General features: G+C 65.5%; 100 protein-coding genes and 1 tRNA gene (2 of these 101 running past the window's edge). 50 read left to right on the forward strand and 51 right to left on the reverse strand.

Going from position 1 to position 113,617, the window contains the following annotated elements:
• The 4 genes in view from ACZK4H_RS06070 to ACZK4H_RS06085 are tightly spaced (at most 46 nt apart) and all read right to left on the reverse strand, a layout consistent with a single transcriptional unit that may run on beyond the window.
• Positions 1-454: the beginning of a hypothetical protein gene (locus tag ACZK4H_RS06070; protein WP_099554378.1), read on the reverse strand. The gene continues 503 nt to the left of window position 1, outside the view; 454 of the gene's 957 nt are visible here — the first part of the coding sequence; its start codon is at positions 452-454; its stop codon lies off the left edge, out of view.
• Positions 455-500: 46 nt separating this feature from the next.
• Positions 501-3,287: a TonB-dependent receptor plug domain-containing protein gene (locus ACZK4H_RS06075; RefSeq protein ID WP_099554380.1), complete on the reverse strand. Its 2,787-nt coding sequence runs from the start codon at positions 3,285-3,287 to the stop codon at positions 501-503.
• A 14-nt stretch (positions 3,288-3,301) separates the two neighbouring features.
• A complete protein-coding gene (locus tag ACZK4H_RS06080; protein ID WP_099554382.1) occupies positions 3,302-4,270 on the reverse strand; it encodes a FecR family protein in 969 nt (322 codons plus the stop codon).
• Complete coding sequence (locus ACZK4H_RS06085; RefSeq protein WP_239503831.1) at positions 4,267-4,746, reverse strand: RNA polymerase sigma factor; 480 nt, start codon at positions 4,744-4,746, stop codon at positions 4,267-4,269. The genes ACZK4H_RS06080 and ACZK4H_RS06085 overlap by 4 nt, the downstream gene beginning before the upstream one ends.
• Before the next feature lie 284 nt (positions 4,747-5,030).
• Here ACZK4H_RS06085 and ACZK4H_RS06090 point away from each other — a divergent pair, with 284 nt between their 5' ends.
• From ACZK4H_RS06090 to ACZK4H_RS06110, 5 genes are all read left to right on the forward strand, one after another.
• On the forward strand, positions 5,031-7,901 hold the full coding sequence (locus ACZK4H_RS06090; RefSeq protein ID WP_099554386.1) for an autotransporter outer membrane beta-barrel domain-containing protein: 2,871 nt from the start codon (positions 5,031-5,033) through the stop codon (positions 7,899-7,901).
• A 97-nt stretch (positions 7,902-7,998) separates the two neighbouring features.
• Entirely contained in the window at positions 7,999-9,003 is a 1,005-nt protein-coding gene (locus tag ACZK4H_RS06095; protein ID WP_099554388.1) for a 2-hydroxyacid dehydrogenase, read from the forward strand.
• A 50-nt stretch (positions 9,004-9,053) separates the two neighbouring features.
• Positions 9,054-9,129: transfer RNA gene (locus ACZK4H_RS06100), tRNA-Thr, on the forward strand.
• A gap of 389 nt (positions 9,130-9,518) precedes the next feature.
• Entirely contained in the window at positions 9,519-11,018 is a 1,500-nt protein-coding gene (locus ACZK4H_RS06105; RefSeq protein ID WP_099604566.1) for an ATP-dependent nuclease, read from the forward strand.
• Between the two features lie 90 nt (positions 11,019-11,108).
• A complete protein-coding gene (locus ACZK4H_RS06110) occupies positions 11,109-12,311 on the forward strand; it encodes a site-specific integrase (protein ID WP_099604567.1) in 1,203 nt (400 codons plus the stop codon).
• 5 nt (positions 12,312-12,316) lie between these two features.
• On the opposite strand, the gene ACZK4H_RS06115 is transcribed toward ACZK4H_RS06110, so the two are convergent.
• The gene (locus ACZK4H_RS06115) at positions 12,317-12,658 is read right to left on the reverse strand and encodes a helix-turn-helix domain-containing protein (RefSeq protein ID WP_099604568.1); all 342 of its coding nucleotides are present in this window, start codon (positions 12,656-12,658) and stop codon (positions 12,317-12,319) included.
• Between the two features lie 149 nt (positions 12,659-12,807).
• Here ACZK4H_RS06115 and ACZK4H_RS06120 point away from each other — a divergent pair, with 149 nt between their 5' ends.
• Entirely contained in the window at positions 12,808-13,341 is a 534-nt protein-coding gene (locus ACZK4H_RS06120) for a hypothetical protein (RefSeq protein ID WP_099604569.1), read from the forward strand.
• A 753-nt stretch (positions 13,342-14,094) separates the two neighbouring features.
• Here ACZK4H_RS06120 and ACZK4H_RS06125 read toward each other — a convergent pair.
• Positions 14,095-14,565, reverse strand: a complete 471-nt coding sequence (locus ACZK4H_RS06125) for a MarR family winged helix-turn-helix transcriptional regulator (RefSeq protein WP_099604570.1) — start codon at positions 14,563-14,565, stop codon at positions 14,095-14,097.
• Positions 14,566-14,668: 103 nt separating this feature from the next.
• Here ACZK4H_RS06125 and ACZK4H_RS06130 point away from each other — a divergent pair, with 103 nt between their 5' ends.
• The 5 genes from ACZK4H_RS06130 (at position 14,669) to ACZK4H_RS06150 (ending at position 21,822) form a co-directional block, all read left to right on the forward strand.
• Positions 14,669-15,133: a hypothetical protein gene (locus tag ACZK4H_RS06130; protein WP_099604571.1), complete on the forward strand. Its 465-nt coding sequence runs from the start codon at positions 14,669-14,671 to the stop codon at positions 15,131-15,133.
• A gap of 125 nt (positions 15,134-15,258) precedes the next feature.
• Complete coding sequence (locus tag ACZK4H_RS06135; RefSeq protein WP_143570821.1) at positions 15,259-16,356, forward strand: hypothetical protein; 1,098 nt, start codon at positions 15,259-15,261, stop codon at positions 16,354-16,356.
• A gap of 1,426 nt (positions 16,357-17,782) precedes the next feature.
• Positions 17,783-19,894 (forward strand): helix-turn-helix domain-containing protein, encoded by a 2,112-nt coding sequence (locus tag ACZK4H_RS06140; RefSeq protein WP_088436138.1) that lies wholly within the window; start codon positions 17,783-17,785, stop codon positions 19,892-19,894.
• Positions 19,895-20,473: 579 nt separating this feature from the next.
• Positions 20,474-21,394: an RHS repeat domain-containing protein gene (locus ACZK4H_RS06145; RefSeq protein WP_428843489.1), complete on the forward strand. Its 921-nt coding sequence runs from the start codon at positions 20,474-20,476 to the stop codon at positions 21,392-21,394.
• A 17-nt stretch (positions 21,395-21,411) separates the two neighbouring features.
• The gene (locus ACZK4H_RS06150) at positions 21,412-21,822 is read left to right on the forward strand and encodes a hypothetical protein (protein WP_143567693.1); all 411 of its coding nucleotides are present in this window, start codon (positions 21,412-21,414) and stop codon (positions 21,820-21,822) included.
• A 154-nt stretch (positions 21,823-21,976) separates the two neighbouring features.
• On the opposite strand, the gene ACZK4H_RS06155 is transcribed toward ACZK4H_RS06150, so the two are convergent.
• From ACZK4H_RS06155 to ACZK4H_RS06165, 3 genes are read right to left on the reverse strand one after another with little or no spacing between them, the layout of a single operon-like run.
• A complete protein-coding gene (locus tag ACZK4H_RS06155) occupies positions 21,977-22,303 on the reverse strand; it encodes a hypothetical protein (RefSeq protein ID WP_099554390.1) in 327 nt (108 codons plus the stop codon).
• 23 nt (positions 22,304-22,326) lie between these two features.
• Positions 22,327-22,671 carry a hypothetical protein gene (locus ACZK4H_RS06160; protein ID WP_099554392.1) on the reverse strand — a complete coding sequence of 115 codons (345 nt, stop codon included), beginning with the start codon at positions 22,669-22,671 and terminating at the stop codon, positions 22,327-22,329.
• 39 nt (positions 22,672-22,710) lie between these two features.
• Positions 22,711-23,322, reverse strand: coding sequence for a GyrI-like domain-containing protein (locus ACZK4H_RS06165; protein WP_099554394.1), 612 nt, complete (start codon positions 23,320-23,322; stop codon positions 22,711-22,713).
• A 383-nt stretch (positions 23,323-23,705) separates the two neighbouring features.
• Here ACZK4H_RS06165 and cyoA point away from each other — a divergent pair, with 383 nt between their 5' ends.
• The 4 genes from cyoA to cyoD are packed head-to-tail and all read left to right on the forward strand — an operon-like array spanning position 23,706 to position 27,737.
• A complete protein-coding gene (gene cyoA, locus ACZK4H_RS06170; RefSeq protein WP_099554396.1) occupies positions 23,706-24,761 on the forward strand; it encodes a ubiquinol oxidase subunit II in 1,056 nt (351 codons plus the stop codon).
• A gap of 2 nt (positions 24,762-24,763) precedes the next feature.
• A complete protein-coding gene (cyoB, locus tag ACZK4H_RS06175; protein WP_099554398.1) occupies positions 24,764-26,761 on the forward strand; it encodes a cytochrome o ubiquinol oxidase subunit I in 1,998 nt (665 codons plus the stop codon).
• Positions 26,758-27,396 (forward strand): cytochrome o ubiquinol oxidase subunit III, encoded by a 639-nt coding sequence (gene cyoC, locus ACZK4H_RS06180; RefSeq protein ID WP_099554400.1) that lies wholly within the window; start codon positions 26,758-26,760, stop codon positions 27,394-27,396. The genes cyoB and cyoC overlap by 4 nt, the downstream gene beginning before the upstream one ends.
• Positions 27,396-27,737: a cytochrome o ubiquinol oxidase subunit IV gene (cyoD, locus tag ACZK4H_RS06185; protein WP_005408584.1), complete on the forward strand. Its 342-nt coding sequence runs from the start codon at positions 27,396-27,398 to the stop codon at positions 27,735-27,737. The genes cyoC and cyoD overlap by 1 nt, the downstream gene beginning before the upstream one ends.
• A 315-nt stretch (positions 27,738-28,052) precedes the next feature.
• Here the strand turns inward: cyoD and ACZK4H_RS06190 are convergent, their stop codons facing one another.
• Complete coding sequence (locus ACZK4H_RS06190) at positions 28,053-30,110, reverse strand: putative bifunctional diguanylate cyclase/phosphodiesterase (RefSeq protein WP_099554402.1); 2,058 nt, start codon at positions 30,108-30,110, stop codon at positions 28,053-28,055.
• Between the two features lie 156 nt (positions 30,111-30,266).
• On the opposite strand from ACZK4H_RS06190, the gene radA reads away from it, so the two are divergent.
• The 4 genes from radA (at position 30,267) to ACZK4H_RS06210 (ending at position 36,557) form a co-directional block, all read left to right on the forward strand.
• Positions 30,267-31,643: a DNA repair protein RadA gene (radA, locus tag ACZK4H_RS06195; protein WP_005408586.1), complete on the forward strand. Its 1,377-nt coding sequence runs from the start codon at positions 30,267-30,269 to the stop codon at positions 31,641-31,643.
• 144 nt (positions 31,644-31,787) lie between these two features.
• Entirely contained in the window at positions 31,788-33,644 is a 1,857-nt protein-coding gene (locus tag ACZK4H_RS06200) for an ATP-binding protein (RefSeq protein ID WP_099552438.1), read from the forward strand.
• Positions 33,645-33,693: 49 nt separating this feature from the next.
• Positions 33,694-36,000 carry a tetratricopeptide repeat protein gene (locus ACZK4H_RS06205; protein ID WP_099552437.1) on the forward strand — a complete coding sequence of 769 codons (2,307 nt, stop codon included), beginning with the start codon at positions 33,694-33,696 and terminating at the stop codon, positions 35,998-36,000.
• A gap of 92 nt (positions 36,001-36,092) precedes the next feature.
• Positions 36,093-36,557: a YqhG/Tai3 family protein gene (locus tag ACZK4H_RS06210; RefSeq protein WP_099552436.1), complete on the forward strand. Its 465-nt coding sequence runs from the start codon at positions 36,093-36,095 to the stop codon at positions 36,555-36,557.
• Positions 36,558-36,647: 90 nt separating this feature from the next.
• On the opposite strand, the gene ACZK4H_RS06215 is transcribed toward ACZK4H_RS06210, so the two are convergent.
• Positions 36,648-37,442: a cytochrome C assembly family protein gene (locus ACZK4H_RS06215; RefSeq protein WP_099552435.1), complete on the reverse strand. Its 795-nt coding sequence runs from the start codon at positions 37,440-37,442 to the stop codon at positions 36,648-36,650.
• A gap of 122 nt (positions 37,443-37,564) precedes the next feature.
• On the opposite strand from ACZK4H_RS06215, the gene ffh reads away from it, so the two are divergent.
• The 10 genes from ffh to ACZK4H_RS06265 all read left to right on the forward strand — a co-directional run bounded on the left by ffh (position 37,565) and on the right by ACZK4H_RS06265 (position 44,581).
• A complete protein-coding gene (gene ffh, locus ACZK4H_RS06220) occupies positions 37,565-38,941 on the forward strand; it encodes a signal recognition particle protein (protein ID WP_014036403.1) in 1,377 nt (458 codons plus the stop codon).
• Positions 38,942-39,032: 91 nt separating this feature from the next.
• Entirely contained in the window at positions 39,033-40,109 is a 1,077-nt protein-coding gene (locus ACZK4H_RS06225) for an NAD(P)H-dependent flavin oxidoreductase (RefSeq protein WP_099552434.1), read from the forward strand.
• Positions 40,106-40,918 carry an aminotransferase class IV family protein gene (locus ACZK4H_RS06230; protein ID WP_099552433.1) on the forward strand — a complete coding sequence of 271 codons (813 nt, stop codon included), beginning with the start codon at positions 40,106-40,108 and terminating at the stop codon, positions 40,916-40,918. Before ACZK4H_RS06225 ends, ACZK4H_RS06230 begins: the two co-directional genes overlap by 4 nt.
• A gap of 99 nt (positions 40,919-41,017) precedes the next feature.
• Positions 41,018-41,278 (forward strand): 30S ribosomal protein S16, encoded by a 261-nt coding sequence (rpsP, locus tag ACZK4H_RS06235; RefSeq protein WP_005408594.1) that lies wholly within the window; start codon positions 41,018-41,020, stop codon positions 41,276-41,278.
• Positions 41,279-41,322: 44 nt separating this feature from the next.
• Positions 41,323-41,835: a ribosome maturation factor RimM gene (gene rimM, locus ACZK4H_RS06240; RefSeq protein ID WP_010483256.1), complete on the forward strand. Its 513-nt coding sequence runs from the start codon at positions 41,323-41,325 to the stop codon at positions 41,833-41,835.
• Between the two features lie 8 nt (positions 41,836-41,843).
• Entirely contained in the window at positions 41,844-42,602 is a 759-nt protein-coding gene (gene trmD, locus ACZK4H_RS06245) for a tRNA (guanosine(37)-N1)-methyltransferase TrmD (protein ID WP_099552432.1), read from the forward strand.
• Positions 42,603-42,756: 154 nt separating this feature from the next.
• Positions 42,757-43,158, forward strand: coding sequence for a 50S ribosomal protein L19 (gene rplS, locus ACZK4H_RS06250; RefSeq protein WP_005408597.1), 402 nt, complete (start codon positions 42,757-42,759; stop codon positions 43,156-43,158).
• An 82-nt stretch (positions 43,159-43,240) separates the two neighbouring features.
• Positions 43,241-43,621 (forward strand): DUF6404 family protein, encoded by a 381-nt coding sequence (locus tag ACZK4H_RS06255; protein ID WP_099552431.1) that lies wholly within the window; start codon positions 43,241-43,243, stop codon positions 43,619-43,621.
• A 79-nt stretch (positions 43,622-43,700) separates the two neighbouring features.
• Positions 43,701-44,135, forward strand: coding sequence for a DUF1801 domain-containing protein (locus tag ACZK4H_RS06260; RefSeq protein ID WP_099552430.1), 435 nt, complete (start codon positions 43,701-43,703; stop codon positions 44,133-44,135).
• A gap of 38 nt (positions 44,136-44,173) precedes the next feature.
• A complete protein-coding gene (locus ACZK4H_RS06265) occupies positions 44,174-44,581 on the forward strand; it encodes a DUF1801 domain-containing protein (protein ID WP_099552429.1) in 408 nt (135 codons plus the stop codon).
• 69 nt (positions 44,582-44,650) lie between these two features.
• Here the strand turns inward: ACZK4H_RS06265 and ACZK4H_RS06270 are convergent, their stop codons facing one another.
• The gene (locus ACZK4H_RS06270) at positions 44,651-46,111 is read right to left on the reverse strand and encodes an MATE family efflux transporter (protein WP_099552428.1); all 1,461 of its coding nucleotides are present in this window, start codon (positions 46,109-46,111) and stop codon (positions 44,651-44,653) included.
• Between the two features lie 62 nt (positions 46,112-46,173).
• On the opposite strand from ACZK4H_RS06270, the gene ACZK4H_RS06275 reads away from it, so the two are divergent.
• The 3 genes from ACZK4H_RS06275 to ACZK4H_RS06285 all read left to right on the forward strand — a co-directional run bounded on the left by ACZK4H_RS06275 (position 46,174) and on the right by ACZK4H_RS06285 (position 48,131).
• Positions 46,174-46,413, forward strand: coding sequence for a hypothetical protein (locus ACZK4H_RS06275; RefSeq protein WP_099552427.1), 240 nt, complete (start codon positions 46,174-46,176; stop codon positions 46,411-46,413).
• A 9-nt stretch (positions 46,414-46,422) separates the two neighbouring features.
• The gene (locus ACZK4H_RS06280) at positions 46,423-46,830 is read left to right on the forward strand and encodes an RNA-binding S4 domain-containing protein (protein ID WP_099552426.1); all 408 of its coding nucleotides are present in this window, start codon (positions 46,423-46,425) and stop codon (positions 46,828-46,830) included.
• A 212-nt stretch (positions 46,831-47,042) separates the two neighbouring features.
• The gene (locus ACZK4H_RS06285; RefSeq protein ID WP_239503817.1) at positions 47,043-48,131 is read left to right on the forward strand and encodes a glycoside hydrolase family 5 protein; all 1,089 of its coding nucleotides are present in this window, start codon (positions 47,043-47,045) and stop codon (positions 48,129-48,131) included.
• A 108-nt stretch (positions 48,132-48,239) separates the two neighbouring features.
• On the opposite strand, the gene ACZK4H_RS06290 is transcribed toward ACZK4H_RS06285, so the two are convergent.
• From ACZK4H_RS06290 to ACZK4H_RS06305, 4 genes are all read right to left on the reverse strand, one after another.
• Positions 48,240-48,842: a DUF937 domain-containing protein gene (locus ACZK4H_RS06290; RefSeq protein ID WP_049429956.1), complete on the reverse strand. Its 603-nt coding sequence runs from the start codon at positions 48,840-48,842 to the stop codon at positions 48,240-48,242.
• A gap of 108 nt (positions 48,843-48,950) precedes the next feature.
• Positions 48,951-50,594, reverse strand: a complete 1,644-nt coding sequence (locus ACZK4H_RS06295; RefSeq protein ID WP_099552424.1) for a catalase — start codon at positions 50,592-50,594, stop codon at positions 48,951-48,953.
• Between the two features lie 194 nt (positions 50,595-50,788).
• A complete protein-coding gene (gene mutS, locus ACZK4H_RS06300; protein WP_099552423.1) occupies positions 50,789-53,380 on the reverse strand; it encodes a DNA mismatch repair protein MutS in 2,592 nt (863 codons plus the stop codon).
• Between the two features lie 135 nt (positions 53,381-53,515).
• Positions 53,516-53,908, reverse strand: a complete 393-nt coding sequence (locus tag ACZK4H_RS06305) for a barstar family protein (protein WP_099552422.1) — start codon at positions 53,906-53,908, stop codon at positions 53,516-53,518.
• A 193-nt stretch (positions 53,909-54,101) separates the two neighbouring features.
• Here ACZK4H_RS06305 and ACZK4H_RS06310 point away from each other — a divergent pair, with 193 nt between their 5' ends.
• The 5 genes from ACZK4H_RS06310 (at position 54,102) to ACZK4H_RS06330 (ending at position 58,782) form a co-directional block, all read left to right on the forward strand.
• A complete protein-coding gene (locus ACZK4H_RS06310) occupies positions 54,102-54,494 on the forward strand; it encodes a TFIIB-type zinc ribbon-containing protein (protein ID WP_158230209.1) in 393 nt (130 codons plus the stop codon).
• A gap of 152 nt (positions 54,495-54,646) precedes the next feature.
• Complete coding sequence (locus ACZK4H_RS06315; RefSeq protein ID WP_099552420.1) at positions 54,647-55,108, forward strand: hypothetical protein; 462 nt, start codon at positions 54,647-54,649, stop codon at positions 55,106-55,108.
• Between the two features lie 105 nt (positions 55,109-55,213).
• Positions 55,214-55,549, forward strand: a complete 336-nt coding sequence (locus ACZK4H_RS06320) for a hypothetical protein (protein WP_143567609.1) — start codon at positions 55,214-55,216, stop codon at positions 55,547-55,549.
• Between the two features lie 476 nt (positions 55,550-56,025).
• Positions 56,026-58,248 (forward strand): methyl-accepting chemotaxis protein, encoded by a 2,223-nt coding sequence (locus tag ACZK4H_RS06325; RefSeq protein WP_099552439.1) that lies wholly within the window; start codon positions 56,026-56,028, stop codon positions 58,246-58,248.
• 165 nt (positions 58,249-58,413) lie between these two features.
• Positions 58,414-58,782 carry a glycine zipper 2TM domain-containing protein gene (locus ACZK4H_RS06330; RefSeq protein ID WP_032127541.1) on the forward strand — a complete coding sequence of 123 codons (369 nt, stop codon included), beginning with the start codon at positions 58,414-58,416 and terminating at the stop codon, positions 58,780-58,782.
• Positions 58,783-58,909: 127 nt separating this feature from the next.
• Here the strand turns inward: ACZK4H_RS06330 and ACZK4H_RS06335 are convergent, their stop codons facing one another.
• The 5 genes from ACZK4H_RS06335 to ACZK4H_RS06355 form a co-directional block, all read right to left on the reverse strand.
• The gene (locus ACZK4H_RS06335) at positions 58,910-60,037 is read right to left on the reverse strand and encodes an ABC transporter permease (protein WP_099552418.1); all 1,128 of its coding nucleotides are present in this window, start codon (positions 60,035-60,037) and stop codon (positions 58,910-58,912) included.
• The gene (locus ACZK4H_RS06340) at positions 60,034-61,221 is read right to left on the reverse strand and encodes an ABC transporter permease (protein ID WP_099552417.1); all 1,188 of its coding nucleotides are present in this window, start codon (positions 61,219-61,221) and stop codon (positions 60,034-60,036) included. Before ACZK4H_RS06340 ends, ACZK4H_RS06335 begins: the two co-directional genes overlap by 4 nt.
• On the reverse strand, positions 61,206-62,219 hold the full coding sequence (locus ACZK4H_RS06345; protein WP_075674992.1) for an HlyD family secretion protein: 1,014 nt from the start codon (positions 62,217-62,219) through the stop codon (positions 61,206-61,208). The genes ACZK4H_RS06340 and ACZK4H_RS06345 overlap by 16 nt, the downstream gene beginning before the upstream one ends.
• Positions 62,212-63,618 (reverse strand): TolC family protein, encoded by a 1,407-nt coding sequence (locus ACZK4H_RS06350; RefSeq protein WP_099552416.1) that lies wholly within the window; start codon positions 63,616-63,618, stop codon positions 62,212-62,214. The genes ACZK4H_RS06345 and ACZK4H_RS06350 overlap by 8 nt, the downstream gene beginning before the upstream one ends.
• Before the next feature lie 78 nt (positions 63,619-63,696).
• The gene (locus ACZK4H_RS06355; protein WP_099552415.1) at positions 63,697-64,590 is read right to left on the reverse strand and encodes a LysR family transcriptional regulator ArgP; all 894 of its coding nucleotides are present in this window, start codon (positions 64,588-64,590) and stop codon (positions 63,697-63,699) included.
• A 106-nt stretch (positions 64,591-64,696) separates the two neighbouring features.
• On the opposite strand from ACZK4H_RS06355, the gene ACZK4H_RS06360 reads away from it, so the two are divergent.
• Complete coding sequence (locus ACZK4H_RS06360) at positions 64,697-65,317, forward strand: LysE/ArgO family amino acid transporter (RefSeq protein WP_099552414.1); 621 nt, start codon at positions 64,697-64,699, stop codon at positions 65,315-65,317.
• 50 nt (positions 65,318-65,367) lie between these two features.
• Here ACZK4H_RS06360 and ACZK4H_RS06365 read toward each other — a convergent pair whose 3' ends face one another.
• The 18 genes from ACZK4H_RS06365 to ACZK4H_RS06450 form a co-directional block, all read right to left on the reverse strand.
• Positions 65,368-67,422, reverse strand: coding sequence for a TonB-dependent receptor plug domain-containing protein (locus ACZK4H_RS06365; RefSeq protein ID WP_239503816.1), 2,055 nt, complete (start codon positions 67,420-67,422; stop codon positions 65,368-65,370).
• Positions 67,423-67,675: 253 nt separating this feature from the next.
• Positions 67,676-69,145, reverse strand: coding sequence for a M23/M56 family metallopeptidase (locus tag ACZK4H_RS06370; protein ID WP_099552412.1), 1,470 nt, complete (start codon positions 69,143-69,145; stop codon positions 67,676-67,678).
• Positions 69,142-69,525 carry a BlaI/MecI/CopY family transcriptional regulator gene (locus tag ACZK4H_RS06375; protein WP_005408657.1) on the reverse strand — a complete coding sequence of 128 codons (384 nt, stop codon included), beginning with the start codon at positions 69,523-69,525 and terminating at the stop codon, positions 69,142-69,144. Before ACZK4H_RS06375 ends, ACZK4H_RS06370 begins: the two co-directional genes overlap by 4 nt.
• 91 nt (positions 69,526-69,616) lie before the next feature.
• Positions 69,617-70,408 (reverse strand): type I methionyl aminopeptidase, encoded by a 792-nt coding sequence (gene map, locus ACZK4H_RS06380; protein ID WP_197577819.1) that lies wholly within the window; start codon positions 70,406-70,408, stop codon positions 69,617-69,619.
• A 10-nt stretch (positions 70,409-70,418) separates the two neighbouring features.
• Positions 70,419-70,631, reverse strand: coding sequence for a ParD-like family protein (locus tag ACZK4H_RS06385; protein WP_005408659.1), 213 nt, complete (start codon positions 70,629-70,631; stop codon positions 70,419-70,421).
• A gap of 68 nt (positions 70,632-70,699) precedes the next feature.
• A complete protein-coding gene (locus ACZK4H_RS06390) occupies positions 70,700-71,059 on the reverse strand; it encodes a bleomycin resistance protein (protein ID WP_099552410.1) in 360 nt (119 codons plus the stop codon).
• A 140-nt stretch (positions 71,060-71,199) separates the two neighbouring features.
• Positions 71,200-72,084: an arginase family protein gene (locus ACZK4H_RS06395; RefSeq protein ID WP_099552409.1), complete on the reverse strand. Its 885-nt coding sequence runs from the start codon at positions 72,082-72,084 to the stop codon at positions 71,200-71,202.
• A 3-nt stretch (positions 72,085-72,087) separates the two neighbouring features.
• Positions 72,088-73,152, reverse strand: coding sequence for a GNAT family N-acetyltransferase (locus ACZK4H_RS06400; RefSeq protein WP_099552408.1), 1,065 nt, complete (start codon positions 73,150-73,152; stop codon positions 72,088-72,090).
• 28 nt (positions 73,153-73,180) lie between these two features.
• Positions 73,181-74,581: an aspartate aminotransferase family protein gene (locus tag ACZK4H_RS06405; RefSeq protein ID WP_006425764.1), complete on the reverse strand. Its 1,401-nt coding sequence runs from the start codon at positions 74,579-74,581 to the stop codon at positions 73,181-73,183.
• A gap of 65 nt (positions 74,582-74,646) precedes the next feature.
• Entirely contained in the window at positions 74,647-75,363 is a 717-nt protein-coding gene (locus ACZK4H_RS06410; protein WP_099552407.1) for an MtnX-like HAD-IB family phosphatase, read from the reverse strand.
• A 174-nt stretch (positions 75,364-75,537) separates the two neighbouring features.
• Complete coding sequence (locus tag ACZK4H_RS06415; protein WP_099552406.1) at positions 75,538-76,740, reverse strand: DegT/DnrJ/EryC1/StrS family aminotransferase; 1,203 nt, start codon at positions 76,738-76,740, stop codon at positions 75,538-75,540.
• 10 nt (positions 76,741-76,750) lie between these two features.
• The gene (locus ACZK4H_RS06420) at positions 76,751-77,149 is read right to left on the reverse strand and encodes a DMT family transporter (RefSeq protein WP_099552405.1); all 399 of its coding nucleotides are present in this window, start codon (positions 77,147-77,149) and stop codon (positions 76,751-76,753) included.
• Positions 77,146-77,505 carry an EamA family transporter gene (locus ACZK4H_RS06425; protein WP_099552404.1) on the reverse strand — a complete coding sequence of 120 codons (360 nt, stop codon included), beginning with the start codon at positions 77,503-77,505 and terminating at the stop codon, positions 77,146-77,148. Before ACZK4H_RS06425 ends, ACZK4H_RS06420 begins: the two co-directional genes overlap by 4 nt.
• A gap of 1 nt (position 77,506) precedes the next feature.
• The gene (locus ACZK4H_RS06430; protein WP_010483180.1) at positions 77,507-78,343 is read right to left on the reverse strand and encodes an alpha/beta hydrolase; all 837 of its coding nucleotides are present in this window, start codon (positions 78,341-78,343) and stop codon (positions 77,507-77,509) included.
• A gap of 79 nt (positions 78,344-78,422) precedes the next feature.
• Positions 78,423-79,802 (reverse strand): sensor histidine kinase, encoded by a 1,380-nt coding sequence (locus tag ACZK4H_RS06435; protein WP_099552403.1) that lies wholly within the window; start codon positions 79,800-79,802, stop codon positions 78,423-78,425.
• The gene (locus ACZK4H_RS06440) at positions 79,799-80,482 is read right to left on the reverse strand and encodes a response regulator (RefSeq protein WP_099552402.1); all 684 of its coding nucleotides are present in this window, start codon (positions 80,480-80,482) and stop codon (positions 79,799-79,801) included. The genes ACZK4H_RS06435 and ACZK4H_RS06440 overlap by 4 nt, the downstream gene beginning before the upstream one ends.
• Before the next feature lie 134 nt (positions 80,483-80,616).
• Complete coding sequence (locus tag ACZK4H_RS06445; RefSeq protein WP_099552401.1) at positions 80,617-81,744, reverse strand: metallophosphoesterase; 1,128 nt, start codon at positions 81,742-81,744, stop codon at positions 80,617-80,619.
• Between the two features lie 73 nt (positions 81,745-81,817).
• On the reverse strand, positions 81,818-82,267 hold the full coding sequence (locus ACZK4H_RS06450) for a winged helix-turn-helix transcriptional regulator (RefSeq protein WP_099552400.1): 450 nt from the start codon (positions 82,265-82,267) through the stop codon (positions 81,818-81,820).
• 78 nt (positions 82,268-82,345) lie between these two features.
• On the opposite strand from ACZK4H_RS06450, the gene ACZK4H_RS06455 reads away from it, so the two are divergent.
• Complete coding sequence (locus ACZK4H_RS06455) at positions 82,346-83,563, forward strand: MFS transporter (RefSeq protein WP_197577824.1); 1,218 nt, start codon at positions 82,346-82,348, stop codon at positions 83,561-83,563.
• Between the two features lie 95 nt (positions 83,564-83,658).
• On the opposite strand, the gene ACZK4H_RS06460 is transcribed toward ACZK4H_RS06455, so the two are convergent.
• On the reverse strand, positions 83,659-85,074 hold the full coding sequence (locus tag ACZK4H_RS06460) for a GGDEF domain-containing protein (RefSeq protein ID WP_099554724.1): 1,416 nt from the start codon (positions 85,072-85,074) through the stop codon (positions 83,659-83,661).
• Between the two features lie 286 nt (positions 85,075-85,360).
• On the opposite strand from ACZK4H_RS06460, the gene ACZK4H_RS06465 reads away from it, so the two are divergent.
• Positions 85,361-87,610 (forward strand): TonB-dependent siderophore receptor, encoded by a 2,250-nt coding sequence (locus ACZK4H_RS06465; protein WP_099554726.1) that lies wholly within the window; start codon positions 85,361-85,363, stop codon positions 87,608-87,610.
• A gap of 45 nt (positions 87,611-87,655) precedes the next feature.
• On the opposite strand, the gene ACZK4H_RS06470 is transcribed toward ACZK4H_RS06465, so the two are convergent.
• Complete coding sequence (locus ACZK4H_RS06470) at positions 87,656-88,582, reverse strand: hypothetical protein (protein ID WP_099554728.1); 927 nt, start codon at positions 88,580-88,582, stop codon at positions 87,656-87,658.
• A 221-nt stretch (positions 88,583-88,803) separates the two neighbouring features.
• Here ACZK4H_RS06470 and ACZK4H_RS06475 point away from each other — a divergent pair, with 221 nt between their 5' ends.
• Positions 88,804-89,784, forward strand: coding sequence for a cation diffusion facilitator family transporter (locus ACZK4H_RS06475; protein WP_099554730.1), 981 nt, complete (start codon positions 88,804-88,806; stop codon positions 89,782-89,784).
• Between the two features lie 38 nt (positions 89,785-89,822).
• Here the strand turns inward: ACZK4H_RS06475 and nfi are convergent, their stop codons facing one another.
• The gene (gene nfi / locus ACZK4H_RS06480; protein ID WP_099554732.1) at positions 89,823-90,497 is read right to left on the reverse strand and encodes a deoxyribonuclease V; all 675 of its coding nucleotides are present in this window, start codon (positions 90,495-90,497) and stop codon (positions 89,823-89,825) included.
• A 94-nt stretch (positions 90,498-90,591) separates the two neighbouring features.
• On the opposite strand from nfi, the gene gpmA reads away from it, so the two are divergent.
• Complete coding sequence (gene gpmA / locus ACZK4H_RS06485) at positions 90,592-91,341, forward strand: 2,3-diphosphoglycerate-dependent phosphoglycerate mutase (RefSeq protein ID WP_033830680.1); 750 nt, start codon at positions 90,592-90,594, stop codon at positions 91,339-91,341.
• Between the two features lie 155 nt (positions 91,342-91,496).
• Positions 91,497-93,590 (forward strand): M13 family metallopeptidase, encoded by a 2,094-nt coding sequence (locus tag ACZK4H_RS06490; protein ID WP_099554734.1) that lies wholly within the window; start codon positions 91,497-91,499, stop codon positions 93,588-93,590.
• Positions 93,591-93,779: 189 nt separating this feature from the next.
• Here the strand turns inward: ACZK4H_RS06490 and ACZK4H_RS06495 are convergent, their stop codons facing one another.
• From ACZK4H_RS06495 to ACZK4H_RS06510, 4 genes are all read right to left on the reverse strand, one after another.
• The gene (locus ACZK4H_RS06495; RefSeq protein ID WP_099554736.1) at positions 93,780-94,397 is read right to left on the reverse strand and encodes an HD-GYP domain-containing protein; all 618 of its coding nucleotides are present in this window, start codon (positions 94,395-94,397) and stop codon (positions 93,780-93,782) included.
• A gap of 44 nt (positions 94,398-94,441) precedes the next feature.
• Positions 94,442-97,906 (reverse strand): transcription-repair coupling factor, encoded by a 3,465-nt coding sequence (gene mfd, locus ACZK4H_RS06500; protein WP_099554738.1) that lies wholly within the window; start codon positions 97,904-97,906, stop codon positions 94,442-94,444.
• Between the two features lie 149 nt (positions 97,907-98,055).
• Positions 98,056-98,601 (reverse strand): GNAT family N-acetyltransferase, encoded by a 546-nt coding sequence (locus tag ACZK4H_RS06505; RefSeq protein ID WP_004150340.1) that lies wholly within the window; start codon positions 98,599-98,601, stop codon positions 98,056-98,058.
• Between the two features lie 95 nt (positions 98,602-98,696).
• The gene (locus ACZK4H_RS06510) at positions 98,697-99,554 is read right to left on the reverse strand and encodes a 23S rRNA (adenine(2030)-N(6))-methyltransferase RlmJ (protein WP_099554740.1); all 858 of its coding nucleotides are present in this window, start codon (positions 99,552-99,554) and stop codon (positions 98,697-98,699) included.
• Between the two features lie 35 nt (positions 99,555-99,589).
• Between ACZK4H_RS06510 and creB the strand changes: the two genes are divergently transcribed.
• The 7 genes from creB to ACZK4H_RS06545 all read left to right on the forward strand — a co-directional run bounded on the left by creB (position 99,590) and on the right by ACZK4H_RS06545 (position 107,402).
• The gene (creB, locus tag ACZK4H_RS06515; protein ID WP_099554742.1) at positions 99,590-100,315 is read left to right on the forward strand and encodes a two-component system response regulator CreB; all 726 of its coding nucleotides are present in this window, start codon (positions 99,590-99,592) and stop codon (positions 100,313-100,315) included.
• 3 nt (positions 100,316-100,318) lie between these two features.
• On the forward strand, positions 100,319-101,779 hold the full coding sequence (creC, locus tag ACZK4H_RS06520) for a two-component system sensor histidine kinase CreC (RefSeq protein ID WP_099554744.1): 1,461 nt from the start codon (positions 100,319-100,321) through the stop codon (positions 101,777-101,779).
• Between the two features lie 81 nt (positions 101,780-101,860).
• Positions 101,861-103,180 (forward strand): cell envelope integrity protein CreD, encoded by a 1,320-nt coding sequence (gene creD, locus ACZK4H_RS06525; protein ID WP_099554746.1) that lies wholly within the window; start codon positions 101,861-101,863, stop codon positions 103,178-103,180.
• 10 nt (positions 103,181-103,190) lie between these two features.
• Positions 103,191-103,601, forward strand: coding sequence for a hypothetical protein (locus tag ACZK4H_RS06530; RefSeq protein ID WP_099554748.1), 411 nt, complete (start codon positions 103,191-103,193; stop codon positions 103,599-103,601).
• Positions 103,602-103,740: 139 nt separating this feature from the next.
• Complete coding sequence (locus ACZK4H_RS06535; protein WP_099554751.1) at positions 103,741-105,318, forward strand: M20/M25/M40 family metallo-hydrolase; 1,578 nt, start codon at positions 103,741-103,743, stop codon at positions 105,316-105,318.
• A gap of 154 nt (positions 105,319-105,472) precedes the next feature.
• Positions 105,473-106,876 carry a glutamate--tRNA ligase gene (gene gltX / locus ACZK4H_RS06540; RefSeq protein WP_099554753.1) on the forward strand — a complete coding sequence of 468 codons (1,404 nt, stop codon included), beginning with the start codon at positions 105,473-105,475 and terminating at the stop codon, positions 106,874-106,876.
• Positions 106,877-106,910: 34 nt separating this feature from the next.
• Complete coding sequence (locus tag ACZK4H_RS06545; protein ID WP_004150412.1) at positions 106,911-107,402, forward strand: Fur family transcriptional regulator; 492 nt, start codon at positions 106,911-106,913, stop codon at positions 107,400-107,402.
• A 111-nt stretch (positions 107,403-107,513) separates the two neighbouring features.
• Here the strand turns inward: ACZK4H_RS06545 and ACZK4H_RS06550 are convergent, their stop codons facing one another.
• From ACZK4H_RS06550 to ACZK4H_RS06570, 5 genes are all read right to left on the reverse strand, one after another.
• Positions 107,514-108,668: an HlyD family secretion protein gene (locus ACZK4H_RS06550; protein WP_197577825.1), complete on the reverse strand. Its 1,155-nt coding sequence runs from the start codon at positions 108,666-108,668 to the stop codon at positions 107,514-107,516.
• 8 nt (positions 108,669-108,676) lie between these two features.
• Positions 108,677-110,350 carry an MFS transporter gene (locus ACZK4H_RS06555; RefSeq protein ID WP_478473063.1) on the reverse strand — a complete coding sequence of 558 codons (1,674 nt, stop codon included), beginning with the start codon at positions 110,348-110,350 and terminating at the stop codon, positions 108,677-108,679.
• Positions 110,350-110,916, reverse strand: a complete 567-nt coding sequence (locus ACZK4H_RS06560; RefSeq protein ID WP_099551380.1) for a TetR/AcrR family transcriptional regulator — start codon at positions 110,914-110,916, stop codon at positions 110,350-110,352. The genes ACZK4H_RS06555 and ACZK4H_RS06560 overlap by 1 nt, the downstream gene beginning before the upstream one ends.
• Positions 110,917-111,117: 201 nt before the next feature.
• The gene (locus ACZK4H_RS06565; RefSeq protein WP_099551379.1) at positions 111,118-111,567 is read right to left on the reverse strand and encodes a hypothetical protein; all 450 of its coding nucleotides are present in this window, start codon (positions 111,565-111,567) and stop codon (positions 111,118-111,120) included.
• A gap of 167 nt (positions 111,568-111,734) precedes the next feature.
• A protein-coding gene (locus ACZK4H_RS06570; RefSeq protein WP_099551378.1) for a TonB-dependent receptor crosses the window boundary here: on the reverse strand, positions 111,735-113,617 show its 3' portion. It continues 322 nt past the right edge of the window; 1,883 of the gene's 2,205 nt are visible here — the last part of the coding sequence; its start codon lies off the right edge, out of view; its stop codon occupies positions 111,735-111,737.

Here is a 113,617-nt window from a genome sequence, read left to right on the forward strand (position 1 = left end):
ACGCGCCCGGCATCCGGTTCAGGCGCGCATCGATGTGCCTGCCCACCTCGAATCGATGCAGCTGGGGTTTGCTGTCGACCACCAGCAGCTGTTCGCGGATCGGGGTGCCCGACAGATTCTGGAAGGACAACTGCAGTTTCCATTGCGCGAAGCCACGCACCTGCACGCCGGTCTGTTCGGCGTGTTCGATCAGCGCATCACGAGGTTCGCCATCGGCGAGGATCGAATGCACGCGATGCAGGGCGCGCGGTGGTCCGAGCAGCAGGGTATGCAGGAAGGCGAGCAGCAGGGCCAGCCATGCGTTCAGTGACAGGGCGAGCAGCAGCAGTGCCAGCCATGGTGCACTGCGGTCGACCAGGGCCACCGGCCACGAGGTGCCGAAATAGAGAATGCAGGGAAATGGCAACGCGAAGAACAGCAGGAACGCGCCCCAGAACCAGAGATAGGCTTTCATGGGGGAGGTGGCGGGCCGGTGGAACAGGCCGCGTAGCGTACTACGCTCAGCGGAACTGCAGGGTAAGCAGGTAGTAGCGGCCCAGTGGATCGTCCAGTCCCGGCATCTGCCCACCATTGCCGACCAGGTAGTTCACCGGTTGCGCATCAAGCACGTTGTGCACGTCCAGTGCCGCGATGACGCGCGGACCCAGGCGGCGCGCCAGGTGCAGGTTCCAGCGCAGCTGGCGCGGATTCATGCAGTGGTTCCGGTCGATCTGCCGCTGCGGGCACTCGTCGCCGGGCAGCCATGCACGGGTGCGGCCCACCTGGTTGCCGCGCAGGGCGATGTCCCAGTTGCTGTTCTGCCATTGCACGTTCAGGACCGCCGCCATCTCGGGCGTGACGTGCCCGCGCAGGTCGATCGCCGGTTCGTGGTCGCGACGGCGGCGCAGCTCCTGCTGCTTCAGCGCGTCCAGCGAGAACATCCACTGGCCGCTGCTGCCGGTGTCGATCCGGTATTCGCCACGCAGCACCCAGTTGCGGGAGGTGGTACGGCCGATATTGTCGAACGACAGCCGCAGGCTGCTCAGGTTGCCATCCTCATCCAGCTGCCAGGTATCACGGTTCCACACGGCATCGACCGGCTGCAGCGCGAGGATTTCGTTGCGCAGCTCGACGATGTTGTGGGTCAGTGACAGAGAGAACGCATCGCTGGGTGACCAGGTCGCCGCCAGCGAATGGCTGCGTGAGCTCTCGGCCTTGAGCGTGGTGTTCTCCTCCACATCCGCAGTGACCACGCAGCGGCCGTCGGGCCCGCTCTGTGCACAGGGCGGCAGTGCGCTTGAGGCGGGCAGAGTGAGGGTGCCGAACTGTCCTGGCGGACGGCGCTGTTCGAACAGGCTGGGCGCGCGATAGCCGCGACCGCTGGCCAGCAGGAACGACCAGTGCGGTGTTGGCGTCCAGCGCAGGCCGGCACGGGGCGAGAATGCCGTGTAGTCGCCGTCGTAGTCCCAGCGCGCGGCCAGGTCCATGCGCAGTTCCGATGTCAGTGGCAGGCCCAGTTCCGCATACGCGCCGCCACTCTGCCGCGACAGGCGCCGCTGCTGCTGCGGCAGCCCCAGTGCCAGATCGCCCTGGCTCAGCAGGGTGTCCGGGTGGGACGTCCAGCGTTCATGGCGCAGGTCGATGCCGGTGGCCAGCTGCGCATTGCCACCCCGCATCGGCATCAATGCGCGCTGTATGCCCCACCAGCCCTGCCATTGCTCGGTAAGTCCACGGTTTCGGATCGCCGGGAACAACGACTTGGCTTCATCGGCGGGCAATGCATTGAACCCTGGCAGGAACCTGAGTGACTGCGCGGCCTCGACGAAGGGGGCGGCGCGCACGGTGCCTGGCGTGGACAGGGTGACGTCGCTGCGCTGCGCGCTGATGCCGGCGTCCCAGCTGTGGCTGCCCTGGTCCCGGCCGATGCCAAGGGTGAGATCGGCATCGGTGGCACGTACCTGGGGACGCACATTGCCGGCTTCGCGCAGGACGCTGTTGAAGGTGTAGCCGTACAGATTGAGAGCCACGGCGGTCGGGCCCAGATCAAAGCGCTGCCGGTTGTGGCTGGCACGGGCCTCGGCGTAGACGTAGCGGCCCTCGCCACGCTCATGCCGATAGCGCAGATAGGCAGAGGCGGTATCAGAGGCGGGTTGAAGCGAACGTGGGCGCGAGCTGTCGAACCAGCAGGCGCCATTGCGTCGTTTCAAGGGTCCGTCGCAGCGCGTGGCGGGCCAGTAGTCGCCCTCGCGGAAGGCGCCGATCAGATACTGCGACGTTTCTGCGTGCCAGTCACGCTGGTTCCCCGCCAGATGGTCGACGCGATGCAGGTCGACACCTGCGAACCAGCGGTCGCCGTTCCCGCGCAGGCCTCCAGTGGCGGCCTGCACGCGGTACTGGCCGGCGTCGCCACGGCTGCTCAGGCCGGTCTGCAGCGTGGCTTCCGGGCCGTCGGCCTGGTCACGCAGGATGATGTTGACCACGCCGGACATGGCATCGGCGCCGTAGATGGCCGAGGCGCCACCGCGCACCAGTTCGATGCGTTCGACGAAGCTGAGTGGAATGCCGCCCAGGTCGGTGAGTCCGCCCTGTTCCAGGGACACCATCGGGTAGCGGGGCAGGCGCCGGCCATTGACCAGGAACAGGGTGGCGCGCGGTCCCATGCCATCCAGACTGGTGGTGGCGGCCGCACCAACAGGCAGGTACTGCGAATCGCCACTGCGTGCGCTGCTCATCGCTGGCAGCCCGTTCATGCCGGGCAGGTGTCGCAGCAGGTCGAACAGGCTGCCGTAGCCGCTGCGCAGGATGTCCGCGCGGTCGATCGTGGTCACCGGCAGGGTGGTCTGCACGGAGGTGCGTGGCAATCGGCTGCCGGTGACATGGATCGGCGCCAGGTCTACCTGGGGCGGGGATGGCGGAGGCGTGCGTGGGCGCGGCGCCACCGTTGCCGGAACCGGCGGCGCGACGACGGGCGCGACGCGGATGCGGCGGACCACGAAGCCTCCGGACGGTGTTCGAAGGATGGTCACCGGCATGCCGGCGACCAGCTGTTTCAGGGCCGATGCCGGATCGGCCAGGCCATGGGTGCCGTTGGCATGGAGCCCCGCGAGCTCCCGGGCATCGAACACCAGTGCGATGCCGCTTTGCCGTGCCCACTGCTGCAATGCCGAAGTCAACGGGCCAGCGTTGATGTGGTAGTCGTGGGTGGCAGCCGGACCGCCTGCGAGGGCGGCAGGCGGCGCGGCGACCAGCAGCGCCAGGCACAGCAGGGGGCGGAGCAGCCCCCACTGCAGCGCGCCTGGTCCTGCCATCACCGCAGGCCTCCTCAGTACGTGCGGCGCAGTTCCAGCGCGCCATCCGGGCGCGTCTGGCCAGCAATGGACCAGCCAAGTTCCAGCGCGGACAGCAACTCCTGTGCATCGCCTGCGCGGAACGTGCCGCTGACCGCCAGATCAGTGATCTCCGGGTCAGCGATCACCAGCGGTGCATGGCCATAGCGGTTCATGCGTTCGACCACGATCGACAGCGGGGTGGCATCGAAGACCAGCTGCCCATGCAGCCAGCCCTCGGCGGCTGCCGTGGAGGACAGCGCTGGACCAGGCTGGATGCGCCCGGAGGGCAGTACCTGCAGTTGCTGGCCAGGGGCCAGCGTGTGCTGGGCGGCGCCGTTGCTGACTTCCACCGCACCCTCCAGCAGCGCGACCTCGACCAGGCCATCGTGCAGGCGCTCGACCTGGAAGGTCGTGCCGATATCGCGGATCGTGCTGGTGCCGGCGCGCAGCTGCAATGCCTTGTTCGATGGCGCGACCTGCAACTGCAGGCGGCCGCGTTCCAGGTCCAGATCGCGGTGGCGCCAGCCGAAGCGGGCGTGCAGCGTCGTGCCGGCATCGAGCATGGCCACGCTGCCATCGGGCAGGGTCAGCCGCTGTGCCTGATGCGTGTCATTGGCAAAGCGCTGCGGGGCAGGGTTGCCATCCACCGCTACCATCCAGCCCACGCCGATGGCCAGGCAGATACCCGCGGCCGCGGCAGCCGCAGGCAGCCAGCGGCGTCGGGCAGGCCGTGCCGCACGCGCCGCAGCCGTCCGCAGCCACGGGTCCGCAGCCAGGCCCTGGCCCTGCTGGAAAAGGTCTTCGGCCTGCACCCAGGCTTTGACATGGGCAGGGTCTTCAGCCAGCCAGTCTTCGAACGACTCGCGTTCGGCTGCGGTGCAGTCCGGAGCTTCCAGACGCGCCACCCAGGTGCTGGCGCGTGCGAACAGCGAGGCGTCTTCCATGTGCCGGTGGCTGCTCATTCGGCATCCCTGTCGTTGTGCAGCGGATCCGGTCCCAACTCCTGGCGCAGGCCCTGCAGGGCGCGGGCGATATGTTTTTCCACGGTCTTGGCTGTAATTCCACAGTGCCGTGCGATCTGCGTATAGCTCATGCCGGTGATCCGGTTGAGCAGGTACACCTCGCGCGCGCGCTCGGGCAGTTTGAAAAGGGCCTGCCGCAGCAGGGACAACATCTGCCCGGACTCTGCCTGGCGCAAGGGGTCCGGCGACGGGCTGGTGGGCTCGTCGTGACCATCATGCTCGGCCAGTGACAGGTGCGGTCGCGACTGCGGCGATCGGCCGCGATCGGCCAGGCGATTGCGCGCAATACGATACAGCAGCAGGCGCAGTTCGTCGGTGCCGTGCGCGCGATAGCGGATCAGCCGCTCCATGCAGTCCTGCGCGATGTCCTCCGCATCCTCCGGCCCCACGCCCCGTGTGCGCAGGAACGCGCACAGTGGCGCGCGTTCCTCGCGTACGAACGCGATGAAGGCGTCCGCAGGCGCGGATGGCTCCGGCGCGTGGTGGATCAGGGGGGACGGAACGGACAGGGCTGGCCTCGGCTGACGTTGGTGGATGCGCCTTCGAGTTTTACGCGACGATGACCGGATGGGGAAGAGTGCAGGGTGCCCCCTCTCTCATTGTGAATGCATTCATTTTTCCCTGCCGGCCGCGCTGGGGGAGATTCCGGCGTTCTGCCGTTTGACTCTTTACCCGCGTGTTGCGGGTGGAGAGAGAACGTATGAAGCATTCGAAGTTGAGCCTGGCCCTGGCCGGGCTGATCGGCGTTGGCGCCATCGCGGCGGCTGATGACGTCATGGCAATGAGTTATCACGTGCAGGGGGATCGCATCTTCCTGAGCGGCGGCGTCACCTACGCCGACGTGGTGTCGCTGCCGGCGTTGCTGGCCAAGGCGCAGGCCGAGGGCCGGCCGATCCGCGAAGTGGTGCTGCGCACCTCCAATGGTGGCGCGTTGATCGCCGGCGAGTGGCTGCAGGGCATCATCCGCACCGCCGGCCTGAACACCATCGTGTCCGGCAACTGCATTTCGTCCTGCTCGATCATGCAGTCCGGTGGCGTCGAGCGCTATCTGGCCGGTGATCTGCCAATTGTCGATTCGGTACAGATCCACGCGGCCAGCAACAGCGGCAAAGTGATCTACACGCCGTCGCCGCGGATGACCCAGATCTACACCGGCAACTACGGCGGCGGCATCGATGCCGGGCTGCTGCACAAGGCCATGTATGAAGTCGTGCAGCCCAACGGCCTGCTGGTGTTCCGCGATCCGGCGCGCACCACGGGTGCTTCGGTCACTTTCGATCCTGATGGCAGCGGCAGCAAGCTGGAGTCGTTCCCGGGCCAGGACATCTACAACAACAGGATCATCACCGCGAAGGGCTACCGCGATCCGGGCGATACGTTGAATGTCACCGCCAACGTGAGCGGCGACATCAACCCGGGCTACCTGCGCACCGGTCGCCAGCTGCAGACCTTCGTCGATGATGATTTCGCGCGCTGGAACACCAATGCGTCATCGACCTACATCAGCCTGGCACAGGGCATCTACAACGCATCCGGCAATGGTCCGCAGGGCATCGGCCCGAGGTCGGTGCAGAGCTATCAGAACGATCCGATCTACAGGGCTGCGCTGCTCTCCAGGCTGCGCCTGGGCGACCTGGACGTGTCCACGCTGGACAACTCCATGGGCGTGATCCGCGTGACCAACGGTGCCACCTGGCGTACCTCCGCCACCACCGGTGCCGACTTCATGCTGGTCGACAACGGCACCATTGCACTGGAGGGCGGCGCCCTGCGTGCTTCGGAGGTGCGGGTAATGGGCGCAGGCATGCTGGTCGGCAATGGTGACGTGGCCGGCACCGCGATGGATCTCAGTGCGCTGGCCAGCGGTACCCGCCCGTCCTGGCGCGAGGATGGCTTCAACCGCCTGCGCGTCTATGGCACGTTGATGCCGCGCGGCGGCGATCTGGTCACCCACGGCTACGTCAACATCATGCCGGGCGGCAAGGTGCTGTTTGATGTGACCGAGAACGGCGGCGCTGGCAGTGGCCGCCTGCGCGTAGGCAGCTTCTTCGACAGCAAGCAGACCGACGGCGCGCTGGTGATCTCCAAGGGTGCCTTCCTTGAACTGAACGTGGCGCAGGGCTACTACGGCCAGGATTTCCGTCGCGATCTCGTGCAGGGCCCGATCTACCAGGGCGGCTTCGAAGACGTCGTGCGCCTGGGCGACACCGGCTACAGCGCCAGCATCATCGGCGGTGAAGTGTTCCGCCCACGCCACAACTCGCTGCTGAGTTTCAACGTGAAGCAGACCGCGGACGGCCTGTGGTTGACCGCCAACCCGGGCTTCGACCAGTTGGGGCTGTTTGCCAATGGTGCTTCGGGAGATGCCCTTGGCCGTGCGCTGGCGACCGCTTCCGATCGCAAGGATGGTGGCCTGAAGTCGCTGCTCGGCGCTCTGCAGTTCGCTGACCGTGATGTGATCGCACGGCAGGCCGGTGCCCTGCGCGGTGACGCGCACGCGAGCCTGCGCCTGGCCGACACCGCATTGGTGGGCAGCATCGGCAATGTGGTGCAGCAGCACCAGGCTGCGATGCGCAGTGGCGGTGATGCCGACGGCCTGGCCTCGCAGGCCGCGCAGTCGGTGTCGGCGCAGCCCGGGATGCGGCACGGCAGCCTGTTCAACCAGCTGGCCATGCATCTGGTCGAGCCGGCGGTGGGTGGCGGTGAAGGCAGTGGCTCTGGCCGCAGCCATGGCCTGTGGGCGCGAGGTTTCGCCAGCCACGGCCGCATTGATGCTGACGGTGGCGTGGCCGGCTTGAGCCACAACATCGGCGGCATCGTCGTCGGTGCCGATACCCGCGTTGCCGATGACCGCGTCACCCTGGGCGTCAGCGTGGCAGCGGCAGATATGTCGACCAAGGGCCGCGACGGCTCCGACTTCAGCGGTGACGTGCGCGCGCTGGACGTGGGCGGCTACCTGGACGCGACCTATTCGCGCGGCTATCTGTCGGCGGCGGTGCGCTATACCGACCTGCGTCATGACACCCGGCGCAGCGTCAGCGGTATCGATGGCCTGCAGCAGCCGCTGCGCGCCAAGTACAACAACGATGCGATCTCGGCACGGGTGGAACACGCGTTCTCGTTCACCACCGGCAAGGGCCTGGTGATCCAGCCGTTGTTGCCGGTGGTGGACTACGCGCGGACCTCGGCCACGCGCTTCAATGAAGGGCAGGGCGCGGGTGCACTGGTCGGTCGCAGCGGCAGCCTGGAAAGCATTCGCGTTGGTGCCGGCCTGCAGCTGTTCAGGACCTTCGAGGGCAACAACGGCGAGCGCATCACCCCGCGCGCCCGTGTGGTCTGGCAGAAGGAACTGGGCGATTCGCAGGCCCGCTACAGCACCGGCTTCGCCGCCGCACCTGACCTGGTGTTCGGCGCCAGCAGCCAGGCCGTGGGCGAGCAGGTGCTGGCCTGGAACCTGGGCGTGACCAGCCGCGCCAGCGAACGCCTGTCGATCATGGCCGACTACGTGGGCGAGCGCCGCGACGGGCAGATCCAGAACGGCGTGATGCTGGGCCTGGGCTACCGGTTCTAAGTGGTACAGGGCACCGGCGATGTTCGCATCGCCGGTGCCATCCCCACGGACGCGTGGCTGCGGTATGGTCGGCAGGGCATTCCACCCAGGTCCTTCCATGCAGATCGCCGTCTTCAGCGCCCGACCCTACGACCGCCGCTTCCTCGACGAAGCCAACCAGCGCGATGCTGCGGGGCAGGGTTGTACGTTCGTCTACTTCGATGCCGCGCTGGATGTGCATACCGCCGCACTGGCGCAGGACTGCGCCGCCGTCTGCGTGTTCGTCAACGACCGGCTGGATGCGGCGGTGCTGCGTGCGCTGCACGCGTTGGGCGTGCGTGCGGTGCTGCTGCGCTGTGCGGGCTTCAACAATGTGGACCTGGCCACGGCGAAAGCACTGGACCTGTTCGTCGCCCGGGTGCCTGCGTATTCGCCCGAAGCGGTGGCTGAGCACGCGCTGGCGCTGGTGATGACCCTCAACCGCCAGACCCATCGCGCCTACAACCGCGTGCGCGAAGGCAACTTCATGCTCGATGGACTGCTTGGCCGCACCCTGCACGGCCGCACGGTCGGCATCGTCGGTACCGGCAAGATCGGCCTGGCCACCGCGCGTATCTTCAACGGCATGGGCTGCACCGTGCTGGGGCATGACCCGTATCCGTCGGCCGCCTTCGCGGGCGTCGGCGAGATGGTGGCGCTGGATGAACTGCTGGCGCGGGCTGACATCGTCTCGCTGCACTGCCCGCTGATGCCCGATACCCAGCACCTGATCAATGACGCGTCACTGGCGCGGATGAAGCCGGGCGCGATGCTGGTCAATACCTCGCGCGGCGGGCTGGTCGATACCCACGCGGTGATCCGCGCGCTGAAGTCGCGCCGGCTCGGCCACCTAGCCATCGACGTGTACGAGCAGGAAAGCGCGTTGTTCTTCCAGGACCTGTCCGGCGAGATCATCGACGACGAGGCCTTCCAGCGCCTGATGACCTTCCCCAACGTGCTGGTGACCGGCCACCAGGGCTTCTTCACCGTGGAGGCGCTGCAGGAGATCTCGGCGATCACGCTGGGCAACCTGGCCGATTTCGCCGCCGGGCGGCCCTGCGCCAACCGGGTCGAGGCGGGCTGAGCCGGGTGGATTGACCGCCGGGGCGCCCAACCCGTAAAATCGCGGGCTCCGCCGGAATAGCTCAGTTGGTAGAGCGGCGCATTCGTAATGCGTAGGTCGCAGGTTCGACTCCTGTTTCCGGCACCAGTTGTAATGAAAAGCCCCGGCCTTGGTCGGGGCTTTTTGTTTGGGCGGGGCGTTGGAAGTCACTGATTGGTGAGGGATTCGCTGCCGGACAGATTGCTTGCTCGGCGTCACTGCTGCTGGTTGCGGATGGATCGTGTCCGCGCCGGAGGCGGCGGCTCCATCAACAGGGTGGCTTCAGGCTGACTTAGCTGGATACGGCAGTTCGCTGTACAGCCGCTATTCGTGAGATGCGGGATGCAGCTGAGCCAAAGACTGATGAGCGCGACGCTCTTGGAGTTCCGATAGATGACTCACGAGAAAGGCCGCCGTCCTTAAGCTCCGGTCGAATACACCCCTCTGGCCGGATCATACCGGCTACACTCTCACGAGTGTCGATACAGGGGAATGGAATGCCTTCGAAGATCATCATTGAAAACCTGCGCCATATCAAACGTCTAGAGTTTGAAATCCCGAATCAGGGATTGTGGCTGCTCACTGGTGCAAATGGCACGGGGAAGACTTCGCTGCTCGGGTGCATCAGGCGTATCGGATTTAGTAACTCCTTTCCTCTCCATTTCCCTGCTTCAAAAAAATCTGATCGATTGGATTCCTACGAGGGAGCGAAAATCTCTTACGAAACGCCAGGCGGAAACGTTTCGTACACGTACAGAACTGAGCGGTGGGTTCCTACGCCGAAGAAGAACAGCAAAGTTCTATCGCGCTTGCCGTACCCGAACGTGCTCTACATCGCGGCGAATGCAGATCGAATCGAGCCGAGTCAGGAAGATTTCTCGCCAAAAAGAGTGCGCGCGGCCCCGCGAGGAATAATCGATGCGGCTAACAGAATATTCTGCACGAACAAGTTCGACGCTCTGAAGACAATTAATGTGCGCCGAGGAGTGGGGAGTCAGGCGTTCTTGATTGAGCTTCCCGATGTAGGAGGAAAGAAGCAGTACTTCTCAGAAAAGAACCTTAGCTTGGGTGAGCTGTGTATCATTAAGCTGCTACGGATGCTGCAGGATTGCCCTGACAACTCCCTCTTGTTGATAGACGAGCTTGAGCTTGCGCTTCATCCTACAGCACAGGCAGAGTTGCTTAGCCATCTGGGTGATATTGCTGGCAGCAAGTCCTTGACCGTTATTGTGTCTACGCACTCTTCCACATTGATCAAGCAAGCCTCACGTGACAGCCTGTTGTTCCTTCAGGAGACGGAAGACGGCGTTGTTCAATGTACACGCGGCTGCTTCCCGTCTTATGTCCTGGGCGCACTGGCCTATCGTGAAGAGGCGGCATCCGACATTTTGATATATGTAGAAGATGAGTCTGCCCGAATTGTTGTGGAACAGTTGGTCCGGCATGCGATGACGCGTTTGTACGCAGACGGATCTATCTGTCCAGGTGTTAGTGCTGTTCCGGTCGGGGGGTTTGCAAATGTGCTTCGTTTTTTTGTTCGTCAAACTCCGTTGCTTCCGGCGATCACAAAGGCGTACATGGTCCTTGACGCAGATGCTCAGCAGTCAATCGCGGATGCAAGGGTTGAGGAGATTGTTAGAATCGCGGCGGAACAGGCTGCAAATATTTCCTACCTGCCTTACACGCCAGAAATGGGCCTTGTAGAGTATCTTCATGGAAATAGAGCGGAAGCGTTGATGAAATTGAGACAGCATTTCGTCCTCAACACCTTGAGTCTTCGCGCTCAAGACATTCCGTTAGTGCCGGATGATGCGGCCAAGCCCCGGAAGGTGGCCAAGGGAATCGTGGATAAGGTTTGCGATCTGTTGGCTCAACAGCTGCCTAATGCAAGTTCATTGGACGTCGAGGTTGCATTGCTGAAGTTGCTAGCGGACCACACGTTCAGAAACTCGATGCCTAGAGTCATGCAGCAATTTGGACCGATCCTTCGGGGATAAGCGAAGCTGCGCGCGGACGATCCTCATCCAAACACCGCCTCGCATCCTGTCCTAAGTTGGCGTTACCGCCACTTACGGACGCTCCGCCCAATGTCATCCCCCCTCACCAAGCGCATCGTTCTCACAGCTGAGCCCCGAGAGCGCCCCTATGAGCTCAGGGACGCTCAAGTTCGCGGCCTGATCCTGCGAGTGCAGCCCTCGGGCCACAAAGCTTGGATCGTCACCTGGGCGCACGGTAAGCGTCGTACCCTAGGTTCGGTCGAACATCTGTCACTTGATCAGGCCCGCGACCAAGCCCGGCAAGCGGTCGCTGAATACGTTCAGTCCGGATTGCCGGCGCTCGCGAAGGCCAAGCCCACCAGTTGCACTCTAGAAGTGCTCCTTAACGATCACTTCGAGCCCTGGGCGATAGCTGAGCTCAAGGGTGGTCGCCAGTACCCGGATCGCATCCGATCCGTGTTCCCGTGGCTGTTGCGTCGTCAGATCATTGAGATTGACGTGCCCACCATGGAGCGATGGTGGCGCGGGCGTGTCACTGGCCCTGACGCCGTCACCAAGGCTACCGCAGCGCGCGACTTTGCTTGCCTGCGGTCTGCCTTGTCTCGGGCCGTTGAGTGGAAGCTGATCGAGACTAACCCCCTCATGAGCATGCGTCAGCGATCAGCAGCTAGCCGCAAGGTGGTTCGGTTCCTTTCCCCGGATGAGGAAGCGATGCTCCGGGCCGCGCTGGCAGCGCGCGATCTAGCTGGGGTTGAGGGAAGGGCGAACGCCAATGCGGCCCGACGCAAGTACCGGCAAGCGGTTCTGCCTGATTTGCCGATGGACGGGTACGTCGATCACCTGACCCCGGTGGTTCTTACAGCCATTAATACCGGTATGAGACGTGGTGAGCTGTTGTCGATGAGCTGGGCTGACATCAACTGGGAAGCCAAGATGCTGACCATTCGAGCCGAGAACGCCAAGTCCGGTAGGCAGCGTCACATCCCGCTAAACGTCGAAGCCATGGAAGTCCTGCAGCGTTGGGCTCGGCAAGTGGGCGAGCGCCGTTCGGGCAAAGTCTTCGACGTGACCGACATCAAGAAGGGGTGGGGAAAACTCATAGCCGATGCCCGCATTGAAGAGTTCCGCTTCCATGATCTGCGCCATCATTTCGCATCACGCTTGGTGCGGGCGGGGGTGGACCTGAATACCGTGCGGGAGCTCTTGGGACACGCAGACATCACCATGACTCTTCGCTACGCCCACCTGGCCCCGGACACCCTGGCGGCGGCAGTTGCCAAGCTGGCGGCGTGAGAGGGCTAATCCCTCTGCTCACCAGCCAAACGCTCGAGCTCTTCCCGCATCCTTTGGCGCTCCCCAAAGGGAAGCTTGGCGAAAGCCAAGATCGCCGCAGCCAGGTCATCGTCCTCAGCGAACAGGTAGGCGACCGGGACATCCAATGCCTTGGCCAACTCCGCAGCCTTGGTCATGTCGGCTTGGTTTCGTTCGCGCTCGTACCTGTTGATCAGCACGGCACCACGGTTCTTGTCCTGGTCCTTATCCACCAGCGCCCCCAGCGCGCGCTGGGACAGCCCGCGCAGTGCTCGAGCTTCGGAGAGCCGCTTGGAAAACGTTGCAGTAATGACAGTGGGCGAGGGCACGCGGAGGTAACGGTCTGTGAACCTGCAGCAGCATGGGCCATATACCTGATCAGTAGAAGTCATTACCATAGCAGTATATGGCGTTGTGCGAGGTATGACTGGCCGCAAGGGGTGGCCGGGCCCGTCAGCGCTCAGTCGGGGACGTTGAGATGAAGAACCGGATTACGCATGTTGCCGTCATGTCGTTGGTGCTGACGGCTGTTGTTCCCGGGGAGGTAGTGGCTCAACAACAGCGGTCATACGACCGTTTCAAGGATCGAACCTCCTACGAGGCCAAAGTGGAGCTATCGAAGCTGTCCAAGACCAGCAGGGGCATTTCTCTGAGCCTGCAGAGCGTGGTGGACGGAGACCGCGCCGTAACGAAGTTGGACTCTTTCACTGTTTCGGCCATCGTCACCTTCAACATGTCCTATGACGTTCGCTGTGCTGGTACAGGCTTTGACATGCTCGTCGACGGAAGGGCTGTTTCGCTTCCCAGCGACATGCCGGCGTTCAATCGATATGAGTACGCCATCCTTTCCTTCGGCAAGAAGATGACCTTGGCAGAAGCAGGGGCCTTCGCCCGTGCCAATAGGATCGAGGTCCGGGTCTGCGATACCGAATACAGCCTAGATGACGAACAGCGCGCTGCGCTGCGTGATCTGGTGAAGGACGCTCAGATTAGTAGTTCAACCGGTGGCTGATGTCGGAAACCGTCGCACATCCAATCATGGAGGAAAGAACATGCAAACCAGCGATTCAGCAATTAATCTCTATCAATGCCCGGCTTGTCATGCTGCGATACCCTCGGGCAGATCATCCGCGAAGTGTCCTAAGTGCTATGCGGACCTGCCCAAGGCAATTGTTGAATCGAATCGCGCCGCTACAAGCACGAGGCAGGAGCTTGGCTCCGCGACGTTGTGCGTGGTGTTGGGCCTGGCTGGGCTTGGGATCGGGCTCTACTTCCTGATCAACCCATCAGTAAACGGCTACAGCAACATCGCGAACATGCACGCGCTCGCAGTGGGGCAAGCTCTGACCGTCGCTGGGGCTGTCTTGCTTGGGTTCGGCATTCGCCCCCGATAACTTGCTCGCTAGCTTGATCAGGCCCGTTGGCAGAGATGTCAGCGGGCCTTTCGTATGTGCCGACGTCTGCGATCTGGGTCCAACTTCTTTTGGGTGTGCTATCCGTAGTCAGAGGCGCACTGGCACGCCCTGACGCGCGATGTGGGGCGCTCCGTCGACTATGCATGCAGGGATGTAGCTGCTCAGTCCGACGCGCGCTATGACGCGATTGGTTGGCATTGCTGAGGCTCCTATCGAGCAGAGGGTCAGGATCATCCGCATCCAAGTCGCGAAGTCCTAGGTGAGTTGGGGAAGTCGCGTTACCTCGCTGCCGAATTGGGGTTGACGCCTGAGGCACTCCATACAGCCGGAGCGTGCATCGTGCTTGGCTGCTACGCCAAACCGTCGTTAGATTCCAGTGCTGAGCGAATGACTGCCATGGACGATGAGAAGTCTCTCAGCTGCCTGTCCTTCAGATCTCCCAGGTAGCTGACATTGATCTTCTCCCAGGCATCATTGGCGCGGCCTAGAAGCTTCTTGCCATTGTCAGAGAGCCTTGCGTACTTCTGTCGGGTGGAGTCAAAAAAAATCGGCTCGTCTTGCCGCTCTTCGATCAGACCAGCGGCATCCAACCGCCTATAGATGCCTGTCATCGAGGTCGGTGACATACCCAAGCTCTTCGCCACATTAGCTCTGATTGCGTGTGATCCCCGCTTGCAGAGGCGATCAATTTCGCTCATTGCCAAATACATGTTGGTGTCCAAACCGATTTCATCCAGCTGCTCATCGAGCCTTTTCCGAACTAGCCTTGCCAGTGCCAATAGCTGCTCAATCTCTGGGAACTTTCTGGATCCAGGCTTCATACATGAGTGAAAAATGGCGGGATGTCCGTATCGTACATCCTGCCATATTGCAGTCGCTAGGCTGCTCGTACAGCGACTGGCTGTGCTTACGAGAGGCAATGAGATGACTGACCTGATTCGTGCAATTTCGATGTTTGGGGCGGGTGGTTCGGTCGAGCAGGTTGAACACGAGACCGCGCTCGAAATTGTGGGGGAGGCCGTAATGGCAAGGGAGAATGCATGTGCGCAACGCCGCTCCTTCGAGTGCAGCGACCTGTCCCCGTTTCGCGCGACGTCCAATTTCGCGGAGCTGTTCGCAGCCCACGTAGGTGATCGCTCGCTGAGGCACGATATGCGCGTATGCGATGTCTCCATGTTCCGCATGCTTTGGGCGGCGCGTCAGGCTGCTGACATGCTCGGTGTCCCTTATGGGGTCTACATTGACGTTGCGGTGCGCTACCTGCGGGATATGAAGGGGAAGAAGCGGATCACTCCGAAAATGCTCATCGCGCCGGACGTGCAACTGCATGTGATGGATCGCTGGAACGCGGAGATGTCCGTCGACCGCGTCGCTGAGCGGCAGAACTGATTGTATTGGGGCGATAGTCCTGTATGCGGAGGGCCCTCCGCATCTATCGACGTAATCAAATGACGGCGCTGCTAGCGCATTAGCTTCACTCCTCACTGAGGGACAACGGATACGAGATGTCAGGAATGAGTATGGAAGGATATTGTCGCGCCAAGAAATTGGCCGCGGCCAAGAAGGTTGGCGCCGATGCGCTGGCGACGGAGAAAATGGTGCAGGCACGGGAATGGCTTATGCCGGGCGACTTTGATGAAGAACCGGACTTTGCGCGATCTGCACATCTGACGTACCGATACATGAGTGCGTACGACCGCACGCAGAGCTTCTATGAAGCGTATCGAAAACACTACGTGCATCGCTTCTTGCGACGTAAGGGGCGCGAGCCGCAGGGGTTCCCGAGCCGTATTAATGGCCTTGAGGCAGGCGATTTCGCTAGCATCTGGCGGGCACGCCAGCGCGCGGATGCGATGGGGGTGCCCTACGAACGGTATGTCATTGAGCTGATGCTGGATGCTGACGCTAGCGGGACGCGACAGCTGCCACGCCCGAATCAGCTTTGCAGTGATTCCAAGCTGCCCATGCTGCTCGAGCGCTTGGAGGAGAAGCGGGCGGAAGGTGTTTTCGATCCCTTTGCAAAGGACTTCGACCCGCGATTCTATGCGGCTAACTTCGTGGGCGACCAACAGCAGCTGGACGCCCTGGCGTGGATCGAGGAGCAGATTGCTAAGGCCGGACGTGCTCGCAAGCCGGTGTTGCTTAGCCGCTTCATGTGCGTCGAGCAGCTGATTTCGGAAGCAGAGGCTACGCGCCGGTTTGGGCAGGAGCTCGTCGATGAGGCTAAGTCCCATCGAGGGGGGTACACGTCGCGCACTCCGGTGGTGCTTGATGCCCCCGGGCCCTCCGATCCAGCCTGCTTTGGTATGCGCACCGAAGGGCACGCAATCTGCAGCCAATGTCCGGTAGCCCAGCGCTGCACCGAATCGCGAACTAAAGTCGAGGAAGGCGTCCAGGAGCGGTTCGGGGTGCTGGACGTTCCGAAGGAGCGTAAGCGTATTGCGGCCCGAGACCGCAAGCGTCGACAGCGAGAGCGAGAGCGCAGTGGGGCCGCTATGACGGATCAGGAGCTTCACCGTGTGCTGAAGGAGGCAGCGGATCCCAAGGTGATCCAGAGGCGCGAGAGGGACAAACAGCGCCGGGATGGGAAGAAACGCAAGAGCCAAGAATAGGCGAGGCTCCCAGCACTGGCCGAGATGTCACGCTTCCCTAATATTTATTAGCTCTTATTTATAAGCTCTAACATATATAGGGAAGCGTGACATCGAGGCCTCACAGCCCGGAGATCCTAGCGCTCTAGAGGTCGGCTTCCGGCAGGCGCTGCCGCCCCGACGCCCCCCTGAGAGAGTACGAGTTGGTGTTCAATTTGCATCTCCTTAGGAATTCTCCCTCGGCTGGATCCCTCGTAGGCGATCCTCCGGCCTTTTGGAGGCACACCGGTTTCCCGTCCGTTAGGACCCTGTCTCGGGAGCTGTGCATGCCCTTACGGCCTCTGCCACGTATGAAGCGCTGCTGCCGATCCGCGTCATACCTAGCCTATGTGACGTGACCATTCGCCGGAGATCCGGGTGATGCGGTTGTGGTTCAAGCATGGATGGCTCAAGTCTGTCTCTGCCGATCGGGTGCCAGTGCGGGCAGGGCTGACCGTCACTTTCGCGAGCGCAAGGAATGCTGCCGTCTGCCCCATGCTAAGCGCTACTAAAGCGCATGCTGCCTAAGTTCAGCACGCAGGACGTGGGCGGCGGTGTGTGAGCTTGTGCCTGCAACCGCAAGACGTGGTGGCCATGTATGAAGCGTACGGTGGTGTTCGACCTTGTACGGGCGGCAAAGAAAGTTCGCTGTTCAAGTCTCATCCCCTGCGACCGATATGCTCAAGGATGCGTTAAACAATCGCCGGGATGACCACATGGACCGTTGGACGTGGATGATGGTAAGGATGTATGCGCCCGCACTTGGGGCTTTGGCGCTAGGGTTGCTGCTGATGCTGCCGTTGGGAACGCTCCAGGAGAGTCCGGTGCTTGCAGGGGTGTATGCGATGGTGCGATGGCTCCCGGCGTTGGCTATCGCGGTATCGGTCACCGTTGCACTTGTCGCTACTCTAAGGCTTTGGCGCTGGGATCAAGGGCGCAGCGTTTTGGTTTGCGAATGCGGTGGCTTGCTGGGACGGGAGCGTCCTGGGCGTTTTGGTGCATATCGAAAGTGTCTCGCCTGCAACCGCAACGTCAATGAGAGGTACTACACGTAGGTTCGGTTCCGGGCGTGTACACCGCAAGCTGCTGTCCGCCTTGAAAGCAGGCGTGAGCCCTACCTTGCTTTCCCTGGGACTTCACGGGCCCGAATCGGCTCAAAGTGATGGCTCCCCGGCTTACAAGGCACTTATCGGCACCCTGGCTGCCAGTTGGGGTTGGCTAAGTCCTTGTTCCAAAAGGACGCCTGGCCCTCTGTGGTGCCATGAGTAACTGCATCAGTACTGCGTGGGTTGGGGGAGTCCGGCTGGGGGCAAGAGGGGTGCCAATCTATGAACTTCCTGTGTAGAGTGCGTTCAGAAGCGTGGGTACCCATTTCTCATTTCGAAGCTTTTTCACTAAGGAGTAAGGCGTGTTTGATCAGGAAGTCTCAGATGGGTTCCGTAAGATTTGCCAGTCACTAAAGCTTTACCGCCGAGCTGAGCTGGTGGATGAAGCCTCTGGAGACTCGCTGATCGATGATCTATACGTAGATCCTCTGCGTGGCAATAAAATCATCACCACTCTGCTAGAGCCGCACACTACCTTCCTGATCGGTAGAAAGGGAACGGGCAAGTCCACAATCTTCCAGAAGATGCAGCGCGAGATCCTGCGTAGGGGTTACTCCACGTCGGCGTACATCGATATAAAGACAATCTACGAGTCATCTCAGGTTGATCCCGTTGTCAGTGGTCGCGTCTACGCAACAGACTCAGGCCTTCCGAGGGAGGCACTGGAAAAAATATTGCTTCAAAAGGCGTTTCTCGAGTCCTTGGTCAACGAAATAAGGGCGCAGCTCAAGAAGCGAATATCTCATGCCTCTCTTTGGTCTAAAGTCAAGGAGGCTTTCGGTGGCGGCATCTCCGAGCTGGATGTTGCGCTCGAGGAGTTGGTCCAATCACTGAATGTTCCCACCTATGAGAATGCGGTAGGAATTCTTACGAGGGCGACTAGAGAAAAGCGAGAAATATCTGCCGATCGCAGCGTCAAAGGTTCTGCCGGCCTGGGGGCAGAGGGTATCGGGCTGACCTTTGAGGGGGGCGCGACACTGGGTAATAAGTCTGTCGACGAGTTCGATTATTCGGACGTTCTAATTCGAACGCTACGGATGAATGATTTCATCGTAAAGCTTCGCGAGCTGCTTGATCGCGTGAAGGTGCGGCAACTCTACATTCTGATCGACGATTTTAGCGAACTTCCGCAGGATGGTATGCGCTTCGTGGTGGATGGAATGCTCGCGCCCTTGAATAATTGGTCCGATGAACTAGTTAAGCTGAAGATTGCGGCTTATCCCGGCCGCATTTATTATGGTCAGATCGACAAGGCGAAGGTTGATGAGGTCTACCTTGACCTATACAAGTTGCACGCGCCGGCTGACGTCGCGACCATGGAATATTCAGCAATTGATTTTACAAAACGTCTAGTTGGTGAGCGATTCAATAAGTTTCTTCCGGGGAGGGAGTCGGAAGTTTTCGCTGTCGATGACGAACATCTTTGGCGTGAGCTTTTCTACGCCAGTCTTGGGAATCCGAGAATTCTTGGTTACGTCTTGCATTTTGCCTCGGAGATGGCGTCCGTTCGTGGAAGTAAGATTAATCTCAAAATCATCAAGGATGCTTCTAGAAAATATTATGAGGATAAGATTGAGCCATATTTTTCGCTTGGTCGTTTTCTTCATGACACCTTCGCTGAAAGGCTTTCTATTTTTAGTCTGAAAGAGCTCTTGGAGGACGTTGTTCGGCGCGCCCGCGAGCTGAGGGAACATACGTCTGAAGTCTTCACTCGGATAAAAGGAACTCCGCCGACAAGTCATTTTCATGTTCCGGTGGCAATGGAGTCGGTGCTGCAGACGCTGGAATTGAATTTCTTCGTAACAAAGTACTTCGAAATGTCGGACCGATCGGGAAAGAAGGTTTCGGTCTATTCGCTAAATTACGGCCTGTGCGAGCGCTACAGTATTCGGTTTGGGCGACCATCGGGTGAGCGAGAATTTAGACTTTACTTTGTTGAAAGAGTTTTTGATTATTCGGGGATCGTGCTCTCATTTCTGAATAGGAATCAAGATATTTCTTGCGACACGTGTTCTACCAAGTTCTCATTTGATCAGTTATCCGCAATTAAGATGTATGGAATGGTTTGCCCTCAGTGCCGTAGCGGTACCGTCGTCGTGGCGAATCTCTCTCGGAAGTACGCAGACCAGGTTCGGCAGGTTTCCGAGAATCTTTTGCTGGAGCAGGTTGATCTAAATATTCTCGCAGCGCTTGACGCTGAGGGATCGCCGATGAAGCCTAAGGATGTTGCGGAGGAGCTAGACTGTTCCCACCAGCTGGTTGGACGGCGTGCGAAGCACCTCGAGGAACGAGAATTGCTGCTGCGAGACAAGGATGGGTATCAGCGGCTCTATCGCATAACTCCGACGGCCCAGAGTGCTTACTTTTCGAGCGAAGACGTTGCACTGGATATTCAATCGAGCGAGGTTGAGTAGTTGCGGGGCTGCGAACTTCTTGCGGAATGGCTAGTGGTTCTGAGCGATGGGAAGTATCCGAAGGCTTAGTTGGCGCTTACCGTTAGTAGGTTCGGTGCAGGTCAGTGCCCGGAAAAGGGTGCCCGGCGATTGTCGGGCTAGCTCAGCACAGTGCTGCGATGGCACCGAACATGCCGGTCCGCTCGGCTGGAATGGGTTGCATCCATTGAGTTCTTGTTCGCTTGCATCGCTAGCCGCATTCAGTGGGCGCATTCGTAATGCGTAGGTCGCAGGTTCGACTCCTGTTTCCGGCACCAGTTGTAATGAAAAGCCCCGGCCTTGGTCGGGGCTTTTTTGTGCTCTGGTAGTGCCGGCCGCTGGCCGGCAACCCCATAATTGCCGTGCGTCTGGCATTGCTCACGAGGCATGTCCCGTTTCTCGCGTGCCAGCCTGCTTGCGCAAGGATCCGGGGACGTTGTTCATCCTCGAAACTACAGGTCGATTTCCCGAGTCCCTTCCTGTGCTATGAATGCACAGCCTTGCTTCGAGGCTCTTTCAGGAGTTGCAGGGATGCGCAGGTTCGGGGGGACTGCAGGCGGTGTGTCCAGCCGCCTCAGGAAATTCGAGGATCTAATTTGGAAGCTGGACGCAACAGGCGCCTGGCTGCGTGGTGTGCTGCTGATCGGCCTTGGCCTGTCACCAACCGCAATCGCCCAGACCACGGTGACGTACATCCACACTGACGCCCTGGGCTCGGTCGTGGCTGAGAGCGATGCCAATGGCAATGTGATCAAGCGCTATGACTACGAGCCCTACGGGGCCGTGGTCGGTGGTCAGGTCACGGACGGGCCGGGGTATACCGGGCATGTGAGCGACTCGGCTACCGGGCTGAGTTACATGCAGCAGCGATACATGGACCCGCAGTTGGGGGTGTTCCTGTCGGTTGATCCGGTGACAGCGTACGAGCAGCCTGTTGCGCAGTTCAATCGGTATAGGTATGCGGACGGGAATCCGTACAGGTTCACGGATCCGGATGGAAGAGAGGTCGTGTATCAGTACCTAGAAGGCGTCAGTGAAAGACGGGGCCGTCTGCACATGATGGGAGTCGTAATGTCGCCTTCCGCTCACTCGGAACTACAGCAACTCGAAAGGTCTGCGGAAATCTACACTATTGTGATGGGGAGTGATTTGGAGCCGGGGTACGTAACCGACACGAGGACCATAAAGTTGAATCCATCTTTGGGGATCAAGATTAGCTCCACGGGCGAGGTGCAGCCTCCTGCTGTGAATAGCGCTCATGAGATTTCGCATGCTGCCGAACATGATCGCGTGGGTACAATGGAGTTTACAAAGTCTAAGCGGGACGTCCAGAAGAACGGTGTAGACCGTGAGGAAAATCGTGCGAGCTCCTTCGAGCGTCAAGTAGGTAGGGAACTCGGAGAGCCTACCAGACAGTATTATCGTGACTACGACAAGGGTGTGAAGTGTAGCTCTGATATGTCTTCTGGCTGTGGAAGGTAGCTTTGGGAGGGCTGTGAGTGGATGCTCGAATTGCGGGTTTAGTCCTCGTGCTGCTGGCGAGTTGTTCGTCCGCAGTGGATGAGCCAGTAGCTGTTGTGGAGGCTCTGAACTCGGAAGCCTGCCAGCTGCCTGCGGAAACGCCGATGGCAATCACAATTGCGGACGCCATAGCGGATCCCGCAGCTTTTAATGGAAGACTCGTCTCCCTGGAGGGCTACTATTGCGCGGCTTTCGAGATGAATGCACTCTACGAAACGCCTGATTGCTACTCAAAGCCGGAGTTGGGATTATGGCTGGGAGGTATGTCGCCATTTTACTCATCCCGGGGGCGAAGAGTTTCGGTGACAGGGATATTCGATTCCCGATTGCAAGGCCATCTGGAAAAATGGCCGGCAGGGATCTGTACCGCCAAGCTGGTGGAACTGTAAGTCAAATGATGTATGAGCCCAAGTCCCTCGCCTTCAGTGGCGACGACTATCCATGCTGTGTCATGGACTTTTTATCCAGCTTGCAGAGGTCCAAGGTCTGCATCGCAGATCCGGCCCCGAGGCGCTGAGCAGCACGTCTGCGCGGAGTGCTGCCTCAATAGGCAAGGTCGAAATAGTAGATCTTCTTTGCTCCGAACACGCCGCATCCTTCGCTGGTGAGGGCGTGGAAGCCGATCGGTGACCGCGATGACGCCGCCGACAGGATGGCCGCGTATTTTTCCCGTCCGGATTTGTCGCTGGACAGATCGATTACCCAGCGCCCGTCGGAAACACACTCGTTGTTGGTGGGCTGGCCTTCCAGCCATACGGAAACGAACGTGGATTCGACAACCAGCTTGGTGATTTTTCCGGTCTGGTGTGTATCGGCCCATGCGCTGCCGGACAGCAGCAGTGCGCCGAGCGTGATAGCGAGCTGTTTCATGTCTTCCCTGCAGGCCCGGGTGATCAAACCCTATATATAGCGCAGTACGTGCCGGATCTGATGAGCACGAGCATCATCAGTTGCCGCAGAAAGCCGCCGATTACCCCGGCCAGCACCCCGGCCGCGATCCGCATGGCCAGCCGGACCCATCGCCCGGTGCGTTCCCGCAACCAGGGCAATACCGCCGTTACCTGTGCAGCCAGCAGCAACACCACTACATCCAGCCCCAGTGCATCGACCAGCGACAGCAGCGGCAGCAGGTCGGGATTGCAGGCCAGTACAAGCAACAACACGCTGCACAGCAGCGCAATGGTCCGGCGGCTGGTCGGCAGGGTGGTCCAGCGCAGCAAACGATCAACCAGGGGCATGAATCTACGGGTCCTTGTCAGAGCGGTGCATGCAGGCGGTCATTCCGCGCGGACGGGCTGCCGCAGCACTGTCTTCAATCGAGCGGCTTCGGTCCTGCGCGGGTCGCTCAGGTAGATCTCATGGTGGGGGCCGGCAAAGGCATACCCCAGAGAGGGCATCAGTTCATCGTGCAACTTCGCCAGGATCGGGCCCTCGTCATCGTAGGCTCCAATATGCAGGGTCTGCAGGCAGAGGCCCTCTTCAAGAATGTCGTGGCGAAGGCTGCCAGGTGGTTCACCCAGCTTCGTCCCCGCCTTGGCGATGGCAGCCTCCAACTGCTCTGGACTGATCCCGTCCGGCGTACGGATCATCACCGTCCACCTCCACTCATCCTTGCGGCGTGCCACAAAGCTCGATGGATCCCTGGCGGTCCACAGCGCTTCCAGCGGCGGCACCACGTAGTCCTGGCCTTCGCTCTTCAGTGCGAACTTCAGTGCATAGCTCACCGCGTACAACCACTGCACCGCCTGCAGGTAGGCCGGGGCGGTGTTCGGGTCACCGCGGCCGTCGATCATCAGGTAGGGCAGGGGCGGTACCTCCACCGCAACGAATCGGCCGACCGGTGGCTGATACAGTGCCCGGTCGCGCGTCTTGAAGTCGATCTTGTCCATGTGCCTTCCTCCTGCGCCGAGCATCCCATGTCCTTGTCCTTGTCCTTGTCCTTGTCCTTGTCCTTGTCCTTGCCTGAATGCCTGAACGCGTTCAGATGATCGTGCCGGACCCGGGCAGGGCATCCGCCGCCAGACTGTGCCAGGATGCCGCCCTCGGGCGTTCTGCCCGCCGTGGTCGCGCACTGCGACAACGTGTCGCAGCCTGAAACGGGCCTTTCCTGCGCCTGATCATTGTCAATGCCTTTCTTAAATGGTGGGTGACGGCCTAAAATTGAAAGGCTGACTCGACCCCACCTCCCTGCCTGTCTTCCGGACCGGCGGGACCGGCTTTTGCCGGATCAGGCAGGACGGGGAACGGCATTCCCTCGCAATTGGATCGACCGATGATTCCGTTGAAAACCCTTGGGCGCTGGTTGCGCCCGGGCCTGCTGCTGTCGTTGCTGGTGATGCTCACCGGCTGCGATGCCGTGGCCATCCTCAGTCCGAAGGGCCAGATCGGCCAGGATGAGAAGACCCTGCTGATCACGGCCACCGTGCTCATGCTGCTGGTCGTCATCCCGGTCATCATCATGACCCTGACCTTCGCGTGGAAGTATCGCGCCTCCAACACCAAGGCCCGTTACGAGCCGAAGTGGTCCCACTCGACGGCGATCGAGGTGGTGGTGTGGTCCATTCCCTGCATGATCGTGCTGGTGCTGGCGGTCCTGACCTGGCGTTCGTCGCACGCGCTGGACCCGTACAAGCCGCTGGATTCGGACGTCAAGCCGGTCACCATCGAGGCGATCTCGCTGGACTGGAAGTGGCTGTTCATCTATCCGGAAGAGAAGGTGGCGGTCGTCAACGAAATCAAGTTCCCGGTCAACACGCCGCTGAACTTCAAGATCACGTCCGATTCGGTGATGAATGCCTTCTTCATTCCGCACCTGGGCAGCATGATCTACTCGATGGCTGCGATGGAGACCAAGCTCCACCTGATCGCCAACGAGACCGGTGAATTCCCGGGCATGTCCTCGCACTACAGCGGCGCGGGCTTCGCCAAGATGCACTTCACCGCCTACTCGGTCACCGATGCTGAATACCGCCAGTGGCTGGACCAGGTCCGCGCCGGTGAGCAGACCCTGGACAAGGCCTCGTTCAAGGCCCTGGGTGAAGCACGCAACGCCGAGTGGTATCCGGTCACCTACTTCGGCAAGACCGAAGAAGGCCTGTTCGACTGGGTCATCGCCAAGCACATGGGCGACAACAAGCATTACGGCATGAAGCACGAGCACAAGGCCCCGGCCGATGGTGCTGCTGCCGAAGGCCACGATGCCCACGCAGGTCACGAGGGCCACCAGGGCCATACCGACGCTGCCGCCGCTCCGGCTGAACACGCCGGACACACTGCTGACGAGCACGCCGCCGCCGGTCACGCCGGCCACGCGGGTTCGGGAGAATGAACATGCTGGGAAAACTCTCTCTTGAGTCGATCCCCCACGATCCGATCGTGCTGACCACCCTGGTCGGCGCGGTGCTGGGTGGCCTGGGCGTCATGGCCCTGATCACCAAGTTCAAGTTGTGGGGCTATCTGTGGAAGGAGTGGTTCACTTCGGTGGATCACAAGAAGATCGGCGTGATGTACCTCATCGTCGCCTTCGTCATGCTGCTGCGCGGCTTCTCCGACGCCATCATGATGCGTACCCAGCAGGCGCTCGCCGTCGGCGGGTCCGAGGGTTACCTGCCGCCGCACCACTACGACCAGATCTTCACCGCCCATGGCGTGATCATGATCTTCTTCGTGGCGATGCCGCTGATCACCGGCCTGATGAACCTGGCCGTGCCGCTGCAGATCGGTGCGCGCGACGTTGCGTTCCCGTTCGTCAACTCGCTCAGCTTCTGGCTGTTCGTGTCGGGCGCGGTGCTGATCATGCTGTCGCTGTGGATCGGTGAGTTCGCTGCCACCGGCTGGCTGGCGTTCCCGCCGTTGTCGGGCATCGAATACAGTCCAAGCGTCGGCATGGACTACTACATCTGGGGTCTACAGGTCGCAGGCCTGGGTACCACGCTGAGCGGTATCAACTTCTTCATCACCATCCTGAAGATGCGTACCCCCAGCATGAAGCTGATGCAGATGCCGGTGTTCACCTGGACCGCCCTGGTGACCAACGTGCTGATCGTCGCCGCCTTCCCGGTGCTGACCATCACCCTGGTGCTGCTGACCCTGGACCGTTACCTGGGCACGCACTTCTTCACCAATGACGGTGGCGGCAACGCCATGCTGTACATCAACCTGATCTGGATCTGGGGTCACCCGGAGGTGTACATCCTGGTCCTGCCGGCGTTCGGCGTGTTCTCCGAAGTCATCGCGACCTTCTCGCGCAAGGCGCTGTTCGGCTACAAGGGCATGGTCTACGCCACCGCCTGCATCGGCGTGCTGTCGTTCATCGTGTGGCTGCACCACTTCTTCACCATGGGCTCGGGTGCCAACGTCAATGCCTTCTTCGGCATCACGACGATGATCATTTCGATCCCGACCGGCGTGAAGATCTTCAACTGGCTGTTCACCATGTTCCGCGGCCGCGTGCAGTTCACCACGCCCGTGCTGTGGACCATCGGCTTCATGGTCACCTTCACCATCGGTGGCATGACCGGCGTGATGCTGGCGATCCCGGCCATCGACTTCGTGCTGCACAACAGCCTGTTCCTGATCGCCCACTTCCACAACGTCATCATCGGCGGCGTGGTGTTCGGCATGTTCGCCGGTATCACCTACTGGTGGCCGAAGATGTTCGGCTTCCGCCTCAACGAGTTCTGGGGCAAGTGCGCGTTCTGGTGCTGGTTCATCGGCTTCTACGTGACCTTCATGCCGATGTACGTGCTGGGCTTCATGGGCATGACCCGTCGTCTGCAGAGCACCGTCAACCCGGCCTACGAGCCGCTGCTGCTGGTGGCGGCCGCAGGTGCCTTCATCGTGGGTGCCGGCATCCTGTGCCAGATCATCCAGGTGGCCGTGTCGATCCGCGACCGCAAGAAGACCGCCGACCTGACCGGCGACCCGTGGGACGCCCGTACGCTGGAGTGGGAAACCTCTTCGCCGCCGGCTTTCTACAACTTCGGCAGCCTGCCGGAAGTCACCGAGCTGGACGATTTCTGGGAGCGCAAGCAGCGTGGTGAAGCCTGGCCGAAGCCGGCCAGGTACACTGACATCCACATGCCGCGCAACACCGGCACGGGCGTTGTCATCGGTGCCTTCAGCCTGGTGTTCGGCTTCGCGATGATCTGGCACATCTGGTGGCTGGCCATCGTCGGCTTCGTCGGCATGATCGCCACGTTCATCTACCGCACCTTCGACCAGGACGTGGACTACTGGGTCCCGGCCGCCGAGGTGGAACGCATCGAGAACGAACACCGCAAGCACCTGGAATCCCAGGGCCTGGTGAAGTCGGAGCTGAAGGCATGAGCACCAATACCTCGACCCTGAGCCACGGGCACGCCGCGCAAGCGGCGGCCCATGGCCATGACGACCACGAGCACCACGACACTGGCGGCAACACCGTCTTCGGTTTCTGGGTGTACCTGATGAGCGACTGCCTCATCTTCGCCTCGCTGTTCGCCACCTATGTGGTGCTGGCAGGCGGTACCGATGGTGGCCCGACCGCGAAGGACCTGTTCGAGCTGCCGTTCGTGGCGTGGGAAACCGCGCTGCTGCTGACCTCCTCGCTGACCTTCGGCCTGGGCATGATTGCCATGCACCGCAAGCAGATGGGCCAGATGTACCTGTGGCTGGCCATCACCTGGTTGCTGGGCTTCGGCTTCATGTGCATGGAAGTGTGGGAGTTCCAGCACCTGATCCACCAGGGCTACGGTCCGGACCGCAGTGCCTTCCTGTCGGCGTTCTTCGCCCTGGTCGGTACCCACGGCCTGCACGTCAGCGCCGGCCTGCTGTGGCTGCTGGTGATGTTCGTGCAGCTGAAGAAGTACGGCCTGACCCCGACCAACAAGACCCGCATGGCGTGCCTGAGCCTGTTCTGGCACTTCCTGGACCTGATCTGGATCGGTGTGTTCTCCGTCGTCTACCTCAATGGAGCCCTGTAATGGCACATGACAACCATGCACACGACCACGGCACTGGCGGCGAAAGCCATGGCACCGTGAAGTCGTACCTGATCGGCTTCGTGCTGGCGGTGGTGCTGACCGTCATCCCGTTCTGGATGGTGATGTCGGGCGATTTCTCGCGTACCGTCAACGGTGTGGTCATCGCCATCACCGCGGTGCTGCAGATGCTGGTCCACCTGGTGTTCTTCCTGCACCTGGACCGCTCCTCGGAAAGCCGCTGGAACGTCAACGCTGCGGCCTTCACCGTGGTGGTGATCGGCATCATCGTGGTCGGTACCCTGTGGGTCATGCACAACATGAACGTGCACATGATGCACTGACGTCTTCGCGACGTTGCCACGCAGAAAGGCCGCCCTCGGGCGGCCTTTCTGTTTGCAGTGCGGATTCGGATGGATGGGGTCGGATCCCTGTCCGCAGGACAGGGCTCTGACCCCGGGGCGTCAGCCCACCCGGCGCAGGAACTCCTCGGCCTCCATCGGCCGGCCCAGGTGGTACCCCTTTTTCCGTTGTCCGGTAGTGCCGGTCGCTGGCCGGCAGCCAGTAGATCCACGCCACGCGTGGATGGCGGCACGCGCGACGCCTGTGGGGTCAGAGCCCTTGCCTGCGGCAAGGGGGCCGCCCCCGAAACCGGGGCGTCAGCCCACCTGGCGCAGGAACTCCTCGGCCTCCATCGGCCGGCCCAGGTGGTAACCCTGCAACTGATCACAGCCCAGCTCGCTCAGGTATTCGCGCTGCGCCTGCGTCTCCACGCCTTCGGCCACCACCTGCAGCTGCAGGGTGCGGCCCAGCGCGATGATCGACGAGACGATGGCGGCATCTTCGGCGTTGCACTCCAGATCGTGCACGAATGCACGATCGATCTTCAGTTCGGTGGCGGGCATGCGCTTGAGATAGAGCAGGCTGGAATAGCCGGTGCCGAAGTCGTCGATGGCAATGTGCACCCCCATCGCGGTCAGGTCGTTGAGGATCGCCAGGCTGGCGTCGACGTCCTTCATCGCAGTGGTTTCGGTGATCTCCAGGGTCAGGCGCGCCGGTTCGATGCGGTGCCGCTCCAATGCATCGCGCACGCTGTTCAACAGGGCTGGCGAGGAGAACTGCAGCGGCGACAGGTTCACCGCCATCGACCATTCCGTGTGCCCGGCATCGTGCCACGCACGCAGCTGTGCGCAGGCGCGGTCCAGTACCCAGTCGCCGATCGGCAGGATCAGGCCGCTGCGTTCGGCGATGGGAATGAACACATCCGGTGCCAGCAGGCCCAGTTCCGGGTGTTGCCAGCGCAGCAGGGCCTCGGCGCCGGTGGCCGGTGCACCCGCCGCGGGGAACTTGGGCTGGTAATGCAGCACCAGCTCGTCGCGGGCGATGGCCTTGCGCAGGTCCTGCAGCAGGCGCAGCTGGCGGTTGGCACTGAGCTGCATCGACGGCGTGAAGAAGGTATAGCCGTTCCTGCCGGTTTCCTTGGTGTGGTACATCGCCGCATCGGCGTGTGCCATCAGCTCGCGTTCGTTGCCGGCATCATCCGGATACAGGGCGATGCCGAGGCTGGCGCTGACCTGAAGTTCGGCGGCATCCAGGGTGAACGGTTCGCCCGCCGCCGCGATGATCCGCTCGGCGACCACCACGGCATCGTCGGGAATATCGATGGCCAGCACGATCACGAACTCGTCGCCGCCGAGGCGGGCGAAGGTGTCCTGCGGCCGCAGCAGGCTGCCGATACGCTGCGCCACCGCCACCAGCAGGCGGTCACCGAGCTGGTGGCCATAGGCATCATTGACCGCCTTGAAGCCGTCCAGGTCGCAGAACATCACCGCCACCGCGTGGTTGCGGCGGCGCGCCTTCTCGATGGCCTGCTCGATGCGGTCCTGCAGCAGCATGCGGTTGGGCAGCTGGGTCAGCGGGTCGTGCAGGGCGGCCTGGATCAGCTTGTCGTTGGCGTGTGCCAGTGAATCGGCCAGCAACCCGGTGCGCACGCGCATCTGCCGGTCGAACAGCGAGGCGACCAGGGCGATACCCAGGGTGGCAACGGTGGTGACGATCACCAGCACCGCCAACCAGCGCGTGTCGATGCCGCCACTGCCGACCGCGCCGCAGATGCTGCCTTCGGGAAAGCGCGCGGCCGCCATGCCTGTGTAGTGCATTCCGACGATGGCCAGGCCCATCACCAGCGACGCCAGCGCGCGCAGGAGGATGGTGTTGCGCTGTTCGGTGCGCAGGCGGAAGGCGATCCACAGCGCGGCACCTGCGGCACCGATGGCCACCGCGATGGAGGCGGCGAACCAGCCGGGGTGGTAGTCGATGCCCGGCTGCATGCGCATCGCGGCCATGCCCAGGTAGTGCATGGTGGCAATGCCCAGCCCCATCAGTACGGCGCCGGCCAGCAGCCGGCGCCAGGGCAGGCTGGGCCGCGACACCAGCCACAGTGCGTAGGCCGAGGCGCCGATCGACACTGCAAGCGAATACAGGGTGATGCCGAGGTCGTAGCCGACCGGGATCGGCAGGTCGAAGGCCAGCATGCCGATGAAATGCATCGACCAGATGCCCAGGCCCATCGCCGCCGCGCCGCCGGCCAGCCACCAGCGGGCCACGCGGCCCTCGGCCGTGGCCAGGCGGCCGGCCATGTCCAGCGCCGTGTACGAAGCAAGAATGGCCACCAGCAGGGAGATGGCGACCAGGCTCTGACTGTAACTGCCAGTCATGTTGAATCCAGAGGGGGAGGGAGGGGGCGCCCGCAAGGCGCACGCCCGCGACAGCTATCGGCGCGGGCAGGCGGGACTTGAGCGGTCGCAGCACCTGCGACCCGGCTCGGCTATCCTGCCACGCCTGTTCCTGTTCCTGTTGCTGGAAATCATCCAATGGCAAAAGCCCGCACCGCCTACGTCTGCAATGAATGCGGCGCCGAATTCAGCAAGTGGCAGGGCCAGTGCACCGAGTGCAACGCCTGGAACTCGCTGTCGGAAATCGTGCTGGAGAGCGCGGCGGCGGCCAAGGCGCCGGCGTCGCGGCGGGCGGGCTGGGCGGGCAAGATCGATCCACCGAAGATCACCGCCCTGAAGGACGTGGAGCAGACCGAGCATCGCCGGGTCTCGACCGGCATCGGCGAGTTTGATCGCGTGCTCGGCGGCGGCCTGGTCGAGGGCGCGGTGGTGCTGGTCGGTGGCGACCCGGGCATCGGCAAGTCGACCCTGCTGCTGCAGGCGGTGGCGAAGATGGCGGCCGAACTGCCTGTGCTGTATGTCACCGGCGAGGAGTCGCTGGCGCAGGTGGCCGGCCGCGCGCACCGGCTGGAACTGCCGCTGGATGGGGTCAACGCGCTGGCCGAGACCGGCGTCGAGTCGATCCTGCAGCATGCCTCCAGGGCGGGCCCGCGGCTGATCGTGGCCGATTCGGTACAGACCCTGTGGACCGAGAGCCTGACCGCCGCGCCGGGTTCGGTCAGCCAGGTGCGCGAGAGTGCCGCGCGGCTGGTGCGCTTTGCCAAGGAGACCGGCACCGCCGTGTTCCTGGTCGGCCACGTGACCAAGGAGGGCGGCATCGCCGGCCCGCGCGTGCTCGAGCACATGGTCGACGCGGTGCTGTATTTCGAAGGCGAGAGCGGCAGCCGCTTCCGTTTGCTGCGCGCGTTCAAGAACCGCTTCGGCGCGGTGAACGAGCTGGGCGTGTTCGCAATGGGTGACAAGGGCCTGAAGGAAGTCTCCAATCCGTCGGCGATCTTCCTGTCCGGTGGCAGCACCCACCAACCCGGCAGCTGCGTGATGGTCACCCGCGAGGGCACCCGGCCGCTGCTGGTGGAGGTGCAGGCACTGGTCGATGCATCGCCGCTGTCGAACCCGCGCCGTGTCGCGGTCGGCCTGGAGCAGAACCGCCTGGCCATGCTGCTTGCAGTGCTGCACCGTCATGGTGGCGTGCTGGTCGGCGACCAGGACGTGTTCGTCAATGTGGTCGGGGGTATCCGCGTACAGGAGACCGCGGCCGACCTGCCGGTGCTGCTGGCGGTGCTGTCCTCGCTGCAGGACCGGCCGTTGGCGGAAAAGACGATTGCCTTTGGCGAGGTTGGCCTGTCCGGCGAGATCCGCCCGGTACCCAATGGCGAGGATCGCCTGCGCGAGGCCGCCACCCATGGTTTCAAGCGCGCCATCGTGCCCAAGGCCAACGCGCCCAAGGGCGGTTCGGTGAAGGGCATGGAAGTGATTGCGGTGGAACGCCTGTCCGAGGCCATCGACGCGGCGTGATCGCGCCGGGCATGGCCCGGCGTTGCCACTGCACACTTGGAATACGGCAGCCGACACGGCAACGGTCAGCATGCCTGTGCTAGTTTTTCCCGCTCGACGAAGGCGCCCTCCGGCGTCTTTCCGTGCCCAGGAGTAAACGATTACATGCAGGACACCGCGCTCACCGCCCCCAACGCCGAAATCCGTCGTGCCGGGGTCGATCTCAATGGACTGATGACGGTGCTGGGCAAGCACCTGTACTCCACTCCGGTGGTGGCGCTGCGTGAGCTGGTGCAGAACGCGCACGACTCGATCATCCGTCGTCGCATCGAACAGCCCGGCATCGAAGTGCCTTCGCGCATTTCAGTGCAGGTCGATGCCGCTGCCGGCGTGCTGCGCATCACCGATACCGGTGCTGGCCTGACCCGCCAGGAAATCCACGACTACCTGGCTACCGTGGGCGTCGGCTACACCCGTGGCCTGCGTCAGGGCGGCGAGGACGATGAGGGGCTGATCGGCATGTTCGGCCTCGGCTTCCTGTCGGCATTCGTGCTGGCGCGCAGGGTCAGCGTGCGTACCACCTCGTACCAGACGCCGGAACTGGGGCATCTGTACGTATCCAGCAACGCCGAACAATACACCGTCAGCGAAATGCCGGCGCGCGCGGTCGGCACCGAGGTGGAGCTGGAGCTGCATCCGGATTTCCTGCCGCTGGCCAACGAAGCGCGCTTGCATGAGGTACTGGGCCGCTACTGTGCCCTGCTGTCCGAGCCGATCTTCATCGGTGCCGCGGCCGAAGCACTCAACCCCGAGCCGCCGCCGTGGCGCGGGCAGGGTGATGTTGCCCTGCATCCGGTGCAGGCGCGCCGCCAGGCGCTGCAGTTCGCCGCGCGTTTCGAACATGATTTCGAGCCGATCGTCACCGTGCCGTTGCGCGCGGATGGCAGCAGCGATGCCACCGGCCTGTTGTGGGTGCAGGACGGCGCTACCTACGGCACCAGCGACAACCGCAATCTGTCGGTGTTCGTGCGCGGCATGCTGCTGGACGACGATGCGCGCGACCTGCTGCCGCCGTGGGCGGGCTTCATTGGTGGGGTGATCGAATCCTCGCGGCTGACGCCCACCGCCAGCCGCGAAGACCTGCAGCGCGACGACCAGTACCGCGCCGTGCAGCATGCACTTCTGGAAGCGCTGATCGACGGCCTGGCCGACGTCGCGCGGCAGCAGCCGGAAGCCTGGCGGCGCGTTCTCACGCGCCATAATGAGGCCTTGCTGGGCGCAGCGCTGTGCGATGACCGCCTGTTCGACCTGCTGCTGGAACACGTGCGCGTGCCGACTTCGCAGGGCGACCTGCCGGCCAGTGCGTTGCCGGCGCGCGGTGCCGTGCACGTGATCCTCGACAATGGCGGCGGCTTCGAGGAAATGCTGTTCCGTGCGATGGGCGTGCCGGTCGCGCATGGCCATCGCTATGCCGTGGTGCCGTTCCTGCGGCGCTGGGCCCAGGCCAAGGGCCTGCGCCTGGTTGAACTCGGCACGGAGCAGGGCAACCGCGCGCTGTTCCGCACTGACGATAGCCTCGACGAGGCGCAGCTGGCGTGGCTGCGCGAGCAGCTCGGGGATGGCGAACAGCTGCTGCCGGCACGCTTCAGCCCGGAGGCATTGCCGGTGGTGGTGGTGCCCGACCGCGAGGCCGAACTGAAGCAGCGACTGGAAGACGACGAGAATGACAAGCGCGTTTCAATGGCGGCGCTGCGCCTGGCCCGGCAGTTTACGGCGCGCATCGAATCGCGTGCGCCGTCGCGGTTGTACCTCAACCTCGACAATCCGGCCGTGCAGGCGCTGTTGCGCGCCCAACGCGATGGCCACCCGCAGGCCGAAGCCGCAGCACGCCTGCTGCGCTCACTGAAGATCATCGTCGCAGCGCAGGGCCGCCCGCTGGCCCGTGCGACCGCCACGCCGGGGCCGGACCTCAACGGCGCTTTCACTGATATCGCCGGTGCCCTGCAGCAGATGCTGCGCTGAGCACCGCCCCCCTCTCATCCAGCCTTCGCTAGACAGGAGCACTTACCCTATGGACATCTGGAACTGGGTCGAAAAACTGCAGGGCGACCTGCGCCAGGCAGGCCAGGCGCAGAACGCGCAGCTGCTGAACCGCCTCGCCGACGAGGTGAGCGAACTGCGTGTCGACCGCGTCGATGCGCTGCTGCCCGAAGCGCGTGCACTGGGCAAGGCGCTCGACAACCCCTGGGTTGACGTCTACGTCGGCCACTGGGCGCTGCGCAACCGCGTCGGCAACCGTGTGGAAGGCGAGAGCGCGCTGGGCGAAGCCGTGGCGCTGTTCGAACGCGCGCATCGTGATGACACGCTGGAGTGCCCACAGTCGATCTGCGTGACCCAGGATCTGGCTGCCTGCTACGGCAACATCGATGGCCCGGGCTGGGTTCCCGAGCGCGTCGAGGTGTGTGATGAAACGCTGGCACGCATCGACCCGAGCTGGGCGTGCTTCCAGTGCCTGAGCTGCGAGAAGGCTGATGCACTGCTCGACGATGGCCGCGGCCAGGATGCGCTGGATTACCTGCAGGTGCAGTCCGATGCGATCGAGGCCTGCGGCAAGGAAGTGTTCGACAGCTTCCCGGAGATGCAGATCAAGATCCTGCTCGGCATGGGCCGCGCCGAAGAAGCGTTGGCGCTGATCGAGACGCGTGAGGCCGAAGTCGCTGCGTCCGGCGAGTACGAGCCGGCCAACTGCACGGTGCCGCGCCGCCTGTCCAAGGCCTGGGCGCTGGCGCAGCTCGGCCGCGACGAAGAAGCGCTGCAGCAGCTGGTGCCGTGGAACGAACTGACCCCGACCTATTGGCGGCTGTGGGCCAACACGGCCGCCGCGCTATGCCAGCGTGATCCGTCGCGCAACACCTGGGACCTGGGTACGCGCTACACCACCATCATCGAGCACTTCGCGAAGGTCGGCTCGCACCGGCTGCTGATCGAAGTGGCCGCGCTGAGCCTGGAGCTGGCCCTGCAGCGCGGCGCACGCTGGGTGGCACAGCGCCAGCTGGAGCTGGCACGGACCCATCTGGCGCAGCTGCGCCAGGACCGCGGTGCCGCAGCGCTGGTGGCCGGCCTGGCCGCTCGCATCGATGCTTTGCCGGATGTCGCACCGCTGCCGGTGCCGGCACCGGAACTGCTGGCCTGGCTGGAGGTACAGGGCGAGCAGAACCAGTCGCGTGATCCTGAGCGCGAGGCGCAGTGGCTGCTGCAGGCACAGATGCAGTTGCCGGATGATGAAGCACTGGCCGAGATGGCTGCCTCGGCATTGAGCGCCTGTGGTGCGCAGGCGGAAGCGCGTGCATTGCTGTGGCGTTTCGTGCGTGCGCACACGCAGGATGATGGTCCGGCCGCGTACACGCTGATGCGCTGGCTGACCGAGCAGGGCGACGACGATGGGCTGCGCCAACTGGCTGAACTCTACCGCGGCAGCGTGCCGGTGTTCGCGCACTGGTGCGAAGTGCAGCGCGCCCGTCGCGTATCCGACTGGCCGGCGCTGGAGCAGGCCGCACAGGCGCTGCTGGCCGCCTCGCCGGGTTCGCACGGCGCACGTGGCACGCTGGCGCGGATGTACATGGAAACCGGCCGCTTCAGCGAAGCACAGGCCTGCTATGCGCAGCTGGTGGAGCTGCTGGAAGAACCCAACGCCGCGCACTGGGACCACATGAGTGCCGCCAGCGCGGCGCGGGATTGGGACGCGGTGCGTCGCTCGGCGGCGGCGATCGGCATGGAGCTGTCCAGCCAGGACGGCGTGGTCGAAGAGCCGTGGGGCTGGGTGATCATCCGCAGCGAAGAGAATGGCGAGCCGATGGAATACTACGCCCGGCGCAGTGGCCCGGTGACCGCGCGCATCGTCGAGAACGCACCGGCCAACCGTGCTCAGCAGGTCGGCGACTGGGTGGTGTTCGATGCCGCGCTGGTGCACCCGGCGCCGGAGGAGGAGGAGGCTCGCGAGCACTTCATTCCGACCTATGCGCAGGTACATGTGCTGGAACGCGGCGGCTTCGCGCGCAGTTGGCTGATCGATGGCGCGCACCCGGGCGAAGAGGCCTGGAATGCCTTTGTCGAAGCTGCCGAGGCGCAGGGCTGGCAGGTGTGGTCGCATAGTCGCGCGGACTACACCGTGACCGACCCTGGTGTGGAGGAGGGCACCCTGCCGGGCGTGCTGTTCACCGTTGCCCAGCCGCAGGATCATGCGCCGCTGGCGCTGCACCGCTTCCTGCAGCAGGAGACCGCAGCGTGGCCACATCCGCATTGCTGGCTGCGCCTGGCCGAGGCCTGTGACCAGGACCGGCAGCCGCACCTGGACGTGATCGAGCGCTACGGGTTGTAAGCCCGGTATAGGGTAGTGCCGGCCGCTGGCCGGCAACGCCATGAGATCCTGTGTTGCCGGCCAGCGGCCGGCACTACCTCAAGGAGAGAACCATGCGAAAGACAGGGATGTTCGTGATCGCCGGGCTGTTGCTGGCCGCCAACGTGCAGGCCGCACCGGCCTGCCAGGAGCCCACTGCCATTGCCCGCGCCTTCTTCGAGGCGACCACCGGCAATGGCGATCTGCTGGAACCACCGCCGGCACTGGTCAGCCCGGACTTCGGCAAGGCACTGCGTGATGAGCGTGCCTGCCAGCAGCGCGAGGAAGGCATCTGCACGATCGATTCGGACCCGTGGCTGGATGCGCAGGACGGCGACATCGAAACCCCGGTGCGCTACAGCTGGAAAGAGGTCTCGGCCACCGCCGGCCAGGTCGAGATGCGCTATTCGGTCTGGAAGAAGGCCTACGTGACCCGGTTGCCGATGGTGCGCCAGGGCCAGGGTTGCTGGCAGGTCGATGACATCCTCACCAACAGCGGCCGTTCGGTGCGGAAGATCCTGGCCCAGCCGGTGCCCTGATCGCCTGCGGCATCCTCGCAGGGCGTGGTTCCACGCCATCTAGCGGCCGGCACTACCAGGATGGGGGCCGACCGTTGGTCGGCACACCGCCTATCGCGTATGCCCGAACACCAGCTCGATCACGAACTGGCTGCCGAAGAACGCCAGCAGCAGCAACAGCATCGCCGCCAGCGTCCAGTGCACCGCCTTCATGCCACGCCAGCCGTAGCGGCGGCGGCCGATCAGCAGCACGCCGAACACGATCCACGACAGCACGCTCAGCACGGTCTTGTGCACCAGCTTCTGCGCCAGCAGGTCATCGACGAACAGCACGCCGGTGACCAGCGTCAGGGTGAGCAGCGCGAAGCCGACGGTGATCACCCGGAACAGCAGCGATTCCAGATCGGCCAGTGGCGGCAGTGCGCGCAGCCACGGGCGGAATTCACGACGGCGCAGGGCACGTTCCTGCAGCCACAGCATGATCGCCAGCAGCGCGGCGATGCTCAGCGTGGCGTAGGCCAGCAGGGCCAGCCAGGCGTGGCTGGCCAGGCGCCAGCCCAGCACCTTGCTTGGTTCGTGGCCGTAGCCGTGGTAGGCCAGCAGCAGTACGGCAGCCAGCGGGAACACCACCACGCCCAGCGCCGACATCCGCCCGCGCGCGCCGACCAGCGAGGTCAGCCAGGCCATGCCCAGGCCGACCAGCGACAGCGCGGCGAAGAAGTGCATGTCCGGCCCGCCGTTGGTGCGCATCGCCACCATCACGTGGTAGCCGCCGTGCAGCAGCATCGCCGGCAGGGCGGGCCACAGCCAGGCGGGGGAGCCGGTGCTTTCATCGCGGCCAAGCGCACGCACCAGCAGGGCGCTGGCGGCCAGGTAGAGCAGGGCGGCGATGAGAACGATTAACATCGTTGCAGTTTCGCATACCCCTGCGGTGGTGGCGACGGCCCCGTGGTCGCAGTCCGGGGAGGGGAGCGGACCCGTTATACTGTCTGCCTTATTGTCCCCCGCTTTCAGACAGGTTGCGCCGCATGTTCGAGTCCCTGACCCAGCGCCTTTCCGGCACCATCGAGCGCCTGCGTGGCCGTGGCCGCCTGACCGAGGAGAACATCCGCGAGGCGACCCGTGAGGTCCGCATCGCGCTGCTCGAAGCCGACGTCGCGCTGCCGGTGGTTCAGGCCCTGATCGAGCGCATCAAGGTGCGCGCGGTCGGCCAGGAAGTGCTGAAGTCGCTGACCCCGGGCCAGGCCCTGATCAAGGTCGTGCGCGACGAGCTGACCGCGGTGATGGGCGCCGAAGCCAGCGACCTGAACCTCAATGTGCCCGCGCCGGCCATCATCCTGATGGCGGGCCTGCAGGGCGCCGGCAAGACCACCACGGTGGGCAAGCTGGCCAAGCACCTGAAGGAAAAGCGCAAGAAGAAGGTGATGGTGGTCTCGGCCGACGTCTACCGTCCGGCTGCGATCGAGCAGCTGAAGACCCTGGCCGAGCAGGTCGGCGTGCTGTTCTTCCCGTCCAGCGCTGACCAGAAGCCGGAAGCCATCGTCCGTGCCGCCATCGACGATGCGCGCAAGTCCTTCGTCGACGTGCTGCTGGTCGATACCGCCGGCCGCCTGGCCATCGACGAAGCGATGATGGCCGAGATCAAGGCCCTGCACGCTGCGGTGAATCCGGCCGAAACCCTGTTCGTGGTCGACGCCATGACCGGCCAGGACGCGGCCAACACCGCCAAGGCCTTCGGCGACGCCCTGCCGCTGACCGGCGTGGTGCTGACCAAGACCGACGGTGACGCCCGTGGCGGTGCCGCGCTGAGCGTGCGCTACATCACCGGCAAGCCGATCAAGTTCGTCGGTGTCAGCGAGAAGCCGGAAGGCCTGGACGTGTTCCATCCGGACCGTATCGCCAGCCGCATCCTCGACATGGGCGACGTGCTGTCGCTGGTCGAGCAGGTCGAGCAGCAGGTCGACAAGGACAAGGCGGCCAAGCTGGCCGAGAAGGTCGCCAAGGGCAAGAAGTTCGACCTGAACGACATGCGTGACCAGCTGGAGCAGATGCAGAACATGGGCGGCATCGGCGGCCTGATGGACAAGCTGCCGGGCCTGGGCAACATCCCCGACCATCTGAAGCAGCAGGTCAGCCAGGGCAAGGAAGTGCCGCGCATGATCGCCATCATCGGCTCGATGACCAAGAAGGAACGGCGCAATCCGAACCTGCTCAACGGCTCGCGCCGCGCGCGTATCGCCAAGGGCTCGGGCGTGACCCCGGCCGACGTCAACAAGCTGATGAAGCAGTACATGCAGATGGAAAAGATGATGAGCAAGATGGCCGGCGGCGGCATGAAGGGCATGTTGCGCAGCATGAAGGGCATGATGGGCGCCATGGGCGGCCGCGGCATGCCGTTCCGTTGATGCAGCGACGGGGCCGGCGCGCATTGCGACCCGGCCCCGGTCACAATGACTGGCGTATGCTGGATGGCGACTTCTCCAACAGGTATGTCGCGTGAACGCATCGCCGATTCTTGAACGCGCCGACACCTTCTGTCGGCGTTTTTCATTGCAGCTTCCGATCCTGCTGGCACCGATGGCCGGTGCCTGCCCGGTGCCGCTGTCGGCCGCGCTGGCCAATGCCGGCAGCATGGGGGCGATGGGCGCGGTGCTGTCGTCAGCGGCCGACATCGGTCGCTGGATGGACGACTTCCGCACGGCCTCCAGCGGTCCGGCGCAGGTGAACCTGTGGGTGCGGGATCCCGCACCGACCCGTGACGTTGCCGCCGAAGCCGCCAGCCGCGCCTTCCTCGCGCAGTGGGGCCCGGACGTGCCGGCCAGTGCCGCCGACGCCACGCCCGCCGATTTCGAAGAACAGTTCGCCGCGCTGCTGGCCGCACGCCCGGCAGTGGCCTCGACCATCATGGGTGTGTTGCTGCCGCGCCACGTGCAGCAGTTGAAGGATGCCGGCATCGCCTGGATCGCGTGCGCGACCACGTTGTCTGAAGCACGCGCTGCCCAGGATGCCGGCGCCGACGCCGTGGTGGCGCAGGGCATGGAGGCCGGTGGCCATCGCGGTGCATTCGATCCGGCGATGGCCGAGCGCCAGCTGGTCGGCCTGTTCGCGCTGCTGCCGCGCCTGGCCGATCACCTGCAGATTCCAGTGATTGCCGCTGGCGGTATCGCCGATGGCCGTGGCATCGCTGCCGCACTCACCCTGGGGGCCAGCGCCGTGCAGATTGGTACTGCGTTCCTGCGCACGCCCGAAGCGGCGATCGCCTCGGCGTGGGCTGATGGGCTGGCCGCCAGCGAACCCGAAGACACCTGGCCGACCCGTGCGTTCAGTGGTCGCCTGGGGCGTGGCCTGGCCACGCCGTATGTGCGCGCCGCCGCCGCGGAAGGTGCCCCGGCGCCACGCCCGTACCCGGTGCAGCGCGGGCTGACCGCGCCGATGCGCAAGCAGGCCGTGCAGGAAAATCGCCTGGCCGCGATGCAGGCCTGGGCCGGCCAATCAGCCTGGATGGCGCCGGCAGCACCCGCCGCCGACGTGCTGCGCGACATGTGGCAACAGGCGCAGGCCCTGCTGCGATGACGGTGTTCTGCAACGGCCAGCCGGCACAGGTAGAGGATCTGCTGCCGGCCCTGGTCAACTACGGCCACTTCACCTCGCTGCAGGTACGCGGCCATGCCGTGCAGGGGCTGGATCTGCATCTGGCGCGGTTGTCGCAGGCCACGCGCGAACTGTTCGGCAGCGAACTGGATGTCGGCCAGGTGCAGGCCTGGATGGCGCAGGCGCTGCAGCAGGCGGGGCAGGGTGATGCCTCGCTGCGGGTGACCGTGTATTCGCGCCGTTTCGACTTCCGCAATCCAATGGCGGCTGTGCCGGTGGACGTGCTGGTGGCGGTGTCCGCGCCGGTGGCGCTGGCTGCGCCCAAGCGTGTGCGCAGTGTGGTCTGGCAGCGCGAGCTGCCGCAGATCAAGCACGTGGGTACGTTCGGCCTGTTCGCCGAGCGCCGCGCGGCGATGGCGGCCGGCTTTGACGACGCCCTGTTCGTGACCGCCCGCGGCGAGATCAGCGAGGGCAGCACCTGGAACCTGGCCGTGCACGATGGTGAACGGCTGCTCTGGCCGCAGGCCCCGGCCCTGCGCGGGACCGCCGAAGCGCTGCTGCAGCGGCATTGGCCGGGCGCACAGGCCACGCAGCCCTTGCCGCTGGCCGGGCTGGGCGCTGTGAAGGCGGCTTTTGCCTGCAATGCCAGTGGCCTGTGGGCGCTGGACGCCATCGATGGGCATGTCCTGCCCGGCTCGCAGGCCTTGGCTGAACAGGGAAGGGCGGTGCTGGCGGCGGTGGCTTGGGACAGATTGGGGTCAGATCCCTTTTGCGCCGCAAAAGGGATCTGACCCCGGGAGTTCATCCCCGGGGTTGGCTCGGCCGGGCTCTGCCGCTATAATCGCCCGCTTACCTCGCCATCCTGGCGACTGGGCAACAGGAAAAACACCATGGTCAAGATTCGACTGACCCGCGGCGGCGCCAAGAAGCGTCCGTTCTACCACATCATCGTCACCGACGTGCGCAGCGCGCGCGACGGCCGCAACATCGAGCGCGTTGGTTTCTACAACCCGGTCGCCCAGGGCGGCGAGAAGCGCATCGAGCTGGACCTGGCCCGCGTTGACCATTGGGTCAAGAACGGCGCCCAGCCGACCGACAAGGTCCGCAACCTGATCAAGGAAGCGACCAAGTCCCAGGCCGCTGCGGCCTGATCCTGACGGGCCACGCTTCGGCGTGGCCCTCTTGGTTGAAGCAGATGAAAGATATCGAGCGCCGCATCCTGCTGGGCAGGGTTGTCGGCGCTTTTGGTGTGCGCGGCGAGATCAAGCTCGAGTCCTGGACCGAGCCACGTTCCGCCATTTTCCGTTACCAGCCGTGGATCGTGCGTAGCCCGTCCGGCGTGGAAACCACGATTGAAGGTGTGCGTGGCCGCGACAGCGGCAAGCACCTGGTCGCCCGTTTCCCCGGCGTCGAGGACCGCGATACCGTCGAAGCGATGCACGGCACCGAGATCTACGTGGCCCGCAGTGCATTGCCGCCGCCGAAGCCCGACGAGTACTACTGGGTGGACCTGGAAGGCCTGGACGTGAAGACCACCGAGGGCGTTGCCCTGGGCCAGGTCTCGCACCTGTTCAGCACTGGCGCCAACGACGTGGTGGTGGTCCGGGGTGACCGCGAGCGGATGATTCCGTTCGTGCAGCCGGACTTCGTCAAATCGGTCGACTTCGAGGCCAACCTGGTCGTGGTCGACTGGGATCCCGAGTTCTGAGTGTGAGCATGCGTTTCGACGTCATCACCCTGTTTCCCGAGTTCCTCGCCCAGTCCGCCGGACTGGGCGTGGTCGGGCGTGCGCAGGAAAAGGGACTGTTCAGCCTGCATGGCTGGAATCCCCGTGATTTCGCCGAAGGCAACTACCGCCGGGTGGACGACCGTCCGTTCGGTGGTGGCCCGGGCATGGTGATGCTGATCGAGCCGTTGCAGGCCTGCCTGCAGGCGATCCGCGATGCTGATCCGACCCCGGCACGGGTGATCCATCTCAGCCCGCAGGGGGCGCCGTTGACCCAGGCCAAGGTGCGGGAACTGGCGGCATTGCCGCGCATGGTCCTGCTCTGCGGCCGCTACGAGGGCATCGACGAGCGTTTCCTGGAGGCCAATGTCGACGAGGAAATCTCCCTCGGCGACTACGTGCTGTCCGGTGGCGAGCTGGGTGCGGCGGTCATCATCGACGCCGTGGCCCGCCTGCAGGACGGTGCCCTGAATGACGCGGAATCGGCGGCGCAGGACAGCTTCGAGGGCGACCTCGGCCTGCTCGACTGCCCGCACTACAGCCAGCCGGCCCAGCACCCGCTGGGTGACGTGCCGGACGTACTGCGCTCGGGCAACCATGCGGCCATCGCCGCCTGGCGCCGCCAGCAGTCGCTGGTCCGTACCGCCCAGCGGCGCCCGGACCTGCTGGATGAACAGGCGCTGGGCAAGGCCGACCGCAAACTGCTGGACCAGGCTCGCCAGGCCCCGAAACAGAAGGCTGACCCCTAGCGCAGGGCTGGCTTTATCGGCTATCATGGCCAATTACCGCCAGCCCCGGCCGGCGCGCGCAGTACCCACAACAAACGTGCAGCACAGTCCGGTGACTGCATGAGCCTACGTTGTCGACACGACACGCCCACCCGAACAAGAATCGGTGTAACCCATGAGCAAGCTGAACAAGTCCATCGTCGCGGAATTCGAATCCGCCCAGATCACCCGTGAACTGCCGAAGTTCAGCCAGGGCGACACCGTTGTCGTCAACGTGAAGGTGAAGGAAGGCAGCCGCGAGCGCGTGCAGGCCTACGAAGGCGTCGTCATCGCCACCAAGAACGCCGGCCTGAACTCCTCGTTCACCGTCCGCAAGATTTCGCACGGCTACGGCGTCGAGCGCGTTTTCCAGACCCACAGCGCCATCATCGACTCGGTCGAAGTGAAGCGTCGTGGTAAGGTCCGCGCCGGCAAGCTGTACTACCTGCGTGGCCTGGAAGGCAAGGCTGCCCGCATCAAGGAAGACCTGGCTGCTGCTGCTGCCGCCAAGGCTGCCCGTCTGGCCGAAAAGGCCTGATAAACAACTTCGGTTGTTGCCGCGACGGCCACCTTCGGGTGGCCGTTTGCGTTTCCGGCATCGCATCGGCCACGATCAGGTGATGAACGACATCAACCCGCGCTATCCGGCCGTGATCCAGTCGGCGTTGCGCTTCCTCGACGGCAAGGGGCTGGCGCGCGTGCAGTCGGCGCCGCTGCTGCACCGCCTGCTGTGGCGCCTGGGCATTGCCCTGCCGCCACCGATCCTGGCGGGCTTCGGCATCAATGCGCTGGTGCAGGGCCTGTTGTTCGGGCTGTTCTGGACCGCGCTGATGTGGCTGATGCTGTGGCAGGGCAGCGAGCGCCCGCTGGCGCTGTTGCTGGTGGCCGGCCTGGTGGCCGGTGCGCTGTTCGGCATGGTGATGGCGGCGCTGATGCGCTCGCTGCGCCGGCATCGCAAGCTGCCGGACTGGCGGCAGTTCCAGGCGCGGCAGGCGGACTGAGCCGATGGCGCACTGCGCCGTGACCACCGGCTACGGGCCGCGCTAGGCTGCAGCGTCATCCCGATGGTCGTACCGTGCGATGCCTGCCAAGCGAACCGCACCTTCCGCCGCGCCTACGTTGCTGTCCGGCGGCAACCCACAGATCGCCAAGGGCGAGGGCGATGCCCCGGTGCAGGCGTACATCGCCGCCATGCCGGACTGGAAACGTCCGATCGGCGAACAGCTGGATGCGCTGATCGAACAGGCTGTGCCCGGCGTGCACAAGGCGGTGAAGTGGAACTCGCCGATGTATGCGGTGGCGCCGGGCGAAGGCTGGTTTCTCAGCTTCCATTGCTTTGCCCGCTACATCAAGGTGGCGTTTTTCCGCGGCGCGGCGCTGACGCCGGTGCCACCCGAGCCGTCCCGGAGCGCCGATACGCGCTACCTGCACATTGCGCAGGATGGCGTGCAGGATGAGGCACAGTTCCTCGATTGGGTGCGCCAGGCCGCCGCGTTGCCCGGCGAACGCATGTAAGTCCACCGCTACGATCTCCTTGCCGACGAGAACCGCTGATGGCCACGCACGCGCCGAATCCTGACGATGCCGGAACCCCGGCGGCTGAACTGATTGATGCACGCATCGCCGAACTGGGCGACTGGCGCGGCGAAACGCTGGCGCGCGTGCGTGCATTGATCCATGAGGCGTTGCCTGACGTGCAGGAAACCTGGAAGTGGCGTGGCACGCCGGTGTGGGAGCACAACGGCATCCTGTGCACCGGCGAGACCTACAAGCAGGCGGTGAAGCTCACCTTCGCCAACGGTGCGGCGCTGGCCGATCCGAAGGGCCTGTTCAACGCCAGCCTGGAGGGCAACACGCGGCGCGCGATCGATATCCATGAAGGTGCGATGCCCAATGGCGCGGCGTTGAAGGCGTTGCTGCGCGCAGCGGCCACGTTCAACGCGGCGAAGAAGAAACGGTAGAGCCGGCCGCTGGCTGGCTGTTGCGCGGTGCTTCTGGAGAGGTGTGAAGTTCCCGGCCAGCGGCCGGCACTACCGTGGTGGTGCGGCATCCGGGTCGGCCACCGGCGACGGCGGGCAGGCCGGGATCTCCGACGGGGTGGCCAGTTCCTCGGCGTGCGAGGGCTTGCCCATCATCTTCGCCTTGCGCCAGCCGCCCCAGCGGTAATACGCCAGCGACAGCAGCATCGACACGAACGAGCTGACCGGGAAACTCCACCAGATCGCATCGGCGCCCCAGTACGGCTGCAGCAGTTCGGCGAACGGCACGCGCACGCCCCACAGCGAACCGGCCAGGATCAGCAGCGGCGGAATCACCGCGCCGGTGGAGCGCACCACGCCGGAGATGACGAAGCTGACACCGAAGAACAGGAACGAGCCGATCACCACGTGGTTGAGGTGGCGGGCGATGTCCAGCGCCTGGCTGGCCGGTGGCAGGAACAGGGCCAGCAGCTGGCGGTCGAACACCACCAGCGGCAGGATCAGCGCGCCGGTCAGCAGGAAATTGAACAGCACGCCCTGGCGCGCGGTGCCGCGCACCCGGTCCCAGCGCTGAGCACCGACATTCTGCGCGGCCATTGACGAGCAGGCCGCACCGATCGCCATCGCCGGCATCTGCAGGTAGTTCCACAGCTGCAGGGCAGCGCCGTAACCCGCGCCGGTGTCGGTGCCGTACTGGTTGACCATGGTCATCAGCAGGATCACCGACAGCGAGATCAGCACCATCTGCAGGCCCATCGGCACGCCCTTGATCACCAGGGCTTTGAGGATGGCCAGGTCGAGCTTGAACAGCCGCATGTCGGCACGGCCCAGCCACAAGGTGTGGCGCTTGTGCCGCATGTACAGCAGCAGGCCGGCCAGCGACAGCGTCTGCGCGACCAGCGTGGCCCAGGCGGAGCCGGCAATGCCGAGCGCAGGGAACGGGCCCATGCCGAAGATCAGTACGGGGTTCAGCACGATGTCCAGCGCCACCGAGACCATCAGGAAGCGGAACGGCGTGCGCGAATCGCCCGCACCTCGCAGCGCGGCGGTGAGGAAGGCGAACGCATACAGCGTTGGCATCGCCAGGAAGATGATCTGCAGGTAGGCCTCGGCCAGCGGCAGCGAAGCGGCCGGCGTGCCCATCGCTGCCAGCAGCGGATGGGCCATGAACCAGCCGGCGATGGCGATGATCACCGACAGGCCGATGAAGAAGGTGGCGCTGGTGCCGACCACGCGCCGCGCCTGGGCGATGTCGCGCGCGCCGATGGCCTGGCCGATCAGGATGGTCGAGGCCATGCCGAAGCCGAACACCGAGCCGATCAGGAAGAACATGATGTTGTTGGCGTTCGCGGTGGCGGTCAGTGCCGCCTCGCCGAGGAAGCGCCCGACCCAGACCGCATTCACCGAACCGTTCAGCGACTGCGCGATGTTGCCTGCCAGGATCGGCAGTGAAAACAGCAGAAGATTGCGGCCGATCGGGCCGGAGGTCAGGTCAAGCGGCGCTTTGGCCATGGAGTGGTGATCGAATCCCGGGAGGCGCACACTAGCACCAAGCCGGTTTGCGGGATGTGGCAATGCATCAACGACTGCGGGTGACGCGGGCCCTGGCGCTGGCCTTGATCGGCGCCGCACTGGCCGCATGTTCGACAGGTGACCGGCTGGGCGATACCCAGGTGCGGCCGACCGACCGCGCCGAGTGCCTGGTCGGCAGCCAGCGGCAGGATCTGTCCGCGGGTGTGCCGACCCTGATCGGCGGCACCGGCTGCCGGACCGACCCCGATCATCCGCGTCCCCTGAACAAGCCACCGGAGTAGTCCAGATCGATGCATGAACTTCCCCCGCTGTCGCCCAGTGTCCGCCTGGACATCTGGCTGTGGGCGGCCCGTTTCTTCAAGACGCGCAGCCTGGCCAAGCAGGCCATCGAAACCGGCAAGGTCAGCGTCGCCGGCCAGCGTCCGAAATCCTCGCGCGCGGTGCGCGTGGGCGAGCAGCTGCAGGTGGATCGTGGCGAGGAGCATTTCGAGATCCAGGTGCTGGGCCTGAGCGATCAGCGCGGGCCGGCACCGGCGGCGCAGCAGCTGTATGCCGAGAGCGAGGCCTCGAAGGCGCGTCGCGCGGAACAGCGTGCGCTGCGCATCGCGGCGCGCGACGGCTTCCAGCCGCCGGAGCACAAGCCGGACAAGCGTGCGCGGCGGCTGATCCGTGCGCTGGGAGACATCGACGCGTTGTGACCGAACGGCGATTCCGGTGCATGGTTCCTGTCGCGGCGTGAATGGAGGCGTGAGTCACGGTGCATTCGGAAATGGCGGGGCAGGCTGGAAGTCCACCTTCTGGAAGCCTGCCCATGCATCGCATGCTGTTATGCCTGTCCCTGCTTGCCGCCGCGCCCTTACATGCGGCCGACATCACGTTCTGGGACGCTCCGCAGCGCGGGGGCAACAGCATGAACATGTCGCCTCCGGACCGGAACTACTTCGAGGCGCTGCGTGCAACCGGTGCGACCTGGGTACGGCTGGTACCGGACAAGTGGAAGGGGCAGGGCGGCCGTGACTTCCTGATCGGCAACGCCGATGACTATCAAGGGCTGGTCGCCGCCGACCTGGCGACGCTGCGCCGAGTGCTGGACGATGCCGACGCGGCCGGACTGAAAGTGGTGCTGACCCCGCTGTCGCTGCCGTTGCTGCGCTGGAAGCAGCACAACGGCGACAAGGTCGACCCGCGCCTGTGGCAGTCCTTCGACAACCACGCGCCGGCCCGGCACTTCTGGAGCGACCTCGCCACGGCATTGAAGGGCCATCCCGCACTGGCCGCCTACAACCTGATCAACGAACCGGTTCCCGAATACGGTGCTGGCATGGCCGAGCATGCTTCGGCAGAGGCCATGCGCCAGTGGTACACCGGTGTGCAGGACGGGCCGCGCGATCTGCGCCGCTTCTACTCGGAACTGATCGCCAGCATCCGCGCGGTCGATGCGGACATGCCGTTGATGCTGGATGCCGGCTGGTACGCCGCTGCCGATGGCTTCAACTACTGGCCGGCGCCGCTGGCGGACCCGAAACTGCTGTACAGCGTGCACATGTATGAGCCGTATGCCGCAACCAGCGCGCCGAACCAGAAGCGCACCGCGCCGTACCGCTACCCGGGCGTGGTGCCGTTTGGCGAGCACAGCGAACGCTGGGATGCCACGCGTGTCCGCAGTTACCTGCAGCAGCCGATGGACTGGGCGAAGACGCATGGCGTGGGGGCCAACCGCATGGTGGTTGGCGAGTTCGGCTGCATGCGGCGCTGGCCCGACTGCCAGCGCTACCTGCAGGATGTGCTGCAGGTGCTGGAGCAGGAGAAGGTGCATTGGGCCTTCTACGCCTTCCGCGAGGATGGGTGGGATGGCATGGACTACGAGCTGGGCGACGGGCCGCTGCCGTGGTCGTACTGGCAGGCGCAGGAGAAGGGGAAGACCGTGGCGCCGCCGCGTTCGATGCAGGCGCCGTTGTTCGCGCCGGTTCTGGAGCGGCTGAAGGCGGGCAACCGGTAGGACGCCGGGCATGGCCCGGCGCTACCCACGGAGATGCCGGTCTCGCCCGGCGGATATCGATGAACGCGACGCCCGGTAGCGCCGGGCCATGCCCGGCGACACCTTCCGTCAGCGCTTGCCACCCAGCAGGTTGCCGCCCAGCTTCAGCAGGTCGCCCACACCCAGCTGGCCATCGCCGTCCTGGTCCAGCAGGCTGCCGAGCAGGCCACCGGCAAGACCGCCCTGTTGCTGCACCTGCTGCTTTTCCTGGCCGAGCGCCTGGCTGAGCGAGCCGGCATCGGCCTGGCCGCCACCGAGGCGCTGGGCAAGGAAGGCCATCACGATCGGGGCGAGGATCTGCAGCAGCTGGCTGGTGCGGCCGCTGTCGAGCTGGGTGGCCTGGGCCAGGCCGGTTTCCACCTTCTGCTGGCTACCGCCGAAGATGTGGCCGAGGATGCCGGCGCCGTCGCTGGCGGCACCACCGCCGCCGCCGCCCAGCACCGAACCGAGCACGCTGCCCAGGTCCAGGCCACTGTGGTTGTTCTGCAATGCGCCGAGCAGCGCCTGCGCGCCCTGCGGCTGCGAGGCGTTGTTGCCCAGCGCGCCCATCAGCACCGGCAGCGCGGCGCTGATCGCACCGGAGGCCTGGGTGTCGCTGATGCCGAGCTGCTGCGACACCTGCTGCAGCGGGGCGCCCTGCAGTTTGGAGAGAAGTTCATCGGTCAGGCTCATCAGGGAGATCCTTGATTGGGTTTGGGCGTGCAGACGATACGACGCGGACCGTTAAAACGGCGACGCCGCCCCACAGGGAGGCGGCGTGCCGTACGCGCGGAGGGGCGATCAGAGCTCGATGTCTTCCGCACCCGGGGTAGCGGCCGGGAAGTCGCTTTCCGGCTGGGCCGGCTTGAACGGATCCGACGGCTGGCTGGCCAGCGCCTTCAGGGCCGCGGCAATGCCGGCGCCATAGGCCGGGTCGGCCTTGCTGCAGTTGTCGATGTGGCGCTGCTTGATGAAGTCCGGCGCATCGCCCAGGGCACGGGCGGTGTTGGCGAACAAGCGGTCCTTCTGCGCCTGGTTGTAGCTGCGGAACAGCGCACCGGGCTGGCTGAAGTAGTCGGCGTCGTCCTCGCGGAAGTTCCAGAAGTCGGCGTCACCGCGGATCTTCATTGGCGGCTCGCGATACTCCGGCTGCTCCTGCCACTGGCCGTAGCTGTTCGGCTCGTAGTGCGGCAGGCCACCGTAGTTGCCGTCCACGCGCATCGCACCGTCGCGGTGGTTGCTGTGCACCGGGCAGCGCGCGGCGTTCACCGGAATCTGGTGGTGGTTCACGCCCAGGCGGTAACGCTGCGCATCGGAGTAGGCGAACAGGCGCGCCTGCAGCATCTTGTCCGGCGACGGACCGATGCCCGGCACCAGGTTGCTCGGTGCGAATGCCGATTGCTCTACGTCCTGGTACCAGTTGACCGGGTTGCGGTTCAGTTCGAACTGGCCCACTTCGATCAGCGGATAGTCGCTCTTCGGCCACACTTTGGTCAGGTCGAACGGGTGCACGCGGTAGGTTTCCGCATCCAGTTCCGGCATGACCTGGATGAACAGCTTCCACTTCGGGAAGTCGCCCTTCTCGATCGCAGCGAACAGGTCGCGGCCGTGGCTTTCGCGGTCATGGCCGACCAGGATCTGCGCCTGCGCGTCGGTCAGCGATTCGATGCCCTGCTGGCTGACGAAGTGGAACTTCACCCAGAAGCGCTCGCTGTCGGCGTTGGTGAAGCTGTAGGTATGCGAGCCGAAACCGTGCATGTGGCGGAAGCTGCGCGGAATGCCGCGGTCGCTCATCACCACGGTCACCTGCAGCAGCGCTTCGGGCAGCAGCGTCCAGAAGTCCCAGTTGTTGCGCGCGCTGCGCAGGTTGGTGTGCGGGTCGCGCTTGACCGCCTTGTTGAGGTCGGCGAACTTGCGCGGGTCGCGCAGGAAGAACACCGGCGTGTTGTTGCCGACCAGGTCCCAGTTGCCTTCTTCGGTGTAGAACTTCAGTGCGAAGCCGCGGATGTCGCGCTCGGCGTCGGCGGCGCCACGCTCGCCGGCCACGGTGGTGAAGCGGGCGAACATCTCGGTCTGCTTGCCGACCTTCTCGAACAGCTTGGCGCGGGTGTACTTGCTGATGTCGTGGGTGACGGTGAAGGTACCGAACGCGCCCGAGCCCTTGGCGTGCATGCGGCGCTCGGGAATGATCTCGCGGTTGAGGTTGGCCAGCTTCTCCAGCAGCCACACGTCTTCCATCAGCAGCGGGCCGCGCGGGCCGGCGGTCTTGCTGTTCTGGTTGTCCACCACCGGTGCGCCGAAGGCCGTGGTCATCGGCGTGACCGGGTCATCGCCGTGCTTCTGCTTGGGCGTGGTGCTCAGCTCGCGCTGCTGCTCGGCGCCCTGCTCCGGCGACGGGGCGGTGTGATACGGGCACTTGGCGTTGTTGTTGTCGGACTGGCTCATCGGCTGGCTCCTGGTGGCGGTGAAGACGTGGGAGAAACATCTTCACTCGACTTTAGCTATGGCCAGATGAAATGAATAATCGAATGATTCGTTCAGGTTGATAGATTCTGTCAATTGAAATGCAGAATCGGATTTGCGGAATCTTTCGACGGGCCTCCCGCACGGTAGCGGGAGGCCCTTGCCGTTTGCTGCGGTTACAGCAGCGCTTTCAACCGGTACAGGGCTTCCAGTGCCTGCTTCGGGGTCAACTCGTCCGGATCGATCGTCGCCAGCGCTTCCTGCGCCTTGCTGGCCGGTGCGCTGAACAGGCCGAACTGCTGCGGCGCATCCAGTGCCTGTGGCGCCAGTTCGGCGGCATGGCTTTCACCACCGCGCTGCTCCAGCTCGGCCAGGCGGCGGCGGGCCTGCGCCACGGTGGCACGCGGCAGGCCGGCCAGCGCGGCCACCTGCAGGCCGAAGCTGCGGTTGGCCGGGCCATCCTTCACCGCGTGCATGAACACCAGCGCTTCGCCATGCTCGACGGCATCCAGGTGCACGTTGGCGATGCCGCTGCGGCCGCCCTCGTGCTGCTCGTCGGCCAGCGCGGTCAGCTCGAAGTAGTGGGTGGCGAACAGCGTGTAACAGCGGTTCTGGTAGGCCAGGTGGCGGGCCACCGCATCGGCCAGCGCCAGGCCGTCGTAGGTGGACGTGCCGCGGCCGATCTCGTCCATCAGCACCAGCGAATGCGCGGTGGCGTGGTGCAGGATGTAGCTGGTCTCGGCCATCTCGACCATGAAGGTCGACTGCCCGCGGGCCAGGTCATCGCCGGCGCCGATGCGGGTCAGGATGCGGTCGATCGGGCCGATCAGCGCACGGCTGGCCGGCACGAAGCTGCCGATGTGAGCCAGCAGCACGATCAGCGCGTTCTGCCGCATGTAGGTCGATTTACCGCCCATGTTCGGGCCGGTGATGACCAGCATGCGACGGTCCGGATGCAGGTCCAGATCATTGGGTTCGAACGGCTGCTCGCGTACCGCCTCGACCACCGGATGGCGGCCACGCTCGATCTTCAGGCACGGCTCGGCCTGCAGCTCCGGGCGCGCCCAGTCCAGCGCCTGCGCGCGTTCGGCGAAGGCGGCCAGCACATCCAGTTCGCTCAGTGCAGCGGCACACTGCTTCAGCGGTTCCAGCTGCCCGCCAAGGGTATCCAGCAGCTGTTCGTACAGGTACTTCTCGCGCGACAGCGAACGGTCGCGCGCGGACAGCACCTTGTCCTCGAACGCCTTCAGTTCTTCGGTGATGTAGCGCTCGGCATTGGTCAGCGTCTGGCGCCGGGTGTAGTGCACCGGCGCGCGGTCGGACTGGCCCTTGCTGATTTCGATGTAATAACCATGCACGCGGTTGTAGCCCACCTTCAGGGTGGCAATGCCGCTGCTTTCGCGTTCGCGCTGTTCCAGGTCGACCAGGAACTGGTCGGCATGGGTGGACAGGCGTCGCAGTTCATCCAGCTCTTCATCGAAGCCGTCGGCCAGCACGCCGCCGTCGCTCAGCTTCAGCGGTGGCATTTCGGCGATGGCGCTGGCCAGCAGCTGCGCGCACTCATCGTGTTCGCCCAGCGCGGCATGCAGGGCCTGCAGGCGCGGCGAATCCAGCGGCGCCAGCACCTCGCGCACCGCCGGCAGCAGGCCCAGGCCATCGCGCAGGGTGGAGAAATCGCGCGGGCGCGCCGAACGCAGTGCGACGCGGGTGAGGATGCGTTCCAGGTCGCCGAGGCGACGGAACTGTTCGCGGATGTCGGCGTCGCTGCCGCGATCGATCAGGGTTTCCACCGCATGGTGGCGCTGCACCAGCACCTCGCGCAGGCGCAGCGGGCGGTGCAGCCAGCGCCGCAGCAGGCGGCCGCCCATCGGCGTCACCGTGCTGTCGAGCACGCCCAGCAGGGTATTGCGGGTATCGCCGTCGACGCGCGTATCCAGTTCCAGGTGGCGGCGGGTGGCGGCGTTCATCGCGATCGCCTCGCCGGCGGTTTCCATCGCGATCGAAGTCAGGTGCGGCAGGCGCTGCTTCTGGGTTTCCTCGACATAGCCGAGCAGGGCGCCCGCGGCAGCGGTCGCGCGCGGCTTGTCATCGATGCCGAAACCGCTCAGGTCATGCAGCTTGAAGAAGTTCAACAGCTGGCGGCGGCCACTGTCGGCGTCGAACAGCCACGGCGCACGACGGCGCACGCCGGTGCGCTGGCGCAGGAATTCCGGCCAGTTTTCTTCGTCGGGCACCAGCAGCTCGGCCGGCTCCAGTCGGGCCAGCTCGGCTTCCAGCGCGTCGTCGGTTTCCACTTCGTTGACCAGGAAGCGGCCACCGGCGAGGTCGGCCCAGGCCAGGCCGTAGCCCTGTTTCGTGCGCGACAGCGCCATCAGCAGGGTGTCGCGGCGCTCGTCCAGCAGCGCTTCGTCGGTGACCGTGCCGGGGGTGACGATGCGCACCACCTTGCGTTCGACCAGGCCCTTGGCCAGCGCCGGGTCGCCGATCTGCTCGCAGATCGCCACCGACTCGCCCAGCGCCACCAGCCGTGCCAGGTAGCCCTCGTAGGCATGCACCGGTACGCCAGCCATCGGAATCGGTGCGCCGCCGGAGCTGCCACGCTGGGTCAGGGTGATGTCGAGCAGGCGCGCGGCCTTGCGCGCGTCGTCGTAGAACAGCTCGTAGAAGTCGCCCATGCGGAAGAACAGCAGCAGGTCCGGGTAGTCGGACTTGGCTGCGAAGAACTGCTTCATCAGCGGGGTGTGTTCGGCGGACTTGTCTTTGGACATGGGACTCGTGGATCTGGGCGTCCGGCCGCGCCGGAGGGCGGCGGCAGCGGAGCAGGTACAGGGCCGTCCATGGTAACTGCTGGGGCCGGTGGACGCCGCTGCGGTTGGCGGGCACTCCCCGTGCAGGGCACGCAGTCAGGCCGGAACCAGGGTGATCTGCCGGTGGCTGGCGAAGATCTCCATCACGATCTCGAAGTAGGTCGGGCCTTCGCCCCGTTGCAGCGTGTCCAGCTGGCGGGCAATGGCCTGCGTATTGAAGCTGCCCGGTGTGTCGAGCTTGGCCTGCAGCCATTGGCGGGTGGTCTCCACGCCCAGGGCCGTGCGGCTGTGGGCGATATCGCGCCAGATCAGCGTGGCCTGCGCCTGGCCGGCCAACGCGCCATAGCCGCCATGCAACAGATCGTCCAGAGCATCCAGGCTCGGTCCGAGCTGCCAGTCCTCGCCGGCCATGAACACGCGGTTGATCTCCGCGTACAGGCTGGCGATGTCATTGATGGCGCTGCCTTCGATCTGCAGGACGAGTTTCATGCGCCACTGTAGCGTTGCCTGCGGCCCTCCGCTGGCCTTCAATACAGGAACCAGGACCCGGAATAGTCCGGGCGGCCTTGATCATGGAATCGGTTCTACGACTGGAAAGCGTGTCAAGCATGCAATGACACATGCGCTTCCAAACCCCGCAACGTCGACGCATGCCGTTTTTTTCGTTGCGGATGGAGCCTGGTTGATTTCTCTCGTTGCCGAGACCGGGAGAATGAAGGGAACGGCGATGCCTGGAGATTCGGGAGCACACATCGGCCGAACGGGGCGAGTGATCAGCCTTGCTGGCGGGAACAACGCGAGAACTATTGTTGAACCTGGTGCCAGCAAAATAAAATTCGGGTGTCACTGTACGGTGAGGTGCTTGGTGATCTGTCCACGTTGTGAGCAAGGTGAGATGCTTGAGGCTCACGTCAAGGAGAGTGGTGTTCAGATATTTGTCTGCGACGAATGTGATGCCTTCTGGTTTTCTTTGATGGATATCGGCGTTTCTCCGTTCAGGGATCTTGAGACGTATCTTGAGGAGAATTCGATTGCTCCATTCTGGGAGTCAATTTCCGTGGATGAGCGCCGGTGATGCTTTGATGCACGTGAGTGAGTGGGCGAAGATGGCCGCCAGCCGCGAAGTGCTGGCGAAGGAACTATCCGTCTGAAGGTGGATGTCTCCGCTATCCAGCGCAGGGCGGTTGCGCCCGATCGGCCGCAAGAGGCATCCCAAGGAGCCTATTGATGAGTGACGCGTTTGAGATTGTCATGGAGGCGGTCCCATCGGTTCATGTGTCCACGCTGCTGGAGGAGATGGGCCGCATGGCTGAGTCCGTTTCGTCGACCGGGTGGGAAGGCGAACCCATCGCGGCTGGCGAGCACTCTGCAGGACGTTTCCATGAGTTTCCGTATGGCTCATGCATGGCCCAACAAGTAAAGGGCTTCCGATTGGGCTCGGCTGTTCATATTCCCATGCTGTTGATTCGTGTCATCAGGTTTGAAGGAATGGTGAGCATCGAACTGTCATTCGATATGGAGTGGGCGGATATCGGTGTCGCGATGTCGGAACTCCAACGGCATTTTCTGGAATTGAAGACGCTGAGTGGATCGCGAACCGTATACGGTGGCATGGAGCCCGCTCAGGATCTGGAGACCAGATTCTTCACTGACGATGAGTGCGGTCCCTTGGCTGTCACCGGTGCCTGATTCAGGCCGGGGATCGCTGTCCTGCGAGGGAGTGGGTTGGTTCTCTGAAAGGTTTGCGACCATTCACGATGAGCAGAGGGAGTTTCGCCCAGTTCGCGGGCGAACATGTCGTCCTCCGCATGGGAGAGCTGTTCCTGGCGTTCCATTGTTGATGGAGATGGCGTTGCCGAGGAGCGCGCTGCAATGATGCCTGAGGTTGTCAGGAATGTTCTTCATTACTCCTATGGCTATTCCATGGGGTCACTGTGGATCAACATGAACGTTGAGTTGGAGGGGCGTGACGTCACCTTCGAGCAGCAGACGGAAGCGTTCTTTTCGATGCTGAAGTTGCTGATGATGGAAGGCAAGCTGAAGCTGGCTTCGCAAGGCGTCTTCGCCGATGGGGATGTTGATGGGCAGTTGGGTGCGCTTCGCCGCGCATGGCCGGCCGCCAGAGATTAGGCGGATCTCGATGAACACGGGTTCTGGTTCCTTTCGGATGCGCCGTTTGGATTGGTCTGGATGTCACCTGAAGGCGACGTCTGGAGCTGAAATGCCTGATGCCGCTGCGGCAGTGTGCTCCTGAGGATGTCTGTGGCATCCAATGGAAACTTCAGGGGGGCACGTTGCTCACCCGGCCACTGTAGAGGCGGGTCTCATGCGGGTATGTGTGCGATGTTCGGACGGTACATGCATTCTGTTGCATTGATTCATCGAAATGCGGTTCCCACAGCCGGTTTCGTGAGCTGCGCGTGACGATAATCACCAGTCCCTCGTCATTCCGATATTCCTGAAAGATATAGCGCTTGCCGTTCCGGGCGGGTTTCACACCTGTCTGCACAGTTCCAGAGTTTTAGACCGATATAATAATATCGAACCATAAAGTTTCCCCTGCCTGCGCCGCCATCGATCGTACGGCCATGATCAAGGGAATTGAGATGCTCGCCTTACGCAACCTCCGAGTGGGATCCCGGCTGGGTGCCGGGTTCGGTCTGCTGCTGCTGTTCATCGTGGCCATCGTTGGCCTGGTGCTGTACGGAAATCACCTGAAGTCCGCCCAGTTCGAGAAAGTGGTGGACGTCAACATGGTGAAGATGCGGCTGTTGAACGACATGCTGGATACCAACAACGCGGTGTTGATGCACCGCCGGCTGATGGTGATCAAGCGCGGCGAGGATTTCGACAAGGATTATCAGAAGGCGCAGGAGCTGTCGCAGACCTACGACGGTATCTGGGCCAAGTACATCAAGATTCCGCGCGACGCCACCGGCGATACCCTGGTGGCGAAAATCGACGCGGCACGCAAGGCCACCGACGCCTCCACCCAGCATCTACACGAGCGCATGAAGGCCGGTGATTTCGACGGTGCGGCCAAGGAGTTGTTGGCCGAGCACGGCCTGGCGACGGCCTGGAATGAAGCGATCTCGACCCTCCTGCGGCATCAGGAGACTCTGACCGAGCGCAGCCGCGAGGAATACCGTTCAACCGAATCCTGGACCGGCACGTTGTCGATCGTGTTCGGCGCGTTGAGCCTGGTACTGGGCTCGCTGGCCGCGTGGGCCATCACCCGCAGCCTGACCCGCCCGCTGGAAGGTGCGGTGAAGCTGGCCGACGGCATCGCCAACGGGCGGCTGGACAACAGCATCGACGCGTCTGGTAACGATGAGGTGACGCAGCTGCTCAGGTCGATGCAGCGCATGCAGGCGCAGCTGCAGTCGGTGATGGCGGCGCAGGGCGAGCTGGCCCGCCAGCACGATGCGGGCAGCCTCAGCTATCGCATGGACGAGAGTGCCTTCCCCGGCGACTACGGGCGCATGGTGCACGAGACGAATGCGCTGGTCGGCTCGCACGTGCAGGTGCAGAACCGGCTGATCGAAGTGATGAAGCATTACGCCCGAGGCGACCTGTCGGTGGACATGGATCCGCTGCCCGGCGAGAAGGCGGCGATCACCCAGGCCATGGACGAGACCAAGACCAGCCTGTCGGCGATCAACAGCGAGATCCGCCGGCTGGCGACGGCAGCGGCGGCGGGCGACTTCAGCCTGCGCGGCGACGAAGACCGCTTCGCCTATGATTTCCGCGACATGGTGGCCGGGCTCAATCGCCTGATGCAGACCACCGACGAGAACCTGGTGCAGGTCTCGACCCTGCTGCAGGCGATTTCGCGCGGTGACCTCACCGTGCGCATGCAGGGCGACTTCCACGGCGTGTTTGCCCGCATGCGCGATGACTGCAATGCCACCGTCGATCAGCTCAAGCAGATTGTCGGCCGTATCCAGTCCAGCGCGTCCAGCATCAACCTGGCGGCAGGCGAGATTGCCTCGGGCAATACCGATCTGTCGCGGCGCACCGAGCAGCAGGCGGCAAACCTGGAAGAGACGGCTGCGTCGATGGAGGAGCTGACCTCCACCGTGAAGCAGAACGCCGAGCATGCACGGCAGGCCAACCAGCTCGCCATCGGCGCGCACGGTGTCGCCTCGCAGGGCGGCGATGTGGTCGGCCAGGTGGTCACCACGATGTCGGCCATCGAAGCCTCGTCGAAGAAGATCGCCGAGATCATCTCGGTCATCGACGGCATCGCCTTCCAGACCAACATCCTGGCGCTGAATGCCGCAGTGGAAGCTGCGCGTGCCGGTGAACAGGGCCGCGGCTTCGCCGTGGTCGCCAGCGAAGTGCGTACCCTCGCCCAGCGCTCGGCCGCTGCCGCCAAGGAGATCAAGGGCCTGATCGAGGATTCGGTCGGCAAGGTCGCCGATGGATCGGTGCTGGTCCGCCAGGCAGGCACCACGATGGGCGAGATCGTGGCCTCGGTGCAGCGCGTGACCGACATCATGGCCGATATCTCTGCTGCTTCCCAGGAGCAGAGCTCGGGCATCGAACAGGTGAACCAGGCGGTGGTGCAGATGGACGAGACCACGCAGCAGAATGCGGCGCTGGTGGAAGAAGCCAGCGCCGCAGCGCGGTCCATGGAAGAGCAGGCCAACCTGCTGACCGAGGCGGTGTCGGTGTTCCGCACCGGTGCGGCCGCGGCAGCCGTATCGGTCCCGCGCGCGCTTGCTGCAGTAGCCGCCTCGGTCACGCCAGTGAGACGCCCGGCGGTGCTGTCGCCGCGCATCGAGCCGACGTTGGCTGCCAACGCGGGTGGTTGGGAAGAGTTCTAGCAACAGCGCGTGCCGGCAGGGAGACGGCGCCCATCGCGATGGCTGATCGCGATGGGCGCAACTTTCTTCCTGAACGCGCGATGGCCGATGAGGCGGCGGACACGCGCATTTCACTTCCGGTTGCCAACCGCAGGAGGACACTTGCGCCATACCGGAACTCAGGAGATGGCCATGAAGACCTCGACCCGATTGCTTGTGCTGGGCACGCTGCTGGCGGCTTCGTCGGTGGCCGGTGCGCAGACGTATGGGCCGCGCGATGAGGGACGCAAGTTCAACGACGGCAGCCGCGTAGTCTGCAAGAACGTGGAAGTGCAGCGCAACTCGCGCGATCCGAACCGCATCACGGGTACCGCTACCGGCGCAGTGATCGGCGGCCTGCTGGGCAACCAGGTGGGCGGCGGCAATGGCAAGAAGCTCGCTACGGTGGCCGGTGCTGTTGCCGGTGGTGCGGCCGGTCGCCAGATCCAAGGCAACAGCCAGCAGAAGAACGGCGACCGCGTCGTTGAACGCCGCTGCGAACGCGTCTACCGCTGATCGCTCACAGCCATACCTCGTTTCCCCTTCCACACCGCAGTACCCGAACGCCGGCCCCGCGCCGGCGTTCTTCGTTGCAGGAAAAAGGGACGGAGGGGATTAAGTCGCAATTCCCCCAACCGGCCGTTTACGACTTAATCCCCTCCGTCCCCTTTTTGGCGAGGAGGCGCCAGGTGGCGAGGCTGCCGTAGAGCAGCAGCAGGACGGTGAGGGTGATCAGTTCGTGGCTGACTTCGGCCAGGCGGGCGTCCATCTGGTTCAGCCTCACCATCAGGTTGATGCCCGAGGTGGTCGGCAGCAGCTGCGCCAGCCAGACCAGCGGTGGCGGCGTCATCACTGCCGGCCACGACAGGTTGGCCAGGAAGAACAGCGGGATCGAGGTGGCGATGATGTACTGGAAGGCGCGTTCGCGGGTGCGGAAGAAGCTGCCGACGAACAGGCCGAACGCCACCGTGGCGGCGATGAACAGCGTGCCGCCCAACAACTGACCCAGCGGGTTGCCGCCGCGCGGATAGTCCTGCACCCAGGCGGTGAAGCCGGCGTAGTAGAACAGGCCGAACAGGCCGATCAGGCCGAAGCCCATCGCCATGCCGGCCAGGGTCGGCAGGTCGAAGCGCAGGCGCCGGCCGAGCGCGAGGCGGCGGCCGCCGAGCAGGACGCCGATGCCCATCAGCAGCGTCTGGTGCACGATCAGCTCGGCCACGCCGGGCACGATGGCGCTGCCATAGCCTTCCTGCGTGTTGTACAGCGGGCGCTGCACCAGGGTGACCGGCGGTGCCTGCGGCGCGCCCATGAAGGCCGCCTGGCCGACTACCGCCTCACGCCCGAACGCGCCCAGTGCATCGGCCACGCTGCCCAGTACCCAGCTGGCACGGCCCAGGTAGGCGCCGTTGCCGAGCAGCACCAGCTTGGCCGGATGGCCGCGCAGGATGTCGCGCTCCAGGTTGGCCGGAATCAGCACGATCCCTTCTGCGTGGCCGGCTTCCAGCTGCTGGCGCGCACTGTCGATGTCCGCCGGTTGCCCGACCACGCGTGCAACGCGGAGTGCATCGAGCTTTCGCAGCAGCTCGCGGCTGGTCGCGCTGTGGTCTTCGTCCACCACCAGCACCGGCAGGTTGCCCGCCACCTGGTGGCGATACGCGGCCGGGTAGAAGAACGAGTACAGGATCACCGCGCCGACCATCACCACGATCGCATAGCGGTCGCACAGCACTGCCATCAGCGTCTGCCGCAGGCTACGCCAGAGAGCACTCATGCGTCGGCTCCCGCTGGCTGCGCGGCTTCAGGTGTACGCGCAAAGGCGATCAGGCGCAGGCCGCCGATGCCACCGGCCACCATCGTCATCAACAACAGCGTGGTCAGCGGCCATATCGAAACCTCCAGTGGCGAACCGATGAACTGCTGCTGGGTCTGCAGCTTGATGTAGGCGCTGAGTGGCAGCAGCTGATGCCAGATGCGGGTGAACAGGGGGCCATCCAGCACCGGGAAGGTGGCACTGGAAAATGCCAGTGCGGTGCCGATGCTGAGGCCGACCGCGGACAGCGCGGTACCCATGTCGCGGGTGACGCCGACGAAGAACAACGCGTAGGCGGCCGTTGCCAGGTAGAACAGTGGCTGTGCGAGCAGCAGCACGAGCACGCTGCCGGCCACACCATCGCCGCGCAGCCAGGCCAGGTAACCGATGCCGAGCGCGCCATACAGCGAAAACAGCAGGATGTACGGCGCGACCTTGCCGGCAATCGCCGACCACGGCGTGCGACCCAGCCAGGCGGGCAGGGTGCCGTCGCGGATCTCGCGGCCGAGGCTGCCGGCCACTGCCAACGCCAGTACCAGCGACAGCACTGCCGGGAAGATCAGCGGCAGCAGGAACAATTCGTAGCTGCGCGCCGGGTTGTAGAGGATGTCCGACTGCACCGCGATCGGCGCCGCACGCAGCTTGCCCGGGCCAACCTGCAGGCCGATGCGCTCGCGCAGCAGGCGCGCGTTCCATGCCGAGACCGCGTCGCCGATATCGCGCGCCGCCGACTGGCCGGTGGTCATGTAGGTGGCGTTGTAATAGGCGAACAGCGTGCCCTGGCGGCCGCGCAGGGCTTGCCGGGTGACGTCGCCCGGCACCAGCACGATGGCGAACACATCCAGGCGGCGCAGCTGCGAACGGGCGTCTTCCAGGTCCACCGGCTGGCTGGCGATGCGCACGCCGGGGCTGGCATCGAGCATGCGCAGCAGCAGGCGGCTGTCACTGCTGTGGTCGAGGTCGACCACGGCGATCGGGATGTCGCGCATCACCGATGGGGTGAACATCCACGCCATCACCGCCAGCATCAGCAGCGGCAGCACGGTGACCAGCAGCAGGTCGGCGCGGTTGCCGCGCAGCGACTGCAGCTCGCGCCGCCAGCTTGCGGCGAAGCCGCCGCGGCCGGGGCTCAGTGCTGGGGCCATGCGAACAGCACGCTCATGCCGGGGCGGAAGCCCTCGATGCGGCGTACCGGGCGCACCCGCACCTCGAAGCTGCGGACGTCGTAGCCGGACGACTGGCGGGTGGTACGCCAGGTTGCATAGTCGCCGGCGGGGTTGATGAAGTAGACCTCGAATTCGCCGTCCAGGCCGAGTGCCGGCACGCTGCCCTGAAGCTTGCTGCCGACCTTCAGGCCCTGCATCTGCGATTCGCGCAGGTTCATCGCCACCCACATGCGGTCGATGTCGACCAGGGTGAACACCGGGTAGCCGGCCGGCACCAGTTCGCCCGGGTCAGCCATGCGCTTGTTGATCTCGCCGGCGACCGGCGCGCGCCCTTCCACTTCGACACGCGCGGCATTGACTTCGGCCACCGCGCCCTGCGCCTGCTGCACCTGGCCCTGCGCGGCGCGCTTGTCCTGCTCGCGTGCGCCTGCCAATGCCATGTCGTACTGCGCGCGGGCGGCACGCGCCAGTTCGCGCGAGCTGGTGGCCTGGGCATGCGCTTCATCGCGCTTCTGCCGGGTCATCACCCCTTCGTTGAACAGGTTCTGCACGCGCTGGTAGGTGGCTTCGGCCAGCGTCGCGCCGGCTTCGGCCCGCTTCCAGTTCGCTTCGGCGGCGCGGATATCTTCGCTGCGCGCGCCTTCGTCGGCCTTGTCGGCCACCGCCTGTGCGGCGGCCAATGCGCCGTGGGCCTGCTGTTCCTTGGCGGCTACCTCCGGGCTGTCGAGCAGGAACAGCACCTGCCCGGGCTGCACGCGGTCGCCCTCGCGCACCTTCAGTTCGGCCACGCGCGCGGTGATCTTGGCGGCCACGTTGATGGTGTCCGCATCGGCCATGCCCTGGATCTGGTCGGCCGGGCTGCGCCAGGCCAGCCACAGGCCAAGCACCACCACGACCAGCAGCACCACTATCAGGATTGGGCCCAGACGGCGCTTGGCCGGGGGCGTCGTCGCATCGTCGTGCAGCACATCACTCATGGTCGATCACCTCGTCCGCACGCCGCCGGAACTCTTCGAAACGGTCCATCTGTCCACTGACCTCCAGCAACTGTGCCAGCGCAATATCGTATTGGTAGGCGGCCTGCGCGCGCTCGACACGGGCGCCGCCCAGGCCGAGCCGCGCGTCGATCACATCCAGCGAAGTCGCCTGGCCTTCGCGGAACGCCAGTTCCTGCAAGCGCAGGTTTTCCTGTGCCTGGGCGATGCTGCTGTCGAGCAGCACATACTGCTGGCGCGCGGTTTCCAGCTCGTTCCAGGCCTTGCGCACGCCCAGTGCGACCTGGTTCTCAGCCTCGCGCAGGCCCGCTTCGGCCTGGTCCTGCTGCGCACGCGCGGCGCTGATCTGCGCCGGCCGTGAGTTCGGCGACAGGAAGGTGTACTTCAGGCCGATGCCGAACGCCCAGTCCGGATCGGTCAGCATCTCGTCGCGGCGGCGGAAGTCGTACTGGCCGAAGGCGAAGATCTGCGGCTTCAGCTTGGCCTGCTGCACGCGCACGCCCTGTTCGGCCTGCGCCACCATCGCTCGCAGGCGCGTGATCTGCGGCTGGCGCGCCTGCGCGGTGCGCTCGAAGCTGGCCACCGGTTCCAGTGGCACGCGCTGCACGAACAGTGGTGATACCGGCTGCACCTCACCGCCACTGCGCAGCAGCGTGGCCAGCGCTGCCTTCAGCGTGGCCAGGTCGTTCACTGTCTTCTGGTATTCGCGCTCGGCCTTGTCGCGGGCTACGGTGGCCTGCAGGCGCTGCGCGCGGGTGGCGAAGCCCTCGCGTTCCAGCTTCTCCGCGTCGGACAGGTGACGGTTGAGGCCATCGCGCACATCGCGGCGCACGTCCACCGCCTGCTCGGCCAGGCGCTGGCCAAAATAGGCCTGGGCCAGCTGCACGGTCAGCGATTGGCGCTGTGCTTCGCGCTCGGCGCTGGCCTGCTCGTGGGCGGCGCTGGCGGCACGTTGCGCGGCCGGAATCACGCCGCCGGTGTACAGCGGCAGCACCGCGGTCACCACCGGGCGGGTACGCCAGTCGCGTTCGGTGAACGACAGTGGCGAGTCAATGCCATAGGCCTCGGCCACCGGCGCCAGTGAACCCAGTGGCAGCGTGAGGGTCTTCTGGAACTGCAGGCGGCGCACTTCGCCGGTGATTTCCGGCAGGCGCAGCAGGCGGGTGGCTTCCTGCAGGTCCTGCTTGTTGCGCACCGCTGCATCGGCGGCGGCCAGTGCATCGGAGACCTGTTCCAGGCGTTGCCGCGCCTGTTCCCAGTCCAATGCGGGTGTATCGCCGGTGGTCTGCGCCAGCGCAGCGGGTGGCAGGCAGGTTGCCAGCGCGAGCGCCAGCGCGGTCTTCGCGCAGTGCATCCTTGTACGTCGGCCGATCACGCCCATGCCGTCCCAATGGTGAAGAAGTGCGCAAACGGTAGTGCGCGCGGCGTGAAGCCCGGGTCTGCGGTCATCGGTCTGTCCTCAACGAAGGGTGCCGCTGGCCGCAGTGCGCAGCGCCTGGGTGATGTGCTGCAGCGTGCTTGAACGCACGGCGGCATGCTGCCAGTACAGCGGCACATCGAGCCAGCGGCGGGGTTCCAGTACCACCACGCGGCCGGCGCGCACGGCGGGCGCGACCAGCGTTTCCGGGGCCATGCCCCAGCCGAGTCCGCACGCGGCGGCCTCGACGAAGCCGGTGGAGGAGGGCAGGTAGTGTAGCGGCGGCTGCAGGTGCGCGCGGGTCAGGCGCCGCACGAAGCGCCATTGCAGTTCATCTTTGCGGTTGAACACCAGCATCGGTGCGCGCGCCAGTGCCGCGGCCTGCATGCCGTCGCTGAAGTAATGACGCGCGAAGCCGGGAGAGGCGATGGCGTGGTAACGCATCGCGCCAAGCGGATGCACGTTGCAGCCCTTCACCGGTTGGCTTTCGGCGGTGACCGCGCCGAGCACGCTGCCATCGCGCAGCAGCTGCAGGGTGTGGTCCTGGTCGTCCATGCGCAGGTCGAACAGATAGCCATGGCGCTGGTGCAGGTCGGCGATGGCCGGCACGAACCAGGTGTCGAGCGAGTCGTCGTTGACCGCCAGCGGGATTGGCGTGCGCGCGGCGTCACTGCCGCGTTCGGGCAGCAGTTCGGCCACTGCCTCGGCCTCCAGCGCCTGCATCGGCCGCACACGCCGCAGCAGTGCCTCACCGGCGGCGGTGGGCCGGCACGGTGCCTGGCGCACCACCAGCACCTGGCCAAGCCGGTCCTCCAGGGCCTTGATCCGCTGCGACAGTGCCGACGGGCTGATCGACAGCCGGCGTGCGGCGGCCTCGAAGCTGCCTTCTTCCAGCACTGCAGCAAATGCGGACAGTTGCGGATGTACCAGGTCCACACCGGCACCTCTTCAGTATTTCTGCACAGGATAAAGAAAAATCAGTTTGTCTTAACGTGTCCGTTGGCCGCACCCTGCGCGTCCCCCCGCTGCCTGGCCTGTTCCGATGTGGATTGCTGCTACCGCCGCCGGCCTGTTCGCAGGTGCCGGCCTGATCATCGCCATCGGCGCGCAGAACGCCTTCGTGCTGCGCCAGGGCCTGCAGCAGCGCCATATGGGGAGAGTAGTGCTGGCTTGCGCAGGTGCGGACATCGCGCTGATCCTTGCCGGCGTTGGCGGCATGGGTGCGCTGGTGCTGCAGTGGCCGCTGCTGCTGCAGGTGCTGCGTTTCGGTGGCGCGGCATTCCTGCTCTGGTATGGCCTGCAGGCCGGGCTGCGCGCGTGGCGAGGTGGCAGTGCACTGGCGGCGGGTGACGTGGACGGTGGCGATCGACGGCAGGTGCTGCTGACCTGCCTGGCCTTCACCCTGCTCAATCCGCACGTCTATCTGGACACCGTGGTGCTGCTGGGCAGCCTGTCCACGCGCTATCCGGGCGATCTGCGCTGGGCGTTTGCTGCCGGCGCCTGCGCAGCCAGCGTCATCTGGTTCTGCACGCTGGGCTATGGCGCGCGCCTGTTGCAGCCGGTGTTCCGCAGGCCGTCTGCGTGGCGGGTGCTGGATGCTGGCGTGGCGATGTTCATGTTCTGCCTTGCGACGTTGTTGCTGTTGCGTCCTCTATCGCCATGAGTGCGCGGTCGGGTACCGCGCGCTTGAGTCGTACTTCGTGCATACATCGATCACAGCGGGAGCTCCCATTGCAGGCGAAGGCTGGGTACGGAACGTCGGGTGTTGCGAAGTACCTGCGACCCGCCTTCGTCGAAACGCCACTGGCCGGTCTCGATGTCCTGCGCCAACAGGTTCGAGGCGGTCAAGCGCAGCTTGCCGTGCCGCTCGGTCGCGTACTGTGCCCAGGCTTCCAGTTCGCGTCGATAGGACGTGATGTCCAGCTCGCTCAGGCTGTAGCGTATTCTGCCTCCGCTGCGATGGGTGTAGGCCAGGCCGCTGCTCCAGCGCGATGAGATGCGGTAATCGAGCGACGCATTGGCGGTGAATGGCACCTGGTCTTCAATCCGATTGTCAGGCCCGGGAAGATCCCTGACCCGGGAGTGGTTCCAGGTGGCGTTGCCGCGCAGCTCGATATCCGGCCCTCTGCGGTACAGGCGTGCCAGCGGCATCCTGCCATCCATCTCGATTCCCCAGGTCATGGCGAGGGTACCGTTGACCGGCGTCGATACCCAGCGCCCGTCACGTAGCACCGTTTCATTGCGGATCGGTGCATCGATGCGACGCAGGTAGCCGCCGATGCTTCCTTGAGTACCTTCACCGCCGTGCATTTCCCAAGCCGCATCCAGACCCCACGCCAGTTCCGGACGCAGCGATGGATTCCCGATCTCGTCGGGGTTCAGTGGACGGTTGTTGGTAGAGGTGTACGGACGCGGGACCAGCGAGCGCAGCGCTGGTGCGCGGAAGCTGCGGCTCAATGAGACCCGTAGCTGGTCCTTGCCCTTTGCACGCTTCCACAGGCCCTGCAGGACCGGCGTGAACACGCTGGCACGGTGACGCGTGGTGGCGAAATTCCGACCTTCGCTGCGGGTCTGCAGTTGTTCCCAGCGACCGCCGACGTAGAAGGCACTGCGCGCGCCCCAAGGAAACTCATCCTGCGCGTACAGCGCCACGCGATTCAGCCGCGCATCGAAGGAGAGGTCGCTGACCGTCGATGGTTCGCTGGGGGAAGAATGCAATTGCTGCACTCGGGATTCACGCCGCGAGTCCATGCTGCTTTCGGCACCGACCTGCAGTGTATGGCGGCCCCACGCCGGCAGGGTCCACTTCACGCGGGTGGTGCCACCCAGCACGTGCAGCTTCGCATCGGTGCGATCGAAAAGATTATCCTGCTGTGCCTCATCCTGTCCTTGTTCGCGAAAGCGGTAGTCCTCCCGGTTTCCGTCCATTGCCAGGCGCAGGTTCAGGCTGCCTCCATCCGACAGTTTTTTCTCCCACTCTGCACTGACCTGGCCCTGGTCAAGGCGCAGGTGCGTGCGTTGCCGGTAATGGGGAGTGCGTAGTGCCGGGCCCAGCAGCGTGTCCCAATCAATGGTCATGTCGCGACGGAAGTCGGACGCGTCCACCAGGGCCTGCAGCGAAAGGGTGGTGTCATCGCTGGTTCTGAAGGTCAGTGAGGGCGAGAGCGAAACGCTGTTGCGTTGGCCGGTGGCACGCAGGCGCGATTGTCGATGCAGCAACGGCGTACCAACACCATCCCAGGCGTCCTCTCTACTGCGTTCCTCCGCCAGGAATGCGCGGGCGGTTGCCGTGGCGGTCAGTGAAACATCACGGTCGAGATTGGAACGGGCCTGCCGCCAGCTCGCTGACGGGGTCATGCGCCCTTGGGTATCCGTCCATGAAACCGTCAGCCGTTGACTGTCTTTTGCAACCGGTGCACGGGTGACGATGTTGAGTGTGCCGGCGATGGCACCCATGCCCTGATCAGCGGAGGGCGCGCGCAGGATTTCGATGCGCTCGATCAGATCGGTGGCCAGTGAGTCCAGGCTGAAAGCGGCGGGTGTGCGCTGGCCGTTCAACAGGATCTGCGTGTAGCCCGCGCCCAGGCCGCGTAGTGACACGGTGCCTGGACGGCCCGGTGCGCCGTTCGAAACGCTGACACCGGGCAAGCGCTTGAGTGCCTCCAGCAGGTCGGTATCGCCATGCCGTTGCAGCGCCTCGCGGTCCACCACGATGCGGCTCGCAGTGTCGTCACGGCGAGCGTCGTAGCGCTCGGACTGGACGTGCACTGCATCCAGATCGGTCGTGTTTGAAGGGGAGGGTGTCGTTGGTGGAAGGGCCATGGCATTCGCTGGTCCCATCAGGCAGCCAATGGTGAGCCACACGCCCGCGTGTGGCCGCAGTGTTGTCGGGGAGGGCGAAGATCGACGCATGGTCGTGCGGTTCCTTTGTCACGGCGGGACAGCGGGCCGCAGCAGGTCCTCCCGCGGCCGGGTATCGAAACGATGCATGGAGGGCGGCGGCAGGGCGCCGGTCAGTGCATTACTGCAACCAGTGCTGCGGGTCCACTCGTGTTCCGTTGCGCAGCAGTTCCATGTGCAGGTGTGGGCCGGTAGTGCGCCCGGTGTTGCCGCTGCGGGCGATGGGATCGCCCCTGCGCACCTGCTGGCCTGGCTGTACCGCGAAGTCCTGCAGGTGTGCAAACAGCGACTGCCAGCCACCGCCGTGATCGATCACGACAACCGTGCCGTAGTTCGCACCATCGGGATAGGCGTGCGTGGCAGCGATCACGGTGCCGTCGGCGGGGGCGAGCACGGCGGTGCCACGGCGCGCGGCGAAGTCGGTGCCGTGGTGGGCGCTCTGGCGGAAGTCGGCGACGTGCCCGAACACGCTGGTGACCCGCGCATTGGACAGTGGCATGAAGAATGACGGAGGTGGCAGCGTGGCTTCCACCAGTGTTACCGATGCGATGGGGAGTGGCAGCGTCACGGGCGTCGGTCCTGCCACCACGGTCGCCTGTACGGTGGCCACGCCGACTGTGCAGGCAGAGCCCAGTGCGAGCAGCAGCAGGACGCTGGTGAGGCCTGGGCGGCGACCGTTGTCACCCTTCAGCATGTGCTGCAGGCGCACCTGGTGGCCGCCGAGATCGCGATGGGTGAGGGCGCTGGTCGGCTGCACGGCCGTCGCGTAGCGAAGGGTCTGGACATAGGCGTGGGCCAACAGACGGCCGTCGTTGGCGGCGCCACCCTCGGCCAGTGCTCGCGCATCGCATTGCAGTTCGGCGGCCAGTTGCATGCGCGCGGCAATGCGTCGAACGAAGGGATTGAACCAGTACAGCGCACCAACAAACCGCATCAGCGCAGCGCGCTGGGGGTCGCGGCGCTGCAGGTGGGCCGCCTCGTGGCCGATGACCAGGCGAAGCGTACGATCAGGCAGGGCCAGGCATGCCGTGGGCAGGATGATCTGCGGCTGCGGCCTGCACAGGGCGAACGGCGTGCCGCTGCCTTCTACAATGCGCAACGCGACGCCTTCCTGCTGAAGCCCCTGCACAGCATGGTGCGATTGCGGGCCAGGCAACTGCGCAGTCTGCAGCGGGTGGCTGCGGCGTAGCAGGGCCCGCAGCCGGCCGCTGGCCAATGCCCAACGAACGAGGGCCAGCATGACCCCCGCGATATAGACGGTCAGCAGCAGTGGCGTCAGCCAAGCCATCAATGGCTCGGTCGCCGCGAGTGCAGGCAGTTGTTGCACTGGCCGCAGTACGGCGGTGCCGCTGTCCAGCGCAACGGGCAATGCGCTGGCCAGCTTCTGCAACGGTGCCGCCTGCATCGGCAGCAACAGCGCAAGCAAGGGGGGCAGCACGGCACACAACCACGCCCCCAGCCAAAAGCGTGTCGACGCATGTGAAAGCCTGAGCAGCCGCTGCAGCGATTGCGCGCCGTACCAGGCCAGGCCAGCCCCCAGCAGGCTCGCAGCGAGGCTGATCATCCACGGCGCGGTTGATGACAGGCTCATGGCTGGTCCTCGTCATCCTGGAGCAGCAGCGCCTGCAGTTGCTCGATTTCCTTGTCGCTCAGCAGGCGGCTTTCGGCGAATGCCTGGGTCGGCAGCGGCCCGTCGATCTCCAGTACGCGACGAGCGAAGTCGGCACTGAGTGCGGCCAGGGTGGCCACCTTGCCGACCTTGGCACTGTAGACATTCAGACCGTGCTGGCTGCCCTCTTTCACCAGGCCCTTGTCGACCATCCGTTCCAGCGTCTTGCGCGTGGACGAGTACGACCAGTCCAGTGCGGCAGCTGCCGCGTTGTGCAATTCACGCGCGCTGCAGGCGCCGTCGCGCCACAGGCACTTCAACAACTCCAGTTCGGCGTTCGAAGGTGTTGGGACGCGGGGCATGGTCAGACCTGTGCGTGCGATTGATGTCGTGAGTGTGCGACAGATGTCGCACGCCATGCAAGAGGCACATCAAGGCGCGGAGGTGCTGAGGTCAGCCGGTCGCCATCCGGTCGATGGCGCACAACGGTGTCTCGCCGGGGCGCAGGGTCAGGACGCGCACGCCATTGCGGGTGACTGCCACGGTATGCTCGAACTGCGCCGACAGCTTGCCGTCGCGGGTGTAGACCGGCCATTCGTCCGGCTCCTGGCGGATGGCCGGCTTGCCCTGGTTGAGCATCGGCTCGATGGTGAACACCATCCCTTCTTCCAGCACCATGCCGGTGTTGGGATGCCCGTAGTGCAGGATCTGCGGTTCCTCGTGCATCTCCTGGCCGATGCCGTGGCCGCAGTACTCCTTCACCACGCTGTAGCCGTGGCTGCGTGTGTGGCGGGCGATGGCGTGGCCGATATCGCCCAGGCGTGCGCCGGGGCGCACCGCGGCGATGCCTTTCCACATCGCCTGGTAGGCGGTCTGCACCAGCCTGCGCGCGGCGTAGTCGACCTCACCGACCAGGTAGGTGGTGCTGGAGTCGGCGATGTAGCCGTTCTTTTCCAGGGTGATGTCGAGGTTGACGATCTGGCCGTTGCGCAGCACGTCGGTGGCACTGGGTACGCCGTGGCAGATCACGTTGTCGATCGAAGTGTTGAGCACATACGGGAAGCCGTACTGGCCCTTGCTGGCCGGCCGTGCCTGCAGCTCATCGACGATCATGCGCTCGACGAATTCGTTGATCTCCATCGTGCTGCGGCCCTGCAGCGGCAGCTGGTCGAGCGCGGCGAACACCTGCGCCAGCAGGCGCCCGGATTCGGCCATCAACGCGATTTCGTCGGGGCGCTTGATGATGCCCATCGGCTCAGACCTGGCCCGGAGGCAACAACGGCGGCTGCACGCCGGCCGCGCGCAGCTCGCTGGCGACGATGTCCTGGAAACTCAGCGTCGGGTTCATCTCGCACAGCATGCCGACCCGGATCCAGAAGTTGGCCTGGGCGTTGATCGAACGGCTGGAGACGGTGCAGGCACGGCGCAGCTGGTCGTGCAGGGTGTCATCGATGTTGACGATGCCCATGGGCGGTCCTGGTGGAGTGGATATACGAAGCATATATGTTCCGTATATCCGCCTCAAGTCCGTCCGATTCAGTCCATGTGGGTGGCAAAGCGCAGGCGGTTGCCGTCGGGGTCGCGCAGCAACATCTCGCGGCTGCCCCACTCGGTGTCATGCGGGGGCTGCTCGATCGGCACGTTGGCCGCACTGAAGGCGCGGTGCAGGCTGTCGACGTCGTCGACAATGAAATACACCGCACCGCCGACCTCGCAGTCGCCGCTGTGCTCGGTGAGGAAGAGCGTCTGGCCGTCGCGGGTGAGCTGGGCGAACAGGGGGAAGCCGGGTTCGAAGCGGTGTTCCCAGTCGACCACGAAACCCAGCCCCTGCACGTAGAACGGCAGGGTGGTATCGGCGTGGCGCATGCGCAGCTGCGGGATGACGGTCTGGGGCATGGCGAGAGCTCCGGGACGGGAGTCCAGTGTAGTGCCGGCCGCTGGCCGGCATTGGTCTGGTAGATGCCAACCTTGGTTGGCATTGCCGGCCAGCGGCCGGCACTACCGAAGCCATGCCGGCCAGCGGCCGGCACCAGCGCTCAACCGGCCGTCGGTACCGCGGCCATCGCGGCCAGCAGTTCGCGGTTCACCTGCTGGTGCCGGGCCTGCCAGGCGGGAAGATCATCGGCGCTGATGTCCGGCTGGCCATCCAGCGACGACAGCCAGCGCTTGAAGCGGCTCTGGTAGTTGGCCAGCGACACCTCGCCGGTGATGTCACTGCCGACCAGGCCGCCGGCACGCAGCGCTTCGATCACCACCAGCGCGTCTTCCAGCTGGAAACGGCCCTGGTCCCAGTTGCTGCGGGCGACGTCCTCGGCAAACACATCCTTGTCGATCGACAGGTAGGTGGGTTGTGGCGACTTGGCCTGTTCGGCAGCGAACGCAGCCACCAGCGCTTCGGGGTGCTCGAAGCGGCGGAACGCGTGGCCCATGCCGAGGCGATGGCCCCAGCCGACATCCACGTCCATGCACCAGTACGTCAGGCGGCCGTCCAGCAGCGGGCGCCAGTGGTTCTCCCAGGCATGGCCGAGGCCGATGTCGCTGGAGGTGATGCCGAGCACATGGATGTGCGAGATCTGCGGCAGCTTGCTGGCGGCATTCACCCATGAACCGCAATGCATGCCGAACGGAAAACGCATGTTGTCCGGATGGTTGTCCAGCACCACCAGCTGGAACGGCGCCCGTGCACGCATGCGGCGCAGCAGCGGCAGGCTGAGATGGTGGAAGTCACCACTGCCGAGCATGACCGTGCCGGGTTGCGCGGGCAGCGACGCGAGCACTTCGGCGCCGAAGCGATCCAGGGTGCTGTTGCTGCAGGCGAAGCGCAGCGGGTCGTGCCACTGCGGCAGCGCCAGGGTCTGTGCCTGGGGCAGTGGCAGCACACCACCGTCCAGGTCGAGGATCAGCGGGGAACGCAACGGCATCGCTCAGCCGCCTCCATCAGGTTCGCCCTGCAGGTACGGGGCCAGGCGGCGCAGGGCGGCGCGCAGCAGCGGGGAGCGTGCGTGGATCGCGTGCCGGGTGGAGGTGAAGCGGGCGCCCAGCTCGGCTTTGATCCGCGAGTCGGTCCAGCCGGCCACATAGTGGCTCAGGCCGTGCTGCAGCGCGTACTCAAGGTTGTGCATCCAGCTGACCGCGTACAGGTTGTGCTCGCGCGACTGCGGATAGGCCAGCCCGATGTACTTGTCCACCAGCTTTCCGGCGTGGATGTAGCACAGGTTCCAGCCGATCAGCTGGCCCTGGTGGCGATACAGGAACATCCGTCCCTGGCCCTGGCTGTCGGCCAGCAGATGCTGGAAGTAGGGCAGGCCGAGCTGGTCGAAATGCACCGCGCTCTGCGCATATACGCCCAGGTACAGCGCATACAGTTCGGCCTGCAGCTGCGGGTCGGCCAGGGCCGGATCACCGGTGGCGATGCAGTCGATCTGCAGGTCATCACGCGAACGGAGCTTGCGCCGGATGTTCTTGCGGCGCGAGGACGACAGGCGGCCAAGATAGCCATCGAGCGAATCGAAATCGATCGCCACCCAGGCCAGTGGCATGCCTTCCAGTTCAACGAAGCCGCGTTCCAGCAATGCCTGCAGGAAGGCGCCGCTGTGTGCGTTGGCGGCGTCGTCCAGCAGCGGTGAATCGATCGCCAGGTCCTTGACCACCAGCAGGCGCGTATCGCCGATCGCGTGACGCGTCACGTCCTCGGCCAGCGCCTCAGGCGCGATGTGTGCCGGCAGCGGGGTGTACTCGGTGCTGGTGGCACCGACGAAACGGGTCTTCCAGGTGATCCACGGCCGCCACAGGCGCGACAGCGGCAGGCCGAGCAGCCTGCCGCGCAGTTCGTCGTCCATCGTCGTGGTCAGGTCCAGCGGCGCACGGAAGGTCGGCAGGCCGCTGGGAAGGCGACCTGCCTCGAATCCGAGCGGCGGGTGGGCCAGGAAGCCCTCCAGCAGCGCGGCCGGTTCCAGCGCGGTGCTGGACGCGCGTGACGTCATGTCCATCGGCACGGGAACCGGCAGCGCATCGACGTCAGCCCTTGGCCTTGGTCAGTGCCTGGTCAAGCAGGGTGATCGCCAGGTCGATTTCTTCGTAGCTGATGTCCAGCGACGGCGCGAAGGTGATCACGTTCTTGTACCAGCCACCCACGTCGAGCACGAGGCCCATGCGCTTGCCGTCGTGCAGGAGGTCACCAGCCAGGCCGATGTCGACCATGCGGTCCAGCAGTTCCTTGTTCGGGGTGTAGCCGTCGGTCTGGCAGATCTCGGCGCGCAGGGCCAGGCCCAGGCCGTCGACGTCGCCGATTTCCGGGTGACGCTTCTGCAGGCCACGCAGGCCGTCGAGGAAGTACGCGCCCTTTTCCGGCACGGTGCGCTCGTAGTCCATTTCCTTGCCCAGCTTCAGTACTTCCAGGCCCAGGCGAGTGCCCAGCGGGTTGGAGTTGAAGGTGGAGTGGGTGGAACCTGGCGGGAACACGGTCGGGTTGATCAGTTCTTCGCGCGCCCACAGGCCCGACAGCGGGTTCAGGCCGTTGGTCAGCGCCTTGCCGAACACCAGCACGTCCGGGGTGACGCCGAAGTGCTCGATCGACCACAACTTGCCGGTGCGCCAGAAGCCCATCTGGATTTCATCGACGACCATCAGGATGCCGTACTTGTCCAGCACGCGCTTGAGGCCGGTGAAGAAGTTGCGCGGCGGGATGACATAGCCGCCGGTGCCCTGGATCGGCTCGACGTAGAACGCAGCGTACTCGGCCTGGCCGACCTTGGGATCCCACACGCCGTTGTATTCGCTTTCGAACAGGCGTTCGAACTGCCATACGCAGTGGTCGGAGTATTCGTCCGGGGTCATGCCCTTCGGACGACGGAAGGGGTACGGGAACGGGATGAACATCGCGCGCTCGCCGAAGTGGCCGTAGCGGCGGCGGTAGCGGTAGCTGGAGGTGATCGACGACGCACCCAGGGTACGGCCGTGGTAGCCGCCTTCGAAGGCGAACATCAGGCTCTTGCCGCCGCGCGCGTTGCGCACGATCTTCAGCGAGTCTTCAATGGCCTGCGCGCCGCCCACGTTGAAGTGCACGCGGCCATCGAGGCCGAACTTCTCATGCATGTCCACGGCAATGGTCTTGGCCAGCTGCACGCGGGTCGGGTGCAGGTACTGGCTGGCGACCTGCGGCAGGGTGTCGATCTGGTCCTTCAGCGCGTCGTTCAGGCGCTTGTTGCTGTAGCCGAAGTTGCAGGCCGAGTACCACATCTGCAGGTCGAGGTAGGGCACGCCCGCACCGTCGAACATGTAGCTGCCTTCGCCGCGCTGGAAGATCTTCGGCGGGTCGACGTAGTGGACGGTGTCGCCGAAGGAGCTGTAGCGGGCTTCATCGGCCAGCAGCTGCGCATCGGAGGCAGCGGCGTCGGCGTTCTTGTCAAAAATGTTCATGCAGTTCGGTTCCGTGAAGGACGTTCGAAAGGGGGCAACGGGGGAGCGTGGCTGGAAGGGAGTGCTCAGGCGGTGGCCAGCAGCAGGGGCGGTACGGCGGGCTGCGGGGTGGCGTCGAGGCGACGTGGCTGCAGCAGGCTGCCATCGAGCAGGCGCGGCAACAGCGCGATTGCATCGTGGAAGGTGTCGATGGCGGCATGCTCGATGCCGGCCTTCGTGCAATGGGTGATCAGGCGGCGCTTGGCGAATACGAAGTCGGCATCTTCGGACACGCAGAAATCCGAGCTGCCGTCGCCGATCATCAGCACGCGCGGCGCTTCGTTGGCACGTGCCTGCGCGGCGCAGGTGCACTTGCAGGTGCCACTGCGGCAGCCTTCGGCCTGGTAGGGCGATTCCAGTTCCCAGTGGTCTTCGCACCAGCGCAGGTGGTTGGCCACCACCGGCAGCCGCGACAGGCCGTGGTTGGCGAGGATGCGGTGGATCGCATAGTCCAGGCCGTCGCTGACGATGCGCAGCGGCAGGCCCAGCTGCTCGGCGCGGGCGACGAAGGCGACGAAGCCCGGATCGATCTGCACCTGGTCCAGGTGCGCGTCAAGCGTGGCCGGGTCCAGCTTCAGCAGCCGCACCTGGCCCTGCATGCATTCACGCGAGCCGATCTTTCCCGCTTTCCACTGGTCTTCCAGTTCCTGCCAGCCCGGCTGGCCGTACTTTTCCAGCAGCGAGTCGATGACATCTTCGAGGCTGATGGTGCCATCGAAGTCACACAGGATGCTCCAGTGCATGGGCAGGTCCGTCGATGAAAGAAACGCCCGGCCCGATGCCGGGGCAGGCTCAATGTAGGTAGGCAGCCTTTCTCGTTCCTTTCCTGTTGAAAGGCTCTATTGACGGGCTGGGAAAGCGTTCAGGAAGGTGCATGGATGAATGCGCGGAACGCAGGCCACGCGTGCACGTACGGGTCAGGCGCGGGCCAGGACCTGCAGGATTTCGGCCGTGTCTTCACGGGTCTGCCAGGCGCTGTTGCCCAGGGTGAGCATGCGTGCGGCGAAGTCGCGCGCGTTGGGCATGTCGTCCTGCGGCACGATGCCGCGCAGGTACGCGTAGTCGGGCAGGGCATGGATGAACATGCGGCTGGCGCCGAGACCGCGTGGCCACAGCTCTTTCAGCACGGCATCGCGGGCCCGCTGGCTGGGTAGCAGCAGCATCAGCATCGGCCAGGTGCCGCCGGTACCGGCCAGCCCATCGACCACTTCCACCGCCGGCAGCTGTGCCAGCTGCACGCGCAGCTGCAATGCACGCAGGCGCCCTGCCTGCAGGAAGGCCGGCAGGCGCCGCGCGGCATGTGCACCGATGTTCTGCCGCCACTGGCTGACCCGGTGCTGCGGAATCTCCAGCGGGAAAATGTCACCGACCGCTTCTTCCAGGTCGCCACGCTGCAATGCGCTGCGCAGCGGATTTCCGTACACCAGCGACAGCAGCGACGGCCGATAGCAGGCGGCCAGGCCGAGCAGCTGCACACTGCGCAGCAGTTCCCAGCGCAGGTTGAAGCGCACCTGTTCGGCGGCATGTCCAGCCAGCGCGGCACGCAGTTCGTCATCGCGGCTGACCAGCAGGCCGCCTTCGTGCAGGCTCAGGCCCTTGCCGGCGGCCAGGCTGAAGAATCCGATATCGCCGCGCAGGCCGACACTGGTGTTGCCAACGCGTGCGCCGAGCGCCTGCGCGGCATCCTCGATCACCCAGGCGCCGGCGCCGCGCGCAACCTCGCAGGCCAGCTCGACATCGGCGATGCGCCCGCCCAGGTGAGTGGGCAGGATCGCCAGCGTGCGTGCATCGGCCAGGCGCTTGAGCTGGCCAGGGTCGAAATCGAAGTGGCCATGACGGGTGTCGCACAGCTGTACGCGAAGGCCCAGACTGTGCACCGCGATCGGCACCAGCGGACAGGTGTAGGCCGGCAGGATCACGGTGTCGCGCTGGGGTGTGCGCCTGCGCAGCGTTCGCAGCGCGATCAGCAGCGCGTGCGTGCCGGAACAGGTCAACTGCAGCGGCGGTGTGCCGAGCTGGCTGGCCAGGACCGCGCGCAGGTCGCCACCGCCAGGAAGGAAGTCGCTGGCCTGCATCGGCAGGCCGGCGGTGGGCGGCAGCTCGCGCGCGAACAGGCTCATCGCAACGTGCTCATGCGGTGCTTTCGGCAGGGCTGTGCGGATCGTCCGCTTCGGCACGGCCCAGGCAGACGATGCCGGCCACGATCAGTACCGCGCCGACCAGGTGATGCAGGGTCAGCGGTTCGTTCAACAGCCACGCCGACAGCAGCAGAACGCTGATCACTTCCAGGTGCGATGCGGCAAATGCAGGGCCGATCGGCGCATGGCGCAGCAGGCTCATCCAGGTGAAGAACGCACCCACGTAGCCGAGGATGGCGCCGTACACCCACGGCTGCGACAGCACGCGCAGCAGCCAGGCGGTGTTGGCCTCGACCGGCAGCGCGGCATCACCGGCAAACTTGAAGCACAGCTGGGCCAGCGTGTCGAAGGCCATCAGCAGCGGGAAGCCGATCACATACAGACGCCTCATGAGCCGGCCCCCACCACCGCCACGCCTGCAGTGACCAGCAGCATGCCGGTCACCCGCAGCGGGGTGACCTTCTCGCGGAACAGGAAACGGCCGGCGATCATCAGCGCGACGATGTTGATCGAGCCCAGCAGCACGCCCTTGGACAGCGGCACCAGCGACAGGAACGCGATCCAGGCGACGAACTCAAGCACGTAGCAGGCGATGCCGATCCACAGCCAGGGCCGGCTGAGCATGTGTTTCCAGCGCTGCAGGCCTTCGCCGTCCTGCGGGTCGCTGGCGGCGGCCTTGAAGGCAAGCTGGCCACCGGTATCGAGCACCACGTTGGCCAGCCACAGCAGCGTGGCGAGTGCCCCCATCTCAGGCCACCGCCTTGAGTACGCCCGTGCGCTCACCGATCTCGGTGAAAAAGCGCGCGCTGCGACGGATCACATCGCGGCGTTCGCGGTCGATGGTGATCATGTGGTAGCTGTCTTCCAGTACCACCAGTTCCTTCGGACCGCTGACCCGCGACATCACCAGCTCGGCGTTGCCCATGCTGGCCACGTCGTCTTCGCGGGCGTGCATCACCAGGCACGGTGCGGTGACCTGGTGCAGATGGCGGCGGGTCCAGTTGCTCAGCGCACGCATCTCGGCCAGCGCATGCCAGGGGTTGCCCGGCAGCCCGGCGGCGGCACTGTCGCCGGACAGCATGGCGGCGCTGACCTGCGCACGCAGTCGCTCGTCACGCAGGCCGTAGGGCGGCTCTTCCATGAACATGCGGTCGCGGCCGATGTTGAAGCGCTTGAACCACGGCAGCAGGAACGAGAAGCGGGCCACGGCGGGGATGTTCCAGCCGTCGTAGCGGAAAGTGGCGCCGTATACGCCGACCCCGGACACCCACTCCGGGCGACGTGCAGCCAGGGCCAGTGACAGCACCGCGCCCATCGACAGGCCACCGACGAACAGCTGGTCAACCTTGCCGCGCAGGGTTGCCGCCGCATCTTCCACACCCTGGTACCACTGTTCCCAGGTGGTCGCCAGCAGGTCATCCACGCTGCCGCAATGGCCGGGCAGCTGCACGCCGTGCACGGTGAAACCGGCGTTGTTCAGCCCTTTGCCCAGCATGCGCATTTCCGCCGGGGTGCCGGTCAGGCCATGGACCAGCAGCACGCCCTGTGGGCCACCGGGGAGGAAGAAGTCGTGCGATTCGGTCACCTGGCGGCTCCGGGACGGCAGTGGGGATGGCAGGATCGCAAGCGCGATTTTCGCCAGCCTTTCAGCGCCCCGGGCCGGGTCAGGGCGCCTTCAGCAGCGGCAGTGTGATGGCGACCTTCAGTCCGCCACCGGGGCGGTTCAGGAAGCTCAGGCGGCCGCCGAAGTGCTCCACCGCCTCGTGCGCGATGGCCAGGCCGAGGCCGGTGCCGCTGGCAGCGGTGCCCGGTGCCCGGAAGAAGCGCTCGCCCAGCCGTGGCATCACGTCGTCGGGCACGCCGGGGCCGTTGTCTTCCACATACAGTTCGACATCATTGTCGTCCAGCGCGTGCACGCCGACCGTGACGGTCGCATTGCGGCCGGCATAACGCAGGGCGTTGTCGATCAGGTTGTCCAGCGCTTCCTGCAGCATGGCGCCGTTGCCGAGTACACGCAGCGGATGGGGGCTGCCGCGGTAGCCCAGGTCGATGCCATCACGGATCGCCTCCGGAACGCGCGTGCCGACCCACTGCGGCACCAGCTCGCACAGATCCAGTGCCTCCACGGTATCGGGCACGGTCTGCGCCCGGCTCAGCGCCAGCAGCTGGGTGCTGACCCGGGCCGTGCGCTGGTTGAGCCGGCGGATGTGCTGCAGTGCCTCGCGCACCGTATCGGGGTCACCGTGTGCCAGCGCCTGGTCCACGTGCAGGGCCATGCCCGCCAGCGGCGAACGCAGCTGGTGCGCGGCATCGGCGATGAAGCGGTTCTGCAGGGTGATCATTTCCGCCTGGCGGGCAAACAGATCGTCGATGGTGCTGATCAGTGGCTGGATCTCCTCCGGCACATCGGCATCGGAGATCGGTGCCAGTTCGCCGCGGCGCTGCGCCAGGCGGGTCCTCAGCGGGGTCAGGATACGCAGGCCGTAGGTCACGCCGAACCAGACCAGCGCGGCAGTGCCCAGCGCCAGCATGGTCATCAGCGGGATGATGATCATCAGGATCTCGCGCGCACGCTGTCGGCGGTCGGCCATGCTCTCGGCCACCGTCACCGCCAGCTGGTCCTGCGGATCGTTCATCGCCTGCGTGCAGACGGTGGCCATGCGCACCTGCTGGCCATTGAGGTTGCCGTCGTACAGCGCCGGATGCACGCCGGTGCAGTCCTGCGAGGGGGCATAGGGGCTGAAGTCGGCGTTGCCGCTGAGGGTGCCCTTGCGGCTGCTGTCGACGTTGAAGTAGCGATGGCCGTCGGGGTCGTACTCGATCAGGAAGCGCGCCTGCGGAGACAGGTCGCTGGTCACCGGCATGGTGCTCAGCATCTGCGCGAACGAATGCGTGTCGTCGATCAGGTTGCGGTCGTGGATGCGGTTGGAATAGTCCAGCGCAACGTAATAGGCCAGGATCGTGTTGAAGGTGAGCAGGCCCAGCATCGGCAGCGCCAGGAAGGCGAGCAGGCGCCGGCGCAGGCTGGGGGGGCCACTGATCACGAGGCGCTTTCGTCCTGCGCGTCTTCCAGCATGTAGCCCAGCCCGCGCACGGTGCGGATGCCCATGCCGCCGGGCTGCAGCTTGCGGCGCAGGCGGTGCAGGGCGATGTCCAGGCCGTTGTCGGTGAGGTCCTGGCCCCAGTCGCACAGCGCTTCCACCAGCTGCGCGCGCGATACGATGCGCTCGGCGCGTACCGCCAGTGCCGACAGCAGGCCGAATTCGCGCGCGGTCAGTTCCAGCGACTGGTCGTCGATCCACACCCGATGCCCGGCCAGGTCAATGCGCAGGCGGCCGATGCGCAGGTCCGGGTTGCCATTGCTGGTGACCCGGCGCAGCTGGGCACGCACGCGTGCTTCAAATTCGTCCAGCGCGAACGGCTTGACCAGGTAGTCGTCGGCACCCAGGTCGAGCACACGCACGCGCTCGGCCAGACCGTCACGGGCGGTCACCACCAGCACTGCGAGGCCATCTCCGCGCAGGCGCAGGCGCTGCAGCACATCGCGGCCATCCAGCTGTGGCAGGCCAAGGTCCAGTACCAGCAGCGCGTACTGGGTCGAGCCCAGCGCGGCGTCGGCGTGCGCGCCATTGTCGACGTGGTCGACCACATGGCCCTGCCGGCGCAGCGAGGCGCACAGGCCGGAGGCGATATCCGGGTCGTCTTCAGCAATCAGAACGCGCATGCGCGGGGGCTCCTGTAACGGTCAGGCTCACCGGATGGACGGGGTGGGCCTCTCTCGGCTGCCGAGGGTAGCCGCAAACCGGGTGAAGGTGGAGCGCGCCGCTACCGCCGGGTGCCGTCGCGCTGTCCCGCCATTCAGTCCTGCAGGCCGGGCTCGCCCTGCGCCAGCGGCACCCGCGAACCGTCCAGCAGGCCACGGCTGAGCCTGCCATCTTCGATGAACAGCAGTTCGCCGTTCTCGCCGTTCTTGATGCTGCTGTCGATGGCGATCACACGGTCGCCATGGAAGCTGCTGACATGCGGCATCGAGGTATGGCCGACCACGATGCGCGAGAGCTGCAGGCGGTCGAGCACGTTCTGCACCCCTGCGGTGTCCAGGCGCCCATCGAAGTAGCCGCGGTACCAGATCGGGCTGGTCTTGCCGTCATACAGCGGTGCGGTGGCCGGGTCGGCCTTCACTTCGGCCCTGGGCAGGCCGAGCGAGGCCTGGTAGGCCGCGTTGGTGCGCGCCGGGTCCAGCGCCAGCTCGACGGCTTCGGGCGAAATGCCGCCGTGCAGGAACAGGGTGTCACCGATCTTCAGCAGTACCGGGCGGGTGCGCAGCCACTGCCCGATCACCGAGTCGGGACCGTACAGTTGCGGGTAGCTGCGACCGAGCAGCTGGGCGCTGCGCAGGTACTTCGGGTTGACATAGCGCAGGTCGTCGTACAGCACCATGGTCTCGTGGTTGCCGAGCACGAAGTGCACCGCGCCGCCGGCCGCAGCCGCCTGCTGCTGCAGGCCATACAGCAGCCAGAAGGCTTCGGTCACCTGCGGGCCGCGATCGAATACATCGCCGGCGATGACCAGGGTGTCCTTGCCCAGCGCCCAGCGATCCTGTGCGTCGATGACCTGGTGGGCGCGCAGCAGGCGCACCAGCAGTCCGTACTGGCCGTGGATGTCGGACAGCGCGACGATGCGTGGCACGGCCGGCAGCACCGAGATCGACGGTGCATTCGGGGCAGCCACATGCACCGTGTGTTCGTAGCCGCAGCGCGGGGCGATATCGGTACCTGCGGCCTGCGTGGCAAGCGTGTGCGACTCGACCTTGTCGTCGCAGATCCATCTGGCCTGCAGCCGGTCGCCCTCGCGGAACACATAGGGGCCATCGGCCTGCACGTGGTCGGCGGGCGCGGCAACCTCGCGGGCCTGTGTGGCTCCGGCGCTGCAGGCCAGCAGCGGCAGCAGCAGGGCGGTCATCAGGGAAGGGCGATAGCGCGACATCGGCGGTGTCCGGCGGCGGAAACATCCGATGCTAACCGGCACGACCGGATCGTGGTGTGCGCGAATGGGCGGGTCAGGCGCCGTGCCCGTCGTCCTTGAGCTTGCGCACACGTGTTGCGGCGGCCTGCAGGGGCTGGCCGTCACGCCCGCGCGGCTGCATGTAGGGCAGCGGCCGCCGCGTCGCCGATTCGATCAGCTGTGAATGGGCTTCGCCTGCACCGAAGCGATGGCGCTCTCCCCACTGGCGCAGTGCGACCAGCAGCGGGAACAGTTCCAGGCCTGCGGCGGTGAGCACGTATTCCTGGTAGGCCGAGCCGTCGGAGGCCGGTTGCAGTTGCAGGATGCCGGCCTCGACCAGCCTGCGCAGGCGATCACTGAGGATGTTGCGGGCGGCGCCCAGGCTGCGCTGGAAGTCGCCGAAGCGGCTGACGCCGTCGAAGGCATCGCGGATCACCAGCAGTGCCCAGCGATCACCGAGCAGATCGGCGCTGCGGGCAACGGGGCAGGGGCTGTCTGCGTGCATGGCGGTCTCCGTCCGATGTGGTTGCAGTTTAAAACCAATGGCGCTAGCCTGCATCCGGTTTCAATATGCAACCAGATAATGAATGCCATGCCGATTCCACGCTCCCTGCTGGTGCTGCTTGCGGTTGCCGCCGGTGCCAGCGTTGCCAATGTCTATTACGCACAACCGCTGCTGGATCGGCTGGCGCAGGCCTTTGCCTTGGAGCGGGCAGTAGCCGGTGCGGTGCTGGCCGCGACCCAGGCCGGCAGCGTGCTGGCATTAATCGGATTGCTGCCGCTGGCTGATCGCGGTGATCGGCGGCGCCTGCTGCGGCTGCAGTTGGCGGCACTGGTGGTGGCTCTGCTGTGGCTGGCGGCGGCACGCACGGCCAGCTGGCTGTTGTCGGGCATGCTGCTGGCCGGGCTGTTGGGCACCGCGCTGACCCAGGGCTTGATCGCCTACACGGCAGCGATGGCCCCGGCCACGCAGCGCGGGCGCGTGGTGGGGGTGGTGCAGGGCGGGGTGTTCATCGGGCTGCTGCTGGCGCGGGTGCTGTCCGGCACGGTGGCGGCCATCGCCGGCTGGCAAGCGGTCTACCTGTTGTCGGCAGCGGTGATGGCGGCCCTGTCCATACTGCTGTGGCGGCGCCTGCCGGCCGTGCCGATACCGGCGTTGCCGCCACGTTGGGGCGAACTGCTGGGCTCGATGCTGGGCATGCTGCGCGAGGACCGAACGCTGCGCGAGCGCGGGCCGCTGGCGTTGCTGCTGTTTGCGGGGCTCAACGTGTTCTGGGCCGCCGCCCCGTTGCCGCTGTCGGCACCGCCGCTGCACTGGTCCACCGCGGCCATCGGTGCGCTGGGCCTGGCCGGGGTGGTGGGTGCATTGATGGCAGCGCGGGTCGGGCACTGGATGGACTGCGGTTTTGCCGATCGGGTCAGTCTTGGCGCGTTGCTGCTGATGCTGGTCGCGTGGTGGCCGCTGCTGGGCCTGCCGCAGTCGCTGTCGTTGCTGCTGCTGGGTGTGATCGTGCTCGATCTGGGTGGGCAGGCGCTGCATGTATCGAACCAGGCGCTGCTGCTGGGCGCGCCGGGTGAGCAGCATGGACGCCTGGTGGCCTTGTACATGCTGTTCTATGCCGTGGGTAGCGGTGCCGGTGCGGCGGCTGGGCCCTGGATGCAGGCCCGGCATGGCTGGCCTGCGGTGTGCCTGCTGGGCGCCGGCATCGCGGTGCTCGCGCTGCTGTGGTGGGCGGCGTGGTGGGTGGTGGCGGTGAAAGCAGCAGCTGGCGGCCGTATTGGTCGAGCCGGCTGTCGGTAGAGGCGACTGTCAGTCGACTGCTCTTCGCCCCGCGTGCGAAAAATCCCGCGCTGCGCGCGATAGTCGACCAGCGGTCGACTCTACCTGTCCTGTCGTCATCGCTGCAGTGCACGCCGTCCCGGGGCTTCCTGCAGGTCCGCGCTGGCCACCACCACGCGGTTGCGGCCGCTGCGCTTGGCCTCGTACATCGCGGCGTCGGCACGTGCCATCAGCCGCTCGTAATCCGGATGACCATCGTGACCGGCCACGCCGATGCTGGCGGTCAGCTCCAGCACCTGGCCATTGGCCAGTGCTACCGGCGACTGTGCGATCTGCCGGCGCAGGCTCTCGGCGATCACCGCGGCCTGTGATTCGCTGGCCGCGACCAGCACCACCACGAACTCCTCGCCGCCATAGCGGAACAGGTAATCACTGCCGCGGGTCAGCTGGCCGAGCAGGCCGGCGACGTGCTGCAACGCGCGGTCGCCGGCATCGTGGCCGTGGCCGTCGTTGATTGCCTTGAAATGATCCAGGTCGAGCAGCAGCAGCGAGAACGGCGTGCGGTTGCGTGTGGCCAGCTCGATTTCCCGGCGCAGCACGGTGGGCAGGAAGCGGCGGTTGAGCAGGTTGGTCAGCGCGTCGCTGCCGGCATCCAGTTCGCCGATGCGTTCGAACAGCAGCGTCATCAGGGTACGGATGCTGGCCAGGTCCTCGCGGATCGACGGCAGGGCTGCCAGGCGTTGCGCAGGGTCATCGTCCGTGGCGCGCTGCAGGCATCCGTCGATGCGGGCCATCAGCCGGCCGACCTGCTGGGTCTCGCTGCTTTCGCCAAAGCTGGGAATACCCTTGTGGGTGAACCACAGGCCGAATTCGGAGGTGGCCAGGCTGGCGCTGTCGCTTCCCTGCATATGGCCGGCCAACGCGTAGAGGAGGGCGTTTTCCCAGTCCAGCAGCAGTGCACGCTGGCGCTCGCGTTCGGTGCTGACGTTCTGCACCAGCGAGAACAGCCGGTATGCCGCGTCGGCGCGGCTGGAGCGCTCGCGCGCATGGGTGTAGGCGAGGGTCATGCCTTCCATGGCGATGTCCATGATCGCACTGAGGCAGTCGATGGCGGCGAATGCGGTGGCACTGTCGGGCGCGTCGTCACGCAGGCGCACGAACAGCGCGTGCTTGAGCACGCGCGCGCCGCGGGTGACCAGGTCGACGGGAATACCGACCCGTGCATGCACATCGCCGATCACCCGTTGCGAGGCAACGGTGGCGACGACGCCGGCGGCGTCGGTGGTCAGCAGCTGCACCAGCCAGCGCTGCATGGCCGGCTGCAGGCGCTGCTTGACCTGGTCATGGGACAGGAAGCGGCGTGCACGCGCGTCCTGCAGCAGCACTTCGTAGAAGCGTTGGGCCAGCGCCGGTGGGGCATCGGCGGCAGCGGCATGCAGCAGCGCGGTAGCGGCTGGGCCGGCCTGCTGCAGGCACAGCTGCCACGCCTCGGCCAGCGGCTGGCTGGCATCGTCCAGTTGGGGTGTTTCCACGTCGATCTCTGACTGCGTACGACAAACCACGGGTATCGGCCGCGGAGGCGTGCGGTTGATGGCGGGTTAGCCGGCCAGTTTACGCGCCGTGCAGGGTTGCACGGTGCGCAAACCAGATCGGCGCCGCTGCGGCAATGAGTGAACGCATTTGAGAATCAATCGCATTGGTGGGAGAATGCGCGCACGGAACGGGCTGCAGGTGCCTGCAGCACTGCTCCGCCTCCCCCTCGTCGCTGCCTCAAGCCCTTTGCCAGAGGCCCCGTAGCCCTGCCAGAAGGTCCTGATCATGTCTCCTGCCGTTGTCCTATCGCCGCGCCCGCTGGCGCTTGCTGTTGCCGCCCTGCTGGCCGGCAGTGCCCTGACCGCCCAGGCCGAAACCGACGCTACCGATATCGACACGGTGCACGTCACCGCCTCGCAGATCGCGCGCCAGGCACTGGGTACCTCGACCATCACCGCCGAGGACATCGCCCGGCGCCCGCCAGCCAATGACATCGCCGAGCTGCTGCGGACCATGCCCGGCGTCAACCTGACCGGCAACAGTGCCTCGGGCCAGTACGGCAACAACCGCCAGATCGATCTGCGTGGCATGGGCCCGGAAAACACCCTGATCCTGGTCGATGGCAAGCGCATCGGCGCACGCGATGCCGTGCGCATGGGGCGCAGCGGTGAGCGCAATACCCGCGGTGACACCAACTGGGTGCCGGCGGAAATGATCGAGCGCATCGAAGTGCTGCGCGGCCCGGCGGCGGCACGCTATGGCTCCGGTGCTTCTGGCGGCGTGGTCAACATCATCACCAAGCGCCCGACCGGCGACCTGACCGGTGCGGTCGACCTGTACGGCCTGGTGCCCGAGCACAGCGCCGAAGGCGGCAGCGAGCGCGTCGGCCTGCAGTTGAGCGGGCCGATGACCGACACCCTGTCGTTCCGCCTGTACGGCAATCTCAACAAGACCGACGCCGATTCGCTGGAACTCAACCGTGACTTCGCGACGAATCCGAACGCGGTGCCGCCGGCCGGCCGCGAGGGCGTCAAGAACCGCGATGTCAACGCGCTGCTGCGCTGGGACGTGACCGCCAACCAGGTGGTGGAGTTCGAAGCCGGCACCAGCCGCCAGGGCAACATCTACGCCGGCGACCGTGCGGTCAGCACCACCGGCACTTCGACCGGCATCGATCTGGCCGCCCTGGCCGACAACAAGGCGGAAACCAACCGCATGTACCGCAACACCGGCGCGATCACCCATCGTGGCCGCTGGGGCGACGTGACCTCGCGGGTGACCGCCGCGGTGGAAGCGGTGAACAACTCGCGCATCAACGAAGGCCTGGCCGGTGGCCCGGAAGGCAGCTTCAACGGTACCGACTGGTCGACCTCGCGCCTGCGCAACTACCAGCTGGATGGCGAAGTGAGTTTCCCGACCACGCTGGGCGGCGCCGAGAACATCTGGACGCTGGGCTTCGAGTACCTGGACAGCCGCCTGACCGACCCGTATTCGATGAGCCAGTCCAGTACCAGCGGCGGCGGCATCCCGGGGCTGTCGGCCGATCGCGCACGCGGCAAGTCCGACGCGCAGACCACGGCCGTGTTCGTGGAAGACAACATCTACCTGGGTGAGCGCTGGATCGTTACCCCGGGCCTGCGCTTCGACCACCACAGCCAGTTCGGCAACAACACCAGCCCCAGCCTCAATGCGCAGTTCCGCATCAACAGCGACTGGGTGGTAAAGGGCGGCATCGCCCGCGCGTTCAAGGCGCCGAACCTGTACCAGTCGAATCCGGACTATCTGTACTACACCCGTGGCAATGGCTGCCCGAATGCACTGCCAAGCCTGGGCGCCGGCTGCTACATGCGCGGCAACGCGGACCTGAAGGCGGAAACCAGCCTGAACAAGGAACTGGGCATCGAGTGGGCACCGCAGAGCGGCTGGCAGGCGTCGTTGACCTACTTCCACAACGACTACAAGGACAAGATCCAGGCCGGCTACACCCAGATCGGCCTGACTGCCGACACCAGGGGCCGCATCTTCCGCTGGGAGAACGCACCGAAGGCGATCGTGCAGGGGCTTGAAGGCAACCTGGTGATCCCGTTGCTGGGCGAGCAGGGCAACCGCCTGAAGTGGAGCAACAACTTCACCTACATGGTGGAAAACGAGAACAAGAGCACCGGCCAGCCGCTGTCGGTGATTCCGAAGTACACCGTCAACACGATGCTGGACTGGCAGGCCACCGACAAGCTGTCGCTGCTGCTGACCGGCACGTTCTACGGCAAGCAGAAGCCGGCCACCACCAACATCAACAATGATCCGCGCTGCACCGGTACCTGCGATCCGTCGCTCGCGCTGCAGGACCGTGGTGCGTACAACATCTGGGGCGTGAGCGCGCGCTACAAGGTGACCGAGACGGTCAGCTTCGGTTTCGGCGTCAACAACCTGGCCGACAAGCGCCTGTTCCGCGAGGCCAACAGCAGCGATGCCGGCGCGGCAACCTACAACGAGCCGGGCCGCGCGTACTGGGCCAGCCTGCGTTTCGGGTTCTGATCCGATGAGAACTGCGCCGGGGCGTTCCCCGGCGCAGCCTGGGGGTTACTTCACCTGCCGGCAATCGCGCAGGTGGACGCCACCGGTGTCCATCTTGTCGACCACGCCTTCCAGTTTCACCCAGTCGTTCTCGCGCAGGGTGGCGCCCAGTGCCATCTGATCCGGGGCCAGGGCACAGTGCACGGTGAAGTTGGCGTTGTTGTCGTCGTTCGACTGGCGCCCGCCGATGCCACCGATGCCCTTCATCCTGGTGACCAGATAGCCCACCTCGAAGGTCTTGGCAAAGCGGTTGGCTTGGGCGGTGTAGACCTGGCCATCGATGACGAAACGACGGCCGAAATACTTGACGAGCAACGGCTGGTACATCGCATCGGTATCCGGCGGGGTGCTGGTGCCGGAGAACAGCGCCCTGAGCGGTGCGGTGTTGATTTCCCGCTGCAGCCGCTTGGAGTCCTTGCCCATTTCGGTGGACATGCCGACCGCGGTGGCCTGGATCGGCTTGTCGAAACCGCTGGAAACACGCACGGCTTCGGCGATCGCCTCGCCTTCGGGGCCGGTCTTGAGCTTGTCCAGCCAGCCACACAGCGCGCTGCGTGCGTCCTCTTCCTTGGCGGTCTGCCCGCGCGACAGCTTGGTGCCGACCACCACGTTGCCACCATTGGAGGCGGTGATGATGCTGACCAGTGGCATCTTGGTGTCGGTCTGCAGCACGTACATCTGGCCTTCGGTCTCGGTGATGACGTCACCGCTGACGAAGTTGTTGCCCTCATCAAGCGCTGCCTTGCGCAGCTGGCCCAGCGCACTGCGGGGCTTCAGGCCGGGAAGGGTGACCTCGGAGGTGAAGAACTGGCCATTGCGGGGGTCGCCTACCGCCTGGAAGTTCTGCTGGCAGGTCTTGGCCGAGGCGCTTGCGGCCGTGCCCAGCGCGCAAGCCACGGCGACGGCGACCCAGGGGGTCTTGGTAGTCCACATGTTCCGGATTCCTTGTGCTTGGGTGTCCATTGCGGGCAGCAACGCCGAAGCGATCCGGCTGCCCGTTCCCCATCCAGAGGGGATGCGGCCATCATAGTGTGGCCCGGCACGGGCGCAAGCTGCGGCGAGCCGCGGCGTGCAGTCTGCAATGTTATAAACACCGTGATAGTTTCCCCACGGCCGCCGGCGTAGCCTGCCTCCATCGCAAAGGAGCTGTTGCCATGGGCCACGACCACGATCACCTGCCATCCGAGATCCGCCACGAGAAACCCTTGTGGTGGGCGCTCGGCCTGACCTCCACCTTCCTCGTCGTCGAAGTGGTGGGCGCGTTCTGGACCAACAGCCTGGCGCTGTTGTCCGATGCGGCGCACATGGCCACCGATGCTCTGGCATTGATGATCGCGCTGGTCGCGGTGCGGCTGAGCCGGCGCCCGCCGGACGCGCGTCGCACCTACGGCTATGCGCGCCTGGAAGCGCTGGGCGCGATGATCAACGGCGCGATGCTGTTCGTGGTTGCCGGCTACATCCTGTGGGAAGCCATTGGGCGTTTCCGTGAACCGCAGGAGATTGCCTCGTCGGGCATGCTGGTGATCGCGGCGGCGGGCCTGGTCATCAACCTGATCTCGATGCGCCTGCTGCAGGCCGGCAGCGGCGAGAGCCTCAACGTGAAGGGCGCCTACCTGGAAGTGTGGGCGGACATGCTCGGCTCGGTGGCAGTGATTGCTGGCGCGCTGTTGATCAAGTGGACCGGCTGGAAGCCGATCGATCCGATCCTGGCGGTACTGATCGGCCTGTGGGTGCTGCCGCGCACCTACGTACTGATGCGAGAGGCGATCAACGTGCTGCTGGAAGGCGTGCCCAAGGGCATGGACGTGGCCAAGGTGCGTGACAGCCTGTCCGGCCACGCTGCGGTGCTGGACGTGCATGACCTGCATGTATGGGCGCTGGCCTCCAGCACCCCGGCGCTGACCGCGCACATTGTGATGCGCGACGGCACCGATGCCGATGCGCTGCGCCGTGAGCTGGGCGGGCGCCTGCACGATGACTTCGGCATCGAGCACGTGACACTGCAGCTCGAAGCGGACCACTGCGGCGAAGCCTGTGGTGAGCCGGCGCCGGCCAAGGGCGGCGAGCACGAAGGCCATGAGGGCCACGACCACGGCGAGGACGCGCAGGGCCATCGCGGTCACGTGCATCGTTGAATGAAAATGAAGGCCGCACCGGGGAATGCCCGGTGCGGTCATTCGTCCCGTCGCGAGGCCAGCCGATCCGCCAGCCGGGTCGGCTCCGGCAGCCGGTAGCCACGCAGCGTGCGTTGCACCCAGTCCAGCGCGGTATCAGCACTGACCCGATGGCCGCCGGCCACGAACAGAGGCTTGCAGCGCAGCTTGCTGCGCAGCACCCAGCCAAGTTGTTCATCACCATCCTGCAGCGGCGTATGCGCACCGGCCTCGGCGCCCGGTTCGACGAACCGGCCCACCAGTTTCGACTTGGCCACGCCGATGCTCGGCAGGTCGGTCACCACACCCAGATGCGCGGCCACGCCCAACCGGCGTGGATGGCTGATGCCGTGGCCGTCGACGAACACCAGGTCCGGCGTGCGCGGCAGCAGCGCCAGCGCGGCCAGCAGTGCCGGCAGTTCGCGGAAGCTGAGCAGGCCGGGGATGTAAGGCATCACCGTAGGAATCCGCGCGATTTCCTGCGCTACGGGCTGCAGCGTCTTTGCATCCAGCAGCACCGCCGCGGCGCGGGTGATGGCGCCGTTGTCTTCGAAGCCGACATCCAGCCCGGCCAGCCAGCGCACGTTGCGCGGCAGGCGGTCCTGGCGCTCCACGCGGCCAGCCAGCCGGATCTGCTGCTCGCGGGCGGCGGCGACGCTGCCTTCCCAGCGCCCGGGGTCGATCACCGTATTCATTGGCCGCAGCATCGCATGCGCGGTGCCACGGCCCGGTGAGTGGCGCCCGGGGCTACAATGGCCGCCTGCCTTTCCTCGCGTTGGAGACCCTGCAGTGACCCGTAAACTCGTACTGTTGCGCCATGGCCAGAGCCAGTGGAACCTGGACAACCGCTTCACCGGCTGGGTCGATGTCGACCTGACCGAGCAGGGGCGCCGGGAAGCGGCCGCCGCCGGTCGCCTGATGCGCGAGGAAGGCCTGCAGTTCGACGTTGCCCACACCTCCGTGCTCAAGCGCGCCATCCACACCCTGCAGGGGGCGCTGGCCGAGCTGGAGCAGGACTGGCTGCCGGTGAACAAGTCCTGGCGCCTCAACGAGCGCCACTACGGCGGCCTGCAGGGCCTGGACAAGGCCGAGACCGCCGCCAAGCACGGCGAGGACCAGGTCAAGGTGTGGCGTCGTTCGTACGACATCCCGCCGCCGGCCATGGACCTGGAAGATCCGGGCCACCCGATCCATGACCGCCGCTACGCCGGCCTGGACCGCAACGCGCTGCCGGGCACCGAATCTCTGGCCACCACCCTGGACCGCGTGCTGCCGTACTGGCACGACGCCATCGCGCCGCAGCTGAAGGACGGCAAGACCGTGCTGGTCACCGCCCACGGCAACTCGCTGCGCGCGCTATACAAGTACCTCAACAATGTCTCGCGCGAGGAAATCCTCGAGCTGAACATCCCGACCGGCATCCCGCTGCTGTTCGAACTGAACGATGATCTGACCGTGCAGTCGTTCCGCTACCTGGGTGACCCGGAAGCGGCGCGCAAGGCTGCTGAAGCCGTAGCCAACCAGGGCAAGGCGCGGTAGATACCCACCGCTGGTGGGTATTGCTCTGGCGGGTTGTGCGGACCAACGGTCCGCACGTGCCCGATTGCGGCCACGGGCGTTCCCCCTGTGACCTTTGGCCGGTCCCACCGCAGGCCTCCCCGGCTACCCTGTGAAATTACCCGCAGGAGAGCCTCATGAACGTCCGCAACCTGGTCCCGCTGGGCCTGACCCTCGCCATCGCTGCCTCGCTGGCCGCCTGTGGCAAGAATGAAACTGCACCGGCCGCCAGCGCCGACGCCAAGCCGGCCTTCGACCAGTCGCAGATCAAGACCGCGCTGATCAGCCTCAACAGTGCCGATCTGGATCCGGCCATCTCGGCCTGTACCGACCTCAATGGCTTCGTCAACAGCAAGTGGCTGAAGGCCAATCCGGTGCCGGGCGACCAGACCACCTGGGGCAGCTTCGAGATCCTGCGCGAGCGCTCGCTGGAAGTGCAGCACGCGCTGGTCCAGCAGGCCGCCGCCAGCCAGGCCAAGGCCGGCTCGGTGGAAGCCAAGATCGGTGACATCTGGAAGACCGGCAACGACGAAGCCAAGATCGAAGCCGCCGGCCTGGCGCCGCTGCAGCCGCAGCTGGACAAGATCACCGCGCTGAACGACACCGCCGCTATCACCCAGTACCTGCGCGACAGCCAGGCCGAGGGCAAGGGCGTGCTGTTCTCGCTGTTCGCCAATGCCGACTACAAGGATTCGGCCAACGTCATCGCCTACGTCGGCCAGGGCGGCCTGGGCCTGCCGGAGAAGGGCTACTACTTCGACGATGCGCAGGCCAGGATCCGCGACGCCTACGTGGCCTACATCGCACAGGTGCTGACCCTGTCCGGCGTGGACGCGGCACAGGCCGCCGAGCAGGCCAAGGCCGTGATGGCCTTCGAAACCCGCCTGGCCAAGGCCTCGATGTCGCGCATCGAAATGCGTGACCCGGCCAAGCGCTACAACCCGCTCAGCGCCGCCGACGCCGACAAGTTGACCCCGAACTTCAGCTGGACCGCGCTGTTTGACACCCTGAAGGTGCCGGCCGCGCAGAAGTTCTCGCTGGCGCAGCCGGGCTTCTTCGGTGAAATGGACAAGATGCTCGCCGATGTGCCGGCCAGCACCTGGCAGGCCTACCTGCGCTTCCACACCATCGACGACGCCTCGCCCTACCTGAGCAGCCAGTTCGAGAAGGCCAACTTCGAGTTCTTCGGCAAGACCCTGCGCGGCCAGCAGGAGATGCAGCCGCGTTGGAAGCGCGTGCTGGAGTCGGTCAACGGTGGCATGGGTGAAGCCCTGGGCCAGCTGTACGTCGACGCCGTGTTCCCGGCCGAGTCCAAGGTGGCCATGCAGCACCTGGTGGAGAACCTCTCGGTGGCGCTGAAGGCGCGCCTGGAGCAGCTGCCGTGGATGGGCGAAGAAACCAAGAAGAAGGCACTGGAAAAGTGGGCCAGTTTCACCCCGAAGATCGGTTACCCGGACAAGTGGCGTGAGTGGACCGGCCTGCAGACCAACGGTGACAGCTACCTGGGCAACATGCAGGCGGCACGTGCGTTCAACTACCGCTACATGCTGGACAAGATCGGCAAGCCGGTGGACAAGACCGAGTGGGGCATGACCCCGCAGACCGTCAACGCGTACTACAACGCCACCAAGAACGAGATCGTGTTCCCGGCGGCGATCCTGCAGGCGCCGTTCTTCGACGCCAAGGCCGATCCGGCGTTGAACTACGGCGGCATCGGTGCGGTCATCGGCCACGAGATGATGCACGGCTACGACGACTCGGGCAGCCAGTTCGCCGCCAACGGCAACTTCGACAACTGGTGGACCGACGCCGACCGCAAGGCCTTCACCGAGCGTACCGACCAGCTGGTCGCACAGTTCGATGGCTATGAGTCGGTGCCGGGCGTGTTCGTCAAGGGCAAGCTGACTCTGGGCGAGAACATCGGTGATCTGGGCGGCCTGACCGTGGCCTACGACGCGCTGCAGATGGCGCTGAAGGAAGATCCGAAGGCGAATGTCGAGGTCGATGGCCACAGCCAGGACCAGCGCTTCTTCATGAACTGGGCCACAGTGTGGCGCCGCAACTTCACCGACGGTGAGCTGCGCGTCCGCCTGAACACCGACCCGCATGCGCCGGCCAACTTCCGTGCCAACGGTGCACCGTCGAACATGCCCTCCTATGCCGCTGCATTCCAGTGCAAGGCCGGCGACGCGATGGTGCGTGCCGACGACAAGCGCGTGGTGATCTGGTAATCGATCGCACGTGATGCGTGATGCGAAAGGCCCGGCGAACGCCGGGCCTTTTGTTTGTCGACCCGGTGGCGCCGGATCGGTAGAGTCGACCGCTAGTCGACTATCGCGCGCAGCGCGGGGTTTTCGCGATCGGTACGAAGAGCAGTCGACTAGCAGTCGACTCTACCGACGAGCCGGCCAGAGCATCAGTCAGGCCAGCTCCGGTTCCCGTGCCAGCATGCGATGGAAGCGCTGCAGCACGTAGGGATCGATCAGTCCGCCGGACTGCTCGTCGATGATGCGCAACGCAGTCTCGCGTTCCATCGCCGCGCGGTAGGGGCGTACGCTGGTCATGGCATCGTAGGCATCCGCAACGGTGACGATGCGTGAGCCCAGCGGAATGCTCTCGCCACGCAGGCCATCGGGATAGCCGCTGCCATCGAAGGCCTCGTGATGGGCGCGGATCAGGCGTGCGACCGGTGCCGCGTCGCTGCGGCCGGTGGCGAGGAAGATGTGTTCGCCGCGCACCGGATGCTCGCGCATGATCGCGCGTTCTTCGTCGGTATGCCGGCGCGGTGTCAGCAGTACATCGTCGGGAATGCCGATCTTGCCGATGTCGTGGAAGCGCGCGGCCAGGCCGATCTGCGAACAGGCATCGTGATCGAGATCGCAGTGCGTGGCCAGGCGCTGCGCGAGCAGGCCAACGCGGTCGCAATGGTGGCGGGTGTAAGCGTCGCGCATCTGCAGCGACATCGAGAGGGCATCGATCAGGCAGGCCTGCGCGTGCAGCAGGTCGGGGGCGGGTACGGCGTCAGGGAACATGGTCATCCGCCCGCACCGGGTGGGGACCGGTGCGGGGTGTTCGGGGGCGATCAACCCGGGGCGAGGGTGGTCAGAAGGGCGCGGGCCGCGTTGAAGCGGTCTTCCGGCAACGGCAGCGGGTGCTTGATGCGCAGCTTGTCGGGCCCTTCCATGGCGTAGAGGTTCGGTTGTTTCTGGATCAGCTGGATCACCGCCATCGGATCGATGTTCGGCTTGGACTCGAACACGATGCGGCCGCCGTTTTCGCCCAGGTCCAGCTTGCGGATGCCCAGCGTGTTGGCTTTCAGCTTCAGCTCGGCGATGGCGAACAGATGCTTGGCTGCATCCGGCAGCAGGCCGAAACGATCGATCATCTCCACCTGCAGCTCGCGAAGCGCATCGCTGTCGCGCGCGCTGGAAATGCGCTTGTACAGGGTCAGGCGGGTGTGCACGTCCGGCAGGTAGTCTTCCGGGATCAGTGCCGGTACATGCAGCTCGACTTCGGCGCCGCGCACTTCCTCGCCGGCATCCAGGTCGGGCAGCTTGCCCTGCTTGATGCTGCGCACCGCGCGTTCCAGCAGCTCGGTGTAGAGGCTGAAGCCGACCTCGGCCATCTGCCCGCTCTGGTCCTCGCCGAGCAGTTCACCGGCACCGCGGATCTCCAGATCGTGCGTGGCCAGGGTGAAGCCGGCACCGAGCTCGTCCATCGACGCGATGGCTTCCAGGCGCTTTTCGGCGTCCGGAGTGATCGAGCGGCGGTCGGGCGCGACCAGGTAGGCGTAGGCGCGGTGGTGCGAACGACCGACACGGCCACGCAGCTGGTGCAGCTGGGCCAGGCCGAAGCGGTCGGCGCGGTTGATGATGATGGTGTTGGCGTTGGGGATGTCGATGCCCGACTCGATGATCGTGGTCGACAGCAGTACGTTGAAGCGCTGCTTCTGGAAATCCAGCATCACCTTTTCCAGCTCGCGCTCGGGCATCTGCCCGTGGGCGACGCCAATGCGTGCCTCGGGCACCAGCTCGGACAGCTCGCGCTGCATGCGGCCGATGCTTTCCACGTCGTTGTGCAGGAAGTACAGCTGGCCACCGCGAGCGAGCTCGCGCTGGAAGGCTTCGCGCAGCAGCGCGTTGTCCCACTGGGTGATGAAGGTCTGCACCGCCAGCCGGTTCGGCGGCGGCGTGGCGATGATCGACAGGTCGCGCAGGCCGGCCATGGCCATGTTCAAGGTGCGCGGGATCGGCGTGGCGGTCAGCGTCAGCAGGTGCACGTTGGCGCGCAGCGCCTTCAGGGCTTCCTTCTGGCGCACGCCGAAACGCTGCTCCTCGTCGACGATGACCATGCCCAGGTCCTTGAACTTCACGTCCGGCTGCAGCAGGCGATGGGTGCCGACGATGACGTCGATGGTGCCGGCGGCCACCTTCTCCAGTTCGGCCTTGATTTCCTTGGCAGTCTTGAAGCGCGACAGCACTTCGACCTTCATCGGATAGTCGGCGAAGCGGTCGCGGAAGTTGCGGTAGTGCTGCTCGGCCAACAGCGTGGTCGGCACCAGCACGGCCACCTGCTTGCCGGCACTGGCAGCGGCGAATGCCGCACGCACGGCCACCTCGGTCTTGCCGAAGCCGACGTCGCCGCAGACCACGCGGTCCATCGGCTGGCTGCTGGCCAGGTCGCGCAGGGTGGCATCGATCGCGGCCAACTGGTCCGGGGTTTCCTCGAACGGGAAGCCGGCCGCGAACGGCTCGTACATCGCGCGGTCGACCTGCAGTGCCAGGCCGGCACGTGCCTGGCGCCGGGCCTGGATCTCCAGCAGTTCGGCAGCAACGTCGCGTACTTTTTCGGCGGCCTTGCGCTTGGCCTTGCTCCACTGCTCGCCACCGAGCGAATGCAGCGGCGCGGTTTCCGCTGAAGCACCGGAGTAGCGGCTGATCAGGTGCAGCTGGGCGACCGGCACGTACAGGCGGTCACCCTTGGCGTATTCGATTTCGAGGAACTCGCCGGGCATGCCGCCGACGTCCATCGCGATCAGGCCACGGTAGCGGCCGACGCCATGGTCCTCGTGCACGATCGGCGCGCCCTCGGTCAGTTCGCCGAGGTCGCGGATGATCGCTTCCGGCTCGCGGCCGGCACGGCGCGTGCGGCGGGTGCTGCCGGCGCGCTCGGGGAACAGCTGGCGCTCGGTCAGCACCGCGATGCGCGGGTCGTCCAGTGCGAAGCCATCCTCCAGCGGCGCCACCGCGATCGCGAAGCGCGCATCGTCGGCGAGGAAGCTGGGCAGGTCGGCCACTACCGGTGGCTTCAGCTCGGCGGCCTGCAGCACTTCCAGCAGGGCCTCGCGACGCCCGGGCGAATCGGCGGCAATCAGTACCCGGCCCGGATAGTGGCCGAGGAAGGATTTCAGCGCGTCGCCAGCGGGGGCCTCGCGTGCGGCCACCGGCAGCGGCGGCAGCGGCTGGTCACCCAACGCATGGGCATCGGCGATGCGCGCGTGGTCAGCCGACCACACCTCGATGCGCGGGGCATCGTTCAGGCGCTCGCGCAGCAGCTCCGGCGACAGGTACAGCGCCGACGGCGGCAGCAGCGGCCGTTCGACGTCGTGGCGGCGCTGTTCGTAACGCTCGCCGGTCTGCGCCCAGAACGCCTCGGCGGCTTCGCCGGCACCGGCACAGACCACCGGCAGGCTGCCGTCGGGCAGGTAGTCGAACAGGGTTGCGGTGCGTTCGAAGAACAGCGGCAGGTAGTACTCGACGCCAGCCGGGGCCAGCCCGGACTTCAGGTCCTGGTACAGCGCGCTGCGCCGGGTATCCACATCGAAGCGCTCGCGCAGCGTGGCCAGCACGCGAGCGATGCTGGCCTCGTCCATCGGGACTTCGCGGCCGGGCAGCATGTGCACGGACTCGACCTTGTCCAGCGAACGCTGGCTTTCCGGGTCGAAGGCACGGATCGAGTCGATGTCTTCGTCCAGCAGCTCCACGCGCAGCGGCTCGTCGGCACCCATCGGGTACACGTCCAGCAGGCCACCGCGCACGGCGAAGTCGCCCGGGTCCATCACCTGCGGCACGTTGCGGTAGCCGGCGCTTTCCAGGCGGCGCTTCTCGGCCTCCAGATCCAGGCGCTGGCCGACCTTCAGGTCGAAGCTGCCACCGATCACGTAGCTGCGCGGGGCCAGCTGCTGCAGCAGGGTCTGCACCGGCACGATCACCAGGCCACGCTTCAGCGCGGGCAGGCGGTGCAGGGCAGCCAGGCGCTGCGAGATGATGTCCGGATGCGGGCTGAAGCGGTCGTAGGGCAGGGTTTCCCAGTCCGGGAAGGCGACCACCGGCAGTGACGGGTCGCTGCCCAGCAGGGTCTGCAGGTCGGCTTCGAGCTGATTGGCGCCGTGGTTGTCACGGGCGATCACCAGCAGCGGGGCATCGTGCGCACGCGCGGCCTGGGCCAGGTACCAGGCCAGGGCGGTCGGCGAGGCGGGGGCGCGCCACCAGGCGCGGAGCTGGCCGGCGCGCGGCAGCGGCGGGGCGGGGTATGAGGTACGCGACATGGACCCCGGATTTTAGCAGAAGCCCGATCGAAGCCCGGTGGGTCGTATCGGCCGTTGGCCGGCAGCCTCATGTGCCGTTGGGGTAACGCAATGCCGGCCAGCGGCCGGCACTACCGGAAAGCGTCGCCGGGCGGGGCCCGGCGCATCCGTCAGTTGTCCAGCTCCAGCACCATCCGCACCAGGCCTTCGGCGCCAGTCGGGTGCGGCACCGGCTTGAAGCCCAGCGAGGCGGCCAGCTGCTTCATCGGCTCGTTCTCGGCGGCAACGTCGCCGTACAGGCGGTCCAGGTACTTGCCGCGGCCCCACTTCACCAGCTTGCGCATCAGCTGCCGGCCCAGGCCCTGGCCAATGAGGAAGCGGCTGATCAGGATCGCGTACTCGGCTTCACGGGTACCGGGGATGATCGAGGCCCGGGCGACCGCGCCGACCACCGCTTCGCCAGCGGGCAGGGATTCGGCTGCGACCAGGGTGATCTCGGTCTTGGGATTGGGGTGGGTCAGGCGCTGGGTGGTTTCCGGCGAAAGCTCGGTCACCGCCTGCAGGAAACGATCACGGATTTCTTCCGGCCCGAACAGGCTGAACGCCGCTTGCAGCGGTGCGCCATCTTCCGGGCGGATGGGGCGGATCAGCAGCTCGTGGCCGCTGGGAGCCTTGAAGATCTCATGCCAGGGCGGCATGCGGTTGCGAGTGGCCATACCGGGTGATTCCTTGGTGGTCCATCGATTGTGGCATCACCGGGGCTGCATTCCGTGAACGAAAGGCTCACGGCGGTACAGCCTCGTGAAGGCCGTTATTCGGGTGCTTTGAGCCAATCCAGGCGGGTGCTGGCACCGGGTTCACCCAGGTGCTGGCGCAGTGCCGGCAGGGCCGGGCCGACCACCCGGTCGAACTGCCAGGGCGGGTTGAGCAGCAGCATGCCGCTGCCATTGAGGCGCAGCGGCGAGTCGTCCGGTCGCACCAGGAACTCGATCGTCATCGCCGATTTCACTGGCAGGGCGCTGGCCTTGCGCAGGAAATGCAGGATGGTGCGGCGCTGCTTGATCGGGAACCAGACGGCACAGGTGGCCTGCGGCCAGCGCGCCAGGGTTTCGGCCAGGGCGGCCAGAACAGCCTGGTATTCGGCGTCCTGGGCCTCGTAGGGTGGGTCGATCAGGACCAGGCCACGGCCGATCTTGCTGCCGTTGAACTTCGGCGGCAGCAGCGAGCGCAGCAGGGCATAGCCATCGCCCGGGCGCACATCGACGCGGCTGTCATGGGCGAACAGGGCCTTCAGCGTGGCCGTTTCGGCTTCCTGCAGCTCACACACCGCCATGCGGTCCTGCGCACGCATGGCCTGTGCGCTCAGCAGCGGTGAGCCCGGGTAGTTGGTCATCGCGCCCACCGGGTTGTCGGCCTGTACCGCCTTCAGATAGCGCTCGACCACCTCCGGCAGCTTGGGCTGGGCCATCAGCCGCATGATCCCGGATTCGGCCTCGAGGGTCTTGCGGCTCTCTTCACTGGCCAGCAGGTAGCGGCCGGCACCGCCGTGGGTATCGAGCACGAAGAACGGGCTGTCCTTGCGCTTGAAGCTGTCGATCAGGGCCAGCTGCACGATGTGCTTGAGCACATCGGCGTGGTTGCCGGCATGGAAGGCGTGGCGATAGTTCATGGGCGGCAGTGTACGGGGCGGCGGCCGCAGCGGCTATGCTGCGCGCCATGACAGCTCCCGTTGCCCATGTCCTGGTAGTCGAGGACGAAGCCGCCATCGCCGAAACCGTGCTCTATGCGCTGCGCAGTGAGGGCTATGCCGCCAGCCACTGCCTGCTGGGCGGCGAGGCCCTGCAGCGGCTGCAGGCCGGGGATATCGATGTGGTGGTGCTGGACGTGGGCCTGCCCGACCTGGGCGGCTTCGAGGTGTGCCGGCGGCTGCGCGCGCAGCCCGGACCGGCGGCCCAGCTGCCAGTGATCTTCCTGACCGCCCGCAACGACGAAGTGGACCGCGTGCTCGGCCTGGAGCTGGGCGCCGATGACTACATGACCAAGCCGTTCTCGCCGCGCGAGCTGGTGGCGCGGGTGCGCGCGCGCCTGCGCCGTGCGGCACCGGTCGTGGCAGCGCCCAGCGCCGATGCGGGGTGGCAGGAACATGGCACCTTCGCCATCGACCGCGAAGGCCGGCGCATCCGCTTCCGTGGCCAGGCACTGGACCTGACCCGCTACGAGTACGCGCTGCTGGAGGCGCTGCTGCAGCGCCCCGGCGCCATTCTCAGCCGTGCCCAGCTGATGGACCGTGGCTGGGACAGCAGCGCCGACAGTGCCGACCGCACCGTTGATACCCATGTAAAGACGCTGCGCGCCAAGCTGCGCGCGGCCGGTGCCAGCGACGACCCGATCCGCACCCACCGTGGCCTTGGCTACGCGCTGGAGGTCTAGCCGATGCGCCTGGTGCTGAAGCTGTTCCTGGGCTTCTTCCTGATCACCGGCATCGCGGCCTTCTTCGTGATGCGCGTGTTCGTCAACGAAGTGAAGCCGGGTGTGCGCCAGGCGATGGAATCGACCCTGGTCGATGCCGCCAACGTGCTGGCCGAGATGGCCGCCGCCGACGTCAAGGCGGGCACCATCCGCAGCGGCAGCTTCACCCGCAACCTGGCCAAGGCGCGGCAGCGCGACCTGAAGGCGATGGTCTGGCGTTTCCCGAAGCGTTCGCTGGACTACCGGGTGACCATCACCGACGCCAAGGGCATCGTCATCTACGACTCGCTGGGCCGCGACCTGGGGCGCGACAACTCGCGCTGGAACGACGTCTACCGCACCCTGCGTGGTGAGTACGGCGCCCGTTCCAGCCCTGAAATCGCTGGCGAAGAGGGCGATACGGTGATGCATGTGGCGGCGCCGGTGTACGACCCGGTCGATGGGCGCACCCTGATCGGCGTGCTCAGCCTGGCGCAGCCCAACCGCAGCATCGATCCGTTCATCGCCGCCAGCCAGCGCGCCATCATCGAGCGCGGCGCCTGGTTGATCGGGTTGTCGGCGCTGGTCGGCGTGCTGGTGACGATGTGGCTGACCACCGGCCTGGGCCAGCTCAGCCGCTATGCACGCGCGGTCAGCGCCGGCGAACCGGTGCCGCCGCCACGGCGCCGTCGCGACGAGATCGGCGATCTCGGCCAGGCACTGGAAACGATGCGCCGCAAGCTGGAGGGCAAGGCCTACGTCGAGCAGTACGTGCAGTCGCTGACGCATGAGATGAAAAGCCCGCTGGCGGCCATCCGTGGTGCTGCCGAGCTGCTGCAGGAGCCGCTGCCCGAAGCCGATCGCGTGCATTTCGCACGCAGCATTGTCGACCAGCAGGAGCGGCTGACCGAGACCATCGACAAGCTGCTGGCACTGGCTGAAGTGGAACAGCACGGTTGGCTGCAGACCCGTGATCCGATCGCGCTGCCAACCTTGTTGGCCGATGCGGCCGCGGCCGCGCAGGTGCGCGCGCAGGCGGCGGGCGTGCAGGTCCGCATCGGCAGCGTGCCCGACCTGCAGGTGCAGGGCGACGGCTATCTGTTGCGGCAGGCGCTGCACAACCTGATCGACAACGCGATTGCGTTCTCCCCGGCCGGCGCGGAGGTCGCGTTGCAGGCCGAGGTGGACGGGCAGGGCGTGCGCCTGCAGGTGGCCGACCGCGGTGCAGGCATTCCCGACTACGCACGTGAGCGGGTGTTCGAACGCTTCTATTCGTTGGCCCGCCCGGGCAGTGGTCGGCGCAGTTCCGGCCTGGGCCTGCCGTTCGTGCAGGAAGTCGCGCGCCTGCACGATGGACGCGCCAGTGTCGACGTCCGCGAGGGCGGCGGTACCGTGGCCAGTCTGTGGCTGCCCTTGGGTGCGCCGGGCCAGCGCCCGCGCCGCTGACTTCACACTCGCTTCAAATTCGCCACAAACCCTGCTCACCACGGCGGTCCATCCTGCAGCCCTCTCCAACGAGGATGGACCATGAAATCCCTGAAGATGCTGCTGAGGTTCGCCATTGTCGGTGGGCTGATCCTGCTGCTGCTGGTTCCGCTGACGATGATCCGCGGGGTCATCAACGAACGCAGCGCGTACCGTGACGAGGCCTTCTCGCGGGTGGCCGACAGCCGCGCCGGTGCACAGCAGCTGGTGGGCCCGGTACGGGTGGTGCCATGGGTGGAACGCAAGCAGGTTGAACTGGTTGACCCGCTGGGCGTCAAGAAGACCGAGGTGCAGGTCACCGAAGGGCACTGGCTGCAGATGCCGGCGTCGCTGGAGGTGGGCGGCGAGATGCTGCCGAGCCAGCGCGAAGTCGGCTTGTTCAAGGTGCCGGTGTACAGCTGGAACGGCCAGCTGAAGGCGACCTTTGCCGCGGACGATTATCCGGTGAAGGCCGGCCGCAGCTATGGCCAGCCGTATGTGGCGGTGGGCATTTCCGATGTGCGCGGCCTGGTCGGTACGCCGAACCTGCGCGTGGATGGCAAGCAGCTTCGGTTGCTGCCGGGCGTTGGCGCGGCCAGCGAAGTGGGGCGAGGCCTGCATGCACCGGTAGCCGGTTTTGCTGCGGATCAGGGCGGCACGCTGGCTGCCAGCACCGTTGAACTGGAGTTGCGCCTGGATGGCAGCCGCATGCTGTCGGTGGTGCCGGTGGGCGATGACACCCACATCGCGCTGCGTTCGAGCTGGCCGCATCCGTCGTTCAGCGGTGCGTTCCTGCCCAACGAGCGCCGCGTCGATGCGCAGGGCTTCGATGCGCGCTGGGCGGTGTCCTCGCTGGCCTCCGACGCACAGCGCCAGCTGCGCAGTGACGGTGCGGTCGAATCGCAGGCGGTGACGGTGTCGCTGGTCGATCCGGTCGATACCTACACCCAGGCCGATCGTGCCTCGAAGTACGGCGTGCTGTTCGTGCTGCTGACTTTCGTGGGCTTCATCTTGTTCGAGCTGATCAAGTCGCTGCGCATCCACCCGTTGCAGTACCTGATGGTGGGCCTGGCGCTGGCGATCTTCTTCCTGCTGCTGATCAGCCTGTCCGAGCACATCGCGTTCTGGAAGGCCTACCTGGTTTCGGCCGTGGCCTGTATCGGCCTGCAGGCGGTGTACCTGGCCAATGTGCTGGGCCACTGGAAGCGCGGCCTCGGCTTCGCGGCGCTGCTGACCGTGCTGTACGGCGCGCTGTATGGCCTGCTGGTGTCGGAGAACAACGCGCTGCTGATGGGTTCGCTGCTGCTGTTCGTGATCCTGGCGCTGGCGATGTGGGTGACCCGCCGGGTGGATTGGTACGCGCTTGGCGCAGAACTGAAGTAAGGAGCACGCCATGGGCTGGCGCCAGGGATTGCGGCAACGGGCACGGCAGGGCATTCCGGCCCTGCTGGAAGTGGATGCACTGCTGCAGGCACATGGCGTGCTGGCGGCCCTGCCGGGGGCACGGATCGCCCCCGGTCTGGCCCGCTTCCAGCTGGCCGCGGTGACCTGCGAGGGACTGCAGGGCAAGGGGCTGGGCTGGCTGCAGGGCGCACGGCAGGGACGCGGTGCGCTGGCGGGCAAGGTGCCTCGCTACCGGCCCTGGAAGGCCGGGGCAGAGGCGCTGGCCGAGATCGGTATCGGTGGCCTGCCCGATGACTGGCCCGCACACGCCGCGGTGTACGGCTGCAGCAGCATCGACCGGCGGCACTGGTTGCTGCTGCTGCCCGAGCGGGCGCAGTTGTGGTTGGGGTGGAATGGGTGATTCGGCTGTTCATCCACGCATGGCGTGGATCTACTGTTGTCCATGACCGATGGGACGGTATCGCCGCGCCCCTGCTGGCTAGACTCGATGGGTTGATGATCGAGCCGAAGGGCAGGGGTGCGATGTGTTGAAGTGGGGCATGCTGGCCGCAGCGCTGGCGATGGGTGGCAACGCAGGGGCGCAGCAGCGCGAGACGGTGGATCTGGACATGGTCAGCCGCATCCGCCAGGAGGCCTTCCACCGTTCGCAGGTGATGGACACTTTCAGCTATCTCACCGAGCGCATCGGCCCGCGCCTGACCAACTCGCCGGCGATGGGCCGCGCCAACGCGTGGACCCGCGGCAAGTTCAACGAATGGAAGCTGGACAACGTCCACGACGAAGCCTTCGACGACTTCGGGCGCGGCTGGGAGTTCACCTCGGCCAGCGTGGAGATGCTGGGTGACCGCGTGCAGCCGCTGCATGCACTGCCCAAGGCCTGGACGCCGGGCACCAAGGGCCCGGTTGAAGGCGAGCTGGTCCAGGTCGAGATCAAGAAGCCTGAAGACATCGAGAAGTACCGCGGCAAGCTGCGCGGCAGGATCCTGCTGCTGGGCGAGGCGCGCGAGTACAAGCGCGGCACCGAGCCCGATTCGCATCGCCACGACGCCACCTCGCTGGAGGGCCTGCAGGAATTCACCCTGCCCAAGGACAAGGACGCCACCGCCGAGCGTGCCAAGCGGGTCAAGGAGTACCAGGAACGCCAGCAGCTGGCAGCCAAGGTCAATGCGTTCTTCGTCGAAGAGGGCGCGCTGGCCTCGATCAGCATCAGCAGCTGGGATAACGGCATCATCCGGGTTGCCGGTGGTGGTTCGCGCAAGTCCGGTGAGTCAGTGGGCATCCCCGAGCTGGCGATGATCAGCGAGCACTTCAATCCGCTGGCGCGCGCGCTGGAGGCCAAGCAGACCGTGCGCCTGCGCGTGGATGTGGCCGCGCGTTTCACCGACGAGGCCGACCAGCCGGGTTACAACACGCTGGCCGAGATCCGCGGCAGCAGCAAGCCCGATGAAGTGGTGATGATCGGCGCGCACCTGGATTCCTGGCACAGCGGTACCGGTGCGGCCGACAACGCGGCCGGCGTGGCGGTGATGATGGAGGCGATGCGCATCCTCAAGGCGACCGGCGCCAAGCCCAAGCGCACCATCCGCGTGGCGCTGTGGAGTGGTGAGGAACAGGGCCTGATCGGCTCGCAGGCCTATGTGGCCAAGCACTTCGGTCGTTTCCCCGAACCCACCGACCCGGCACAGAAGGCGCTGCCCGCCTCGCTGCGCGAGCCAACCGGCGCGCTGCAGAAGACCCGCGATTACAGCAAGTTCCAGGTCTACTTCAACATGGACAACGGCTCGGGCCGTTTCCGTGGCATCTACGCGCAGGAAAACCTGGCGGCGATGCCGATCTTCGAAGCCTGGCTGGCGCCGTTCCATGACGTGGGCGCCACTACCGTGGCGACCCGCAACACCGGCAGCACCGACCACATCAGCTTCGACCGCATCGGCCTGCCGGGCTTCCAGTTCATCCAGGACCGGCTGGACTACTTCACCAACGTCCACCACAGCCACCTGGACACCTGGGACCACGCCGAACCGGAAGACCTGAAGCAGGCCGCGGCCATCGTCGCCTCGTTTGCCTACAACGCCGCAACGCGCGAGCAGTCGTTCCCGCGCAAGGTAGAACCGTAAAAGGGGACGGAGGGGATTAAGTCGTTTCTCCCCTCCGTTTCCCGGTCGCCACGCCCAGGGGCTGGGCAATCGCGACTTAATCCCCTCCGTCCCCTTTTTCCGTCGGGGGCGGAGGGCTGGTAAAATCGGGGGATTCCCGTTCCTCGAGCCGTCCATGACCTGCCGCACCCGCTTCGCCCCCAGTCCCACCGGCTACCTGCACATCGGTGGTGCCCGCACTGCGCTGTACTGTTGGCTGGAGGCCCGCCACCGTGGCGGCGAGTTCGTGCTGCGCATCGAGGACACCGACCGTGAGCGCAGCACCCAGGGCGCGATCGACGCCATCCTGGAGGCGATGGAGTGGCTGGGCCTGGACTATGACGAAGGCCCGATCTACCAGACCGACCGCGTCGCCCGTTACCTGGAAGTGGCCGAGCAGCTGGTGACCGACGGCAAGGCGTACTACGCCTACGAGACCCGCGAAGAGCTGGACGCGATGCGCGAGGCCGCCATGGCCAAGCAGGAGAAGCCGCGCTACAACGGCGCTGCGCGCGAACTGGGCCTGCCGCGCAAGGACGACCCGAACCGCGTCATCCGCTTCAAGAACCCACTGGAAGGTACGGTGGTGTTCGACGACCTGATCAAGGGCCGCATCGAGATCGCCAACAGCGAGCTGGATGACATGGTCATCTTCCGCCCGGACGGCTACCCCACCTACAACTTCGCGGTGGTGGTGGACGACTGGGACATGGGCATCACCGAGGTCATCCGCGGCGACGACCACATCAACAACACCCCGCGGCAGATCAACCTGTACGAAGGCATCGGTGCGCCGGTGCCGAAGTTCGGCCACATGCCGATGATCCTGGACGAGCAGGGCGCCAAGCTGTCCAAGCGCACCGGTGCAGCCGACGTGATGCAGTACAAGGATGCCGGCTACCTGCCGGACGCGCTGCTGAGCTACCTGGCCCGCCTGGGCTGGTCGCACGGTGACCAGGAGCTGTTCAGCCGCCAGGAGCTGATCGACCTGTTCGACGTGAAGGACTGCAACTCCAAGGCCTCGCGCCTGGACATGGCCAAGCTGGGCTGGGTCAACCAGCACTTCCTGAAGACCGAGGACGTGGCCGCGATCGTGCCGCACCTGGTCTACCAGCTGCAGAAGCTGGGCCTGGACGTGGCCGCTGGCCCCGCCCCGGAGGACGTGGTGATCGCCCTGCGTGAACGCGTGCAGACCCTGAAGGAAATGGCCGAGAAGGCCGTGGTCTGGTACCAGCCGCTGACCGAGTACGACGAAGCCGCCGTGGCCAAGCACTTCAAGGCCGGTGCCGAGGTGGCGCTGGGCAAGGCCCGCGAGCTGCTGGCCGCCCTGCCGGAATGGACGGCCGAATCGGTGGGCGTGGCCCTGCACGATGCGGCTGCGGCGCTGGAAATCGGCATGGGCAAGGTCGCCCAGCCGCTGCGCGTGGCCATCACCGGCACCCAGGTCAGTCCTGACATTTCCCATACCGTTTACCTGGCCGGCCGCGAGCAGGCCTTGAAACGCATTGATGTGGCCATCACCAAGGTAGCAACGGCCTGAGGCATCCTTGCCAGGCCCGAACCGGAGAACACGCATGCCCGCCAAGACCGCCACTGCCTGTACCGCCCCGCACCACCACGTCCACGACGCATCGGATTTCGTGGCGGTGGTCGAGCGCGTCTCGCGCGAACGCGGGCTGCGCCTGACCCCGATCCGCGCCAATGTGCTGAAGCTGATCGCCGAGGCCGGCAAGCCGGTCAAGGCCTACGAACTGCTGGAATGGGTGCGCAACGGCAAGGGCGTGGGCGCTGATGCCCCGCCCACCGTGTACCGCGCCCTGGACTTCCTGATGGCCAATGGCTTCGTGCACAAGCTGGAATCGGTGAATGCCTTCGTGGCCTGCCACCATCCCAGCAGCGCCGCGCATTCGGTGCCGTTCCTGATCTGCAACAGCTGCCACAGCGCGGTGGAACTGGAAGACCGCGAGATCGTCACCCAGCTGGAGAAGCGCGCCAAGGAGCTGGGTTTCCAGCCGCAGGCGCAGACCCTGGAAGTACACGGCCTCTGCGCGCGCTGCGCCGGCTAACGCAACGGTAGTGCCGGCCGCTGGCCGGCATTGTGGAAACGGGGTCAGATCCCTTTGCCATTGGCAAAGGGATCTGACCCCGTTTCATATCGGCGCGACAGGGCCCGCGTCCTAGTCCATCGGCTTGGAACGGGTATCCACCCGCACGATCACCGACATGCCGGGCCGCAGCTGCGCGGCCAGCTTCTGGCCTTCATCGATCGATATCCGCACCGGCAGCCGCTGCACCACCTTGGTGAAGTTGCCGCTGGCATTGTCGGGGCGCAGCACGCTGAACTCCGACCCGGTAGCCGGCGCGATCTCCTGCACGCGACCCCGCAATACCTGGCCCTGGAACGCGTCCACCGAGAACGTGGCCGGCTGGCCGATCGCCATCCCCCAGGTCTGGCCTTCCTTGTAGTTGGCCACCACCCACAGCGCATCAGGTACCAGGAACAGCAGCTGCGAACCGGCGGCGACGTACTGGCCCACGCGCACGCTGGCTTCGCTGATCTGGCCGTCGCGCGGCGCGTGGATCACCGTGTTGGCCAGATCGATGCGCGCCAGTTCCAGCTGCGCCTGCGCGCTTTCCACCTGGGCCTCCAGGCTCTTGCGCGCCACCTGGGTCGACACCAGCGTTTCCTCGGCGATGCGGATCTGCGCCTGCGACTGCTGCACGCTGGCCTGCGCCGAGGCCTGGGTGGTGCGGAACTTGTCGCGGTCGTTGATCGATACCAGCTGTTGCGCGGCCAGCTCCTCGTAGCGCTTGGTCTCATTGCGCGAGCGCTGCAGTTCGGCTTGCCCGGCTGACAACGTAGCCTGCGCGGAGGCAATCTGCGCACGGTTCTGCGCCTGCGACTGGTCGGAGTTGGCCAGTGCTGCGCGTGCGCTGTCCAGCGTTGCCTGCGCCTGGGCGACACGCTGCGCGTAGATGCGGTCATCGATGCGCAGCAGCGGCTCGCCCTCCCTTACGTGCTGGAAGTCCTTCACCAGCACTTCGGTCACGTAGCCGTTCACCTGTGGCGCCATTACGGTGATCTGTCCGCGCACATAGGCGTTGTCGGTCACCATCACGCTGCTGGTGAACGGCCACAGGTGCCAGGCGCGCAGGATCAGCGCAATGCCCAGCAGTGCCACCACTACCATCACCACCACGCTGCGTGCGCTGGGCTTGAGGTACTTCGGCGCCACGGCGGGTTCGACTGGCGTGGGCGCGGGGGCCGCGTCCGTCGGCGGCGGAGGGGAAACGTTGTCGGTGTCGTCGGGGCGGGGCGGGACGGGAGGCATGGAGGGACTCAACGGGACGCGGCCGGCGCGGCCACAGTGGGAAGGGCGGGATGGCGCTTGCGCCATTGCTTGAGCACGGCGGTGCGCAGCGAAAGCAGCAGCAACCAGCACAGGAAGCCGATGGCCAACCAGCCGCTCAGCGTGAACACATCATTGAAGCCACGCACGCTGGATTCGCGGCGCGTGGTCTGCGCCAGCTGCGCGCTGCCCTGCGCGCTGCGCAGCACCGGATCGGTGATCTGGGCGGCGTACAGCTGCTGCTGGATGCGCAGGCGTTGTGCCACCACCGGGTCGGCCGGGTCGAGCTGGCTGGTCAATGCACTGGAGTACAACTGCTCGCGATGCAGCTGGAAGGTGCCCAGCACCGCCGAGCCGGCCAGGCCGCCCAGTGTCTGCGTGATCGACAGCGTCACCAGGAAGGTGATCATGTGGTCCACGCCCTGTTTCAGCGCGGCGGAAATGCCGAGCATGATCAACGGTCCCATGAACATACCGGCACCGACCGAGGCCAGGAACTGGCTGGCGTAGAAGTCGTGTGGCCGATCCATGCTGGTGCGGTGCTGGTCGAAGAACGCGGCGGCACCCAGCAGCAGGATCGCCATCAGCAGCTGGGCGATCAGCCGCTTCGGGCCGAAGGTCAGCGATGCACCGGCGATGCCGGTGACCACGCCCGCGAGGATCACTACGAACAGCGGGCGCATCTGGTCAGGCCCCATGCCCAGCGTGCGCATCAGGTTGACCACGCCGTAGGATTGCTCGGTGGTGAGGAAGCGGATCAGGAACGCGCCGACGATGAAGTGCAGCACCGGCAGCTTCGACAGCCAACGGATCTGCAGCAGCGGATTGCGCCGGTAGTGCTCGATGATGAAGGCGGCGGTGGACAGCACGATCGAGGCAACCAATGCCCAGCCCAGCCACGGAGTGTTGAGCCACCAGCGCGTGTAACCCTGTGCCAGCACGATCACCAGCAGCGCGACGGCTGGTGCAAGCAGGGCGAACGTAAGGAAGTCCAGCGGCTCGAACGCCTTCACCTGGATGCCGGGCGGCAGCTTCAGCACCACTACGGCGGCAAACGCACACAGCGCCAGGCCGGCTTCGAAGGAATACAGCTGGTGCCACTGGCCGGTATCGACCAGGCCTGGCGACACGATCCAGGCGATCGGCACCGCCAGCTGCGAAAGGCCGACGCCGACCACCAGCAGATTGCCGGTGAACCGCCGCGGCAGCGCCTGCAGCATGTACAGCGTGCCCAGTGTCGAACAGGCCGCGCCGGCGAAGCCGCTGGCGGCGCGGGTCAGCATCGTGGTCTCGAAGCTGCCGACGAACAGGTGCAGCACCGCCAGCGCTGCGTACAGGCCGAGCCCGATCTCGGCGAACAGGCGGATGCCGTACTGCTGGCGGAACTTGAAGGCCAGCAGGTTGGCCGTGACGTTGACCATTGCATACGCGGCCACCAGCCAGCTGCCCTGGGTCGGGGTCAGTGCCAGCTGGCCCTGCAGGAACGGCAGGTTGGCGGTGACCAGCGCATTGCCAAGGCCGCCGGTGATCGCCACCAGCAGCGATACCAGTGCATAGGCCAACCGACGGTACGGTGGGTGCCAGGGCATCGAAGCCGAACCGGGCATGGTCGGCTTCTCGTGCTCCTCCCAATCCGGAACCGGCTTCAGATACGGCTGGACCATCAGCGGGCCTCGCTGGTTGCTCCCTGGAGACCCCCGCGCAGCAGCTGCAGGGCACGCCCGGCCAACTGGGCACGCTCGTCGCGGGTCTTGCCGCGCAGGGCTGCCCCCAGCATGCCCGAGATCAGTGAAATATCCGTCTTTTCCAGATCGGCCCGGCAAAGGCCGGCCGCCTTGGCGCGGGCGATCGGCTCCTCCAGCAGGTCGCGCACGGTTTCGCGTGCGGTGCGCATGGCTGGCACGTCCGAATCCACTGCGCGCCAGTAATCGGCCAGTGCCGGTGAGTCGATGATGCGCTGGGCCATGCCCTCGAACACCTCGAACAGGGCGTCGTCACGGTCGCCGAGCTGTTCGACCTGGCGCCGGATACGGTCGACCGTACGCTGCAGCAGCGCCTGGATCAGCGCGGTGCGGTCGGGGAAGTTGCGGTACAGGGTGGCGCGGCCCACCTGGGCGCGTTCGACCACCAGGTCCAGCGGGGCAGTGACGCCGTGTTGGCCGAAGACATGATCGGCGGCGTCGAGGATGAGGGCACGGCGGGCAGCGGCATCGGCACGTTGGGCGGTCATGGCTTCATTTTCGGACATTAGTGTCCGGATGGCGAGACATTGAGTGACGGGATTGTCCGGTTGTTGTCGTACGCACATCTTTGTGACGGGTGTGTGATGGTGCCGCAGCAATATGAAGAAGCCCCATGGCTCCCGGAGGATGCAGTAGATCCACGCCATGCGTGGATGAGTATCTGGAGCGGATGGGAGCTGGCTAGCGGCTCACTGATCCACCTTTCCAGTTTTCTTCCTGCTCTTGATGAAATCAATGAACCCCTTCTTATGGCCCTCAAAAACACGACGGCCGTACTTCCGGTAGTGCGGTTCAAATAGTGTGTAGGCCCCATCCAGGTCTCCGGACTCGAACTGGATGGTGGCGGCGAGTTCGTCCATGGACACGCTCGCAGCTTCGCCTTCTCCATAGATGTCTCTGGCGACCATCGCCCACTTTCTGGCCTTCTCAAACTGGGCCGTATCGCGATAGAAGACAGCCATTCCATAGGATGTAATCTGGCCGTAGTCATAAGCAGATTTCGGCTCCGGAATCATGTCCCAGCTTTCAAGGAAGCGATGCTCTGCCTCCGCAATATCGCCGGCCAGCCAAGCGGTTCTCCCGCGCTTGGCGATTGCAAGGAAGCGTTCTTCCAGTTCGGCATCGAGACTCATGGCCATGCAAATGTTTCCGCTCAGTTTGTCTGTTGGATTGACACCGGCTGAGTCTAGCCGCGCAGTAGATCGTGATGCATAGGTAGGGCGCCTGTTTCACCAGCCCATGCCATATGCGACAGAAAAGGGGGCCTTTCGGCCCCCTAAGGTAAAGCTACGACGCCGGCGCGCGCTCAGAAGAACGCGCGGATGCCGAATGCGACGCCACGGCCCGGCAGCGGCGAGTAGTCGCGCAGCAGCGAGGTATGCGGGCGCACTTCGCGGTTGGTCAGGTTGCTGCCATCCAGGAACACCTCGTAGCTGTTGCTGGCGTTGCGGTCCCAGCGGTAGGCCAGATGCGCGTCGACCAGGGTGTAGCCGTCGCTCGGTGCCTCGTTCTGGGCGACATCCTTCTGGCGGCTGTAGCGCACCGCACCGACCGAAGCGCGCCAACCGTCCTTCGACCAGCGCAGGTCGGCGCCGACACGGGCCGGGGCAATGCGCGGCAGGTAGCCGGTGTTGGCCAGCTCCACCGTGTAGTTGTGGTTGTGGTCGCCATGCGGCACGGCGATGTCCAGGTTGCGGCTGCCGCTGCCATCCAGCTTGGCCTTCACGTAGTCACCGAACAGGCGCAGATCCCAGTCACCGGCGCCGCCTTCGAACAGGTGCACCAGCGCTTCGGCCTCGGCACCGCGGAACACCGCGTCCTGCTGCGTCCAGGTACGCACCGGCAGGCCCTCGGTGATGCCGGTTTCGGCCAGGTAGATGAAGTCCTTGAACTTCGTCTGATAGACCGACGCGGAGAAGTCCAGGCGTTCGCTGTGGGTATGGATGCCCAGTTCCACGCGCTGGCCGCGCTCGGTCTTCAGGTTGCCGTCGCCGATTTCCAGCGAACGGGTGGCGATGTGCGCGCCGGCGGCATACAGCTCTTCGTTGGTCGGTGCGCGCTCGGAGCTGTCCACGCCGATGCGCAGGTCAACGGCATCGTTGAGCTTCCAGATGCCAGCGGCAGACAGGTTGGTGGCGCCGAACGTGCGACGGCGGTAGTCACCGGTCGGGTCCAGCTTGACTTGGTCGTGGCGGCCGCCCAGTTCCAGCTTGAACGGGCCGAACTGCTTTTCCTGCAGCACGAACAGGCCGATGTTCTTCGTGCCGGTATCCGGCACGAACGCCTCTTCGCCCTTGGCGCCGAAATCACTGTTGCCGAACTGCAGGCCGAAGGCGCCGTCCCATCCGCCGATCTGCTGCTGCACCGCTTCCAGGCGCGCTTCGATGCCGCGGTTGGTGAAGCGGGTCGACGGCGTGCCGGCTTCCAGCTCCACGTGTTCGTAATCGGTGTAGGCCACGCGTGCGTTGATGTTCTTCAGGAACGAGACCGGGTTGTAGATGCCGGCCTTGGTCTCGAAGCGGTTCTGCACCATGTCGATGCGCACGTCATGCTCGTCGCCGCCTTCCTCTTCGTCGCCATGGTCGTGACCGTGGTCATGGCCATGATCATCACCATCGGCGTGCACGTGCGCGCCATTGGGAATGCCATAGTTGGTGCGGTAGGTGCTGGCCGATACGCCGAAGTAGCCGCCGTCGCCCAGCCACGTTGCGCCGACGCCACCGGCGCGGGTGCGGATCGAGCTGTTGTCGAGGCGGCCGCGGCGCGGTTCTTCGCCCTCGGCCGCATCATGGTCGTGATCGTGGTCATGATGATCTTCAAGGCTGTCGATCACCGCGTAACCGGGAATGCGGTAGTCGTCGCCGTTGCGCACCAGGCCGTCCACGTGCAGGACGACGTTGCCGCTGACGCCATCGAGGCGGAACATGCCGCTGCGTTCGTTGTTCACCGAATTGCCGCGCAGCTCGGCGCGGCCGCTGAGCGGGCGCTCCGGCAGTTCGCGCGCGATGCGCCCATCGACCACATTGACCGCACCACCGATGGCGCCGCTGCCGAACAGCAGCGTCGCCGGCCCCTTCAGCACTTCGATCTGGTCGGCCAGGAACGGCTCGATGCTGGTGGCGTGGTCGGCACTGACCGTGGAGGCGTCCATGTTGCCCATGCCGTTGGACAGCACGGCCACGCGCGGGC

The sequence above is a fragment of the Stenotrophomonas sp. 78350_Sma genome (assembly GCF_056482105.1).

Excerpts from the sequence above, each read along its gene's own strand:
- ACZK4H_RS06075 (WP_099554380.1), bottom strand. The coding sequence starts at position 3,287 with ATGGCAGGACCAGGCGCGCTGCAGTGGGGGCTGCTCCGCCCCCTGCTG.
- ACZK4H_RS06130 (WP_099604571.1), top strand. The coding sequence starts at position 14,669 with ATGACTGACCTGATTCGTGCAATTTCGATGTTTGGGGCGGGTGGTTCG.
- ACZK4H_RS06200 (WP_099552438.1), top strand. The coding sequence starts at position 31,788 with ATGCAGGACACCGCGCTCACCGCCCCCAACGCCGAAATCCGTCGTGCC.
- ACZK4H_RS06190 (WP_099554402.1), bottom strand. The coding sequence starts at position 30,110 with ATGACTGGCAGTTACAGTCAGAGCCTGGTCGCCATCTCCCTGCTGGTG.
- ACZK4H_RS06560 (WP_099551380.1), bottom strand. The coding sequence starts at position 110,916 with ATGACCGCCCAACGTGCCGATGCCGCTGCCCGCCGTGCCCTCATCCTC.
- ACZK4H_RS06215 (WP_099552435.1), bottom strand. The coding sequence starts at position 37,442 with ATGTTAATCGTTCTCATCGCCGCCCTGCTCTACCTGGCCGCCAGCGCC.
- ACZK4H_RS06420 (WP_099552405.1), bottom strand. The coding sequence starts at position 77,149 with ATGAGGCGTCTGTATGTGATCGGCTTCCCGCTGCTGATGGCCTTCGAC.
- ACZK4H_RS06280 (WP_099552426.1), top strand. The coding sequence starts at position 46,423 with ATGCATGAACTTCCCCCGCTGTCGCCCAGTGTCCGCCTGGACATCTGG.
- cyoB (WP_099554398.1), top strand. The coding sequence starts at position 24,764 with ATGCTGGGAAAACTCTCTCTTGAGTCGATCCCCCACGATCCGATCGTG.
- ACZK4H_RS06095 (WP_099554388.1), top strand. The coding sequence starts at position 7,999 with ATGCAGATCGCCGTCTTCAGCGCCCGACCCTACGACCGCCGCTTCCTC.
- rpsP (WP_005408594.1), top strand. The coding sequence starts at position 41,018 with ATGGTCAAGATTCGACTGACCCGCGGCGGCGCCAAGAAGCGTCCGTTC.
- ACZK4H_RS06345 (WP_075674992.1), bottom strand. The coding sequence starts at position 62,219 with ATGAGTGATGTGCTGCACGACGATGCGACGACGCCCCCGGCCAAGCGC.
- ACZK4H_RS06490 (WP_099554734.1), top strand. The coding sequence starts at position 91,497 with ATGAACGTCCGCAACCTGGTCCCGCTGGGCCTGACCCTCGCCATCGCT.
- ACZK4H_RS06385 (WP_005408659.1), bottom strand. The coding sequence starts at position 70,631 with ATGGGCATCGTCAACATCGATGACACCCTGCACGACCAGCTGCGCCGT.
- ACZK4H_RS06530 (WP_099554748.1), top strand. The coding sequence starts at position 103,191 with ATGGGCTGGCGCCAGGGATTGCGGCAACGGGCACGGCAGGGCATTCCG.
- ACZK4H_RS06370 (WP_099552412.1), bottom strand. The coding sequence starts at position 69,145 with ATGAGCCTGTCATCAACCGCGCCGTGGATGATCAGCCTCGCTGCGAGC.
- ACZK4H_RS06260 (WP_099552430.1), top strand. The coding sequence starts at position 43,701 with ATGCCTGCCAAGCGAACCGCACCTTCCGCCGCGCCTACGTTGCTGTCC.
- ACZK4H_RS06565 (WP_099551379.1), bottom strand. The coding sequence starts at position 111,567 with ATGGCCATGAGTCTCGATGCCGAACTGGAAGAACGCTTCCTTGCAATC.
- ACZK4H_RS06120 (WP_099604569.1), top strand. The coding sequence starts at position 12,808 with ATGAAGAACCGGATTACGCATGTTGCCGTCATGTCGTTGGTGCTGACG.
- trmD (WP_099552432.1), top strand. The coding sequence starts at position 41,844 with ATGCGTTTCGACGTCATCACCCTGTTTCCCGAGTTCCTCGCCCAGTCC.
- ACZK4H_RS06555 (WP_478473063.1), bottom strand. The coding sequence starts at position 110,350 with ATGGTCCAGCCGTATCTGAAGCCGGTTCCGGATTGGGAGGAGCACGAG.
- ACZK4H_RS06325 (WP_099552439.1), top strand. The coding sequence starts at position 56,026 with ATGCTCGCCTTACGCAACCTCCGAGTGGGATCCCGGCTGGGTGCCGGG.
- ACZK4H_RS06295 (WP_099552424.1), bottom strand. The coding sequence starts at position 50,594 with ATGAGCCAGTCCGACAACAACAACGCCAAGTGCCCGTATCACACCGCC.
- ACZK4H_RS06535 (WP_099554751.1), top strand. The coding sequence starts at position 103,741 with ATGCTGGCCGCAGCGCTGGCGATGGGTGGCAACGCAGGGGCGCAGCAG.
- ACZK4H_RS06510 (WP_099554740.1), bottom strand. The coding sequence starts at position 99,554 with ATGAACTATCGCCACGCCTTCCATGCCGGCAACCACGCCGATGTGCTC.
- ffh (WP_014036403.1), top strand. The coding sequence starts at position 37,565 with ATGTTCGAGTCCCTGACCCAGCGCCTTTCCGGCACCATCGAGCGCCTG.
- ACZK4H_RS06230 (WP_099552433.1), top strand. The coding sequence starts at position 40,106 with ATGACGGTGTTCTGCAACGGCCAGCCGGCACAGGTAGAGGATCTGCTG.
- ACZK4H_RS06210 (WP_099552436.1), top strand. The coding sequence starts at position 36,093 with ATGCGAAAGACAGGGATGTTCGTGATCGCCGGGCTGTTGCTGGCCGCC.
- ACZK4H_RS06475 (WP_099554730.1), top strand. The coding sequence starts at position 88,804 with ATGGGCCACGACCACGATCACCTGCCATCCGAGATCCGCCACGAGAAA.
- ACZK4H_RS06400 (WP_099552408.1), bottom strand. The coding sequence starts at position 73,152 with ATGGACATGACGTCACGCGCGTCCAGCACCGCGCTGGAACCGGCCGCG.
- gltX (WP_099554753.1), top strand. The coding sequence starts at position 105,473 with ATGACCTGCCGCACCCGCTTCGCCCCCAGTCCCACCGGCTACCTGCAC.
- ACZK4H_RS06105 (WP_099604566.1), top strand. The coding sequence starts at position 9,519 with ATGCCTTCGAAGATCATCATTGAAAACCTGCGCCATATCAAACGTCTA.
- creB (WP_099554742.1), top strand. The coding sequence starts at position 99,590 with ATGCTGCGCGCCATGACAGCTCCCGTTGCCCATGTCCTGGTAGTCGAG.
- ACZK4H_RS06395 (WP_099552409.1), bottom strand. The coding sequence starts at position 72,084 with ATGCCGTTGCGTTCCCCGCTGATCCTCGACCTGGACGGTGGTGTGCTG.
- ACZK4H_RS06315 (WP_099552420.1), top strand. The coding sequence starts at position 54,647 with ATGAGTGACGCGTTTGAGATTGTCATGGAGGCGGTCCCATCGGTTCAT.
- ACZK4H_RS06335 (WP_099552418.1), bottom strand. The coding sequence starts at position 60,037 with ATGAGTGCTCTCTGGCGTAGCCTGCGGCAGACGCTGATGGCAGTGCTG.
- ACZK4H_RS06255 (WP_099552431.1), top strand. The coding sequence starts at position 43,241 with ATGAACGACATCAACCCGCGCTATCCGGCCGTGATCCAGTCGGCGTTG.
- ACZK4H_RS06340 (WP_099552417.1), bottom strand. The coding sequence starts at position 61,221 with ATGGCCCCAGCACTGAGCCCCGGCCGCGGCGGCTTCGCCGCAAGCTGG.
- ACZK4H_RS06405 (WP_006425764.1), bottom strand. The coding sequence starts at position 74,581 with ATGAACATTTTTGACAAGAACGCCGACGCCGCTGCCTCCGATGCGCAG.
- ACZK4H_RS06390 (WP_099552410.1), bottom strand. The coding sequence starts at position 71,059 with ATGCCCCAGACCGTCATCCCGCAGCTGCGCATGCGCCACGCCGATACC.
- ACZK4H_RS06125 (WP_099604570.1), bottom strand. The coding sequence starts at position 14,565 with ATGAAGCCTGGATCCAGAAAGTTCCCAGAGATTGAGCAGCTATTGGCA.
- ACZK4H_RS06455 (WP_197577824.1), top strand. The coding sequence starts at position 82,346 with ATGAATGCCATGCCGATTCCACGCTCCCTGCTGGTGCTGCTTGCGGTT.
- ACZK4H_RS06305 (WP_099552422.1), bottom strand. The coding sequence starts at position 53,908 with ATGAAACTCGTCCTGCAGATCGAAGGCAGCGCCATCAATGACATCGCC.
- cyoD (WP_005408584.1), top strand. The coding sequence starts at position 27,396 with ATGGCACATGACAACCATGCACACGACCACGGCACTGGCGGCGAAAGC.
- ACZK4H_RS06275 (WP_099552427.1), top strand. The coding sequence starts at position 46,174 with ATGCATCAACGACTGCGGGTGACGCGGGCCCTGGCGCTGGCCTTGATC.
- ACZK4H_RS06265 (WP_099552429.1), top strand. The coding sequence starts at position 44,174 with ATGGCCACGCACGCGCCGAATCCTGACGATGCCGGAACCCCGGCGGCT.
- ACZK4H_RS06090 (WP_099554386.1), top strand. The coding sequence starts at position 5,031 with ATGAAGCATTCGAAGTTGAGCCTGGCCCTGGCCGGGCTGATCGGCGTT.
- ACZK4H_RS06415 (WP_099552406.1), bottom strand. The coding sequence starts at position 76,740 with ATGAGCCTGTTCGCGCGCGAGCTGCCGCCCACCGCCGGCCTGCCGATG.
- ACZK4H_RS06320 (WP_143567609.1), top strand. The coding sequence starts at position 55,214 with ATGTCGTCCTCCGCATGGGAGAGCTGTTCCTGGCGTTCCATTGTTGAT.
- ACZK4H_RS06450 (WP_099552400.1), bottom strand. The coding sequence starts at position 82,267 with ATGCACGCAGACAGCCCCTGCCCCGTTGCCCGCAGCGCCGATCTGCTC.
- cyoA (WP_099554396.1), top strand. The coding sequence starts at position 23,706 with ATGATTCCGTTGAAAACCCTTGGGCGCTGGTTGCGCCCGGGCCTGCTG.
- ACZK4H_RS06545 (WP_004150412.1), top strand. The coding sequence starts at position 106,911 with ATGCCCGCCAAGACCGCCACTGCCTGTACCGCCCCGCACCACCACGTC.
- ACZK4H_RS06360 (WP_099552414.1), top strand. The coding sequence starts at position 64,697 with ATGTGGATTGCTGCTACCGCCGCCGGCCTGTTCGCAGGTGCCGGCCTG.
- ACZK4H_RS06160 (WP_099554392.1), bottom strand. The coding sequence starts at position 22,671 with ATGCCCCTGGTTGATCGTTTGCTGCGCTGGACCACCCTGCCGACCAGC.
- ACZK4H_RS06165 (WP_099554394.1), bottom strand. The coding sequence starts at position 23,322 with ATGGACAAGATCGACTTCAAGACGCGCGACCGGGCACTGTATCAGCCA.
- ACZK4H_RS06550 (WP_197577825.1), bottom strand. The coding sequence starts at position 108,668 with ATGCCTCCCGTCCCGCCCCGCCCCGACGACACCGACAACGTTTCCCCT.
- ACZK4H_RS06505 (WP_004150340.1), bottom strand. The coding sequence starts at position 98,601 with ATGGCCACTCGCAACCGCATGCCGCCCTGGCATGAGATCTTCAAGGCT.
- mfd (WP_099554738.1), bottom strand. The coding sequence starts at position 97,906 with ATGTCGCGTACCTCATACCCCGCCCCGCCGCTGCCGCGCGCCGGCCAG.
- radA (WP_005408586.1), top strand. The coding sequence starts at position 30,267 with ATGGCAAAAGCCCGCACCGCCTACGTCTGCAATGAATGCGGCGCCGAA.
- ACZK4H_RS06465 (WP_099554726.1), top strand. The coding sequence starts at position 85,361 with ATGTCTCCTGCCGTTGTCCTATCGCCGCGCCCGCTGGCGCTTGCTGTT.
- ACZK4H_RS06155 (WP_099554390.1), bottom strand. The coding sequence starts at position 22,303 with ATGAAACAGCTCGCTATCACGCTCGGCGCACTGCTGCTGTCCGGCAGC.
- ACZK4H_RS06205 (WP_099552437.1), top strand. The coding sequence starts at position 33,694 with ATGGACATCTGGAACTGGGTCGAAAAACTGCAGGGCGACCTGCGCCAG.
- ACZK4H_RS06290 (WP_049429956.1), bottom strand. The coding sequence starts at position 48,842 with ATGAGCCTGACCGATGAACTTCTCTCCAAACTGCAGGGCGCCCCGCTG.
- rplS (WP_005408597.1), top strand. The coding sequence starts at position 42,757 with ATGAGCAAGCTGAACAAGTCCATCGTCGCGGAATTCGAATCCGCCCAG.
- ACZK4H_RS06270 (WP_099552428.1), bottom strand. The coding sequence starts at position 46,111 with ATGGCCAAAGCGCCGCTTGACCTGACCTCCGGCCCGATCGGCCGCAAT.
- creC (WP_099554744.1), top strand. The coding sequence starts at position 100,319 with ATGCGCCTGGTGCTGAAGCTGTTCCTGGGCTTCTTCCTGATCACCGGC.
- nfi (WP_099554732.1), bottom strand. The coding sequence starts at position 90,497 with ATGAATACGGTGATCGACCCCGGGCGCTGGGAAGGCAGCGTCGCCGCC.
- ACZK4H_RS06350 (WP_099552416.1), bottom strand. The coding sequence starts at position 63,618 with ATGGGCGTGATCGGCCGACGTACAAGGATGCACTGCGCGAAGACCGCG.
- ACZK4H_RS06375 (WP_005408657.1), bottom strand. The coding sequence starts at position 69,525 with ATGCCCCGCGTCCCAACACCTTCGAACGCCGAACTGGAGTTGTTGAAG.
- ACZK4H_RS06135 (WP_143570821.1), top strand. The coding sequence starts at position 15,259 with ATGAGTATGGAAGGATATTGTCGCGCCAAGAAATTGGCCGCGGCCAAG.
- ACZK4H_RS06330 (WP_032127541.1), top strand. The coding sequence starts at position 58,414 with ATGGCCATGAAGACCTCGACCCGATTGCTTGTGCTGGGCACGCTGCTG.
- ACZK4H_RS06425 (WP_099552404.1), bottom strand. The coding sequence starts at position 77,505 with ATGGGGGCACTCGCCACGCTGCTGTGGCTGGCCAACGTGGTGCTCGAT.
- ACZK4H_RS06410 (WP_099552407.1), bottom strand. The coding sequence starts at position 75,363 with ATGCACTGGAGCATCCTGTGTGACTTCGATGGCACCATCAGCCTCGAA.
- ACZK4H_RS06495 (WP_099554736.1), bottom strand. The coding sequence starts at position 94,397 with ATGACCATGTTCCCTGACGCCGTACCCGCCCCCGACCTGCTGCACGCG.
- ACZK4H_RS06080 (WP_099554382.1), bottom strand. The coding sequence starts at position 4,270 with ATGAGCAGCCACCGGCACATGGAAGACGCCTCGCTGTTCGCACGCGCC.
- mutS (WP_099552423.1), bottom strand. The coding sequence starts at position 53,380 with ATGTCCAAAGACAAGTCCGCCGAACACACCCCGCTGATGAAGCAGTTC.
- creD (WP_099554746.1), top strand. The coding sequence starts at position 101,861 with ATGAAATCCCTGAAGATGCTGCTGAGGTTCGCCATTGTCGGTGGGCTG.
- ACZK4H_RS06470 (WP_099554728.1), bottom strand. The coding sequence starts at position 88,582 with ATGTGGACTACCAAGACCCCCTGGGTCGCCGTCGCCGTGGCTTGCGCG.
- ACZK4H_RS06445 (WP_099552401.1), bottom strand. The coding sequence starts at position 81,744 with ATGTCGCGCTATCGCCCTTCCCTGATGACCGCCCTGCTGCTGCCGCTG.
- ACZK4H_RS06285 (WP_239503817.1), top strand. The coding sequence starts at position 47,043 with ATGAACATGTCGCCTCCGGACCGGAACTACTTCGAGGCGCTGCGTGCA.
- cyoC (WP_099554400.1), top strand. The coding sequence starts at position 26,758 with ATGAGCACCAATACCTCGACCCTGAGCCACGGGCACGCCGCGCAAGCG.
- rimM (WP_010483256.1), top strand. The coding sequence starts at position 41,323 with ATGAAAGATATCGAGCGCCGCATCCTGCTGGGCAGGGTTGTCGGCGCT.
- ACZK4H_RS06440 (WP_099552402.1), bottom strand. The coding sequence starts at position 80,482 with ATGCGCGTTCTGATTGCTGAAGACGACCCGGATATCGCCTCCGGCCTG.
- ACZK4H_RS06110 (WP_099604567.1), top strand. The coding sequence starts at position 11,109 with ATGTCATCCCCCCTCACCAAGCGCATCGTTCTCACAGCTGAGCCCCGA.